Source organism: Psychroflexus lacisalsi (assembly GCF_020164495.1).
In the GTDB taxonomy this organism is placed as follows: Bacteria; Bacteroidota; Bacteroidia; order Flavobacteriales; family Flavobacteriaceae; genus Psychroflexus; species Psychroflexus lacisalsi.
Genome location: NZ_JAIQYZ010000002.1, coordinates 403,700 through 499,414 on the forward strand (window position 1 = coordinate 403,700; position 95,715 = coordinate 499,414).

The following is a 95,715-nucleotide window of genomic DNA, read 5'->3' on the forward strand; positions in this document are numbered from 1 at the left end:
TACACTTATCGAGAGCCAAAGTCAACGCCATACCGTAGACATAAAAACTATAATATCTACTTGTTTACCTCATTCCAATAACTCACTGAGAATAGGTATCACTGGGGTGCCAGGAGTAGGAAAAAGCACATTTATAGAGCAGCTAGGTTTATTGCTGGTCAACAAAGGTCATAAAGTGGCTGTCTTGGCTGTAGATCCGTCTAGTTCGGTCACGAGAGGGAGTATTCTTGGAGATAAAACCCGGATGGAAAAATTGGTTCAGCATCCCATGGCTTATATAAGACCTACAGCCTCGGGTGAATCTTTAGGCGGAGTAGCTAGAAAAACCCGTGAAAGCATTTTGCTTTGCGAAGCCGCTGGGTATGACATACTTCTTATAGAGACAGTAGGAGTTGGACAGAGTGAAACTGCAGTGCATAGCATGACAGATTTCTTCTTATTATTAAAACTCGCTGGTGCTGGTGATGAATTACAAGGCATCAAACGCGGCATCATAGAAATGGCAGATGCCATTGTCATCAATAAAGCAGATGGAGATAATATAAAAGCAGCCAAAAAGGCTAAAGTTGAATTCAATAGAGCTTTACATATGTACCCTTCAAAGTCCAATGGTTGGGAACCTAAAGTAAAACTAGCCAGTGCCTTGCAAAATGAAGGAATTGACAAGGTTTGGAGAATGCTTGCTGACTATTTTGAAAAGGCTAAAAAAAATGGATATTTTGAAGAAAAACGAGCTCATCAAAATAAATTCTGGCTCACCCAAACCATAGAGGATACTCTCAAAAAAGAGTTCTATCAGAACGAAATCATCAAGAATGAATTTCCAGAAGTTCTAAAGAAAATTCATAATCAGGACTTAAGCCCTTTTGAAGCAGCTGAGTATCTTTTGAAAAAAGCAAAAATTCAGGAATAAGCTATTGAACTGTATCAAATCTTGATTTTAAATAGCTATGTAATTTTAAAAATAAATACCCTGTTAGAATACCAAGCGAAGCACCAGTTATAATATCTCCCGGATAGTGTACACCCACATAAATTCGGCTGTAGGTAACCATAAAAGCCCAGAAAAATAACCAATAAAAAGCATATTTATAATAGGGCCTTAGAAGATTTGAAACTAAAGTTGCCACAGCAAAAGAACTGATAGCATGCCCAGAAAAATATCCGAATTTGCCGCAGCGTTTCGCTAAAAATCGACCATATTCAATAAAAGGTTCGTTACATGGCCTCAGCCTTTCAAAAGTGTCCTTAAAGAAATTTGCCAATTGGTCTGTGAAAGTTATCATCAATCCCACTACAAGGACAGTGATTAGCAAGCCTTTTAATTTTATTTTTCGATAAATCAGGATCAAAAGAATCCCATATAGTGGATATGAAGTTTCCTTTTCTGTCAATAATACCCAAAACCAATCCCATTCTTTAACCCCAAGGTTATTGAGAAAAAGGAATAATTCTCTGTCTAAAGTCTGAAGTTGTTCTATCATAAACTATTCTATTGGTAACGATCCACTTCTCTATCGTAAAACTCTGAAGCTTCTTTGATTAAATTATTGGTCTCCTCTACCATTTCTTCCTCGTTTTCAACATCAAATTCCTCAAGCCATTCAATTTCATCTGTCTTAAGATCTATGATAAATCTTGGAAACTCTGTATGAATTATGAATATAGACTCAGGAAAATCGGTATTGTCACCCAATATAAATCTTGGTAATTTCATGATTGTAATAATTTAGTTTCGCCAAAAGTATGAATTTGTTTCTTGGAGAGCATATTAAATCTGATATACAACATAATAGCAGAAGCAGTAAGACCAGAAAGCAATCCAAGCCAAATACCAATGCTTCCCAACACCTCCTCTTTTCCAGTAAAATAAGATACTGGAAGGCCAATAAGCCAATAGGCGATAAAACAAAGCAAGGTTGGAATTTTTACATCTTGCAACCCTCGTAATGCTCCTAGAATTGCAACTTGCAGACCGTCGCTTAATTGAAAAAGTGCTGCTACAATAAGTAACTGGGAGGCAAGTAAAATGACTTCAGTGTCATCTATATATAGTGTAGGCAGAAATCCTTTCAAAAGGATAAAACCAATAGCAAAAACACCTTCGATAAGAAAAACCTGTAGGAAAATAGAAAACGCTACATCTCTTAGGGTTTTAAATTGGCGTTTACCTTTTTGATTGGCTACTCTTATCGTTGCAGTTACGCCAAGCCCTACAGCAATCATGAAGGTCATAGAGGCCAGGTTAAGAGCTATCTGATTTGCAGCCTGAGGTTTGGTCCCTAAAGTTCCAGCCAGAAGTACAGTTGCCGTAAAAATTCCTCCTTCAAAAAGCATTTGCAAGGCCGTAGGAAAACCAAGATTGATTAATCTTTTAAAAATGGCCCTATCCAGAGATTTTTTCATTAAAACAAAATAAGGCTTCAGTTTAGGTCTCCTGCTTAAGATAAGATATAGTAAAATCAGCATAAAAACTCTTGAAATCAATGTACCGATCGCAGCTCCTTCCAACTCCAGGCGTGGGAAAAACCATACTCCATAAATCAGTAAGTAATTGAATATTACATTCACAATATTAGCCAAAATCGTGGCATACATGGCATATTTGGTCATCGAAAGCCCGTCTGCAAATTGCTTAAATCCTTGAAAAATCATAAGTGGAATGAGTGAGAACGCCACAATATCTAAATAAGGTAAAGCGAGCTCAACAACATCTTTTGGCTGATCCAGATGATGTAATATAGGCTTTGCTAGCAATAACAATAAAAACAAAACAATACCATTGACTGTACACATGACCAGGCCATGTTGAAAAAAAACACGCCCTTTGGTTGTATCCCCTTCTCCATCTGCTTCGGCAATAAGTGGAGTAATAGCGAAGCTGAATCCAATACCTAGAAAAAGTGCGAAAAATATAAGTGTATTCCCTAATGAAACAGCAGCTAGGGGCGCAGCTCCAAGTTTTCCAATCATTAAGTTGTCAACAAACCCAACAAGGACATGTCCGAGTTGACCTAGCATTATCGGAAATGCCAGACTGAAATTTTTTGAAAACTCCCTGGTGTAAATAGATAAATTCAAAAGTCTTTTTATTTTTCGAAAGGCAAAAGTACACTTTGAGAATAGAATATATAATCTAGTCTCATTATTTAATCAGTTAAAGTCTTTGAATATAGATTATGCCCCAAAAAGCTGAATTTACTTTATATTTGAAAATTAATTCTGAAAATAAAGAAACTTGAAAAAAGATTTTGACAAGGAAGAAGTCATCAAACATGTAGCTACTTTACTGCAAGAGATTCCCACATCAATGGAAATCGTAAAAGACGACTCCAAAAAAGAACAACGTTTTCTTTATTTAGCAAAACATATGGTCGAAAAGGCCATTAAGAAAGACGCACTTCTCGTCTCTGACGATGGAAGAGGGATTGCTATTTTCTTCAGAATGGACGGAGAAAGTGATGGCTTCTGGACTGAACTGATCAGTGATCTCAAGCTAGCCATAAATGTTACTGGTATCACTAAAGGACTGAAAGCTTTAAAATCTCAGAAATTTGTTCGTCAACAGCGTCCCAATGATGGTGAGTTTTTATATTGTTGGTTTTGGGGAATTCTACCCGATGCTAGGGGAAATACAAGTGACAAAACGCCCTATAAAATGAAAGACGAAATGTTTCGCATTTCCAAGGCTTTACAATTACCAATTTATGCGGAAACCCGTATTAGAAAAGTAAACGTTGCTTACAGAAGGTATGGTTTTGAATTACTTAAGGAATGGAAACATCCTAGTGGTGACAAAATGTATTTTTTAAAATATACCCCACCACAACTGGATTCTAACTAGTTTTAAGCTGCACGAATTTTTTCACGTCTTCTTCGGTAATCTGCTGATCCCCAAGAATAATTAAGCGTTCCACGACATTACGCAACTCCCTTATATTCCCTGTCCAGTTCAGCTTTTCTAAAAGTATAACTGCTTTCGCTTCAAAAACTTTTGGCTTTGTGCCTTGTTCTTTAGCTATTTTTTCTGTGAAGTGGTGAATGAGTTCAGGAATATCTGCCCGTCTATCTTTAAGCGCAGGCACATGAATAATGATCACGGCTAGTCTATGGTATAGGTCTTCTCTGAATCTCTTCTCATTTATTTCCTCCTTTAAGTTCTTGTTGGTTGCTGCAATTACTCTCACATCAACTTTTATATCCTTATCACTGCCTACACGTTGAACTCTGTTTTCTTGCAAGGCTCTCAAGACTTTTGCTTGGGCTGACAAACTCATATCGCCAATCTCATCGAGGAAAATCGTACCTCCATTAGCAGCTTCAAATTTTCCAGCCCTGTCTTTATTGGCAGAAGTAAATGCGCCTTTCACATGTCCAAACAATTCACTCTCAATTAATTCTGAAGGAATTGCAGCACAGTTCACCTCTATAAAAGGCCCTTTATTTCTGTTGCTTTTTTCATGCAGCCAGTGAGCAACAAGCTCTTTACCCGTACCGTTTTCGCCAGTGATTAAAACCCTAGCTTCAGTTGGAGCAACTTTATCGATCATTGATTTAATTTGATCAAGCTCCTCTGACTTACCTACCATTTCAAATTGCTTGGAAACTTTCTTTTTCAATTGCTTGTTTTCTTGAGCAAGCAGAGTATGATCGAGGGCAATTCTCACTGTATTAAGCAATCGGTTTAAATCTGGAGGCTTCGAAATGTAGTCAAAAGCACCCATCCTCATAGTTTCAACAGCGGTTTCTAGATCTCCGTGTCCCGATATCATTATTACAGGAAGTTCAGGTTGAAGTTTTTGACAAGCAGATAAAACTTCCATTCCATCCATCTTTGGCATTTTAATATCGCATAAAACCAAGTCGTAAGATTTTTTTTTGACCAGTTCTATACCTATTAGACCGTCCTCAGCCTCATCAATATTATAATTTTTCTCTTCCTCTAAAAGAATTTTTTTCAATACTCTTCTTATCGCATCCTCGTCTTCAATAATGAGTAATCTTGGCATAATGATTTTAATTTACAGAATTAAATATAAGTTTTATCTGAAGTTTAGAGTGACAACCTTAATATTTTTTAGAATATTTTAAAAGCTAAGTGGTTTTAAAAACAAAACCCACCCTGCGCAATGAAGGGTGGGAAAAAAATTGCTATGAAAAAGAAAAAACACCGCTAAATTTAGCGGTGTTCAAATATATATAATATTCTGTTAACAGCTTAAGAAAACATATCTTTTACTTTTTCAAAGAAAGATTTATCAGATTTGCTTGGATTAGGTTCAAAATTGGAATCTCCAAGATTTGTTTCAAAGAATTCTTTTTGTTCCTTGGATAAATCCTGTGGAGTCCACAAGTTGATATGTACAAGCAGGTCTCCTATTCCATAGCCATTCAGGTTTGGTAAACCCTTATTTCTTAATCTTAGAATTTTTCCACTTTGAGCGCCAGGCTCTACTTTTATTCTCACTTTACCCCCTACGGTTTGTATTTCTTTACTAGCTCCTAAAGCCGCTTCAGGGAAACTGATGAATAAATCATAGTGTAAGTTTTCACCGTCGCGCTGAAGATTTTCATGATTTTTTACTTCAATAAGTACAATCAAGTCTCCGGGAACTCCGTCTCCGACTGGTTCGTTACCTTTATTTCCAACTTTTAGTTGCATTCCGTCTTCAACCCCAGCTGGAATCTTGATGGAAACTGTTTCCTCTGTCATTTTAAGGCCGTGTGCATCGGTACCTTGCCCTTTTTTGTCTATAATTTGTCCGGAACCACCACATGCTGGACATGATGAAGCGGTCTGCATCCTTCCCAGAATGGTATTGGTGACCCTAGTAACCTGACCTGAACCTTTACAGGTTGTACAGGTTTTAAAAGTTGTATCTGATGGTTTTTTCTTTCTTGAAACTTTTACCTTTTTCTCTACACCTTTGGCAACCTCTTCTAAAGTGAGACTAACGCGGATTCTTAAATTTCCACCTTTAGCTCTCTGACGTCCACCGCCAAATCCGCCACCAAATCCAGAGAAACCTTGGCTTCTTCCGCCAAAACCACCTCCAAATATGTCACCGAACTGACTGAAGATATCGTCCATATCCATACCTCCGCCACCAAAGCCTTGAGAACCGTCAAAAGCACTATGACCAAACTGATCGTATTTCTGTCGTTTCTCTTCATTTCCTAGGACCTCATAAGCTTCTGCAGCTTTCTTAAATTTATTTTCAGCTTCAGCATCATCAGGATTCTTGTCGGGATGATACTTTACTGCCATCTTTCTATAGCCCTTTTTTATTTCGGCTTGAGAAGCACCCTTTGCTAAGCCTAATATGTCGTAATAATCTTCTTTCATAATTTATTATTTTCCAGTCACTACTTTAGGATAACGTATGATTTTATCACCAAGAGTGTATCCTTTTTCTACAACATCCACAATTTTTCCTTTCATATCGTCACTTGGAGCAGCAATCTGTGTAATCGCTTCGTGCAGTTCTGAATCGAAGACATCTCCAGCTTTCACAGACATAACTTCCAATCCTTTATTATGAAGAGTTTCTCTCAATTTGTTGCTTATGAGCTCAAGTCCTTCGACCAAAGATTGGTCACTAGATTTTTTAACTTCGAGCATCGCCCTGTCAAAATCATCCAATACAGGAAGCATAGACTGCATTACGTCTTGACTTGCTGTTTTAAATAATTCTATGCGTTCTTTAGAAGTTCTGCGTTTGTAATTTTCAAACTCTGCAAATAGTCTTAAATATTTGTCATCTTTTGCATCAAGCTCCTGTTGTAATTGTTCTTCTTTAGATAATTCTTCCTCAGGAATAGAGTTATCAACCTCCTCAGCTTCATTGTTTTCAACTGTCGAAGCATCTTCTCTTTGAAGTTCTTGAGCATCGTTTTGCTTTTCTTTACTTTCCATTTCTACTGGATCTTTATCGTCTGATTTTATATTTTCTTTACTCATTACTTACTAATTTATTCAAATTAGGCAAATGTACTGCCAATAACAGTTTAGTGCCACAATGACAGATACAAATAATGGAATGTTTTTGGTTATGTTGTCTGGAACTTAAATAAACATAAGATGAAAAAAAGAGTAATTAATTCAATGTTAGTTTTATCATTGATCACCACTGCCTTAAGCTGTAAGAGTGACAAAAAAACTGAAACATCTGATGCTAAAGATGCTAAGGAAACTACCGAAATGGCAGACACTTACAATGTAAACGTAGAACAATCTAAAATTAATTGGGTTGGATCTAAACCAGCTGGAGAACATAACGGTATAGTTCCATTGTCTGAAGGAAGTTTAATGGTATTTGATGAGCAGGTCATTGGTGGTGAAGTCACAATAGATATGATAAGTATCGAAGTTCAGGACTTGGAAGGCCAAGATAAAACAGATCTTGAAAACCACTTAATGGGATATTCAAATGGAAAAGAAGATCACTTCTTTAATGCTACTAAATACCCTGAAGCTAAATTTAAAATTACTGGCTTTGAAACCGTAAAAGATCAGGCCATGTTATCTGGTAATCTAACTTTAAAAGAAACTACAAAAAACATAACTTTCCCGGTAAATGTTTCGATGAATGGTGCTGATGAGTCTTTATTGTTAACATCAGAAAAAATCATTTTAGATAGAACTGAATGGGGAATAAAATTTATGTCAAAATCATTTGTTGAAAATCTTGGAGATAATTTCGTGAGTGATCAAATGAAAATATCTTTTGATTTGAAAGCGTTTAAAGCTGAGTAACATTTAATTCAAATCTTACCAAAATGAAAAATCCCTCAAAACTGAATTTGAGGGATTTTCTTTTTTTATAACCTAAAAGAGATTTAAGCTTCTCCTGTAGGTCCAAAGTTCATAGGAACATTAGGTTTATCTTGTTCTTTAATTTTACCTTGACTTTTTTCAAAACGATTAATATTATCGCTCAAAGCTCTCAACAAACGCTTTGCATGTTGAGGAGTAAGTATAATTCTAGATCTCACTTTATTCTTAGGAGAACCAGGCATTATATTCACAAAGTCCAAAACAAACTCAGTTTGTGAATGATTAATGATAGCCAGATTACTGTAAATTCCTTGGGCCACATCATCATCAATTTGAATGTTTAGCTTTTTTTGCTTTTTATCGTCTTGATCACTCATGCTTAATTAAAGTTTACATTCACTTCTTGTTTCTTCTCCATCATTGTGGCCAACTCTTCCTTGGAACCTACAATAATATCGTCAAATTCTCTAAGTCCAGTACCTGCAGGAATTCTATGTCCTACAATTACATTTTCTTTCAAGCCTTCCAAGTAATCCACTTTACCGCTTACCGCAGCTTCATTTAGTACTTTGGTAGTTTCCTGGAAAGAAGCAGCAGAAATAAATGACTTAGTCTGTAAGGATGCTCTTGTAATTCCTTGAAGAATTGGTGAAGCAGTAGCGGATTCGGCATCTCGTGCTGTCACTAGCTGTTTATCTTCACGTTTCAAGATTGAATTCTCGTCTCTTAAATCACGTAAAGTGACAATTTGACCAGGTTTCAAAGTTGTACTATCTCCAGCATCTTCAACAATTTTCTTTCCAAAAATATTATCATTTTCTTCAATGAAATCCTCTTTGTGCACTAATTGATTTTCTAAGAAAATAGTATCACCAGAATCCTGGATTCTTACTTTTCTCATCATTTGTCTCACAACAACTTCAAAGTGCTTATCGTTAATTTGTACACCTTGCAATCTATATACTTCCTGAACTTCGTTCACTAAGTATTGCTGAACTGCACTAGGACCTTTGATATTTAAAATATCTTCAGGAGTAACAGAACCGTCAGACAGTGGCATACCAGCTTTGACATAATCGTTTTCCTGTACCAAAATCTGGTTGGAAAGTTTGACCAAGTACTTCTTGACCTCACCTAGTTTAGATTCGATGATGATCTCACGGTTACCTCTTTTGATCTTTCCGAAAGAAACAACACCATCAATTTCACTCACTACAGCAGGATTTGAAGGATTTCTCGCTTCAAACAATTCTGTAAGACGAGGAAGACCACCAGTAATATCACCAGCTTTGGATGATTTTCTAGGAATTTTAACCAAAATCTTTCCGATTTTAATTTCCTCATTATCATCTACCATCAAGTGAGCTCCAACTGGTAAGTTGTAAGATCTCAAGATTTCATCATCACTCTTGATATGGAGTGTTGGTATCTTTCGCTTATTCTTGGATTCTATAATTACTTTTTCCTGGAAGCCAGTTTGCTCATCACTTTCAACCTCGTAAGTCTGTCCTTGAGTAATGTTCTCAAATTCAATTTTACCAGAGAATTCAGAAATAATCACACCATTATATGGATCCCATTTACAAATGACATCGCCCTTTTTAACTTTGTCACCAGGGTTGATTAATAATTCAGAACCATATGGAATAACATTCGTACTCAGTGCAATTCCAGACTTCTTATCTATAACTTTAACTTCTGAAGTTCTTGAAATAACAATGTCAACTTTGTTTCCATCACTATTTTTACCTTCAACAGTTTTAAGATCTTCAATCTCTGCAACACCGTCAAATTTAGCTTCGAGTTTGTTTTCTTCTGAAATGTTTCCTGCAATACCTCCAACGTGGAAAGTTCTTAAGGTCAACTGCGTACCTGGCTCACCAATAGACTGAGCAGCAACTACACCAACAGCTTCACCTCTTTGTACAGTTTTATTGGTAGATAAATTTCTTCCATAACATTTCACACAAATACCTTGTTTTGCTTCACAAGTTAATGGAGAACGCACTTCCACCGAATTTAATGCAGAAGCTTCTATTTTATCTGCAGCATCTTCAAGTATTTCTTCACCTGCTGTAGCCAAAAGTTCTTGCGAAATAGGGTCTACAATATCATTTAAAGCAGTTCTACCTACTATTCGCTCACCTAGACTTTCTACAACTTCATCATTTTTCTTCAATGCTGAAACTTCAATACCTCTTAGAGTACCACAATCTTCTTCTCTTACGATCACATCCTGAGATACGTCCACCAATCTACGAGTTAGGTAACCCGCATCGGCAGTTTTTAATGCTGTATCGGCAAGACCTTTACGAGCACCGTGAGTAGAGATAAAGTATTCTAAAATTGAAAGACCTTCTTTAAAATTAGATAAAATAGGGTTTTCGATAATTTCACCACCTGCAGAAGTCGATTTTTTAGGCTTAGCCATCAATCCACGCATACCGGTCAACTGGCGAATTTGTTCTTTAGAACCCCTTGCACCAGAATCAAGCATCATGTACACCGAGTTGAAACCTTGCTTGTCTTCACGAATTCGCTTCATGGCGAGTTCAGTTAAGTTAGCATTGGTTGCAGTCCAGATATCAATAACCTGATTATAACGTTCGTTGTTGGTAATAAGACCCATATTATAGTTACCTATAACTCCTTCAACCTGCTCATTTGCATCATCAATCATAGATTGCTTTTCCGCAGGGATAATAATATCACCAAGAGAGAATGATAACCCACCTCTAAAGGCGAAGTTGTAACCCAAACTCTTAATTTCATCGAGGAACTCAGCCGTTTCAGGGACGGACGTTTTCTTAAGTACTCTTGCGATTACATCACGAAGAGCTTTCTTTGTCATAACATCGTTTATGAAGCCAACATTATCTGGAATAGATTCGTTGAATAGCACACGTCCAACAGTTGTTTCAATATTTTTCTTAACAACCTCACCATTTTCATCAATATCATTAGTTCTGATCGTGATCAAAGCATTTAAGTCAACTTGCTTTTCATTGTAAGCTATGTTAACTTCTTCTGGTGAATAAAACTTCAGACCTTCTCCCTTCACTTTGTGCTCTGGAGTAGATGATCTTGGTTTTGTCATGTAATACAGTCCAAGAACCATATCCTGTGAAGGTACTGTAATTGGAGATCCATTAGCTGGATTCAAAATACTGTGCGATGCCAGCATTAAGAGTTGTGCTTCCAAAATTGCTTCTGGTCCCAATGGAAGGTGAACCGCCATCTGGTCACCGTCAAAATCGGCGTTGAACGCAGTACATACCAATGGGTGTAACTGTATCGCTTTTCCTTCGATTAATTTCGGTTGGAAAGCTTGTATACCAAGTCTGTGAAGGGTTGGAGCACGGTTAAGCAACACAGGATGTCCTTTTAACACGTTTTCCAAGATATCCCAAACTACAGGCTCTTTTTTGTCTATTATTTTCTTAGCAGATTTTACAGTTTTTACAATTCCTCTTTCGATCAGCTTTCTGATCACAAAAGGCTTGTAAAGTTCTGCTGCCATGTCTTTTGGCAATCCACATTCAAACATTTTCATTTCTGGTCCAACGACGATGACAGAACGGGCAGAATAATCCACACGCTTACCAAGGAGGTTTTGTCTGAAACGTCCTTGTTTTCCTTTTAAAGAATCAGAAAGTGATTTTAATGGTCTGTTAGAATCTGTTTTAACTGCAGAAGATTTTCTGGTGTTGTCAAATAGAGAATCTACAGACTCTTGAAGCATACGCTTCTCATTTCGAAGGATGACTTCAGGAGCTTTTATTTCCATCAATCGTTTTAAACGATTGTTTCTGATAATTACTCGTCTATAAAGATCATTCAAATCTGAAGTTGCAAAACGACCACCATCAAGAGGCACAAGAGGTCTTAATTCTGGAGGAGTTACCGGGATCACTTTCATGATCATCCACTCAGGATTATTTTCTCTATTGTTTTTAGAATCTCTAAGCGCTTCAACAACTTGAAGACGTTTTAAAGCTTCTGTTTTTCTTTGCTTAGACGTTTCATTGTTTGCTTTGTGTCTTAAATCATAAGAAAGCTCGTCTAAATCCAGACGTTTTAGAATTTCTAAAAGACATTCAGCTCCCATCTTCGCTAGGAACTTATTTGGGTCATCATCGTCCAAGTATTGGTTTTCCTGTGGAAGTTCTTCTAAAATATTTAAATATTCTTCCTCGGTTAAGAAATCCATCTTTTTCAGTGGCTCACCTTCTTCATTCTTCGCATTACCTGGCTGGATCACGACATATCTTTCGTAATAGATAATCATGTCCAGTTTTTTGGAAGGAATCCCAAGAAGGTATCCGATTTTGTTTGGTAAAGATCTGAAGTACCAGATATGCGCCACAGGAACTACTAAGTTGATGTGTCCAACGCGGTCTCTTCTTACTTTTTTCTCAGTAACTTCTACTCCACAACGGTCACAAACGATTCCTTTGTAACGTATTCTCTTATATTTTCCACAAGCACATTCATAATCTTTGACCGGGCCAAAAATCCTTTCACAAAACAATCCATCTCTTTCTGGCTTGTGTGTTCTGTAATTAATAGTTTCAGGTTTTAAAACTTCGCCTCTGGATTCAGCTAGAATCTTTTCTGGAGAAGATAAACCTATAGAGATTTTATTAAATCTCTTTTGTGTATTCTTATCATTATTTCTTGTCATAATACAAGTGCTAAAGAATTATTGTAATAAATGTGATAACATCTCCTGCCCGAAGGCAGGATTGCTATTACTCTTCTAATCTGATATCTAATCCAAGACCTTTCAATTCATGCATCAACACGTTGAAGGATTCTGGCAATCCTGGTTCCGGCATTGGCTCACCTTTTACGATTGCTTCGTAAGTTTTGGCTCTACCGATGACATCATCAGATTTTACAGTTAAGATCTCTCTCAATGTAGCAGACGCACCATAAGCTTCAAGTGCCCAAACTTCCATCTCACCAAAACGTTGACCACCAAATTGTGCTTTACCACCAAGTGGTTGTTGAGTGATCAATGAGTAAGGTCCGATAGATCTAGCGTGCATCTTATCTTCAATCATATGTCCTAGTTTCAACATATAAATGACACCTACTGTAGCAGGTTGGTCAAAACGTTCACCAGTACCACCATCATAAAGGTATGTATGTCCAAATCTTGGGATTCCTGCCTCATCGGTGAGTTCATTAATTTGATCTAAAGTCGCACCATCAAAAATTGGTGTTGCGAACTTTCTACCTAATTTCTGACCTGCCCAACCAAGAACAGTTTCATAAATCTGACCAATATTCATACGAGATGGTACACCAAGTGGATTCAATACGATATCGACTGGAGTTCCATCATCTAGGAATGGCATGTCTTCTTCTCTTACAATCTTAGCAACAATACCTTTGTTACCGTGACGACCTGCCATCTTATCTCCTACTTTCAACTTACGTTTCTTAGCAACATAAATTTTAGCAAGTTTTAAAATACCAGATGGTAATTCATCACCAACTGTAATTGTAAATTTCTCTCTTCTTAGGTTACCCTGAAGATCGTTTTGTTTGATCTTATAATTGTGTAAAAGATCTGCAACTAAAGCATTTGTTTCTTTATCTGTAGTCCAGGTCCCTTTGGTTAAGTGACTAAAGTCTTCTACAGAATTCAACATCTTAAGAGTGTACTTCTTACCTTTTGGTAACGTATCTTCACCCAGATCATTTTGAACACCTTGTGCGGTCTTACCACCTACGATACCAAATAATTTTTCAATTAATCGGTTTCTAAGTTCTTCAAATTTGACTTGGTACTTCGCTTCAAGAGCATCAATCTCTTGCTTGTCCTGAGCTCTCTTTCGCTTATCTTTTACTGCTCTGGTAAACAATTTCTTGTCTATTACAACACCGTTAAGCGATGGAGAGGCTTTTAAAGAAGCATCTTTTACATCACCAGCTTTGTCACCAAAGATAGCTCTCAATAATTTTTCTTCTGGTGTAGGATCACTTTCACCTTTTGGAGTAATCTTACCAATAAGAATATCTCCAGGTTTAATCTCTGCACCGATTCTGATCATACCATGCTCATCCAAGTCTTTCGTCGCTTCTTCTGAAACGTTTGGAATATCACTGGTTAATTCTTCGTTACCAAGTTTTGTATCTCTTACTTCTAAAGAATACTCATCGATATGAACTGAAGTCAAAAGGTCATCCTTAACCACACGTTCTGATATCACGATCGCATCCTCAAAGTTGTAACCTTTCCATGGCATAAATGCCACTTTCATGTTTCTACCCAAGGCTAATTCTCCATTATCGGTTGCATAACCTTCACAAAGAACTTGACCTTTAGTCACTCTATCTCCAACTCTAACAATAGGTTTTAAGTTGATAGTAGACCCCTGATTTGTTTTTCTGAATTTGATCAAGTCATAAGTCTTATCATCATCGTCAAAACTTACTAATTGCTCATTTTCAGTTCTATCGTAAGAAATGATAATTTTTCTTGCATCGACATAATCAACAGTTCCTTCACCTTCTGCGTTAATTAAAACTCTTGAATCCTGAGCAACACGTCTTTCCAATCCAGTTCCAACAATAGGAGCATCAACTCTCAATAGAGGTAGAGCCTGACGCATCATATTAGATCCCATCAAGGCCCGGTTAGCATCATCATGTTCTAAGAAAGGAATCAATGAAGCTGAGATTGACGAAATCTGGTTTGGAGCAACATCAATATAATCCACTTCTTTAGGATCTACAACTGGGAAGTCACCTTCCATACGAGCAATTACTCGTTCTGAAGTCATAGTTCCATCTTCAGCAACAGGGATATTAGCCTGTGCAATCAATTTATTTTCTTCTTCTTCAGCAGAAAGGTAAAGTGGCTCTGATTTGAAATCAATCTTACCGTTCTCTACTTTACGGTATGGTGTTTCAATGAATCCCATGCTGTTCACTTTTCCGTAAACAGACATAGAAGAAATCAAACCAATGTTTGGTCCTTCTGGAGTCTCAATAGGGCAAAGTCTTCCGTAGTGAGTATAGTGAACATCACGAACTTCAAAACCAGCTCTTTCTCTGGATAAACCACCAGGTCCTAATGCTGAAAGTCTTCTTTTGTTGGTTAACTCTGCTAATGGATTAGTTTGATCCATGAACTGAGACAACTGGTTTGTACCAAAGAAAGAATTAATCACTGAAGACAAAGTCTTCGCATTAATCAAATCAATTGGAGTAAAGACCTCGTTATCTCTAACGTTCATTCTCTCCCTAATGGTTCTTGCCATTCTAGCAAGACCAACACCAAATTGCTGAGAAAGTTGCTCACCTACTGTTCTTACACGACGGTTAGAAAGGTGGTCAATATCATCAACTTCTGCTTTTGAGTTAACTAACTCAATAAGGTACTTAATGATTGTTATGATATCAAGCTTAGTAAGAACCTTGCTGTCCATACTAATATCAAGATTCAATTTTTTATTCATTCTGTAACGACCAACTTCTCCTAAATTGTAACGTTGATCTGAAAAGAATAATTTATCAATAATGCCACGAGCAGTCTCTTCGTCAGGCGGCTCAGCATTACGTAATTGTCTGTAAATATGCTCTACTGCCTCTTTTTCAGAATTAGTAGGATCTTTTTGCAAAGTGTTATATATGATAGCATAGTCACCAGTCAAATTTTCTTCTTTATGAAGAAGAATAGTTTTTGAGCCAGTTTCTAAAATCTCTTCAATATGGTCTTTCTCTAAAGTGGTATCACGGTCAAGTACGATTTCATTTCTTTCGATAGAAACCACTTCACCTGTATCTTCATCAACAAAATCTTCATACCAAGTATTCAATACTCTGGCAGCTAATTTTCTACCAAGGTATTTTTTCAAACCAGTTTTAGAAACTTTCACCTCTTCAGCAAGGTCAAAAATCTCCAAGATATCTTTGTCTCTTTCAAAGCCAATAGCTCTGAAAAGTGTTGTAACAGGTAATTTCTTTTTTCGATCTATGTATGCGTACATCACAGAGTTGATATCCGTAGCAAATTCAATCCAAGATCCTTTAAAAGGAATTACTCTAGCAGAGTAAAGTTTGGTTCCATTGGCGTGAAAAGACTGACCAAAGAACACACCTGGGGATCTGTGTAACTGGGAAACTACGACTCGCTCTGCTCCGTTGATCACAAAAGTTCCACTTGGAGTCATGTAAGGAATAGTACCTAAGTAGACATCCTGCACGATCGTCTCAAAATCTTCATGTTCGGGATCGGTACAGTAAAGTTTTAATCTGGCCTTAAGAGGCACACTGTAAGTAAGCCCTCTCTCGATACACTCTTGAATGGAGTACCTGGGAGGATCTACAAAATAATCTAAAAATTCAAGTACAAATTGATTTCTCGTATCTGTAATTGGGAAATTTTCTTGGAAGGTATTATATAATCCTTCGTTGGATCTTTCTTCTGGCTTAGTTTCAAGCTGGAAAAAGTCTTGGAAAGACTTGACCTGAATATCCAAAAAATCTGGATAATCTGGCTTGTTTTGTACGGAAGAAAAACTAATTCGTTCATTATGCATTGCTAACATCTAAGAAAGATTTTAATGCTTTGAATTCAATGAAAATTCATCAGCAATATTAACTTGTAAAAAAGTAAAATAAACACGTCGCGTATAGATACGCAAAATGGTTTAGACCTACAAGACTATATCTTGTGGTCTAAACCTAGTAATATAAGTGGAGGTGAGCTTATTTAAGCTCAACTTCAGCACCTGCTTCTTCTAATTGCGCTTTAAGAGCTTCTGCCTCATCTTTAGTGACACCTTCCTTAACTGGAGCTGGTGCACCATCAACTAATGCTTTAGCGTCTTTAAGACCTAAACCTGTCAATTCTTTAACAAGCTTAACAACTGCTAGTTTAGAACCACCTGGAGCTTTTAGAATTACATCGAATTCTGACTGCTCTTCAGCTTCTTCAGCAGCAGCACCGCCACCACCAGCAACAGCAACAGCTGCAGCTGCAGGCTCTATACCGTATTCTTCTTTTAAAATATCAGCCAACTCATTTACTTCTTTAACAGTAAGGTTAACTAATTGTTCTGCGAAATCTTTTAATTCTGCCATTTTCTATCGTTTTAGTGTAATTTATTATTTAGTAATTAGTGCGTGTTTATTCTTCTCTTTGAGAAAGTGTTTTAAGTATTCCAGAAAGTTTACCTCCACCAGACTTAAGCGCTGAAACAACGTTTTTGGCTGGAGATTGTAACAATCCAATGATGTCTCCGATAACTTCTTCTTTAGATTTAATATCAACTAAAGCATCTAAGTATTCGTCTCCAACATAGACAGATTCTGCAACATAAGCCCCTTTCAAAATAGGCTTTTCATTTTTCTTTCTAAAGTTTTTAATAACCTTAGCTGGAGCGTTTCCAGTTTCGGAAAGCATTATGGAAGTATTCCCTTTCAAAATACTTGTTAAGTCTCCAAATTCTTTATCTGTACTTTCCATAGCTTTAGCTAGGAGAGTATTTTTAACTACCATCAACTTAACGTCTGCTTTATAGCAGGCACGTCTTAAGTCCGATGTTAAAGATGCGTTCAATCCTGAAATATCTGCTAAATATACATTTGATGAATCCGCTAACTTAGTAGTTAAATCTTTTATTACTATAGATTTCTCTTCTCTTGTCATAACTTAAAATTATTGCTCGGTAAATCGTTTAGTATCGATTTCAATACTTGGACTCATTGTGGAAGCGATGTGAATACTTTTGATGTATGTACCTTTCACTACCTGAGGCTTAAGCTTGACGAGCGTCGTTAGTAATTCTCTTGCATTTCCAGCAATTTTTTCTGCATCGAAGGATACTTTACCTACAGCAGCGTGAACGATACCAGTTTTATCAACTTTAAAGTCAATTTTACCAGCTTTAACGTCAGAAACTGCTTTAGCGATATCCATAGTTACTGTACCAGTTTTAGGATTAGGCATAAGTCCTCGTGGACCTAAAACTCTACCTAACGGGCCTAATTTACCCATCACACTTGGCATAGTTACAATGACGTCTACATCTGTCCATCCACCTTTAATTTTTTCAAGGTACTCATCAAGACCAACGTAATCTGCACCAGCTTCTTCAGCTTCTTTAGCCTTATCCGGTGTTACAAGAGCTAAGACTTTTACGTCTTTTCCTGTTCCGTGAGGTAAAGTTACTACTCCACGAACCATTTGGTTAGCTTTTCTAGGATCAACGTTGAGTCTTACAGCTAGATCAACTGACTCGTCGAAATTAGCGTAAGCTACATCTTTCAATAAAGCGGAGGCATCAGCTACTGAATAAGTTTTCGACTTATCCACTTTACCAACTGCTTCTTTTTGCTTTTTAGTTATTTTTGCCATGTTAATTTCGTTTTGTTAAAATGGTGCATTACCTTTTACAGTTATACCCATCGATCTTGCTGTACCGGCTACCATTTTCATTGCAGATTCGGTTGTAAATGCATTTAAATCCTGCATTTTATCTTCAGCGATTGCTTTTATTTGATCCCAAGTTACAGAACCTACTTTTTTAGAATTAGGTTCACCAGAGCCTTTCTTTAGTTTTGATGCTTCCATCAATTGTACTGCTGCAGGTGGAGTCTTGATAATAAAATCAAACGACTTATCTTTATAAACTGTTATCTCAACAGGTAAGATTTTACCACTCTTATCTTGGGTTCTACCATTGAATTGCTTACAAAATTCCATGATATTTACCCCAGCAGCACCCAAAGCAGGTCCAACCGGTGGGGATGGGTTCGCTGCACCACCTCTAACCTGGAGTTTTACTACTTTACTTACTTCTTTTGCCATTTTTCAAAATTTAGTTGAATTGTTTTCAGTGGGAAGCATTATATTTAAAAACAATTCTATATTATATGTAACATTTAAACTTTTTCTACTTGCATATAGCTAAGCTCAACTGGTGTTTTACGACCAAAAATCTTAACCATAACTTGCAACTTTCTTTTATCTTCATTAATTTTTTCAATAGTTCCTGTGAAACTATTGAAAGGGCCATCCACAACTTTGACTGATTCCCCTATATTAAATGGTATAGCAACATTTTCTGTCTGAACAGAAAGTTCATCGACTTTACCTAGCATTCTATTTACTTCTGATTTACGCATAGGAACTGGTTCACCTCTTTTGGTTTCACCAAGAAAACCTATAACTCCATTCACACCTTTTATAATATGACCAACTTCGCCTTCAAGGTTAGCATTAACCATGATATAACCTGGAAAATAGACTTTTTCCTTTGTTATCTTTTTACCATTACGGATTTGAACAACGTTTTCTTTAGGTACCAAGATATCATCAACATAATCACTAAGACCTTGATGAGCAATTTCTTTTTCTATATAATCCTTTATTTTGCTTTCAGAACCACTTATAGCTCTTACAACGTACCATTTTTTTAAACCAGTCTCTGACATGTATTATGATTTAACCCAATTAAAATATTGCTTTACAGCAGCACTAAACACTTCATCAACTCCCCAGATAGCAAGCGAAAAAAGTATAGAAAATACAGCAACAATTACCATGAGTTTTTGTCCCTCAGCCCAGGTTGGCCAAGTCACATGATTTCTTAATTCGTTGTAAGACTCGCTTACATAATTTTTGATATCTGACATCTTTTTAAGATTTGCACGGATTGAGATTCTCCCTTCGACTCTGTTTCCACTTCGCTCAGGATGAACTTCTCACCACAGGCTTAATATTTCAATTTGCACGGATTGAGAGGCTTCCTTCGCGCTTCGCTCAGGATAAACTTCTCGCCACAGGCTTTCTATTTCAATTCGCACGGGTTGAGAGGCTCGAACTCCCGACACCTGGTTTTGGAGACCAGTGCTCTACCAACTGAGCTAAACCCGTAAATATTTCATTTTTTAAAGCGTGCAAAGAAACGAATTTAATCACACATAAAAAAGGAAATTTAAAAAGTTAAGGTATTCACTTAAAGCGAACACCTTAACTACTATAATGAAACTTTATCCTAAATTATTCTAAGATTTCAGTAACCTGTCCAGCACCAACTGTACGACCTCCTTCACGTATTGCGAATCTCAAACCAATATTTAATGCAATTGGTTGAATCAATTCTACAGTAATTGTTAAGTTGTCACCTGGCATAACCATTTCAACTCCATCAGGAAGGTTGATTGTACCCGTAACATCTGTGGTTCTTACATAGAACTGAGGTCTATAATTGTTATGGAATGGAGTGTGACGTCCACCTTCTTCTTTTTTCAAGATATAAACTTCAGCTTTGAATTTCCCGTGTGGCTTAATAGAACCAGGCTTAGCGATAACCATACCTCTAGAGATTTGGCTTTTCTCAATACCTCTTAACAAGATACCAACGTTATCACCAGCTTCTCCTCTATCAAGAATTTTACGGAACATTTCGACACCTGTAACAGTTGATTTCATGTTCACAGCTCCCATACCATTGATTTCAACAGCATCACCTGTATTTGCAACACCAGTTTCGATACGACCTGTAGCAACAGTTCCACGACCAGTAATTGAGAATACATCTTCAACAGGCATTAAGAAAGGCTTTTCAACATCTCTTTCTGGAAGCTCAATGTACTCATCAACTGCTTCCATCAAATCAAGAACAGTTTTTGCCCACTTCTCATCTCCTTCCAATGCACCAAGTGCAGATCCAGAAATAACAGGAGCATTATCTCCATCATATTCGTAGAAAGAAAGCAAATCTCTTACTTCCATTTCAACTAATTCTAAAAGCTCCTCATCATCAACAAGGTCAACTTTATTTAAGAAAGTGACAATTCTAGGAATACCAACCTGACGTCCTAATAGAATATGCTCACGAGTTTGTGGCATTGGACCATCAGTTGCAGCAACAACAAGAATAGCACCATCCATTTGGGCAGCACCAGTTACCATGTTCTTTACATAATCGGCGTGACCTGGACAGTCAACATGCGCATAGTGACGATTTGCAGTTTGATATTCAACGTGAGAAGAGTTAATAGTAATACCACGCTCTTTTTCCTCAGGTGCATTATCAATTTGATCAAAAGCACTAGCTTCAGAATATCCAGCATCTGCCATTACTTTTGTAATCGCAGCTGTAAGTGTAGTTTTTCCGTGATCGACGTGTCCAATAGTACCTATGTTTAGGTGTGGTTTGGATCGATCAAAATTTTCCTTTGCCATAGTAGTAAATTATTTAATCTTAGTTATATATTAGTGTTAATGTTTATAACAACATAAAAAGCCAACAAAACCAGGTTTTGAGACTTTAAAATTGAGCCAACGACGAGAATTGAACTCGTGACCTTTTCCTTACCAAGGAAACGCTCTACCCCTGAGCTACGTCGGCAAGCAGATATTGCATTATTTAAAAATAGAGCGGAAGACCGGGTTCGAACCGGCGACATTCAGCTTGGAAGGCTGACGCTCTACCAACTGAGCTACTTCCGCTTATTTAATCAATATGTCAATGCAAAGTCTGGTGTTAACCGACTTGGTTGTGGGGAGAGCAGGATTCGAACCTGCGAAGGTGAAACCAACAGATTTACAGTCTGTCCTCGTTGGCCGCTTGAGTATCTCCCCAAAAATCTGATAATAGAGCCGATAGAGGGACTCGAACCCACGACCTGCTGATTACAAATCAGCTGCTCTAGCCAGCTGAGCTACATCGGCTTATCAGTATGTCAAACGCTACTTTTCGTAACGGGTTGCAAATATAAAACGAATATTGGTATCTGAAAATTATTTGCCTCTTTTTTTTAAAAAAAATTGCATTTTCATTTCATTCTAGCCTATTCTTCCTCTTTACCTCTGGATCTGGGGTGAGCCGCTGCATGTGCTTTGCTCAATTCCTTCAAATTTGAATGCGTATACACTTCTGTAGATGCTAAACTACTGTGTCCCAACAGTTCTTTAATCGCAGTGATTTCCGCACCCTTTTCCAAAAGATGAGACGCAAAAGCATGTCTAAGCAAATGCGGGCTGAGCTTTTGCTTTGTAGATACCTTTTTAAAATAAGAGGTTACAATTCTGTAAACAAAATTGGGATAAATGGGTTTCCCCTTATTGGTGATAAATAAATCATCGCTATTGATAGCCATCAACCCTCTTACCTGAAGATAATAATCGATAAGAGCCATAGTTGTTTTCATCAATGGAACTATTCTTTCTTTTTTTCTTTTACCAAGTACTTTCAACTGACTTTGGCTAAAATTTACACTGGAAATTTTCAAGTCGATCAATTCCTGTCTTCGCATTCCAGTGGAATACAAAAGATCAATCATAAGATGATCCCTAAGTCCTTCAAAAGTTGAATCATCAAAATAAGTTGAAATGTCCTCAAGTTCTTTGAGTGAAAAGGCTTCCTGCTCGCGTTTGGGAAGCTTTAAAGATTTGTGCTTTAGCATTGGATTCACTTCAATCGCTTTAATTTTCATTAAAAAATTAAAAAAAGTTTTTAGCGATGATAGCTTCCTGTTGATTGTTTTATGAGTCAGATCTTTATCGACAAAACTCACGATCCAGCGTCTTATCATGGGATAATTGGTCTCAGCTAAATCTTCAGTCTCATAATTTTCAAAAACAAAAGATTGAAATTGCTTCAAATCTGAGGCATAAGAAGTCAATGTATGCTGAGCATAATTTTTCTCAAACTGAAGATAGTCTATAAAGGCCTGAATGTGTTCCATAAAAAAACCATGTACTTTAAGAAGCACATGGTTACAAATTTATCAATTAAAAGCAATTAGGTTGCTGGCTTATAGTCTTTATTGTCAATCACCATTTTGGCGATAATTTCTTTCAAGATCTCAGAAGTTCCACCTCCAATAGGTCCTAGTCGACTATCACGGAACATTCTCGCCAATGGATAATCTTCTACATAGCCATAACCCCCTAGCATTTGTAAGCAATCGTAGATCACCTCATCTGCAATTTTGGTGGAAAGCAATTTGGACATGGTAGCCTCTTTAACGACATATTCGCCTTCATCCAGACGTTTAGCAGTTGTATAATTAAACGCTTTAGCCATTTCCACTTCACTACTTCTCTCCGCGATTTTATGTCTTAAGGCTTGAAATTTGTCTATAGTCTGACCAAAAGCTTCACGCTCGGACATATACTGTATAGCATAATCTAAAGCATATTCTGCTCTGGCATGTGCATTCACCCCCATGATCAAACGCTCTAAGGCAAAGTGCTGCATGATGTAAGGAAAACCTTGGTTACGCTCTCCCATCAAATGAGACTTTGGTATCTCGACATTATCGAAAGCCAACTCTGCTGTGTCAGAAGCTCTCCAGCCTAGCTTGTTAAGTTTAGTTGCAGAAATTCCTGGAGTATCTCTATCTACTAAGAAAATACTCATGCCTTTTCCACCTTTTTCCGGAGCGGTTTTGGCAGCAACAATCAAATAATCTGAATATACACCATTGGTGATAAAAGTCTTAGACCCGTTGATCACAAAAGAATCGTCTTTTTCTACTGCTGTTGTTTTCATGCCAGCAACATCAGACCCTCCAAATGGTTCTGTGATACACAAACAACCTATCATATCTCCATTGATAGAGGCTGTGAGGTATTTTTCTTTGATTTCTTCGCTACCTTCTTTATTCACGTGGGTCATTGCTAAGTAAGCATGAGCCCAGATAGCTGCAGCAAATCCACCTGAATTTATTTTTTGTAATTCTTCTAAAAGTATAATTGTGTAGAATAGATCTAAATCTAAACCTCCGTATTTTTCTGGGTAAGCCAGGCCAAAATAACCCATTTCGCCAAACTTCTTCCATATAAAACGCTCTATCGTTCCTTCTTCTTCCCACTTATCCAGATGAGGAACTACTTCCTTCTGAAGAAATTCCTGTAAACTTTTTCTGAACATCTCATGTTCTTCACTAAAATACATATGATTCATATCTTGATATCTAATTTTTGAATATTATTCTTTAATTTCCAAATATAATTGAATTCTATCTAATTTGTAGTTAGGAAAATCTTCAATTTTTGACAATTCTTCAAAATCATCAACACCTTCTCTTAATTTGATAAAATTGACGATGACTCTAGCCTGCTCATAATCAAAATAGGGCAACTCAGATAATTCCAAAACACTTATGTGATTAATATCTTTTTTTTGAACTTTAACCGGGCTTTTAAGCGCAATTCTCTCTTTGAGGTTTTCAATGACCTCGTATTTTAGTCCGTAGACATCCTTCAACTGAAGGATATCCACAAATCCTCCCAACTTATCTCTGTAAGTGATGATTCGCCTTGACAAGGCCTCACCAATTCCCGATACTTCCATCAAATCAGATGCTGTGACTGTATTGAGGTCTTTCTTTTCAGCGTAAGTCAACGAATTGATAGTTTTGGAATTAGACTTCCTTTGTCCTGACTCAACGACCCACTCGGGAAATTTAAAATATGGGCCATACTCTTTCATCCATGCATCAGTGACCTGAGTGACCTTTTGAAAGTCAGCTTTAGAGTTGATCCACTGACCTTCAGCCCTGTAATCTAATAATCTGTCAATTTGATCGATCGTCATCTCTAAAGTATAGCCTTTATAATCTGTTATAAAATTAGGATTAAAAGGATAAATGACTTTCTGAGACTCAAGGCTTTGTTTAATTTTTAACGAATCTACAAGGCATTGAATAGAATCTTCTACTTTCGTTAACTCATTAATTCCTTGAGACTTGAGAGATGGATTAAAAGCCCAATAGTTAATACCTACTCCTACGATCAAAATAAGGCAAAACAAAAAAATTCCGTTTCGATCACCCTTGGAGTAGCCGAAACGGAATTTATTAGTCGTATTCATCAGTATCTATTATTTCTTCAACACTTCTTTTTTGAAGATTTCGCCAGACTTTAATTTTGACATGTATTCTTTAAGGTCATTTCTTACCTCTCCAGACATGATGTAAAGACCTATGATGTTAGGGAATGACATTGCTAGAATCATCATATCTGAAAAATCTAGCACAGCACCTAAACTTACAGAAGCTCCAAGAACTACAAAAAATAGGAAAATAACTTTATAAATAATTTCAGAACGATTACTTCTTCCAAAAATATAAGTCCAGGCTCTCATTCCATAGTAAGACCAGGAAATCATTGTTGAAAATGCAAATAAGAATACCGCTGCAGAAAGAACATAAGGAAACCAGGAGATCACACTACCGAAAGCTTCTGTAGTTAGCTGAACTCCAGAAACACCTTCAACTTCATGCATTCCTGTAAAAATAAGAACCAAAGCCGTAAGTGTACAAACGACTACAGTATCTATAAAAGGTTCTAGTAAAGCTACAAAACCTTCAGAAGGCGGGTGATTCGTTTTGGCTGCCGAGTGAGCGATAGCTGCAGAACCAACACCTGCTTCATTAGAAAAAGCAGCACGCTGGAAACCTACAACAAGAACTCCTATAAAACCACCTTTGAGGGCGGTTGGAGTAAAGGCACCACTTAATATGGCATCAAAAGCTGGTCCTATATTATCGATGTTTATTCCTATAACAACCAGAGCTCCTAAAATATAAACACCTGCCATTACTGGCACTATTTTACCCGTTACTTTAGCGATACTATTGATTCCTCCTATAATAACAACTCCAACTAAAATCGCAAGAAAAACACCAAAAAAGAATCCACTTTCACTATCTAAAAAAGGAATCTGATTGGATAAAATTTCAAAAGATTGGTTGGCCTGGAACATATTACCTCCACCAAATGAGGCACCGATGGCAAGAACGGCAAATAAACCTGCCAGAACTTTTCCAAGCTTACCTAGGTTTCTTTTTTCAAGTCCATACCTCAGATAATTCATAGGGCCTCCAAAAATTCGACCTTGCTTGTTGATAAATCTATATTTTACTCCTAGGGTACATTCCACAAACTTGGAAGACATCCCTAATAGACCCGCCAAAATCATCCAAAATGTTGCTCCTGCACCACCTAAAGAAACAGCGATGGCAACACCAGCAATGTTACCTAAACCTACAGTAGCAGACACAGCCGTTGCAAGAGCCTGAAAGTGAGTAATACTTCCTGGAGCATTAGGCTCATCGTATTGACCTTTAGCAAGCTGAATGGCGTGTTTAAAACCACGAATATTGATAAAGCCCATTCTGAACGTAAAGAATGCCGCTCCGAGAATTAACCAAATCACAATAAAAGGAATTCCTTTTTCAAGTGGCGTGCCATTAGGATTGGTTAGCGCAATAGGGTCATCGTAAATAATTGAACCGAATTTATGAGCGTTTTGAGCAATAACATCTTCCTGGTTTTCCGGATTATAAATATATTCACCCTGAGGGGTTATAAATTCAATCTTACCATTTGCTTCTGCCTGTACGGTCTGTGTCTGTCCATCTATGTCAATAATGGCCACATCCTGACCTTTATCAACGTGCTCGTTTTCTGTAACCAACCATTCTTTGAGTAAGAATTTACGCGAAGTGTTTGGTTCCCAGGATGGAGAGAATAAGAGCTTTTGGTCAGTATAAACTACAGGATCATAAATGCCTATAGCAGCAAACGGATCCCAGAACAATACACTTCCCATGGCATCAACCACAGGCTGGAAAGTTCCATTAAAATTTTCTACAATAGAAACCGCTTCTATTTGGTATGACTTTTCTACAGAAGCGCCACTAGCGTCGGATACTTTTACAGTGTAAGATATCCCTTCTGTAAGATCACTGGCTTTACTAGAACTGAGAGGTACATCATCTTTTGACCACTGATACTTATATGGAGGTGTACCTCCGGTTACAGTCAGTTCAATCTGTCCATTGTTGATTTTATCTGATGGATTAATTTTAATTCCTTCAACTTGCAGATCCTGTGCAGAGGTAAACGAAATAGTAAACAAGAGAAAAGCAATCAGCGTGATATTTCTTAACATAAGGCTATTTGTGATTTGATATTTCAAAATGAGACGTTAACTTAAATTCAATTAAGTTTAAAAATATCCCGCAAGATGCAAAAAATATGGTTTCCATTCAAACGCTAAGTCTTAAAATCTTTAAGACTTTAGCATCTGTTTCAGGAAATAGGTCAATTGGGTTTAATAGCACGCATCATATGGCGTTTTCCAGGCGGCCCTTCAATAACATCCACCTCAAAACCAATAGACTGCAGAGCTCTTCTCGCAGTTCCTTTTACGCAGTAGGTAACAAACACACCACCCGGCTTCAGTGCCTCATAGAAACCTTCAAATATGCTTCTTTCCCAGAGCTCCGGCTGAACTCTCGGCCCGAACGCATCATAAAACACCACATCTGCAGTATTTTTTAGCTTGATTTCAGAGAAATATGCTTGTTGCTTTTTGACTTTAAAGGTGTTTGTAATTTGCTCAAATTCTTCCCAATGAGCTTGGTGAAATTTTTCATAAATGTCTTCTGAAGTTATGTCTTCTAAAACCTTATGATATTGCAAAGCCTGTATTTCTTCATCGGAAATCGGATAGGCTTCTAAGCCTAGGTAGTCTATTTTAATGTTTTTTGCAACTGACCAAAGCGCTGTCAACAAAGCATTTAAGCCAGTACCAAAACCGGCTTCTATAACGTAAATAGATTCAGTTGATGGATATAAAGACAAAAAATAATCTAATCCTGCGTTGATGTAAACATGCATGGACTCTTGAATCGCTCCGTGAATAGAATGATAATGCTCGTCCCAATCTTCTATACGTATGGTCTTGGACCCATCACTGGTGGTGACTATATTTCGTTTCATAGAGAAGAATTAAAGATCAAATACGGAGGTGCGCTTGGTATACACCAAATCCTTAAGCTTCAGCCAGAAAGCAAGGGTCAGGTAAAGGCCAAACCCAAAACCAAATGTGGCAAAGGAAACGTAAATAAAAAATATCCGAACAGACTTTGCTTTCATTCCCAAGGTATCTGCCAATCGCGAGCTCACGTAAAATCCGTGTTTTTCGAAAAAGGTTCTAAGGTTGTATATGAAATTTTTCATGAGTGTATTAATTCTAACCCAACTTGACATTTTAAACAACGATTCACATCACAATACTGTGTCTTTAACTGGATCAACGCCTGACTTTCCAAAGCTGACTTGACTACCTTAGATTTTAATTCTTCGAAGCCTTTAGTGATGCCATTGGCTTCTGGTTTCAGACTGGTAATCAAAGGATAAATACTCTCTTCAAAATCCAACTGACCTTTATAGGATTGATAAGCGAATTTCAGTGGCAGAAGCGTATTAATGATGATCAAATCCTTAAAGGAAGTACTCAGTTTTTTGACTTTAGACTTACTTTCTTTTCCAAAGGTATAATGAGTTTTCCAATAGTCGGAAGTTTGAGCTTCTAAATTTTTGTAAATGTCTTTTGGAGTTTTACACTGAATCAGCTCAGAAAATAAATTAGGACGTTGAGCATACAACTTACAAAACTGAGATAACCTGATGCTCGGAAAATTGTCTGGACGAAGCCTAAAGTACTTCACCTGACTTGTTTCCGGCGCATTCAACTGAAATTTTTGCTTCAGAAAATCGAATTCCTGCTGAAGCTGTTTAGGGTAAGCTTCCTCACTTTCAGGCGGTAACATCCCGCATAAACCGAAGCATAAGGCTTCCAGCTGAAGCGGATTCTGGAAGCATTTCTGAAAAACTTTAAAATCTGCTGAGGAGCTCATCTGCAGAAAAGCCTCTCCGTTGACGTTAAGTCCGAAAGCTTTGGCCATCAATTTAAAGCCAACCTCATCCCAGTTGTTATTGGAAACTTTCAATAAATTCAGAATTAATTGATTTTTTTCTTCCAAACGTTCTACATACAAGCGTTCGAGCCAGCTATTCAGCTTAAATTCGTCGACGTCATGGAAATGCTTCTCACAGTTGATCCACTTCTGCGAGGTCTTGTCAAACAAATCCTTATACGCCTGAATCTGATGTTTGGTAACGATATGCTTCAATTCTAAACAGGGAATTTCAGAGTTGTCTTTTCTGAAAATGCTCACGTCATCTTCCCAAACCACATGCAAAATCACATTATCGTAGGCCGGATCGATTTCATGATGATGCGCATACCAATCTGAGGATTTTAGGTGAATCTCAAGATTACCCACCCAATGCTGACCTGCAATGATCACTTCAGCTTTAAAGAAATCAGGACCCGATTCAGTTTCATTGTGTAGGCCCGTATTCAACACCTGAAGTGCTTCCCCAGTAGTAGTTTTCAGCTGATTCAAATTCAGCTTTTTGTATTTCCACAAACTATGAAGAAAGGCTTCCTGCATTTTATAAGTTATTAAGTTGGTCGACTACTCGGTCTTTAAAACTGTCGACCCAAACCCGATACTGCTCACCACTTGGATGTAAAAAATCCTCTGCAAGCATATCTTGATTTTTGTGCAAGGGTTTACTGAGTTTTTGCAAAGGATAAAAAGCCACAGCATAGCGTTGGCTCATTTTCTGGATGTACCTGTTGTATCGTTTTAATCGGGAGGATACTCTTCTCAGCTTTTCATCCTGAGCAAATTTTGACAAGCTATAATCTGGAATCCCAACGATAAATACTCCCTTTTCATCGTGAGCACTCAGCGAAATCGCAGTCTGCAAGAGCACTTCAAATTCTTTTTTAAATTGTTTAAAAGGCTTTTTCTGATATTGATTGTTGACACCAATCAAAAGGGAAACCAAATCAAAAGAATTGGGCTTATAATTTTCAGTAGCTATAGAGTCCAGAAGCTCATCAGTGCGCCAGCCGGTGACAGCAATGATTTCTGTATCTTCTACTTTAAATGATTTTGTGTTCAAATGCGAGGTCAGTTGGAAAGGCCAGGAGTTCTCCTCAGGCACCTGTTCTCCAATGGTATAAGAATCTCCTAAGGCAAGATATTTAATAGGCTCCTGACTGAAAGACTTCGACATGACTGATAAACTAATGAGTACTATAATTTTTTTCATGACTGGACTTACCTTCAAAAATAAAAAAGTTTTTGATACCAAATAGGCTATAATAAATCTGCAATAGCTGGTTTTAGCTGAGCGTGCTCAAACTGAAATCCGGTTGACAAAATTTTCTTTGAGCTGACCAATTGACTTCCTAGAACAATCGTTGACATTTCACCCAGCATAAGTTTGAGAACAAATGAAGGTACGTTAGGGAGAATTAGCGGCTTCCCTAAACACTGAGCAATACATTCTGTCAGTTCCTTATTATTTACTGGATTTGGAGACACGGCATTAAAAACACCTTCCAAACGGTTCTTCATCACATGATGAAAGAGTCTGGCTAAATCTGAAATGTGTATCCAGGACTGCCACTGCTTCCCGCTTCCTAAGGGTGCCCCAATATACTTTTCTATAGGGGCCTTGATTTTTTCGAGGGCTCCACCTTCGTCTGACAATACCACGCCTATTCTGATTTTGGTCACCTCAAGCCCTAGCTCTCCAACTTCATCTGCGGCGGCCTCCCACTTTTCGACTACATCAGCCAGAAAGTTATCTCCCTTTTTAAAATCGTCTTCCTCATGAAATTTGGTCAACGAATCTTCATATATTCCAATGGCGCTCGCTGAAATCAAATGCTCCACTTCATGATCATGCGTTGACAAGGCTGACTTTAAAGTCATTAAGCTATCGACTCTGCTGTTCAGTATCGCTTCCTTGTAAGAAGGTGTCCATCGCTTGGCTACACTGGCCCCTGCAAGATTAATGATGGTGTTCACTCCTTTTAAGCTAGCGGGATCCAATTCAGAAGTTGAAGGATTCCAGTAGAAACCCTGGTAATTGGTTTTCGTTTCAATTTTGGAGCGGCTGGTGGTTAAATAATTCACGTCAATTCCATTGTCATGAAAAAGCTCAACCAACTCCTGACCTACTAAGCCTGTTGCCCCTGTAATTAAAACACGCATACCTAAATTTTCGACTAAAAATAACAAGATTGATCTAGGGCAAGTCCATGTTTAGTATGGTTTTAACTAGATGAAAGTGTGTGGTGAGCCTGCCTGCGTTTCCTTGGCAAAGGCAGGTCGTGAGTAAAATTAAAAATTTTCAACTAACAACCGTCAACCGTTTACTATAACAAAAAAGCCCAATGAATTAAATCATCAGGCTCTAGTTTATTTTATTTCTTGCAACCAATCACTAGTCACCAATCACATTTTACTGACACCTGAACGTAGCTTCAATACACCTCGAAGAAAGATCGAGGCAGTCAGCCACCAATCACTAGTCACAATTCACTGAAAACGGTTAACCGTTAACCGTTAACCGTTTACTAATTAAAACGCTTTCATCGTCCATCCGTGTGGATCTTCGACTTTATTGTATTGGATATCTTGTAATGCTTTTTTGAAGAAGGTACCGTAAGGCTCGTCGACTGTTGGCAAATCGTAATACGTTCCATCGTATTCAAAACCATCAACGCTTACTACTGTAGCTGCAGTTCCTGCACCGAAAATTTCTTTAAGCTCTCCGTTTTTGGCTGCATTTACAATTTCCTTAACCGATACTTTTTCAACGACAACCTCTACCCCATTATCTTTGGCTAGTTGAATGATACTCTTACGCGTGACACCGTCCAAAATTCTGTCATTGGTTGGTGAGGTGAGTAGCTTATCCCCAACTCTAAAGAAGATGTTCATAGTTCCAGCTTCCTCCAGGTATTCGTGAGAACTGGCATCCGTCCAAATGATTTGGTCAAGCCCTTTAGCTTTAGCTAATTTGGTTGGGTAAAACTGAGCGCCGTAATTACCAGCTGCCTTAGCAAAACCAACGCCACCATCGGCTGCCCTGCTGTATTCCTGTGCAAAAATCACTTTGATGGGCTTGTTGTAGTAGGCCTGTGCTGGACAGGTGATGATCATGAATCTATAGCGATCTGACTCTGAAGCAGACACCCCATTTTCTGTAGCGATGACAAAAGGACGTAAGTAAAGTGAATTACCTTCACCTTTCTTCACCCAATCTTTATCGAGTTCCAGTAAGGTCTTTAAAGATTCAAAAAAGTAATCCTTTGGAAACTCAGGAATAGCCATACGTTTAGAGGACTTATTGATACGCTCAAAATTTTGTTCGGGTCTAAACAACCAAACCTGTTCGTTTTCATCTTTAAAGGCTTTCATCCCTTCAAAAACCGCCTGACCGTAATGAAACACTTTAGCGGAAGGCTCAAATTCCATCGGTCCGTAAGGAACAATTTTGGGCGTTTGCCATTTGCCATCGATGTAATCACAATACATCATATGATCTGCATTGACTTTTCCAAATTTAAGATTACTAAAATCTACTTGATCAATTTTAGACTGTTTAGTTTTAGTAATGTCGAGTTGTATATCGGTGTTATTCATTATAATTGGTATTTTTGCAAATGTACTAAATTTTAATAAGGTTAATTCAGGAAGATTCCTAACTTTGTTGTTATTCTTATTATAAATTTTTAATTATTATCATGAAAAAGCTGCTTTTATTACCAATATTATTGATGTTTTTGGCTTGTGGTTCAAAAGAAACTAAGCAAGAAAAAGAGACGGTGACAGATGATACATCAGAGGAAAAAGAATTGAGCATGACCACTGACTCTCAGTTTGGTGAAGCCTTTTCTTCTGCTGAAGTCAAAGCGGATAGCGAAATGCTGGCCATGTACCAGGATTTATCTCTCGGAGACACGATTCAAGTTCAATTTCAATCTGAAGTGGAAAGTGTTTGCGCGAAAAAAGGCTGTTGGATGAAATTAGACCTCCCCGAAGACATGAATGTGCATGTGACTTTTAAAGATTACGGTTTCTTTGTTCCAAAAGACAGTAAAGGCCATGAGATGGTTGTAGAAGGAAGAGCATTTATTGAAGAAACGGATGTGGAAACGCTAAAGCATTATGCCGAAGACGCTGGTAAAAGCAAAGAAGATATTGCAGCAATCACCTCCCCTAAATTGAATTATAGATTTATAGCTGAAGGCGCTAAAACGGTTAAATAGTTGATTTTTATTCCGTGCAAGGCGATAGCCGCGATACGGAATCTGTTTAGGTGGTGTACAAAGGTTGAATACTTGGTGTCGCTTCGAGTTCTTGCAATTGTCATCTCGAGGGAAACGCAGTGACGAGAGATCTCTGTCCACCATTTCACAGTCACCAGTTCACAGCCACCGGTTCACCCTTGTCATTCCGTGCAAGCGATAGCGCGATGCGGAATCTTTTTAAGTGTGTCTCATTATTTAAACTTTAGATATAATTAGTGTTTTCATTCATTTTTTCCATTGATGAAAAAACGAACCAAAAAAATCTAGGCTTATTTTTATGTCTTTGAAAACTACAAAAGCGGTTCCCCCACGCAAAGCAAACCGTTTCACTAGTGCTTTGCTCCTTTATCCTTTCTTCACCACTTTTTTGTTTTCTAACCTCCATAAAAAGTAGGCCGTTTTCTAACTATCAAGTGACCATTTTCATAAAAATTTGACTTGTCAATTTTGAAATTTTAAATATGAAATCTGTTCCTCCATTATACTACTACACCACTATACTAACCAACCACACACCACTCAAGACTCACCACTCACTACTACACCATTATACTACTACACCACTATACTAACCCACCACTCACCATTCACTATTACACCATTATACTACTACACCACTATACTAATACACCATTATACTAACCACTAATAAGCTCCCTTAGGTTTAATCGAGTTCTCGATACAATGGCTTTGGTCTATCGCCACAAATCCATCACTCGAACTGACGTTTAAATGTGGCTTCGATACAATTTTTCAAAAGAAAAATCACTCAGCCACCGGTTCACCAGTTTACCAGTCCACAGTTATCAGTTGCCAGTCAACCAGTCTACCACAGACTGACAACAGACAACAGACAACGGAGAACACACAACTCACCTCTCACAACTCACTACTACACAACTACACCACTATACTAATCCACTACTCACCACTCACCACTCACCTCTCACAACTCACGACTCACTACTTCAAACCACTGATGCTTCACCACTTCCCAATCGAAGTGCTCGACTTTTTTACGGCCTTGAAGGGAGAGCTGCTGAGCTAAACTTGGATCATCCAACAGACGGATAATCGCTTGAGTGAATTCGTCTACATGTCCAGGGGATACCAACAAAGCTTCTTTTTCATGATCTAGGAGATAAGGCAGTCCACCCACATTGGTGGAGACCACAGGTAAGCCTAAGGCCATGGCTTCGATCACGCTTACGGGAGTGTTGTCGACATTGGTAGTATTAATAAACACATCAAAGTCTTGGGCGTACTGAAGCCAGTCTTCCTTTTTCATTCCTCCAGTAAAAGTCACTGGTAATTTATGTTCTTTGGCAAAGGCTTTACACTCCTCTATGGAATCATCTTTAAAAGGGCCTACCATACTGAGCTTCACCTTTGGATAAGTGAACCGCAACTCTTTTAAAACCTGAAGCGCTAAGAGAGGATTATATAAGTGGGCAAAAGACCGAACCCATAAGAGGTGGGGTTGGAGCTCTTGGCGTTTTTTAAAGGTATACAGATCGAGCTTGATAGTATTGGGGATATAGGTAAGGTTGGTGTAGCCTGCATTTTTAAATTCGTGTAACAAATAAGCAGAGGGCGCTACATTGACTTTCGCGTTCCCAAATAGCTTTTGGCAAAGCTGAGGATCACTTTTAAGCCGTTTGGGGAGATCACCGCCATGTAAAATAGGGATATAATCTAACTTTAAAAAAAAAGCCAATCGACTACTGATATAAGCAAACCAAAAAGCGGAAGTGCTATACGTGTCTATGAGTAAAACATCAGTTTTTGAAGCTTGAATTATCACTTGACCAAGCATCACCAGCAACCTCAAGACCGGATTCGTTTGACTTGATGCTGAAACAACTTTATAGCCATCACTCTCAAACTGGCTAGACAGATACTCTATGGTTGAGGTGTTTTTCCCTTTACGGGAGAGCTTGTTGCCGAGATAAAGCAGTCGTTTTGGGTTTGGTTTTGGGTCGTTTTTGTTTCGCATAATGAACAGATAAGAGGGCAAAGCCATACATAAATCCAGGAAGTGCTACTCGCATCGCAGAATGGTTGATGGTTAAAAACCAAAAGGCAACAAAGGGCAACATCAATAAATTTCTATTTTTCGATAATAAAAAGCCAAGCGGAATCAACAAAAGAATAAGAAGGGCGAAGATCCCTAAAACACCATGCTCCGCCATCATCCTAGAGACTTCATTATGACTTGCGGCAAGTTCTCCATCTAGCTCAAATCTAAAAAACTTTCCCATCCCAACCCCTGCACCTAAAAAGGGATCTTCAAAAAAAGCCATTAGCTCTTCACTAATGATTTCTGCTCGGCCAGTGGTGATGTCTTTATCTTCTCCTCTTGCATTTTGACCAGCATAGCGGTTATAAATTAATCCTCCTGTCACCGCCATCGCAGTTCCCCAAAGCAGGAACCCTCCTACCCCAAGCCCTATTAGCTTTACTGTGGCTTTTGCTTTTTTGGCTAAAGGCGCCCAATTGATATAAAGCACCGTAAAAACAGCCATCATCACGATGGCGGTTATAAAACCACCGCGGGAAAAAGTGAGTAAACACCGATAAGTCAACAGACCTAAAAGACCTATATTAATAAAGTTTAACAAATTATTTTTATAGGGGATCAGAAACCGGATGAAGGCTAGAAACATTCCTAAGCCTAGAATCGTGGCCACTTGGTTTCCACTATATCCTCCTGAAGCTGCTTGGTTGGACTCGGTGGTAAACACGATATTCTCTAAAGCAGGCGCATATAAAATAATATACACCACCATGCTTAACACAGGAAGCATCATGACATCAACCACCTTTAACAAGGTTTTAAATTTGATTTCCCGCTGGTAACAAAAAAGGGCTGTCGCGAATAAGGACAAGGGGCCGGAAAGATTAAATAAGACCGTTTTTCGAAAGCTCTCATCAAAATAATCAAAATTGAGGTATCCAACCACGACACCAGGTAATAGCAAGAACAAAAAAGCTAGCACAGGCCAAGCTTTCAATTTAAAGCCCTCGAAAAACATCCCTAAAAGCATGAAGAAGATGACTAAATATTTGCCCAATTCCCAAAACGGCATCGCTTTAGACATTCTTAAAAAAACTTCAGCGGCTGCGATATAGGCTGCAGCACCTAAAGCATGATAGGTTTTATCGGTCCGTTTTATGATTTGAAAAACAAAATACACCACGATTGATAGTAAATAAACCTGAGCTAAAACTCGGAATTTACTTACCAAAATACCTATCCCCACGTGAAGGAGTAAGCGCTGAAGATATAAAGTGGTGTCTTTATCTAAGCCGAACATGAATGATTTTTTCGTTTATCGCTTGGGTGTAATACTCGTAAGTAAAACGCTGAGCAAAGGTATAATTTTTAAGTCTAAGGCTTTTGAGTTCCAAAGCTGTTAATTGGTATAAGCGCTGTAAACTATCCACTAACGCATCAGGAGTCAACTGATCTAATAAATAGCCATTCTCCCCATCGGTAATATAGTCTTCCAAACAAGACACTTTAGAGACGATAGGCACGCATCCATAAGCCATGGCTTCGCCCACCACTTTCGGAAATCCCTCAGATTTAGAAGGCAGTAAAAGCGCGTGAGATTCACTTAAAAGCTGATGTACTTTTGGTTTGGGTAAAAACCCATGAAATTGAATCGGTGTCTCTATCTCTGAAGCCATCTGTTCGTAGGCTTTACGATCGGGGCCATCTCCTATAAAATGTAAAATTTTAATAGGAATAGAGGTTTTCATTAGGCTTAAAGTTTCTAAAATAAGAGGTACTCCTTTATGGGCGTTTAAAGCCCCGACGAAACACAGCGTCCACCCTTCCTCTTTCGAATCTGGTTTTATAGTTAGCGCTGGCTTGGCTTCAACATAATTCTCTTTGGTAAAACAAGGGTTATCGAAAGGTAGGAATTGCGGCCTGTCTTCCCAGTTTCCGTTATAAGTCACTTGAGTCTCAGGCTCTAGGTGCTTTAGAAGCCATCGCTTTTGGAGTTGATTTCCTAAGGGCATCTGTGGATCTACCCAATTACCCGCATATTTCACCCAATACGGTTTTGCATTCACCCATTTCAAATACGGCAAAACATACAACCCCATTCCTGTTGGAGCTCGAAATTGAATGATATCTGCTCGTTTAAGGGCCTTATGGATTTGCCTTAAGTTAGATAAAGCTGACCAAGCAATACTAAGTTTCTTTACCCCTTTTCCTCCGGAAGGCATTAAAGGTATAAATTCAATTTGAGTTGTATTTGCATAGGCTAGGCTACTTGGGGGAGGATTGCCTTTATGCAAAGGAGCAATATGAATAATGCGATCGGCAATGTCCAGCAAATGATTGATCTCCATCACTGTAGAACCCCATGCCAAAAGAGTTCCTTCGGCATCCAAGTAATGTTCCGTATGAGAGATAATGCAGAGGGTCATTTTTTTATTTATCAGGCGAGACTTTGTCACTATTCGTGTATTCGTTTATTCGAGTATTCGTGTATTCGTGTATTCGTGTATTCGTGTATTCGTGTATTCGGCGAGACTTCGTCTCTAATGGTGTATTCGTTATTTCGTGTACTTGTCATATCGAGTGGTTTTTACTTTGCTTTTTTGAAGCTAAATAAAAATTGTATCGAGATACCGATTATTCTATTATACGATTATACGACTATTCGTCCTTTCGTGTATTCGGCGAGACTTCGTCTCTAATGGTATATTCGAGTATTCGTGTATTCGCCACTTTGTTTTTACTATTTTCCGATTATTCTATTATACGACTATTCGTCCTTTCGTGTATTCGTGTATTCGGCGAGACTTCGTCTCTAATGGTGTATTCGTTATTTCGTGTACCTGTCATATCGAGTGGTTTTTATTTTGCTTTTTCATAGCTAAATAAAAATTGTATCGAGATATAGTCAGTACTTTTTCCGACTATACAATTATACTACTATACGACTACACTTTTATACGACTAATAATTGTTTCGTGATTTAAATCTAATATTTGGTTTTGACATATTTTTTATAGCCTGAAAGTAATTTTCTAGTTTTCTCAAGCATTTCAAATACTTCTTCAATTGACTTGTCATCTAAATAATTCAGATTTTTTGCGATTATAATTTGGGTATCTAGTTCAGCGGCGGAACCAATAGAATAACCTACAAATTGATGTAGCTCTTTCCAACTATTTCTACCACTCCCTTCAGCAATATTAGAGGGAATTGAAACAGCAGATCTTCTAATCTGGCTCGTCAGTCCAAAGTTCTCAGATTTGGGAAAGGCTTCTGTAAGCTTATACACAAGAGTGACTAACTCCATAGATACCTTCCAAACATCTAATTCTTTATGGTTCATGTTTTATTCGTGTATTCGTGTATTCGTGTATTCGTGTATTCGTGTATTCGTGTATTCGTGTATTCGGCGAGACTTCGTCTCTAATGGTGTATTCGTTATTTCGTGTATTCGTGTATTCGTGTATTCGGCGAGACTTCGTCTCTAATGGTGTATTCGTGTATTCGTGTATTCGTGTATTCGGCGAGACTTCGTCTCTAATGGTATATTCGTTATTTCGTGTACTTGTCATATCGAGTGGTTTTTATTTTGCTTTTTTATAGCTAAATAAAAATTGTATCGAGATATATTCAGTACTTTTTCCTACTATACTACTATTCGTCCTTTCGTGTATTCGTGTATTCGGCGAGACTTCGTCTCTAATGGTGTATTCGTTATTTCGTGTACCTGTCATATCGAGTGGTTTTTACTTTGCTTATTCGAAGCTAATTAAAAATTGTATCGAGATACCGATTATACTACTATACGACTATACTACTATTCGTCCTTTCGTGTATTCGTGTATTCGTCCTTTCGTGTATTGGTATATTCGAGTATTAGTGTATTCGCCATTTTGTTTTTACTATTTTCCGATTATACGACTATACTACTATTCTATTATACGACTATTCGTTGTTTCGTGTATTGGTAAATTCGAGTATTAGTGTATTCGCCATTTTGTTTTTACTATTTTCCGATTATACAATTATACGACTATACTACTATTCGATTAGACGACTATACTATTATACGACTATTCGTTTTATCCATTCAAAATTAAAATTTATTTACAGATGTTCTTCAATCTTTTCTATATAAAGTTGACCTATTTTATCCCAAGTAAAATTTGTACTCCAAACTTTAGCTTGCTTTGCATAGGTTTCCCGCTGAGATGTAATTTTATCTACGGCCTCTAAAATGGCCTGAGGATCATGAGGATCGACCAGCTGACCTGAATAATCAGCCTTAATCGCATCTTCAATACCACAATTGACACTTCCCACCGCTGGGAGTCCTAGAGCATTGGCTTCTAAAATAGCAATCCCGAAACCTTCTACATCTCCTGTCGAGGTCTGTTCACTTAGCATCATAAAAACATCCGAAGCAAGTAATAGCTTTATTTTTTCCTCTTCTGCCAGCCTCCCATGATGGCGAATATACTCGTTGATCTTAAGCTTGCTAGCTAAGTTTTCTAAGCGTTCTTGATCTGTGGGGAGACCTACGATATGATAGATAAGATTTGGGTAAGTTTTTATAAGTAAAGGCAAAGCTTTAATCACATTATGTTGCCCTTTGCGCTGAGTAAGGTTTCCAACGGTGATTAAGTGCAGGAAGTCACTCTTTGTCTTCTCTTTATACTCAGGTTTTTTATGCACCTCATTAAGCTGAGACAAGTCAAAGCCATTTGGGATCACAGATTTTTGTTTTAGATTCAAATGAGACACGAGATTTAAGGTGAAGTTGGACACCCCAATCACATGATCGAACCGTTGCAAAGACCAATTGGTAAATCCTCTGGCTAAAGAGTTGGATAATTGAATTTCACTCCCATGAATAATCGCCACATAAGGTTTTGAATAAAATAAAGATAAGAGTCCTCCAGTCCAAAGTGAAAATTTACCAGAAACCAGAATCAAATCAGCCTGTTTAGCAGACTGAAACGCAGAAACCAGTCTTAAAAGATAAGTCCATAAAATAAAGGGATAGCGTTGAACGCGATGACTTGAAAATTTTTGAAGTTGATCAAATTCCTTTTCCTCTACTCCATCTTGAGACCGTTGATCGGCCAGCACTTTTACTTTATAGTGCAATGACAATTGCTGTGCCAAATGGTAAGCATGGTTGCCAATCCCACCAGGTTGTGGGGGAAATTCGGAGGTAATAAGTAGGATGGTTTTCAATGCGTTGTTCGTTTACTTGATGTCGTGTATTCGTTTATTCGGCGAGACTTTGTCTCTAATGGTGTATTCGTCCTTTCGTGTATTCGTGTATTCGGCGAGACTTTGTCTCTAATGGTGTATTCGTTATTTCGTGTATTCGCCACTTTGTTTTTATTATTTTTCGACTATACGACTATACTACTATCCGTCCTTTCGTGTATTCGTGTATTAGTGTATTCGCCATTTTGTTTTTACTATTTTCCGATTTTATAATTATACTACTATACGACAATTCGTTCTTTCGTGTATTGGTGTATTCGAGTATTAGTGTATTCGCCATTTTGTTTTTACTATTTTCCGATTATACGACTATTCATTGTTTCGTATATTTGGAGATTTGTTTATTCGGTTACTCAGTTATTTTTTTCCTACTATACGATTATACTACTATACGTCTAAACGACTATCCGTTCTTTCGTGTATTGGTATATTCGAGTATTAGTGTATTCGCCATTTTGTTTTTACTATTTTCCGATTATACGACTATTCATTGTTTCGTATATTTGGAGATTTGTTTATTCGGTTACTCAGTTATTTTTTTCCAACTATTCTACTATACGATTATACGACTATTCGTTCTTTCGTGTATTGATATATTCGCCATTCCTACTATACGATAATTCCATTATACGACTATACAACTACAAACCTCCGGCTATAAGACTCCCAACTACATCAACTTTTCAATTTTAGCACCTTCTTGAAGCTTTTTACTGGCTAATGACCAAGATTTATAGACCTGTAAAAAGACAAGCGGTGAAATTAAAATACTGATTAACATTCCTAGAAGCATCATATAAGAATTACGTTTATATCGATAAGGCATTATTGAACTTGGAACCGTCTTTAGCAAAGCCCACCGAGTCGCGGTATTGCCATGGTACTTTCGGAAGAAATAGACTACACTAGGTATAGGTCGCGGATCTAACCATTTTCGAGGTCGAAATGCATCCCAACTCCCCATTTCGCGTAATCCTCCTACGCTAGCTTTTACATCTATGCATGAAGCTAAAGGATTTGAAATACTTTTAATCCCTTTCAAATAAACACGCAATCCAAATTCACCATCGCCCATTCGCTGCTTTTCAAATTGACGATCAAACAAACCAACGTCTTGGAATACAGATTTGTATAAAGCTGCATTACCAGTTGCGAATTGTGATGCTAACTTAAAATAATTGCTATCCATAGGTATATTCATACCCTGTGGATAAAAAACTCCTGCTGAAACCTTAGCGTCAAAAAAATCTAAGCATTTTAAATGCTGAACAATCCAGTCATCATTTATCCTCACATCGTCTTCAGACAACAAAATTACTGACCCTTTAGCATTTTTAATTGCTGTATTTCTAGCCAACCAAAGGGCTTTTTCTTCCTGATGTATCAGCTTTAAGTCGAGTTTAAAGTCCTTATAAAAATCCTTTTGAAAAGGCTCTGACTGATCTACGACAATCACTTCAAAGTGTTTATAATCCTGTTGTTCCAAATCGAGGAGCACATCTTTTAAATAAGGATAGCGGTTTAAGGTTGGAATGACAATACTTACCAAAGGCTTGGAGGCGAGCAGGCTAGACTCATAATTGGAATAACTTGGGTAAGGAATATACTCTTGTGATAAAAATTGACGTTGAGTTTGTCGAGTTTTAAAGAAAGCACTAAGCTCCTTAATTGGATTTTTAAGGGATAGCAGACGTATTAAAAGCGTGTAAAGCACCCAAGCCTGATGAAAGTTTTTACGGATAAAGCGATATTCATCACTAAGGGGTAATTTTTCAAAATTGATGTAGGTATCTGCCTCCCCGATATAGCCCTTTTGAATCGCTTGCCAAGACAAATCATAGTTTTTTGCTAGTTGAGAGCGGTAAGAGTCATCTTTAGAAAGATGAACTAAGGCCGATTCTGGAAGTTCTTCAACTTTTGGAAACACGCTGTGTCGGTCTTTTATAAAAAGACGGAAATAATGGGTTGGCTGAAGATAGGTGAGGAATTTAAAAGGCATAAAACTAATTAATTTTTGCAGGTACACCAATTAATGATAAATTATCATTGTAAAAGCTTTTTACAACACAAGCCATCGCCGCGATTTTGATGTTATTACCTAATTGAAGTGGTCCAATAATACAGGCATTTGCTCCAATATTACAATTATTTCCAATTATTATTCCTTTAGAACCATTCTTAACTCCTATAATATTTCCACCTGTTAAGGTTAGCATCTCCCCTATTTTAGCTTTTCCTGAAATTACAATACCGGCAGATGGATGATGTATGTTTATTCCTCCTTGAATTTCGGCTTTGTGATGTATGTCACAATTGGAGATAATTTGAAGTAAATAAAAAAAGGGTGAGAATAGTATCCTTATAAATTTGTAATAACTTTTAAACATGCCATAAAAAAATCTATCTAGCCGATAAGAGAAAACTCCCCAAAATGCACGGTTAAACAACAAAACAATAAGCCTATATTTATTTCTACCCAATAGAGAATTTATGTCCTTAAATAAATATCGAAATTGTTTCAATCTCTTCTATATTTTAAAAATTTATAATCTATTAAAAGTTTAAGACTAAACTTTTTACTAGTCCCCTTCAGATCAAATTATTGGTCTTGATAGGTCGCATTGAACTTACTCAAACAAGCTTGATTAAGGTGTTTATTTAACCCAAAAGAAATCCATGTAAATTCTGGATGGTATGAAAACATCTTATTAAATAAGGTGGTTCCTGAGCGCCCTGAAACATGAATTATGGTATTCATTTTAGAATAGCATTTACAAAGGATTGAGTAGCCAAAACTCTCCCCCTCTTATTGACATGAATAGCATCATAAAACAAAGCTGTATCTTGAGCTAGTAATGTAGAATGATTGATCATGGTATAGGCTTTTGGTGTGATCTGCTGCTGATTCAACAGTGGTGATTGGTATAGAATGAGTTCTATACTATTTTCTTTACAAAGTAATTGAATTTTTTCTAGATAAGGGTTCTTAAACTGATATTCTGATCGTTTTATCGTTTTGGTCTCGAGTGAACTGCCTAAATTAGGATAAACATAATTTCCCTTCGCATCAAAGCGATTGCGATAGTTTGGCTTTGCCAGAGCAATCAATGAGGGGTAAAAAAGCTCGGTGTTATAATAGCTAAAACCATATAAGGGAACAAAAGTACTCCCGTAAACTGGAGACAAGTCATCAGTGGGTAAGCCCTTAAAATGATCTTTCACCTCTTTTTTAAATATAAAAGGCAAAAATCGATAAGCGTTATTGCCTAGTTTAGGATGAGCATTGGCAACATCCCAAGGCGTAATCGCGAGAATACATCGTTTTAACTGGCCTCCTGACTCTAGAAAATGTTTTAGCATAAGGTAGTGAGAAGGCAAAGCAGTATCATCCATGCTCAGATTCAAACCCTGCCAGTTGGTCAAACTATCGATTTGCTTGGTATCTAAAGTGGTTAGACCTGTGCTCGATCCTAACACGATATAATCCAAATCTAAGTTATCTTGGTTGATCGCAAAACTAGGTTTATAGAACGTAGATTGTCTCAAACTCCAAAAACTTCCTAAGGCAATTAGGTTAAGCAGGATAAAAACCAAGCTTCCGTAAAGAGCGATATGTTTTAAGAAGATTTTCATCAAAATTGAAAGTAAATAAAATCAGCTTGATTTTTGAACGCTCCCATCAATACGATGCAAGCGATAATAAAAGCAGCAGAAAACCTATTGAGATTAACTTCGACCAACTGTTTTCTAAAGGCTTTAAATTCAAAATAAAGCATGATTAAAACGCTAAAAAGTATCACAGCACTTAATAGAATAAATTTTGAGGACTTGATAAAATACATCAAACTCACAGATTTAAATTCTGCTATGTTATACATATACTGTAAGGCTTCAGTTAGGCTATTGGCTCTAAAAAAATCCAAGCCAAACAGACGATGGTAAAAGTAAATCCAATTTTAAGAATCTGCTGAAACTGGAGGGCATCGTTTTCCAGATATTTCCGGTTCAACTTAAAGATCAATAAAGGCAAAAAGAAAAGCGCGTGCAAGGCTCCCCAAATGATAAAGGTCCAATTGGCGCCATGCCAAAATCCACTAACTAGAAAGATAATCAACACATTTCTCACTTGAAGGGAACGTTTCACGCGGCTTCCCCCCAATGGAATATAAAGGTAATCTCTAAACCAGGTTGATAATGAAATATGCCAACGTCTCCAAAACTCAGCAATATCTCTGGAAAAATAAGGAAAGGCAAAATTGGTCATTAATTGAAATCCAAATAGTCGAGCGGTCCCGATGGCGATATCGGAATAGCCCGAAAAATCTCCATAGATCTGAAAGGCAAACAGCACCGCACCAAATCCCAATTCTGCACTCGAAAAGTTATCGGGATTATCAAAGATTTGGTTGACCAAAAAGGCGCAATTATCGGCAATCACTACTTTTTTGAATAGCCCCCAGATAATTAAATACACCCCAGATTTCGCCACTTTATAGCTAAAGCTTCTAGCTTGACTAAATTGGGGAAGGAGTCTGGTAGCTCGCTCTATGGGTCCTGCCACCAGCTGAGGAAAAAATGCGACATAGGCGGCGAAGTTCAACAAGCTATGAGTAGGTTGAAGTTCTTTTCTGTAAACATCTATAGTATAACTAAGGGTTTGGAAGGTATAAAAAGAAATCCCAACCGGTAAAATAATGGAAAGTGTACTTACTTCTAAATCTACGCCTAAGCCTCCCCAAGCCTCTACCCAAGAGTCAATAAAGAAATTGAAGTATTTAAAAACACCCAAAAAGCCTAGATTCACCAATAGACTCGTCCAAAGCAAAGACTTAGATCGTTTTTTAGAATTAGATTTTCCTAGTGCTTTACCCAAATAAAAATCGAGTAAAGTACTAAAGAGGATAAGGCTTAAAAAACGCCAATCCCACCAGGCGTAAAACACATAGCTGGCCACTAAAATTAAAGCATTTTGTGCCTTTAGCTTTGTTCTCAGCACAAACCAATATAGGGCAAAGACTATTGGTAAAAAGACAAAAAAAGTAAAGGAGTTAAAAAGCATATTAAGTCGTATAAAATTCAGAAAAAGACTTGGCTTGTTGTTCTAAGCTAAAGTCATCATGAACCCGTTGAATAGCCTTTTGACTTATTTGTTCTTTTTCGTGATTAGATCTCTGCATCACCTCTATAATCTTTTGAGCTAACAAGTGGGGTTGACCTTTAGGAGATAAGAACCCCGTTGTATTGTTTTGTATGTTTTCAGATAAAGCACCAGCATCGTAGGCTAAGCATAGCTTTCCTAAAGCCTGAGCTTCTAAAACTGCATTACAAAAGCCTTCACTTAAACTGGTCTGAACGTAAATCTCTGTTTTAGAAAGTTCTTCTAAGGTCTCGGCATGACTAAGTTTTCCTAATAAAAGGACTTGCTCTTGCAAATCTGCTTTATAAATATGATAGGCATACCTCTCGGTGTGTTTCTGATCTCCCTCACCGATGACCTTCCACTCAAAATCAATTTGCTTTGACTTTAGATGTTGAGCTGTTTCAATTAAGTCATCTATTCCTTTGATCCAATGCAACCTTGCAATCGTTAAAAGTTTAAACTTTGTACCCAAAGTATCACTAGATAATTGAATCTTTTTTATAAAATCAAAATCTATCGCAGGATAAATCACTTCACTATCGACCGACTTAGAAAGCCCCAAATCAAAAGCTTTTTCTAATAAATAATTAGAAATGCTATGTACCTTATCGACATGCATCCATAATCTTTGATAGCAATCTCTATTCTTTAAGAGGAAAACCTCTATATCATAGCCTCGAAAGCTTACCGCAAGTTTTGCTCCAATAGCTTTAGGGACAGTCTCACGGTCTATAGCCATAGTGGCAAAACCAAAGTGGATCCAATTGGCATTTAACTTTAAAAGACTCGCATTGATATAGATTTTTTCTATCAAACGCTTAAAGGACGTTCCCTCTTTTCGCTCTAGGTTGATGTATCGATTCACTTTAGTCCAATAAGCCAATAAGCCTACAAACACTAACAACATACTTAACAATTGCCTAATGGGATTTTTATACACCCTAGGATGTTGAATATGTGCGCATAAGTCAAAGGATTTATTGGTAGCTGCTGTGACCAAAACTACCTGATGCCCATTAGCCTTTAAACCTTTAATTTTCGAACGAAAAAAAGTTTCTGAATACCCAGGGGGTTGAGAAAGGACTAAAGTAATTTTCATGTAAAATAAAAAAATGAAGTTAAGAATTTAGACAATAATACTCTCTTCCTTGACCGAAAATTGAAAGTTTTCAAGGGTCTCAATATTTCAAGACTGTTGCATACAAATTCATCATATCTTTAATCATTTTCTCTTCATTATGCTGCTGTTCCACTTTTTGACGTGCTTTAATAGTGATATTTTTTATTTGCTCCGCATCTAAATTCATGAATTTGATTATTTGCATATTTAAAGCTTCTGAATCTCGAATGGGTACAATCCAACCTTCTTTGTTATGAGTAATCAACTCCTCCATACCACCACAATTGGTGGAGATAACAGGCGTACCTAAAGCCATTGACTCAACAGCAACATTGGCAATACCCTCTTCAACACTCGGCAAAAGCATAACATCGGCATGATATACTTTCTCGAACACCTCCTCTTGTGGTATTTTATAAGTTAGGCTGATATGATTTTCTAAGCCCAAATCATGTATCAAGAATAAAACTTCTTCATCCCCTTGACCACCAATAATCGTATAATGAAAATCAATACCCTTTTGCTTTAAATAGGAACAAGCTTTTATTGCTGTTGGATAATCTTTAACCCAATGAGATCTGCCTACAGAAATCATTTGTAATTTTTCTGATTTATGTTTTAAAGTTTGATTCATTTTTAAACTAGAAATTGATGTTCCTGAATAAATCACATGATTTGGTATATCTATTATTGAAATAATTTTTTGATATCTTACAGATATAGCTTTAGAAACAGAATGTAGTCCATCTAAACGGTGATAATAATTGCTTAGGATCTTAGCAAAGCTTTTACTTACAAAAGGTGTTATATTATTTTGTGAACCCCGCTGGCTCAGAATAATTTTAAAATTCAAGTTGTTAAAATAAGGTTCCAACCAGAGCAACAAGGTTGGCCATTGTACATGCACAACATCGGGCTGCAAGTTTTTAAGGACTAAGTCTAAATTCTGTTTTTGCAAGGCTTTGCGATTGCCTTGGACTAAAAATAGCATAGCCTGAAAAAAGCTTTTGGGTAGACCCCATCGAACTGCCAGCCCTAAACTTGTTTTTATAAACTTGAGTTTTGATTGATTACTGCCCAAACTTTGGTACTTAACCATAGGGATAGGATTAGAATTTATTTCATTGAAACCAATCACACTCACCTTTTGACCTTGAATAATTAAACCCATAATAAGGCGATTGATAAAGGCGGTGGTTTTAAAAGAACCGTCAAAGATGATGATATGCATGATTAAGATTTTATTTTATCCAAAAAACAATTAAATTTATTAATCATTATTTGCTCAGAATGTTCTTGCTGTATGTAAGCCAAAGCATTCTGACTCCATTCTTCATACATACCTTTATTATTCTCAACATGTGTAAGAGCTGCAACCAATTCTTTTTGAATAGAAGTTGATTGTATTAAAAATCCATTTTTATTATTCGTAATAGCCTCTTGATTACCTCCAATAGCGGTAGCTATTACAGGTTTGCCATAACTTAAAGCTTCCAATAAAAACATGCTATTTCCTTCCCTATATTTGGATAGTACAGCAGCAAAGTCAATGGCCGTATAAAATAGGTGAAGATCTGCATGCGTTACCCAGCCCATCCAATGAACCGCATTTTTTAAATATTTTGCTTCAAAATTTTTAAGCTTCTCAAAGTAGTTATGGTTGGGTGTTTTTTCATATTTGATATCCCCAGCAATTAAGATTTGATAATCCAGACCCCTATTTCTTTTTTCTTTAATTGCTTCAAAAAGTTCAAATAAAGACTTTTCCTCGCTAAACCTTCCTGCAAACCCGATAACTATTGTATCACCGGCTATATTAAATTTGGAGCGTATTTCTTTTCGTGTATTAACTAGTACCCGATTAGTTTTAGTTTGTTCTAGGGTTGAATTATATATGGTTTGCGTAGGAAAAGATATTGTTTTAAACTGCTTTAACTCTTTTATAGGTTCCTTTGTATTAGCTAAGAACCCTGAACTATGCTTAATTAAATAGTGCATATTCTCTTTCCCTATACGGCCATTAAGATCTGTACTCCTAAAAAAGTAAACATGCTTGCTATTGGGCAAAGCCTTAACTAACATTTTAAACAACTCAAAATGCATAAAAGTGATAACAAGATCAGGTTTTTCTTCCTTGGCTAAGTTGACTAAACCGGTATAATAAAGTATGCGGTCAACTTGAGTAAACCCATATCTTTTTTTCAAAATACGGTAAGGCATCTTGTTTAAGAAGTGCTCTAAGATACTTGTTTTTAAATTCACTTTGGGATGTAAAAAAATACCGGTATTAAAATCTAGCTGTGCTAAATCAAGATGATCTTTACTGATAACCCGTATTTGGTATTTATCTCTATCTATATGATTGGCTAAGGTATAGATAATCCTAGCCACACCTGGACTGTGTTTTAAAGGAGGCACCGTATGACGAGAACCAGATGCTATTAGAATTTTATTTGACAAATTGTATTGATTTTAGAGCATCCATAAAACATTCAGACATTTTTTGCACAGTGAAGCACTCTAGGTATTTATCTCTAGAGTATTTAGAATATCTGCTGTATAATTCAGGATTTAGATATAATTTTTCTATGTGAGATGCTAGTTCTTCTTGGTAATTTTCTTTTTGAATGATTAAAAATCCATTCTTGCCATTTGTTATTAATTCTGGATTCCCTCCGGAATTTGTAGCTATTAATGGTAAACCGCATGACATCCCTTCAATTAAAGATAAGGATAAGCCTTCTGAAGAAAATGAAGGATCAGTAGGTAAAACAAGTATATGGGATTTATTGTATAATTCTTTCATTGCTTTTTCTTTCAAGAAGCCAGTAAAGTTAACGGGGAAGTCGTTTTGTGCTATATAATCTAAACATTCTTTTAAATATTCATCCCCCTGTTTTAATCCTCGGATAGTACCTGTGGCACCAGCTATATTCAAACTAAGCTGGTAACCTTTATTTAAAAGGATTCCGTAAGCTTTAATTAAATATAAAACTCCTTTTTCTTTGCATATTCTTCCAGAATATAAAATTTCAAAATTGGTAAAACTATGTTTTTTGGAAAGTTGCATACTATTTACTCCATTAGGTATCGAAAAATATTGGTTAATTTTTAGTTTTTTATTAAATTTTTTATTTGCTTCTAATTTGGCAGCTTCATTTACTCCAAAAATTGCTTTTGTATTTTTAATTAGATTCTCCCATTGTTGCTCTTTTAACTTGGTATGTAAAGACGTCCCGTGATGGTAAAAAACAATTTCAACATCTGGGCAAAATAGCTTTAGCATATTTACTAATCCTGGGCTTACGTGCACAATTAATTTTTTGTGTTTATGTTTTTTAACAAATAAACAAACCATAATAAAGAAATGGAGTTGTTGATCACTCGCAGTTATAAACAATTGTTTACGCGAGGCATAAGAATATCTCAGCTTAAGCGAAAACAGAAGTAGATGACTTAATCTTGAGTATTTAACGTGATGGAATATTTTTCGATCGTAATTTTGCTTTTTAAACTTTGGGTTTGTGTTGGAAAGCACTTCAAATCGGCTGTCGTTTAATGCTTTTACGGTCTCTTCAATTACTTTAGCTGGAGCAGCTCCTTCTGGAGATGGAACAGAGTTTAGTGAACCATAGATGATTAGAATTTTATTGTGCATTTTTCAAATGTTGTTTCAATGCCGAAGCTATTTTACGGAGATATATAGAATTAATTGTTTGATTACTAATTAAGAATTCTTTACACAAAAAACCCAAAGATTTTAGAATATTTCCTTCCCTCATCACCTTCAAAGCATTTTTTTTCTTCCAGCTCTTGTGCCACAAATGGACAGCATAGGAATCGCTGGTGATATAATTAAGATATTCATTAAAAGGTTCTGATTTTGTTGGGTTAGGATAGGCATAAAAAAAGTCTTTATCAAAAACTCTCAAATTTTTATAATTTGCTTTTTTTATGGGCCCAGAGTAGCAGTACATCTCTCTATAGATTTGGGTGAATATTTTTGGAATCACAATCTGTTTATAATCTAACCTATCCGTTTTTAATTCTTTATAAAAATTTAAACAATTATGAATATAGGGATGGTACGGTATTGCACCAATAATGCCACAACTAACATAATTTTCCGATTCTAAGCCTATAAAAGCTTTATAGTGTAAGAATTGGTCCAAAGGTTTTAACAAAAGCATATCCGTATCAAGATAGATACCTCCTTCATTATACAATGCGTTAAGCCTCACATAATCAGCTACGAAGGCATACATTTTGTCTGTATAAGCTTTTTTAAGAAAAGGATGACTTAAATCTACATTGGTTTCATCCCACCGCTGTATTTCATATTCTGGCAACCATTTTTTCCAAGATTCAATACAATCCTGAACGATGCTAGGCTGCTCTTTAGGACCAAACCAACAGTAATGAATTTTTTTAGGAATCATGATAAATTTCTATAACCTGTATAGTTTTTTAAGGTTTCTTAAAGTTAATTCCCTAACAACCAAAATATTTAATTTTAATACTATAATATAGTATTGTCTAGTGTTAAGAATAGATCTATCTCTTAAATAATTCAAGTATTTGAAAAATAAGCTAAATTTTAAACCATAAAGTAAAGATTTCACTTCAGAAAGGTATTGATTTAAAATTTCTTTTTTTTCATATTCATTGAATACTTCATATTCATTGAATAATATTGTCTTCTTCACATTGATACTAGAAATTAAAGTTTTTTGATCAAAATTTCTGTAAAGTGAAGAGATTCTATCTGAGTGAAGACGAAAACTGCAAAGACTCAACTTTAAAAAACTAGATTTTGGTTTAAGCTTGAGTACTTTATAAATAAAGTCAAGATCTTGTGATTTTCGAAGGGTTTCATCAAATTTAATATCTTTTATAAAATTCTTCCCAAATAAAATCACCGGTAGATTAATTTTTATTTTTTTTAAAATAAAATCTTGTAATATTCTGTCCTCATCAATTTTATTTTGGAATCGATTAACAATTTTCTTTTGATTAAAAGTAGAAAATTCACACATTGTTATATCAGACTTTGATGTTGTAATATTATTTATTTGCATTTTTAACAAATCTGGATGCATTAAATCGTCTGAATCAAACCACTTTATATACTCTCCTTTACTCTTTTTAAACCCATAATTACGAGCACCATTACCTCCCGATAGATATTCCTTTGTGCGGTGGTAATACTTAAACCGTGTATCCTTTTTGGTATACTCTTTCATTACTGCATCGGTATTATCACTTGAGCCGTCATCCACTACAATGCATTCCCAATTTTGGTAATTCTGTGCTAAAACTGAGTCTAAAGTCTCGCCTATCATATGGGCACGGTTGTAGGTGGGGATAATGATTGAGACTATCATTTAAATTTAGCTTTAAAATAATGACTTTTGTTGAACACATAAAACGAAAAACCTAACAGAAAAAAAAATACTATTCCTTGATATCCGTAAATCTTAGTTGATTTTTTCTGTAATTTGAAATAATTTTTAAAAAAAATATCCTTATCTCTTAGAGAAAGAGTTAGAACACGATAGAAAAACATTTTTTTTCTCCGTAAAGATAACTTATCATAAATTTCATCAAAACTTAAGAAATGTGACATAAAGATTGAAAACTTCCTATTACTATTCTTTCTATATTTTTTTTGAATTGAATTTTCATGCTCCCTTCTTAGAGTTAACACTTTATCAATCACATAATAATTTCTTGAATTCATTAGAAATTTTAAAATAAAATTATACTCTTGCCCAGATTTTATTAACTCATTATATTTGATTCTAACAATTTTATTTTTGGACACAAAAATATCTGGAGTTAAAAGATTTATTTTTTGTAACAAGAAATTTTCAAAATTTATTTCAAAATTTTGAAAATTATAATACTTTTCTAAGTCTTTAGTACTGTTAAAATATTTGGTCTTACTCACCACAAAATCAACCTCATTTTCTAAAATTGCTTTCACCTTTAATTCCAGCTTCTCTGCCACCATCAAATCATCAGAGTCAAACCAATTCACATATTCCCCACGACTCATTTTAAACCCATAATTTCTAGCGCCGTTTCCGCCGGGTAAATGTTCCTTTGGACGATGATAGTACTTAAAACGTGAATCCTTTTTGGTATACTCCTCAATTAACTCATCGGTATTATCGCTAGAGCCATCATCTACTACAATGCATTCCCAATTTTGGTAAGTCTGGGCCACTACCGAGTCCAGAGTTTCACCAATCAGATGGGCGCGGTTGTAAGTGGGGATAATGATGGAGACTAAAGGCTGGTCAAACATATTTAATGAATTCGTATTGCAATGTTACGAATTTTCGGGATGAGTTATTAGTTTATCCGAGTTTTCGTGGTTGGTTTTTCGGTAATTAGTTGATAGTGGTTAGTTTGTCGTTAACAGTTTTAAATTTGTATATACCATACACTAAAACAAGTCTAAATGGTGGAACTGAAATAAACCTGCCTACCCAATTCATCCAAGCACGTTCAGATTGACAAGCCTTTTAAAAGGAGATCTGAGTATCATAGAACAGGCTGTTAACATTCAATAACCTAAGATTATATTTGAACTTAATAAGAAAATTGACTCCAACTAATTATAAAATAAATAAGAGTGTTATCCAAAAAATCAAACCTTATACTGCTTATACTGAAAGATAATTAGGTTGTTGTACTTTATTTTTTTCCACACTTTGCTCAATTTCAGGGATGATGCAATCGATGAGTCTCAAACATTTTTTAAGACCTTTTATCGATTTTTGATTCTGTCTTATTCGAGCTTTCAGTAATTGGCGTTTTATTTTTTTTCTATGATTGAGGATTCTGCTTTTATCGTAGTCATTTAGATTACCATATTTTTTTTTAAAACTACGGTCTTGTATTTTAAAATAAGCATCAGAATAAAGCTCTATTTGAGGTTTTGGCCTTTCCTCTCTGTCGTGAACCATAAATGTGTTAGGAAGGACCCCAATTTTAAAGCCATGGTACGAAACACGTTGGCAATAATTATCATCTTCTCCATAATGAAAGAATATTGGATCAAAACCACCAACGATCATCAAACAGGTTTTGCTCAACAACCATCCCGCTGCATTCACAAAAGGAACCTCATACACGTCTTGTAATTGTCGACCTAAAACATGATCTGAATAAAATGCTGGATTGGCTTCAAAACGGACGTAGTTTGAAAAGTTGCGATCCAATCGCGTCTCTTCTGCATTAGTATGTATAGCACTTAATATTCCAAACTCTGGATTTTGCTTTTGAAAACCTACCAATTGCTCTAAAGCATCACCTACTAAATAAGCATCTTGATTGAGCAAAAAAACGTGATCTGCCCCTTGGTTTAATGCATAACTTATGCCTTTATTATTAGCTTGGCCAAAGCCTAAATTCTGATTTTCTTTAAATAATTTAACTGCAGGATAGTTTTTATGTACATGCGCAACGGTTCCATCACTAGAACAATTATCTACAACCACAACTTCATATCTTGAAAAGTCTATGCTTTCTAAACATTTATAGAGCCAAGGCATAGCGTTGTAACTGACGATAATGACGTAAGTTATAGACATTTTTTAAGCAAATTTAAACCAGTTCTTTTGTCCTCAAACTTATAATCTAAAAGTTTCATATCCTTTTTAAAATAAGTCTCTACGAGTCGCTTTCTAGTGTTTGTATAAAAAATAGAATAATGATTTTTCCTGGACGAGTTCTTTTTAGCATGAATATCAAACTCTTTTGAAATCCCTAACTGGTCATTTAATTTGTTTATTTCAATTCTTATATGTTCAAACTTCCCTATAAAATCCATTTTATAATTTCCTGAAAAATCAAAAAAATCAGTTTGTTGTAATAGATGATCTCCTCTATATTCTTTTACTGAATTATCACTCAATACAGGTTTAAAAACATTTTTTTTAGTAATGTAGTCTTTAAAACTACCTTTTATATCCCTATCTTTCATGAGCCAAAAATAATCTGAAACAGCTCTATCGTATGGATTTCTAATAAAAGTAAACTTAAAATAATTATCCCAAATTTCTGGCTTTACCAGATCAAGTTCTAAGAGCTGCTGACTTGTTGCATGCTGTAAATGGATTTTTCTTTTAGGACACCATCCATAAAGCAGTTCATAATTTGGTAGTTTCCAATTTAACCTTGGAGTATCAAAATAAAAATCTCTTATGCTTGATCCAGCACATTTTGGAATATGAATAAAAATACATTTATGTTTGTGAGAAATCATATTATTTTATTGTCCAAGATTGATCAGATAAAAAGACACCAAGATTTTCTTTCGAGGGTATTTTACCTGTTTTGAATACGTCGCCTGATTCTACTACAACTTCACTAAAGGCATCCTTTTGATACAATACTTTCTTGGATTTTAAATCTAAAATTTGAATTCCAAGTTCATATAATCCGGGAGAGATGTTTAGTTTAGAAATAGAACAAACAAAACTTTGATCAAATTTTTCTAAAATTTTATTAGAATTTAGATGAAATGTATTTAGTGTGGTAATTAATTTTTCGTCTTTATCAAAAACCTGGTACCTAACATTAATTTTAGTTGATTTTGGATTTTTAACTCTTAGATTTAATTCAAAGGAGCATTTTTCACCCAACAACAAGTTTGAATTATTACCAATAAAATCAAGGACTTCAAAGTTTGATATTTCGCCCTCATCAAATTTAATTGGAAAAGTCTTAGCAGTATCATTATCTTTTTTACTCAAATAATAACTAACACAATCATCGGTTCCCCCTTCAAAAGCAATTTTCCCATTTTCCAAGACAATCCCTCGGGTACATAAACTTTTAACCGCCGCCATATTATGGCTGACAAATAATACCGTTCGCCCATCGTTTCCAGAAATATCTTTCATTTTACCAATAGCTTTCTTTTGGAATTCGGCATCGCCTACGGCGAGGACTTCGTCCACTACTAAAATATCGGGCTCAAGGTGAGCCGCTACCGCAAAAGCCAATCTCACCCGCATTCCTGAGGAATACCGCTTCACGGGGGTGTCCACGTACATAGCACAACCCGAAAACTCGATGATCTCTTCTTCCTTTTCTCTGATTTCCGCTTTGGTCATCCCTAAAATAGCCCCATTCAAGTAGATATTTTCACGACCAGTCAATTCGGGGTGAAACCCAGTGCCCACCTCCAGTAGAGACGCGATTCTTCCTTTGGTCTTGATAATTCCCGTAGTGGGGGAAGTCACTCGCGATAAGATTTTGAGCAAGGTAGATTTTCCCGCACCATTCTTACCAATAATACCTAACACATCGCCATCGTAGACATCAAAATTAATATCGCGTAAAGCCCACACATAATCGGTCTCTGCTTTTTTGCTGCGGTCGTTTTCAGCCCCTATTTTTAGGTACGGATCTTCCTTGCCCCTTAAACTCGCCCACCACCGGTTGAGGTCGTGACTCAGCGTCCCCGTTCCTACCACACCTAGGCGGTATTGTTTGGAGATGTTTTTGGCGGTTAGAATTATGTTTTTCATTTCAGTTGCCTGTTATCAGTTGTCGGTTGTCGGTTGTCGGTTATCGGTTGTCAGTTATTTGTTGGTTTTCCAATTAGATTCAACGTAGTTGGTAAATTTATAAATTTTTGCACCTAATTCATCATATTTCACGATCATTGATTCCACCTCTAGATCAGGGTAAAGTTGACTTATCATTTCCAATTGTGATTTACACTCCAACAAAGAAGCGTAAGCGTAGATCAAGAATTTTATAAAATCATTCTTATAAGCCTTACGCCCATAACCTTCTATAATATTGTCTTTAATGCTTTTTGATGAACGTCTTACCTGGCTCCCTTGTTCATATAACTCATACTTAGGTAGCTTCAAAGTCAGTTTATGAACTTCAACAGCATACTCGAATGCTAAATTATATATGTCTAAATCTTTATGAGATTTCATTATTCGGTTATCGGTTATCAGTTGTTGGTTATCAGTTGTCGGTTGTTGGTTATCGGTTATCAGTTTGGTGGCTGAGTGTTCCGACTTTTTGTGTCGGAATGTATCGAAGCCACTGTTATCGGTTGTCAGTCTTCGGTTATCTGTTTTCAGTTGTCGGTTATCTGTTATCGGTTATCTGTTATCGGTTTTCGGTTCTCAGTTGTCAGTTTGGTGGCTGTAGAGTACTAAATAGAGTTGACCTTTTAGAGTTGTTTATTTGATTCAAAGTTATTAATTATTTCCTTATTAAGTTTTTGTTCATATTCCACTGGTGTATAGTGTTTTATAGCACTATGAGGTTTTTCATGATTATACATGTATACTGCTCTATCTAAACTCATGTTTAAGCTTTGCTCTGTTACTGGATTATATCCTCTTAGATAACTATTCTTTATTGTACCGTTAATTCTCTCCGCATGAGGGTTCTCATAGACATTCACACACATACTATTTCTTAAACATCCTCTTGTCAAGCTTAAAAAGCTTTTGCTGTAATACTGTCCTCCACCATCAGAGTGTATGATAGGTTTTTCTTTTTGATCACTTGTAATCCTTTTAAGAGCCATCTTTAGAGCTGGTATGGTTGTATCTATTGTTTTGAGTGTCCTGCTAGCGCTATAACCAATTATCCTTCTGGAATATTGATCCATTATGAAGGTTAGGTAATAGAACTTACTATTCATTTCATAGTAGGTTATATCACTCACCCAGACCTGGTTTACTCCTGTCAACTCCCGATCCTTAATCAGGTTAGGGAAACGTATGACCCCACTACTATCAGTGGTTCTTCTGAAGGATTTTTGCATAGGTATTTTAAATCCATATTTACCATAAAATTCAAAGAACTTATCCCTGCCCATTGTCTCAGGTCTTACTTTCCGATAAAGTGCCTTACATCCCATATTCGGATGATCTTCTCTTACCTGCCGCAAAATCACTTTTAGATGTTCTTTCTCTTCCTCTCTTTCTATTTCTCTGTTAAGCCGTTGATGTACATTTTGCTTGGTGGTTCCCAACCAACGATAAATCTGATTCATTTTCCATTGGTGTTCTTTCCTGTTGAGCCAGAACCAGGCAAGGGTTTGGAACTGAGTTTTTTTTTGATGTCGATATCATACATCTCTTCTGCAATATCTATCATCTTATTTTTAAACTCAATCTCGATCTGCTTTTGACCAATCAAATGCTCGAGATCACGAATTTTCGCCTTTAAATCCTGTATTTTTCGGGTATCACTCATAAGTTCTACAACTTGTTTAACGCCTCGCTTGCGGTTGAGAGAATACTTATCCAACCATTTATAAATTGCCGTTTTTGACACTTCATACTCTTTGCTGACCTCCATAACTGTAGAAAGGTTCTTCTCAATTTCCTGAACCTTCTTTCGCTTAAAGCTTTCACTAAAATAACGATTTATTCGTTGAGAACTTTCTTTAGAATAATCTTCTGGTTTTACCATAATACTGAGTTGTTTAAAACTCCGTAAAACGGTCAACTTATTTCAGTACCCGACAGGCTGAGTGTTTCGACATTTCTGTCGGAATGTATCGAAGCCACTGTTATCTGTTGTCTGTTTTCAGTCATCTGTTTTCAGTTGTCGGTTATCTGTTATCGGTTTTCGGTTCTCAGTTGTCAGTTTTCAGTTGTCAGTTTGGTGGCTGAGTGTTTCGACATTTCTGTCGGAATGTATCGAAGCCACTGTCATGTGTAATCTGTTATCCGTTGTCGGTTTTCGGTTAACTGTCAACTGCTAACCGTTAACCGCGCCTCTGGCGCTACACCGTATCTATAAAACTCTTCTCCGTCCTGTTAAAAATAGCTAAGCCCATAAAAAACACCACTAAGGAAAAACCCAAAGCATAGAAAAAGCCCCACCACGTAAAAAGTCCTGTGTCTAAGGTCATATACCGGAAGCCTTCTATAATCTGGGCGATAGGGTTGTACTTAAACACCCAAAAGTATTCTGGTTTCTTTTCCAAGATCTCGGACATAGGAAAAGGAACAGCCGAGATATACATCAGCAATTGTACACCGAAGGTGATCAACACCGTGAAATCTCTGTATTTGGTGGTCAAAGAGGATAAGATCATGCCCAAACCCAAACCCGTCATTCCCATAATAAAGACATAAGCAGGGAACAGCACCAAATTGGCATTGGGGCTGATGTCTTTTCCAGAAGCCACGAAGTATATGTAAAACCCCGCAAATATAGTAAGTTGTATTCCAAACTTAAGTAAATTGGAGATAGTCACCGACATCGGCATAATGACCCTAGGAAAATACACCTTGCCGAAGATACCCGCGTTTTTTGTAAAAGTGCCCGAGGTACCCATAAGACATTCTCTGAAGTACGTCCAAGCGGTAATCCCCGCTAGGTTGAACAGAAAACTTGGTACAGTACCCGTTTGAATATTAGCCACATTATTGAACACCAATGTAAAAATAACCGAGGTAAATAGCGGCTGAATTAAAAACCAAAGCGGGCCGAGTATAGTTTGCTTATACACGGTTACTATATCCCGTTTCACAAATAAAACCAGCAAATCTCGGTACCTCCAAATTTCCTTAAAATTAAAATCTAGGAGTTTCTTCTCTGCTTTAATCTCGTATAACCAATCAGAATCTTGAGAGGAGGTCTTTGTGTTATCCATAGAATGTGGTTAGCTGTAATGTCTGTTTTCAAATCTTAAAAACCGAAAGTTATAAGTTAATTGATCTTAAATCGAAAGAGATAAAACTTTCTTTCATTAAGCTGCAAATCTACATGTTTTTAGAGAAAGTCGGTTGTCTGTTTTTGGTTTTCGGTTTTCAGTTCTCAGTATCCAGTTTTCGGTTGTCGGTTGTCGGTTTTCAGTTGTCGGTTGTCAGTTGTCGTATAGTGGTGTAGTTGTATAGTGGTGCATTGATCTTTAGTTAGATTATGAATTACTTCTTTATTCGATATTCGGTTTTCGGTATTTTTTTGTGAACTGGTGGCTGAATGATCCCGACATTTTGGTTGGGATTGTATCGAAGCCACAATGAATCCTGAGCCTGCCTGCGTTTCCTCGGCAAAGGCAGATCGGGTTTCGGTTTTCAGTTGTCGGTTCTCAGTTGTCGGTTTTCAGTTTTCAGTTCTCAGTATCCAGTTTTCGGTTATCGGTTTTCGGTTTTTAGTGACTTGTGAATAGAAACTGGTGGCTGAGTGTCCGCCTAGGAGGATGTATCGAAGCTACCCTGATTGAAGTTGTCGGTTTTCAGTTTTCTGTTGTCAGTGAATAGTGAATTGTGATTAGTGAATGGTGTAATAGTATAGTGGAGAAATGGTCGCTAAGCCCTCAAGAATGAATGAGTCGGGCAGGCTTATTGACCAACTAAAACATTAGATTTAGGTACACTTTTTAGAAACGGGCCTATCTAAAAAAACATTGAAAAACAAGGAAGCAGGGTTAGCTAGAAGATGAAAATCTGTTTAAAGAAGGCGATAGCCTGATGAGTTATTTTTCATCTGTGGTGGGGGATTCCATAGTATTTTCTTATGATTTTTTTAGTAAGCCTAGCGTTTTTTGGTTCTTTTTTGGGCAATGCAAAAAAGAATAAGAGCTTTAATCTTATCTAGATCTTAAAATTCAAACTTCTAACATTAAACTACTTCTCGATACTTTTTCCTCTCCTTCGCAGTCAAGAAAAAAACTCGAAGTGACAATAGTTTTCGGTTACCAGTTTTCAGTGAATGGTGATTAGTGACTTGTGAATAGAAACCGGTGGGTAATGTCAGGTCGAGTGGATTTTGCTTTTGAAAAAAGTAAAATTTGTATCGAGACCTTGTCCATACTCAGAACTTCAAACTACCTCTCGATACAATTTCGTTCCGTTTCACTTCTCGAAATCACTCGAGGTGACAATGGATGGCTTTTCTTGTAGTTGCATAAAAAGGTAATAATATATTGGTGGCTGAGTGCCTCGATTTTTTATCGAGGTGTATCGAAGCTACCACGATTTGTCGGTTTTTAGTGAATGGTGATTAGTGACTTGTGAATAGAAACCGGTGGGTAATGTCAGGTCGAGTGGATTTTACTTTCGAAGAAAGTAAAATTTGTATCGAGACCTTGTTTTTACTCAGAACTTCAAATTACCTCTCGATACAATTTCGTTCCGTTTCACTTCTCGAAATCACTCGAGGTGACAATGGATGGCTTTTCTTGTAGTCGCATAAAAAGGTAATGATATATTGGTGGCTGAGTGCCTCGATTTTTTATCGAGGTATATCGAAGCTACCAAGGATTATCAGTTGATGGTTTACTGTTTTCTGTTGTCAGTTGTCTGTTGTCAGTTGATAATTGAGTAAAAAACAAGTAACAGTAAACCGAAGACTGTAAACGGTGAAAAACAATTATGAATTACCACTTTTTGCTTTATTCTGTTCTTTTTATTTTTGGAGGATTTTGGCGAGTATCAAAAACATCGTTGATCTCAATTCTACTCTCAGCTTTATTCATCCAATAGATTATTTTATAGCTTTTGTAAACTAGATATCTAAATTTCTGTTTTCGATTTTTGAGTAATTCCTCAATTTGTCCAATTTCGGGGTTTTGCTCAAGATCTAGTGCTTTATTATAAATTTCATCCGTCAGATTCTTAGCCATTCGGTAGCTTACTTTTTTATGGTAATATTCGAATATTTTTTTAAGTTCACCTTCAGCGAATTCAGTCCAATAAACCTCTAACCCCATTTTTCCATTTTGGCTTTTAAATCACTTGCTTTGATCAATCTTCCATTTTTGGAATCCTCCATGGACCTGTCAATTCGTTTATTAAACTCTTCAATAGTCATAGGTTTAAGCTCCTCTTTTCCAGAATTTTTAATTTCTTTCCGTAAAACTTTCTCGAGACGATTTATAATGTCTTCATTTTGAACTTTTAGAAACTCTTGAACAAACTCTATTTTTCTATTTTGAATATCCATTTCAAACGATTTTATCAAATATACGAATTAATCGAATCTATATTTTCTTTGTTTTGCAATTTTTCATCAGCGTGTTGCCAGCTTTCAGTGATCAGTGACTGGTGACTGGTAGCAGAGCCCGCCTGAATGACTTAGTCGGGCAGGTGGTCCCAACTTTTCGTTGGGATTTTATCGAAGCTACCACGAGTTGTTGGTTTTTAGTTAATGGTGAATGAAATAATAGTATAATGGTATAGTGGTAATAAGCCAGTAGTGTCATGCTGAACTCGTTTTAGCATCTTCTCCGGTCTGAATCTAGACCCTGAAATATTCCGAGGCTTCGGGGCAGGGTTACAAAGCTGTCAGGTCGAGTGGATTTTACTTTTGCAAAAAGAAAAATTTGTATCGAGACCTTGTTCAAGCTAATTGCATCAAACTACCTCTCGATACAATTTCGTTCCGTTTCACTTCACAAAATCACTCGAGGTGACAATAGTTGACTTTTCGTGTAGTCTTATAATGAGGTAATTGGTAACTCGTGGCTAATATTAGGTCGAGTGCTGGTTTTGTGTCTTTAGACCAAAATCAGAGTATCGAGACCCTGTTCAAGCTAATTGCATCAAACTACTTCTCGATACTTTTTTCTCTTCTTCGCAGTCAAGAAAAAAACTCGAGGTGACATTAACTGTAAATTTGGTGGCTGAGTGTCCGCCTAGGCGGATGTAACGAAGCTACCTTAATTATCGATTCACGAAAAACAGTGAACTGTAAACTCATCACTAGTCACTAATCACTAATCACTAAAAACCTACTTCAGCGATTTAATAAACGGCTCAATACCATGCATACCTTCATTGGTTAATCTACGGATGAATTCAGACCCAATAATACACCCGCTGGTAAACCGACTAGCCTGCTCAAAGCTATGCGCATCCTTGATGCCAAAACCTACCATGAGCTTGTTGGTGAGCTGCATGTCTGAAATACGTTTGAAATACGACATGGCTTCCTCGCCAAACCCTTTTTCGCCTCCTGTTGTGCTGGACGAACTCACCATATACACAAAGCTGTCGCCCAGAGCATCGATGGTTTGAATACGCTCCACTGAAGTTTCCGGTGTAATCAGCGGGACAAACTTAAGTCCGTGGGTTTCAAAAAGAGCCTTATAATCGCGTTCGTAAATCGAAATCGGTAAATCGGGCATAATGATGCCGTCGATACCGATCGCTTCGCATTCCTTGCAAAAGTCTTCCACTCCAAATTGCAGCATGGCGTTGAAATAGCCCATCACAATCAGCGGGATATCCACCTCCTTACGGATGTCTTTTAGTTGCTGAAATAACTTCTGAGTGCTCATTCCATTTTTTAGGGCCTGCTCTGAGCTTTTTTGAATCACCGGTCCGTCCGCCAAAGGATCGCTGTAGGGCAAACCAATTTCAATCACGTCGGTCCCAGCTTCCGCCAGGCGTTTAATAACTTCAGAAGTATCTTCTAGCTGCGGGTAACCCGCTGTAAAATAGATAGAGATCAGTTTTTTATGTTGCGCTAAGGCTTTATTTATTCTGTTCATAGGTTGTTTAAGTTTGTTATCGCTAAGCGTTCTATTAATAGTATCAAGCCTGCATGGGTTTCTTGCAAGGCAGGATCAGATTAACTTTTATATGTTCTAATTTTTATAGGTGTTTGAATATTTGTTCGTTGTTTCATGTTCAAGCCTTTCGACCTTGGTCAAGATAAACTCAGTCGAGAACTTTAATCATCTCGACTCCGCTCGATGTTAAAACAAGGACAGAACCATCTGATGTACTAAAAACTTAATACCCAAAATACTTTCGGTATGTTTCCAAATCCTTATCCCCACGCCCGGAGCAATTGAACACCAGCACATCGTCTTCCTTAAAGTCCAGATACTTGAAAATCGCAAAGGCATGCGCCGTTTCAATCGCCGGAATGATCCCTTCCATACGGCTCAGCTCCAGACCTGCTTCCATCGCCTCCACATCGGTAATCGACACAAATTTACCTCGACCGGTTTTGAACAAATGCGCATGAAGCGGTCCAATACCCGGATAATCCAATCCTGCCGAAATCGAATACGGCTCGGTAATTTGCCCATCGGTATTTTGCATCAGCAGCGTTTTACTGCCGTGAATAATGCCTTCCCGACCCAAAATAGTAGTCGCAGCAGATTCGGTAGTTTCTACCCCTTTTCCTGAGGCTTCCACCCCAATAATCCCTACCTCTTCGTGGTCCATAAAGTCTGCAAACAATCCGGCAGCATTACTCCCTCCTCCTACACAGGCGATGACGTAATCCGGTAACTCCCGACCTTCTTTCTCCAGCATCTGAGCTTTAACTTCCTTGGAAATCACGCTCTGCAGTTCCGTCACCATATCCGGATACGGATGCGGACCAACCACCGAACCGATGATATAATGCGTGTCTTTAGGATGGTTGATCCAGTCGCGAATCGCCTCATTGGTCGCGTCTTTTAGGGTTTTACTTCCTGAAGTGGCCGGTACCACTTTGGCACCCAGCATCTTCATTCGGGCGACATTGGGGGCTTGACGCTCAATGTCTTTGGCGCCCATATACACAATACATTCCAGCCCCATCAAGGCACACACTGTAGCCGTTGCCACACCATGCTGTCCAGCACCAGTTTCGGCAATAATCCGGTGTTTACCCAAGGCTTTGGCCAAAAGAATCTGACCAACGGTGTTGTTGATTTTGTGTGCCCCGGTATGACACAAATCTTCTCGCTTGAGATAAATTTTGGTCTTGTACTTTTCACTTAAATTTTCAGCCAGATACAAAGGTGTTGGTCGTCCCACATAATCCTTCAACAGACTTTTGAATTGCTTCTGAAAGTCTTCCGTATGAATGATCTGCTTATAGTTTTGCCTTAATTCTTCCACATTGGGATACAGCAACTCCGGAATATATGCCCCGCCAAAATCACCATAAAATCCCTGCTCATCTACTTTATACTTGCTCATAAGTTCTAAGGTTTTGTAAAAATTCGTTCACTAAAGTTATATTTTTAAGCCCAGGCTCGTCTTCAAATCCGCTGTTGACGTCCACGCCTGCAATCCATCCTTTTTTAAATAATTGACTCACTTGTTCCGCATCTTCCGGACCAATGCCACCACTCAACATTACAGGCTTTGATAAATTCTGTTGCTGAAGCAGTTGCCAGTCAAATTTTTCGCCATTGCCACCTCTGTACTGGCCTTTGGTATCCAGCAAATAGCCGTTGACATAGTAACTAAAATCTTCAATACCTTCAAAATCTGAAGGAGATTTTATAGAAAATACTTTCCACAACTTCACCTCAGCGAAGCCTTCTGCAGCCAAAGCCTGATTAAGCTCTTTACAAAATTCCGGACTTTCATAACCGTGCAACTGAATCACATTCAATTGAAACTCTTTGACTTTCTTCAAAATCTTCTCGATAGTTTCGTTGACAAATACCCCAACTTTCTGAATGCGCTCAGGAAGCTCAATTGCTGTTTTTGCAAAACGTGGTGACTTTTCATAGAAAATAAACCCCATATAATCGATGTCTAATTGTGCCAAGGCTTGGATATTTTCTGGATGTTTCATTCCACAGACTTTCACTTTCATATACCTCTTATTTTAATTCAGATCCATTTTGTTTCATAAAAAACTCACCCACCAATACGCCATTGAATCCTTGCTGAATCAATTTCTGAATGGTTTCCCGGTCCTGAATGCCGCTTTCAGAAATCTTCAGCACATCTGCTGGCAAATGTGGTAACATGTCTAAACCTTGTTGGAGATCCACTTCGAAAGTCCTTAAATTACGGTTGTTGACGCCAATCAAATCAATGTATTTCGTATCTAACTTCTTGATTTCTTCAGCTTCGTGAATTTCAAATAATATTTCTAATCCTAGATCGTGAGCCAAAACCGCCAATTCTTCCAGCTTTTCAGCAGAAAGCGCGTTGGCAATCAACAAAATCGCATCCGCTCCGTAAGCTTTAGCCTCTAATACTTGGTACGCATCCACCATAAAGTCTTTACGTAAAATCGGCAGATTACAAACTGATTTTGCCAGTTGTAAATCTTCCAAACTCCCCCCAAAGTAACGCTGATTGGTCAACACCGACATCCCTGCAGCGCCCATTTTCTCATAACTTTGTGCAATATTCATCACATCCGCCTTCAGGTTAATCGCTTCCTTACTAGGCGATCGGCGCTTGAATTCGGCGATTATTCCTTCTTCGGAAGTTGCCACGGCTTGCTTTAAGCTTCGCGTTGGACTTGAAAACTCAGGGAAAGAGGTTAAGACCTCGACGGGCATCCGTTTCTTCTTAAGGTTGACGACCAGTTGCTGATAACCGATAATTTCTTCTAGAATCTGTTTCATGACTGACTTATCGTTTTAAGTTGGTTCAAAACTTCAAGTGCTTTTCCTCCTTTCAAAAGATCTTTAGCTTCTGCAAAAGCATCGGCTACGGTGATGTTTCTGGCTGTTGAAATTGCCGCTGCTGCATTGGCACAGACCACGTTGTTTTGAGCTGCGGTTCCTTTTCCATTTAAAATCTGATAAAAAATATAGGCAGCACCTTCCACCGTGTCCCCTCCATAAATTTCCTCTTTAGAAACTGGTAAAACGCCAAAATCTTCAGCAGACAAATAAATCTCCTGTGTATTGGTGACGCACTTGGTTTTAGCCGTCAGAGAGATTTCATCATACTGATTCAAATCGTGCAAAATGCAGTAAGTTTTATCGGTTTTCTGATACAAATAATGGTATTTCCTCAGCAATTCCAAGTCATACACGCCGACCAGTTGCAAATCTGGCTTAGCAGGATTCACCATTGGACCCAGCATATTGAAAAACGTTTTTAAAGCAAGGGATTTCCGAATTGGCGCCACATTTTTCATCGCCGGATGAAACAAAGGCGCGTGAAGAATAGCGATATTGGCTTTTTCCATGCTTTTGTCTAAAAAACCCTGCTCATTGGAAAATTTAATCCCCATGGCTTCCAGAACGTTAGAACTTCCACTGACTGAAGACACGCCGTAGTTTCCGTGCTTAGCGACTTTAATGCCTGAAGCAGCAACCACAAACGAAGCTGCCGTAGACACATTGAAGGTGTTTTGCCCATCGCCGCCTGTTCCACACAAATCCATGACCGTTTCGCCTTGAAAATCGACAGGAATACAGAGTTCCAAAAGTGCATCCCGAAAGCCTTCCAACTCTTCCACGCTGATGCTGCGCATCATAAATACCGTAAGAAAGGAGGCGATTTGAATCTCGCTGAACTCGCCGTTAGAGATTTGCAACAGCACGCCTTTGGCGTCTTCTTTAGAGAGCTGTTCCTGCTGTATGAGTCGGTTGAGTATATGTTTCATAAGTCTTTTGTTTGAGCAAATTAGCTTTCAATCCAGTTTTTAATCATTTGTTTGCCTTCCGGCGTTAACACCGATTCCGGATGAAATTGAACCGCTCTTACATCGTATTCTTTATGTCTTAAAGACATGATTTGCCCCTGCTCATCGACTGAGGTAGCCAAAAGACAATCTGGTAAGTGTTGATTCACCACCCACGAATGGTACCGACCGACCATCATAGTTTTTGGAAGTCCTTTGTATAAGACCTCATCGTCGACCAAAGTTTTAATTTCTGTCGCAACCCCGTGGTGAACTTTGTCCAAATTCAGCAACTCTCCACCAAAGACTTCCATGATGGCTTGCTGACCTAAACACACACCCAGCATTGGCTTTTCGTGAGCAAAAGCTTTGATGATCGCTTTTAACTGGCCAGCTTCTTCAGGGATTCCAGGACCTGGAGACAGTAAGATTTTATCGTAATGTTTTACATCTTCTACGTTCACCTCATCGTTACGTTTCACAGTAACTTCGGCGTCAAATTCTTCGAGGTAATGCACCAGATTGTAGACAAAGGAATCGTAATTATCTATGACTAATATTTTTTTCATGGCTTTTTTTATTGATCCAAAGCTTTACGTAAAGCTCCGAGTTTATTGATGACTTCTTGTAATTCGTTTTCTTCAGTGCTATCGCTTACCACACCAGCACCGGCTTGGTAATGCAATTTTAAATCCTTACTCACAAAACTTCTGATGATAATCGCCTGATTCATATTGCCTTTAAAATCGATCACGCCAATGGCACCACCGTAAGCCTCCCGACTTATGTTTTCATACTTTTCAATGAGCGACATGGCATTGTGTTTTGGTGCACCACTCAAAGTCCCTGCAGGAAAGGTATCGCCTAGCAGTTTCAAACTGTTTTCTTGTTTCACTTCAGCGGTCACTTTACTGACCAAATGAATCACATGCGAGAAATATTGCACCTCTTTATAGGTTTCGACCTTTACCTTTTTACCATTTCGGCTCAGGTCATTTCTGGCTAAATCCACCAGCATCACGTGTTCAGAATTCTCCTTTTCATCTTCAGACAACTTCAAGGCCATAGCGGCATCCTCCTGATCGTTTCCTGTCCGTTTAAACGTTCCTGCAATGGGGTGAATTTCCGCTTTGCCGTCCTGAACCACTAAATGCGCTTCAGGAGAACTCCCAAAGATTTTATAGTTTCCAAAGTCGAAATAAAACAAATAAGGACTGGGGTTGATGCTTCTCAATTTTCTGTACACATTGAATTCATCTCCCTTGAAACCTTGAGAAAAACGTCTGGACATCACCATCTGGAAGACATCGCCACGCTGGCAATGCGCTTTCGCCTTGGTGACGTATTCCATAAATTCTTCATCAGTAATAGGAGACGTTTCTCCACCATCCAATTCAAAATCATATTCAGTATAATTCTGATTTTTCATCAAAGATTTTAATTCTGAAATGCGATTGGTACCGTCGAAACTATGATCAAAAATATAAGCTTCGTCATTAAAATGATTAATGACAATTACATTCTGAAACACATTGTAAAGCATGTCTGGCAAACCCAATTGAGATCGACTTTTATCGATGGTTAATTTTTCAAAATAGCGAACGGCGTCGTAAGTCGAGAATCCAAAAAGTCCTTGAGTTAGAAATTTAAAACCTAAATCTTCGACTTCATACTCTGCTAAATACTTCTGAAGTTCGCTGGTCACATTCACCTCAGCATCGATATCGATTTGCTTATAGGTGCCGTCGGGATATTTGAGTTCGATTTGTTCGTTTTCCACTTTGAAGTGAGCAATGGGGTTGCAACAGATGTAGCTAAAGCTATTGTCGTTGGTATGGTAGTCACTGCTTTCCAACAGCAACGAATGTGGATATTTATCCCTGATTTTGAGATAGGCACTCACCGGCGTAAAGGTGTCCGCAAGCAGCTTTTGATAAGTGGTTTTTAAAGAATAACTCATGGTCTTGGTTCAGGTTTTAAAAATTAAAAAAGGCCTGTCGTGATAGACAAGCCTTTATGAAATATATGCATAGCAGGATCTAGATCACGACGTTTGACGTAATAAAGACCACCACCAAGAATTGTTTTGATTATTTAACATGTCACAAACATAGGAATAATAATCATTTATTTATAAATCTACAGATGTTAAAATTTTGTTTTGGAAAATGATGTTAGGACGCTGCTCGTATTAAGATTACAGAGCTACGCCCCTATCTAGAATTTTTACAAACAAGTTTTAAAAAAAGCTTTGATATACACATAAAATATGTAACCATAGAAAAAATGGAGGAGCGTTAGCACTGACATCTTCGTAATACATCCGCGACTGCTTGAAAAAAGGGGCGTTAGCCCTGACATCTTTATAACGTCTGAAATAACAAAAAGAGATAATCAGACCAAGCATACAGAAAAGTTAGGCGATCACATCTCAAAAATAATATCATCTCTCAGGACTAAAATGCCAGGGGGCTGCGTCTAGTCAAAAGTGATGATGAAGAATCGCTCATTTTTAATTAAGTCTTGTGGGAGATATTCTTTTGTTTTAAGTCTGAGTCATTTCATTTTTCAAGTTCGAGCACTTCGGCTATCGCTCAGGATATATTCAATCGAAAACCACTTTTGTTTCAAGTTCGAGCACTTCGGCTATCGCTCAGGATATATTCAATCGAAAATCACTTTTGTTTTGAGTTCGAAGCCTTCGACTATCGCTCAGAATAAACCCAATCGAGAACCACTTTAGTTTCAAGTTCGAGCGGAGTCGAGAACCATTTAAATAACTGAAGTCGAGAATTTTACTTTATTCCAAGTTTGAGCCCTTCGGCTATCGCTCAGCATCAACTTTATTGGGAAACAAAATAGCTTAAAATAGCTCGATACTAAAACAATTATAAAATTCTTTGATTACTTAGTTTAAGTTCGATTTCTTTTCCTGTTTCAAGTACGTGTCTTTTTGCTATCAATCTGGATAAATTCCGTCAGAAATCACTTATGTTTTGAGTTCGAAGCCTTCGGCCATCGCTCAGGATATATTCAATCGAAAACCACTTTTGTTTCAAGTTCGAGCGGAGTCGAGAACCATTTACTCCATTTGTTTAAATTTAGAATGTGAATCATTTCTACATTCAGCTAAATCTTTTGATTTTTCACTCAAACTCAAAGGCTTGTTTTACATCATTAAAAGCTTCATAAAAAACCAACTCCAAAGGTTTTCGGCTATAGGTGTAAGCATCTTTGTGTTCTTCACCAAAACAATGCTCTTGCCATCTTCTAGATATATTATTAGTCATTCCTGTGTAATAAGTATGATCAGCGCATTTGATAATATAGACAAAGAAGGTTTTCATAATTTTTGATATAGAATTTTTTTGTTCTCGACTCTACTTCGTCTTTGCTCAACACAGGCAGCTCAAACCTAAACAGATTGACAGTGTTTAAATTTAAATAAATCGAGTACTTCAACCTCGCTCAAGATCAACTCCGTCGAAAACCTTCCAGCCACCAATCACTCCCTGCCTTTGAAGGAACGCAGGCAGGCTCACTGTCGGGTACTGTCGGGTACTGAGAACCGTCAACCGTAAACTGAGAACTAAAGACTGACATTCTTCAAAACGGCCTAAAATATTATCTTTGATCCTCAACAAAAAAACTACCACATGAAAGCTTATATATTTCCGGGTCAGGGTGCCCAGTTTACAGGAATGGGTCAAGACCTTTACAACAGCTCTGAAGAAGCCAGAAACCTATTCCATAAAGCCAACGACATTCTAGGATTTGATATTTCCAAAATCATGTTTGAAGGTTCTGCTGAGGATCTCAAAGAGACTAAAGTCACTCAACCTGCTATCTTTTTACACTCCGTGATTTTAAGTAAAGTGTTGGGAGAGTCTTTTCAACCAGATATGGTGGCAGGTCATTCACTTGGTGAGTTTTCGGCCTTGGTGGCTAATGGGACTTTAGAATTTGAAGATGCACTGAAATTGGTACATAAAAGAGCTTTGGCCATGCAAAAGGCTTGTGAAATCAACCCCTCAACGATGGCTGCGGTCTTAGGGCTTGCCGATGAAGTTGTGGAAGAAGTTTGTAAATCTATAGATGGTATTGTTGTTCCTGCCAATTACAATTGTCCTGGACAACTGGTGATTTCCGGAACGCGTGAAGCGGTAGAAAAAGCCTGTGAAGCCATGAAGGAAAAAGGGGCAAAACGGGCATTACTACTTCCCGTTGGCGGGGCTTTTCACTCTCCATTGATGGAACCAGCAAAAGAAGAACTGGCAAAAGCTATTGAATCTACAAAATTCAGTACTCCAAAATGTCCAGTCTATCAAAACGTTACCACAACCGCAGTTTCTGATCCTCAGGAGATCAAAAACAATTTGATAAAACAATTAACCGCTCCAGTAAAATGGACGCAAACCATGATACAGATGCTGGCTGATGGGGCTACAGATTTTACAGAAGTAGGTCCTGGAAAAGTTCTTCAGGGCTTATTGAGAAAAGTAGATAGACACGTAAAAGCAGAAAGCATTTCTGGATTATAGCTCAAGTCGTGAGTCGTGAGTCGTGAGTCGTGAGTCGTGAGTCGTGAACTTGTCAAAATTTGCATTCAAACTAAAATTATTTGTCGTCAATAAATTTTTAATCCAAACAAAAAATGATCTCAGAGCTCCTCGGTAGATACTTAGGGGATACTAGGGAGATACTAGGGGTGTAGTAGGGAGTAAAAACTTTTTTAACTTGGTTATAAAATGCAGTAAAGGATTGACTTAAAAAAGTAGCTATATCAAAACCAATATCATTGTCATTCTGTCCCGACGATTTGGGATATTTCAGAATCTACATTAATTGATTATTAGTTTATAATTAGACCTTGAAAACAAGTTCAAGGTGACAATTTTGATATTTTGAGACAGATTCTTTGTTTGGTGTCACTACAAGAAATAACTGTAACCCGACTTCAGGTGAACGAAAACTATTATAAATAAGAGTAGACTAAATCAACTTCCCCAAACGATCCCAACTTGAAATCTAACTTATAAGCTTAAAGCTTATTTTCTATACATTCTTAGACTTACGTAAGCAAAATCAGAAATAGAGAGCAAACAAGGTTCGACAGACAGGAGACACAAATTTTAATTAAAAAATGATTTGATGAAATAAAAAAGCCGTTAAGAACTCTTGGTTTCTAACGGCTTCTGTACTGTTTTAAAGAATTTAATCTTTATAAATTTCTATTGGCCATTTATCATTGGAATAATTGATGTCCATCAAAATTTTGTTAGGGTCGATATCTATAGACTTAATGTCTTTTTCAGTTTCAAATTTATGGGTCCAGGTGTTACCTCTCTGCCAGATTTCTACAGGCAGGCTTTTCATAGCGGTTGAACCATCTTCAAAAGTGATTTGCATGTGAACCGGCATTGGAATTCCCCCTTTGTTGGAAACCGTTAAGTAATAAGCTCCATCTCGCTTTCTTAACGAATCGACAGCTAAATCGATATTTTCTGTGCCATAGAACCATGGCTCAAAAAACCAGGATAGGTTTTCGCCTGCTGCGCTTTCCATATGGTTGAAAAAATCTTTGGGCTGAGGATGTTTGAACGCCCAGGTTTCGATATACGATCTAAAGGCGTAATCGAATCGCTCTTCACCCAAAATATATTCTCTCAACATGACTAAGCCTAGTGCTGGCTTATAATACGCAATCATTCCAAGGTTTCTTAAATTTGCTACATCTGGATAGGTTGCAATGCTTTCGCGGGTATCTCCTATGAACCAACCTGTTAAATTCCTAGGCTTGTTCAAACGTGCTGGATATTCACCATCGTTGAAAGCTTGTGTACTATAAAAATTGATAAAGGTATTGAAGCCTTCGTCCATCCAGGCGTAACGTCTTTCATTGCTTCCTACAATCATTGGAAACCAGTTGTGGCCAAACTCATGATCGGTAACGCCCCAAAGACTTCCGCCTTTGCTTTTCCAGCTACAGAAATTGAGTCCTGGGTATTCCATTCCACCGATATCTGCGGCGACATTAACTGCCGATGTGTAAGGGTATTCAAACCACTTTTCTGAATAATGCTCTATAGACGCCTTACTGTATTCTGTTGATCTTGACCAGGCATCTTGCCCGTCGCTTTCGATAGGATATACAGAATGGGCTAAGCCTGTTTTTCCACTTGGAAGATTGAATTGTGCTCCATCCCAGATAAAAGCTTTGGAAGCTGCAAAAGCAAAATCTCTGGAATTTTCAATTTCGTAGTGCCAGGTTTGAGTGCCGCTTTCGTTGGCAAACATGTTGCTATTACCAATTTCTTCTGAAGAAATTAAAGTCACTGTTTCCTGACTTTCTAAAGCTTTTTTGTAACGGTCATAAACCTCAGATGACAAGACGTCTTTAGGGTTCTGAAGCTCTCCAGAACCGACCACTACAAAATTGTGAGGAACGGTGATTTCTACATCAAAATTTCCATAATCGTAGTAAAATTCTCCAGCTCCCAAATAAGGCTCAACATTCCAGCCTTCAATATCATCGAACACCGCAACTTGCGGAAACCATTGCGCCAGGGCGTAAATTTCGCCGTTTTGGGTGCTTAAACGCCCCATTCTGTCCATTCCATTCACAGGAATTTCAAACTCAAAGTTCATAGACACCTCGGCTTTTCCGCCTTCAGCTTTTAAAGGCTGATCGAAAAAGACTTGCATGCGCGTATCTGTAATCAAATGTTTGGTTGAAGTAGAACGCTTTACTTTGGCTTGTAGATTAGAAATCTTAACACCGTCTAATGGATCACCATTATAACGGTTGCCCTCTACAGGAGTGGTGAGAGTTCCTCTTGAATTTTGAGTAAATCTATTTTGCTCCAAATACATCCAGATATAGTCTAGATCCTCAGGACTATTGTTGACATACTCCATAGTGATCTGCCCCGTTATCTTATGACTTTCGGGATCAAGACTCACCTTGATGCTGTAGTCTGCCTCATTTTGAAAATATTCCGGACCAGGTTTCCCAGTTGCAGAGCGGTAAGAATTTCCAGACCTGTCCATAAATTCGTCAAATTGTGACTGATTGCTTTCCAGTTGCGCTGAAGCTGATGGGAGAGTAAGAATACTCAGTCCCAGAGCCAGAACTAGATAATTTATTTTGTTCATAAGTTTAAAATTTAAATTTTTGCTCTAAAATATGAAAATCAAGGATAAAATTCAGAAAAAAGAAAGTAATCATTCGATTTCCAGATAATTTCTCTTCACAAAATCCAAGGCTGTTTTAAGAATATGCCCCATAGTTTTACAGCGTTTGAAGCGGATGTCTCGGGTATAAGCGACGAGTTGGTTTCTCAGCGTCTTCACATTTTGATCTGAAGACACTCTGTCCTTCATCATAGAACGTATGAGCATTCTAAATCTTTTTTCTGAAGTGATTAAACGCTTAGCCACTTGAGAACGCTCTTCTTTCCTATATTGTTCTACCGAAGTGTCCTGAAGTAAATCTGAAACCATTTTGACCATAGGTCGGTTTTCTTTAAAAAAATGTGGCTGATATACTTTTAGATTGCCTTCATAGTTTTGCTGATCAAAATCTATCGCTCTGATTTTGTAATCTACATGGTCAAAATCATGAGTAGGGATTACGACGTAGTTATAAGAACGCATATCCCCTAAAAGCCTTAGGGTGCAGCGTTCGTCAAACTTGACAAATTGCTTGGCAATTTCGTTCCTGGCTCTATCAGTGCACTCGGGTAAATGCTCTTTGATGAAGACATCTCCTGGAATCCCGGCAATATGCTCTTCTATTAAGGTGTCTTTGTTGACCAAAAAATTGATTCGGTTTGGGGAAAGAATATGCTCAAAATCCAGCCCGTATATTCTGGAGGCATCTGCTTTTTTGATGTAGAAATAGGTGAAGTTATCGTTCAGTACATTTCTAACTTTAATCCGAAAGGGTTTAGAATTACCAAAAGTGCAATAGTCTATAGCATCGACATTGAGGAAATCCAGATGTTCACTACGCCCATCGGAGTGAAGGATAAGATAAACACGCTTTAAACTGTTATCGATTTCTTCCCGCTCAAAATCTGAATAGTAACATCTTACCCATAAAGTATCCTCGTCATGCCTATCATAGACCACGATAGAGCCTGAAAATCTCAATAAATCATCGTAAGAAACTGGAATCTTAGTGTTCCTGTTATAAGTCTGAAGGTATTTATTGAGCTGTTCGCTTATCGTAAACGATGGCTTTTTCCTAGACATGAGTTTCTTTTCCATGCACCCTTTTTTTTCAAAGGTAGCAAATTTGCTTGCTTAATATGTAACATCAACTCTTGCTTTCCGTCTTATAAAAAACTGAACCACTTTGAAAACTATTTTAAAACTGAAAGGCCTCACCAAAAAATTTGGAAGTTTAACCGCTGTCAATGCACTTAGCTTCAATATCCAAAAAGGTAATGTTTATGGTATTCTGGGACCCAATGGAAGTGGGAAGTCAACCACTTTGGGAATGGTTCTGAATGTCGTCAATCCCACCTCTGGTAGTTTTGAGTGGTTTGATGGCAATATGACTACGCATAATGCTTTAAAAAAAGTGGGGGCTATCATCGAAAGTCCCAATTTCTACCCCAGCATGAGTGCTGAGGACAATCTAAAGTTAGTTTGTAAGATCAAAGAAGTTGACTCTTCCAAAATAGATCATGTCCTTGACATCGTAAATCTTAAGGACCGAAAAAAAGACCATTTCAAAAGTTATTCATTGGGAATGAAACAGCGCCTGGCTATTGCTTCAGCTTTGCTCAATGATCCTGAGATCCTGATTCTTGATGAACCTACCAATGGGTTGGATCCTCAAGGCATCCATCAAATTCGAGAAATTATCAAAAGAATAGCCGCAGATGGCATGACCATTTTGCTAGCTTCTCACCTACTCGATGAGGTAGAAAAAGTTTGTTCTCATGTCATTGTCATCAGAAACGGAGTGAAATTGTATGCAGGTCCCGTGGACGAACTGAATGCTACTCATGGTTTTTTTGAATTGAAAAGTGAAGATAAGGAAGCCTTAAAGCAACTTCTGGATACTCATGAGGCTATTGAAAGTTATGATGAAGAAGAAAATGACCTGATAAAAGCCATCTTATCTCAGCCTTATGAAGCTAAAGCTCTAAACAAGGAATGTTTTGAAAACCAAATTTTACTGACTCATCTGGTAAAGCGAAAAGAAACGCTGGAAGAACAATTTTTAAAACTTACGAAAAACCAATAAGCTCTACTTATGAAAAGACTTTTTCTTATAGAATTTCACAAGCTTAAAAATAATCGGGCGGCAAAAGTACTCAGCCTCATTTATTTCATCCTGTTTAGTGCCATTGCCTTGTTTGCCTCCATTCGGTTTAATTTTGGATCGATTGACTTCCGATTGGCAGACCAGGGCATTTTCAATTTTCCGTACATCTGGCACTTCAACGCTTACATCGTTGCCTTTCTAAAGCTATTTTTAGCCGTAGTCATTGTATCCATGGTTTCCAGTGAATATACCAATCGGACTCTAAAGCAAAATTTAATCGATGGACTGAGCAAAAAGGAATTCATCTTGTCTAAATTTTATGGAGTATTGGGTTTTGCTTTGGCTTCAACACTATTACTTTTTATAGTGAGTTTGATTTTAGGACTCATTTTTTCTGATTATAATGAAGTTGGAATCATCTTCTCTGACCTTGAATATATTTTCGCCTACTTTTTGAAGCTGATTGGATTCTTTTCCATGTGTTTATTTTTTGGAATCTTATTAAGACGTTCTGCTTTTGCTTTAGGCTTTTTGTTTCTACTCTGGATTTTTGAAGGTATTGTTCAATTATTTGTGAAATTTCAGGCAGAATCCCTGGAGTTTATCGTTAACTTTTTACCGCTTCAGTCTATGGGCAATTTAATTATTGAGCCCTTTTCAAGGTTGGGAATCATAAAGTCAGCGGCTACTCAGTTAAACTCTGAATTTGAAAAATCTTATGATGTAGAATGGTCGGCGATCTTGATCGTCATGGCCTGGAGTTTTATCTTTATTTTTTCTTCCTGGAAACTTTTACAGAAGCGGGATCTTTAGATTATATTTGAGGAAAATGGATTCTTGAGAACCTTTATTTTCTTGTTAATATCTGTAATAAGCCTTTCTATTTTCGGACAGGGAGAAGCTAACAACTGGTATTTTGGAAACAATGCTGGTGTTACATTCAACACCAACCCGCCTTCAGCACTTACCGATGGAGAACTCAACACTTCAGAAGGCTGTTCTTCTATTTCAGACTCCAACGGAAATCTTTTGATGTACACCGATGGAAGAACCATCTGGGACAGAAATCATAACATTATGCCGAATGCTGATTATTTTAGTGGCTCAGGACTGAATGGTGATCCTTCAAGCACCTCTAGTGGGTTAATTGTCCCTCACCCGACTGAACCTGATTTGTATTATGTCTTTACCGTTGACGAGCCCCACCATAACAATGCTTTTGCCTATCCAATACAAGGTCCTGCAGACAGATTTAGCAATAGAATTGATACTTACGATGATGGTGGTATCATTCCTAGAGACGATGATGGATTCAACAATGGATTAAATTATTCATTGGTAGATATGAGCTTAAGAAGTGGTTTAGGCGATGTCGTACCTTCTAGTAAGAATATTCAGTTAGTCACCTACGCAGATTCTGATGAAGACAAAAAATATAAAGCTTCAGAAAAAATTACTGCAGTTAGAGGCCGTGATTGTAACTCGGTTTGGGTGATTACTCATTTTAAGGATACGTATTACTCCTTTTTGATTGATGATAATGGAATAGATGTTAACCCGGAAGTTTCTCAAGTTATCCCAAATATTCCAACCACATCCTACCGAAGAGGAGCTCTGGGCTATATGAAAGCTTCGCCTATTGGAGATAAAATTTTGACAGCTCATTACTCTAAAACATTCAACAGAGAAGATTATACGGATGGTAAAGACGGTTCTGTATATCTGTATGATTTTGACAATGCCACAGGAGTAGTTTCTAATCCTATTGAGTTGATTGGTAATGTCAACGCTTATAGTGTTGAATTTTCTCAAGATGGCACCAAAGCTTATGCTGTTGCCACCGATTTGTTTCCAAAAATTTTTCAGTGGGACTTAAATTCAACTGATATACCTGGTTCAAAAGAGACAATAACAACTTCAACTCAATTATTCAATGCTTTGCAACTTGGTCCGAATGGTAAAATATACCATTCATTAGACGGCGGTAGTTTACTAGGTGTTATCAATAATCCAAACCGAGCTGCAGAGAATGTCAATTATACGCAAGACATAAATCAAGGCGCTATTTCTCTTGCTGGGAGGGCCTCTGCTGCAGGATTACCGCCTTTCATACAATCGCTTTTCAGCAAAAGAATTCCAATTGTTGAAACTAATGGAGAAGAAGTCATAGAGCAAGTTGCTTTATGCGATATGTATACTTATGAATTAAGTTATGATGATATTCCTGGCGCCACCTATACCTGGTCTAAAGATGGCATTATTTTAAATAGTGAAACTGGTTCTGCTGTAAATATTTCAGTTGATCCAACTTCAGAATTCCCAATTAGAGAAAATTACCGCTTAGAAGTCGATTTAAATAATGGAGAATGTCCGTTGATCGGAGTGGCCCAAATCACTTTCAATCAAAGTCCAATCTATAGTGATGGCGAACTCTTAACTTGTAGAATACCGGGAGAAGATGCCCTTTATGATTTAACTGAAATTCGTTCAGTGTTAAGCGATCAAGTCAGTTTAAACCCAGACCAAATAGAAGTTGAAATTTATAAGAATTCTGCTGATGTAACTAGTGGAAATAATCCAATTCCTCTAACTTCAAATTTCACAAACATTGAAGACTTGTCTTCTCTTTACGTTAAAATCACAAGCTTTGGAGTATGTGAGGATATTAGGGAATTTGAACTTATTGCTGAAGATTTAGCCGACATCGATGAAAGTGATGAAATCCTCACCTATTGCCTGGAAGACTTCCCAGATGAAATTACACTTGATCCCTTAAGTAGCAGCCAGGATCCTTCACGCTTTGAATTTGAATGGTCTACCGGCGAAACAACTCCTACGATTTCAGTTAACTCTGGAGGTAATTATAATGTAGATGTCAACATCATAGGCACAAGTTGTACATCCCGAAAATCTTTCATCATAACTGAGTCCAACCTTGCTGACTTTGATCATCAAGTTGAAAGGCTGGGAGATGTCAGTAACTTAAAACTCCTTGTTAATCCTTCAAGCTTTGGAGATTATCAGTTTGCAATAAACAACGCATCCAGCTTCCAAGATTCCAACTTATTTGAAAATCTTAATCCTGGGGTTTATACTGTCTATGTAAGAGATAAATTGGGCTGTGGCATTTCAGAAAAAACAGTGGGTGTTCTTGGAATCATGAAGTTTTTCACGCCCAATGGTGATGGCATCAATGACCTTTGGGAAATAAGCGGATTACTGGATAATACTACGGAGGATATTTTACTTCAGGTTTATGACAGGTACGGTAAGCTTTTAAGGTCGTTTACAAATGCTGATCAAGGTTGGGATGGAACTTACAATGGTAGAGATTTACCTTCTGATGATTATTGGTATAGAATTCGCTTAACAGATGGAACAGTTGAAACCGGAAGTTTCACCTTAAAACGATAAGCAAACCATAAACACCTAACCTTATGAAACTCGTATTTAGTATCACAATCTTATTATTTATAGTCTTAAATGTACAATCTCAGCAAAAAAACTTTATCGATCAGCCTTATATCGAAGTCAAAGGAAGTGCTGACACGCTTGTCTCTCCCGACAGAATTTATTTAAATATTACCATTTCTGAAGAGGATACCAAAGGAAAATCCAGTGTTGAAGAATTGGAGCAGAAAATGATTTTAGAATTTAAAAAACTCAACATTGACATCGAAAAACAACTGTTTGTCTCCGATGCCAGCAGTAATTTCAAATCCTATTTTTTGTCCGGTCAAAAAGTTCTAAAAACTAAACAATACAATCTACTCGTATACAAAGCTTCAACGCTTGGAGATGCTGTCAAAAGCCTGCAAGACATAGGAATTGCAAATGTGAATCTAGGAAAAACTGATCACTCCAAAATGGAAGAACTTAAAACGCAAATGAAAGCTAAGGCTGTAGCAAATGCTAAACAAAATGCGAAAGCGATGACAAATGCAATTGATCAAACACTTGGCAAAGCTATTTTTATTTCCGAAACCAATTCATTTGCCTATGCTTTACAAAGCAAAGCGTCTGGAATGCAAATAAGAGAGACATCTTCGATGGATGAGGAATCATCTCCAAACTTATCGTTCGATCAATTTAAAATCAATAGCGAAGTGTTGCTCAGATTTATCCTTAATTAAGCTTCCGGCATTTATATGCATAATGCTATCGTTCAAAAGAACTATAAGATTGCTAATAATTTGTGATTTTATCTTCTATTGATAAGTAATCGCCTTGGAAACAATTCAACATGATAATCGATTTCTCTTCTGAATTCTATACGTGTGAAATTAATGCCAAAGGAAACACTTTGACTTTGGATTGACTTGTAAGCAAGGTATCTTCGCATTTAAATTCATCTGAATTAGAGTGCCCGTATCTAAAATAAATACATGAAATTCAATTTAAAGTCAGACTTTAAACCTACAGGAGACCAGCCACAAGCGATTGAAAAACTGGTGCAGGGTGTCAACAACAATGACCGCTACCAAACTCTATTGGGCGTGACGGGATCTGGTAAAACCTTTACCATGGCCAATGTGGTGGAAAGTGTTCAAAAACCAACCTTGGTTTTGGCGCATAACAAAACCCTGGCCGCACAATTGTATTCAGAATTTAAAGCCTTTTTTCCTGAAAATGCTATTGAATATTTTGTCTCATATTACGATTATTACCAACCTGAAGCTTTTATTCCGTCAAGCGGAACCTACATTGAAAAAGATTTATCCATCAATGATGAGATCGAAAAACTGAGATTGAGCACAACATCTTCTTTACTTTCAGGTCGGCGTGATGTTTTAGTTGTGGCTTCAGTAAGTTGCCTTTACGGTATAGGAAACCCAGTTGAATTTCAAAAAAATGTGATTGAGGTAGAAGTTGATCAACACATTCCAAGAACTAAATTGCTTCAGCGCTTGGTTCAAAGTTTATATTCAAGAACCGAGGTTCAGTTTAACCGCGGCAATTTCAGAATAAAAGGTGATACCTTGGATATATTTCCAGGTTATGCCGATCATGCTTATCGCATCCATTTTTTTGGAGATGACATTGAAGAAATTGAAGCATTCAATGTAGAGACCAATGAAATCATGGCCAAATATGATAAGTTAAATATTTATCCGGCCAATATTTTTGTGACCTCGCCTGATGTTTTGAATAGTGCAATTGATCAAATCGCAATTGATTTAGGCAAGCAAATCGAGTATTTCAAAGACATCGGCAAACCGCTTGAAGCTAAACGAATTGAGGAGCGTACCAATTTCGATTTGGAGATGATTAAAGAATTGGGGTATTGTTCAGGGATTGAGAATTATTCCAGATATCTTGATGGCCGACAGCCAGGTACTAGGCCTTTCTGTTTGCTTGATTATTTTCCAGATGATTATTTAATGATTGTGGATGAAAGCCACGTGACTATTCCGCAAGTAGGCGCTATGTATGGCGGTGACCGCTCTCGTAAAGAAAATCTGGTAGATTATGGTTTTAGACTGCCCGCAGCCATGGACAACCGTCCTTTACGTCTGGAAGAATATGAGGCTTTACAAAACCAAGTCGTTTATGTAAGCGCTACTCCGGCAGATTATGAATTACAAAAGTCAGATGGTGTCTATGTAGAGCAAGTGATTAGGCCAACCGGTCTTTTGGATCCTGTAATTGAAGTTCGTCCGAGTCAAAATCAAATAGATGACTTGATTGAAGAAATCAACATTCGGGTAGAAAAGGATCAGCGTATTTTGGTGACTACCCTAACAAAGCGTATGGCAGAAGAGCTGACTAAATACTTAACGCGAGTCAAAATTAGAACACGTTACATTCACAGTGATATTGACACTTTGGAACGTGTGGAAATCATGTCTGATTTACGAAAAGGAGTATTTGACGTTCTGGTTGGAGTGAATTTATTGAGAGAAGGTCTGGATTTACCTGAAGTTTCTCTAGTAGCGATTTTGGATGCCGATAAAGAAGGCTTTCTGCGAAGCAATAGAACCTTAACGCAAACCATAGGTCGTGCGGCACGTCACCTGGAAGGCAGGGCGATTTTGTATGCTGATAAGATTACAGATAGCATGCAGAAAACCATCGATCAAACCGAATACAGAAGATCCAAACAAATTGAACACAATACTAAACATAATATTACGCCACAAGCTCTTAAAAAAGCTCACAATTCTGCTTTAAGCGGCAAAAAAGAAAAACCATACGAAGTTGTTGAAACTCCAACACTGCAGGCTGCTGAAGAAGCAGCTGAGAATTATAATGAAGCAGATCTAAAGAAAAGAATGACCTTGGTAAGGAAATCCATGGAGAAAGCTGCCAAAGACCTTGACTTTATGGAAGCAGCACGTTTCAGAGACGAGTTGAAAATGCTTCAGGATAAATTAGAAAAGGAAAAAGCATCTTAATTATAATTTGAACTGGATTTTAATTCACGTTTCGAGTCCAAATAAAGCGCTCACAATCAAAAATCTTGGTTATTAATAGTTAAGAATTTGTAGTCTTCGCAAAACACTTAATGGTCTTTGCGTTGAAACTTTTAAGTGTTAGAGATTAGTAATTAAATTATTCTAATTCTTTCTATTTTAAGAATTGTGTCTTAGACATAAAATCCCAAACACATACACCTGCTGTAACTGAAATGTTTAAAGAATGCTTCGTTCCAAGTTGTGGAATTTCCAGGACAGCATCGGAAACATCTACGACTTCTTGTTGAACTCCTTTTACTTCATTACCAAAAACAAATGCATAAGTTGTATCCTTTTCAGGTTTAAATTCGTTTAAAGAAACAGAGTTTTCCGCTTGCTCAATCGACATGATTTGCACATTATTTTCTTTCAGTTTACGTATCACTTCTAGAGTACTTTCAGCATAAGACCAATCTACAGTTTGGGTAGCACCAAGAGCTGTTTTTTGAATGTCCTTATGAGGTGGAGTTGCAGTAATTCCGCAGAGATAAATTTTCTTAATTAAAAACGCATCTGCCGTTCTAAATACAGAACCGATATTATTGAGGCTTCGGATGTTATCCAAAATTAGGATCAGAGGAGTTTTTTTTGAAGTTTTAAACTCAGCATCCGTCTTTCGAATCAGTTCGCTATTTTTTAATTTTCTAGGCATAACATTTTTTAAAACAAAAAACCCTTTGATTTCTCAAAGGGTTTGGTACTCGGAGCGGGACTTGTTTTGCCCTATTTATTTAGATAACATTAAATCTAAAAAACACCCGAAACCCTTTAATAACGTCGCAAAGCCTTTATAATTAGGACTTTTGATTATTGAATTAAATTTAAACAAATCTAAACTAATCTACATTCTACGTACAGATTGCGTACAGATTTGTATATTTGCTTAATAAGTGCTAATTTAAAAACATTTGTAAGATGGCTAGAGTTTATTTTTTATATCGTTCACAGAAAGACAAAGCAGCTTTAAAAGTTAGGATTCAATTAGAAAACAACAAGCAGCAATTTGAAGCAAACACCCAAATCCACACTACAAAGATTTTTTGGAATGATACCAGAAAAAAACAACGTGGATTAAGTGGAGTTGAAAAGAATGAAATTGCCGCTATTAATAAAAAACTAGACCCGCTAGAAAACTACATTTTAGAAAAGTTTGAAATTGATAACCCAAAACCAGAGCAAAAAGAATGGCTCAAATTAACCCTAATTGATTATTACAATCCAACTGATGAAACCGATATTAAAAGAAGTGATTTGCTAACTGATAATATTCAGCATATAATCGACACGGCCAATATTAGAAAAAACGCTCAAAATAATTTAGGGCTATCCAAAAGCCGTATCAATTCTTATAAAAACCTCCTTAAAATAATTGAACGATACCAGGAAAAAAAACAGTCTTTAAGGATAAAAGATTTTAATCAAACTTTTGCTAACAACTTTTTAAAATGGCTAATTGATGATAATGGTTATGCAGATAGTTACGCGTTAAAAAAGATTGATGACTTAAAAGCCGTTTGCCGTGATGCTGAAATCGATAATATTGAAGTTAACAAACAACTAAGCAAAATCAAAGGGGGCAAAATATCTAATGAAAATATAATCTACCTAAATGAGTCTGAACTTGAAAAGATTGAAAACCTTACTTTAGAAAGTGATAAGCTAGAAAACGCCCGTAAATGGTTGTTATTAGGCTGCAATTTGGGGCAAAGAGGCTCAGACCTTTTAAGTCTTTCAGCCAGTAACATAAAAACCCGAAACGGTTTGCACGTGATCGAACTGGAGCAGCAAAAGACAAAGGCTAAAATTAGTATTCCAATTTTAGACAAAACCGCTGAAATCATTAAAAACGGTTTACCTAAAAAAATAAGTATTCAAAATTTCAATTTCTACATTAAGGAATTATGTAAAATAGCTGAATTAAACGAGCCAACCAAGGGACGTAAAGCAGCCGTTAGAAAAGAAGTTAAAAGAGTAAAGGGAGAAAAAAAGCAAGGCCACATAAGGCGCAAACTAGGCACTTATCCAAAACACGAATTAACAAGCTCGCATATTTGCCGCCGCTCTTTTGCATCAAATTTATACGGTAAAATGCCAACGTCATTAATAATGCGTATCACAGGACACAAAACCGAAAAGATGCTGCTTCAATATATCGGGAAAAGTGATTTAGATTATGCTCAACAAATTGCAGATTTTTACGAATTGCAGAAGCTTAAAGCCAAAAGAGAAACCACCCTAAAAGTCGTTAACCAATAATCCAGATTTATTATGAATAACATAACACCAGAGCAAAAAGCAAAAGCAGAACAATTTATAAAAAATAATATTGGGCTTAAATCTTATAAAAGCAATGCTTATGGAGAGCTGCAAATGTTATATGATTTTGTAAAGGATAACGATTTGAGCAAAATGAATGATGAAGAAAGAAGTGATTTTTTTATCGAAATAAGTGATTTGAAAAATAGGCTAATTGACTGGATAAAAGATACACCTCAAAAACAATATCAATTTGAAAATATCATTTTTAGAATAAAATCACTTTATGCAGCTTTTTATAATATCGAGGTTTTTACAGATATTGAAAAAAATAAAATAGAGCTTAACGATGCGTTTGATTTTGAATTAGAACCAAAAGAATTAAAAATTAATTTACTGATTGAAAATGCTGAAAGTAGAATTTTAAAGGCAATTAATGAAGTGGAAAGCAAAGCAGAAAAAACCTCAAATAAAAGCAGCAAAAAGAAACCGATACCAAAGTTTGAAGAGGTTATAAACAAAAAACTGAACTGGAATAAAAAACAAATTGAAACTCTAGAAAACGAGTTAAAAATGAATTTTGCAGATATAATAAGTAAAAGTTACAACAAAGAAGGGAGAGGTAGCAAAGAACCCTTATACTTTGCCATTTTACATTTGGGAAAAAAAGAAATTATCGATTTTGAAGCAATAGAAGCTAAGAAATTCTTGAGGTTTTTTGTGAATTTATTTTTAGGCGAAAATTATAATTGGGAAAATTTTGAGGATAGAGATTATATAGGGTTTACTCAAAAGCTTAGAGAATTTAAGAATAATAAAAATGATATAAATACCAAAAAATATAAAGAGCAAATTAAACCCGTATTTGAAAAGATTGAAGAAAAGCATATATTCATTAAAATAGCAGATATAAGCATAAATTAATAAAAAATAGCAAATATTAGATAATTGCCTTTATTTATAGTTTACTGTAAACTGAGTAAACTATAAAAGCCTTACAACCAACTAAATAGCACTAAATCGATAGTAAATTTACATTATATATTAATCAAAATATAATGTTATGAATTTATTACAAATAGAATATTCGGACGAATTAAAAAACGACATTGAAAGCCTTAAAAGCGATTTGGCTGAAATTAAACTAAACCTTCAACCTAAAGAGCCAACCAAGTATTTAGGACGCAAAGAGGTTGCCGAAATGCTCGACGTAAACATTTCAACAGTTCACAACTGGACTGCAAGGGGCATTTTAACCGCCTTACAAATTGGGGGTCGCATATACTACAGAAAAAAAAATGTAGAAGCGGCTCTAATTGAACTAAAAAAATAAGACAATGAACGACGCAATAGCTCACTGTCTTAAAAATGTTCTGTTCGACCTAGATGGCGAATATAATACTTTTATAGATTTAGAAATTAGAGACGGCAAGAAAGTTGACCCCAGTCTATTAAAAAAATTCTTACAGGCTAATGGTTTTAGAAATCTAAAGATTTACAATGTTAGTAAAGTGATTAAACTCACTCAAAATATTGTAGAAGTTTTTACGCCCCAGGAAGTCTTTAATTACTGTTTGAAATTTATTGAAAGTCATTACAGCGATTTTGAAGCTGTTTTTATTGAACAAGGGGAAAAGTATTTAATATCCAAAAAAGCTTTACTAGGAAGCCTGAAACCAATCGAATTTAAAAAATTTAAGGATGATATTCTTACTAGTAGACATTTCTTTAATAATTGCTTTGTTGAGGTTACGTCTAATGAGATTAAAACAAATTTTTATAAAGATTTACATAAGCATAAGAAATATATTTTTAAAGATGCGATAATTGACAGGCCTTTTGAAGTTAGACCAAAAGAGTTGTCAGATTTTGAAAAATTCTTAAAGCTAAGCACAAATTCAGATTTACATTTTGAAAGTGTTTGCACCTCGATAGGGTATTTGCTTCACAGCTTCAAAAACCCGGCTAATGCTAAAGCGATCATATTAAGCGATGTGCTAAGCCAAGCCACCAACGAACCAAACGGAAGGAGCGGCAAGGGGTTAATCATAAAGGCTATTGCAGAGTTTATTAACGTAATTGAGTACAACGGAAAAAACCTCGACTTGAAGCGTGATAAGTTTGTATATCAAAGCATTGACTATAATACAGATTTATTTGTTATTCAGGACGTTTCAAAATCTTTTGACTTTGAAGATTTGTTTTCGCAAATTACTGATAAGATGGACGTGCAGCGAAAACATATTAATAAGATGATTATTGACTTTGCTAGCAGCCCTAAAATTGCTTTGACGACGAACTACACTATACCCCAAAATACAGATAGCTACGCAGACCGAAAGCAATTAATATTACTCAATAATTACTTTAATGCAAACCACAAACCAGAAAACGAATTTAAGGAGCTGTTTTTTGTTCAATGGGATGAAAAGCAATTTTTAGCCTTTGATAATTTCGTGATGCGCTGCATTCAGTCTTTTTTAAAAAATGGTTTAATCAATTACGATGATCCAGAACTACAAAAGCAAAATTTGATTAATAATACCTCTAAAGTTTTCATTGATTTAATCGAAAGCCAATATTTCACTAATGAGTATTACTTATTAAAGGAACTAGCCGCACAATTAGAAATAAATTCAAATGAAAATTCTGTAAAATCAAAAATTGCTATGCAATGGCTAAACACCTATGCAAAATATAACAATTTCAATATTGAGACGAGAACATCTGCAGGCGTTGTAAAGTTTTGTTTCTTAAATAAAAGTTAAAATAATTGTAGGGCAAATTTTCAAAATTGTAGGGGAGATGTTCAATTTGTAGGGGAGATTCTTAAAAAAAGATAAATATCAAAAAATGAATATTTTACAAATAATTCAAAAAACAACAAAAAAGCCTATTTGCCCTACAATTTGTAGGGGTAGGCTAAAACTCCCCTACAACGCTAACGCCCCGTAAATACTGATGGTTGAAGCCTTTTGTAGGGCAAGTAGGGGTAATTTAATAATAAACGCATAGAGAAAGTATATATATATAGAAACAAAACATTTTGCCTTTTGCCCTACTTACCCACCAGATAACAGTAAGTAAAAAAATAAATTAACAAAAAAAAGCAGCACTTTAAAATATAACAAAGTGCCGCTAAATCCAAAAAAAACGAATATTATGAATAACCTTTTCTTAACCACAAATCAACAATCTTTTGAACGCTATCAAAACCAGATGATAGAATTTGGAGAGGTATATACTAATGCAAGCAAGGAGCTTGTTAACCTTGATGTAAAAGGCTACAAAGCTGAAAATTTAATAAACGGCGGCTTTCTTGCTTTATTTCACGACCACCACAAAAACGAACACGCTCAACAACCACAATGGGCAAATTTAGGTATTAGGTACGAAAAGTATTTAGACCTCAAAGAATTTGATACTACCAAACTGGAAGCTCTAGAAGCAGAACACGAGCGAATAATAGAGCTAAAATTTGAGCTATATGAAACCAACGATAATTTTTTCAGCTTCGCAGAAAATAGAACTAGAGATACTTCATATCAAAAGGCCTTAACCTTTGCGCCAGAAAAATTGACCTATAAAGTTTTTGACTTTTTAAGCTTTAAGGGCAATACGGCAAAAATTAATATACCTAAGAAACCGTTTGAGATTCATGCCTTGAATAAATCCCAGATCGACCTTTTGCAGGATGTCAGAAATTACGTGGATTCATGTAGAAAATTAGGGCTAAAATATAGCGACGTCCTAAAAAATGTAGAAAAGTACGTAAAATGGGAAAATGGCCGATCCACTGGATTATCTTTTGACCTTAAGCAAATTGAATTTTCCTATAACCAAATTTTAAATCAAAGATTATTATGAAGGCAAAAGTAGTAAGTGCAAAAAATGAAAGCGAGCTCGAAAATCAGCTAAATGAATTATTGTTTAGATCCTGGCAATTAACTGATACTTTGGCATTCGATAAATATGGAAAAATCTATACTATCGTAAAAAAGAATAGTTGATTTTTTAATTTGTTATACTTTTGATTAAGGCCCCGTTAAATAGAGTAGTATCTCTATTCAAACGGGGTTTTTAATTTGTTATTTATAAGTATTCTTATTATTTATAACTATTCTATATAACAAGGCTCAAATCCATGCGTAATAAGTGAAAATTGGAGTGTTTAAAGTATTGCATTTTTTAACAGAAAACCTTCAAAGTACCTAAACGATTTAAGCACCCCTAAGGCATTATTTCTTATTAAAGCATAAATTATAAGTCAGTGAGTTTAAAAGCGAACCACACCCACGCATCAAACCCAAGTAGCCAATCATTCATTAAGTTAAGTCTTAACCAACCCAACAAATAAATAGAGCGTGAAGCCCTTGCCGCTATTCATTAACTATGTATTGATTAATCGACTAAGGAAAAAAGCAAAGCTTTAAAAAAATCAATGATTATGCTAAATAATATTAATGAAACAAATCTCCAATCCCACCAACCGTAAAAACATAAGTTGCAATAAAAACCAGAAAGTTTTGAAGTTATATGTTTTGTTAGCAACAAACCAATATAGTAGAAATATTATTTGCTAAAAAAGTGCAAAATCTATTGAGTTAAATAACATTTATTTCTATTCCTTTTAATGTTCGTAATTTCGTTTCATTGTTTAACGCACAAGGAGTTTATATAGGATTTGTTGCGTGTTTTAAGAGATTAATTTACTAAATAAATAGAGAAAATCAATTAAGAAAGCTCGTAGAATCAGTTTCATGAATCCATGAGCATAGAATACTAATGTTTCAAATTGAAGTAGAAAAGAGTTTTTTTTACCTCAGTTCTTTGTTAGCATTTTTATTTTCTACTTCACATTATTTGCATCCCATAGAATTTTTATCAAAACTCCTACTACAAATATGATAATAAACCAATAAGGAAGACCAAGCCAATACATTCCCAAGGTCATTAATGCTAGAAATATTCCTAAAAATATTTTACCTCCATTAGAACTGACCATTTGTTTTGTTTGTTTATTTTTTACTTTAACAGATTCAAAATCTTTTCCGAGCTTAAATTTATTTCCGCAAGATAAACAGGATAATTCTACTTTATTACTTCCAATTGTTCCAGCAAGAATTCCAATTCCTCCAGTTAGTATTGCTCCACCAACCGCTTGTGTTCCGCTAAAACCTTTTTTTCCGCCAATAATATTGATTGATTTACACTTCGGGCATTGTATTTTATTATTGTCTGATTTTTTAATATTACCAGTTGTTGAAGTCGGAGGAACTGGACTTTTTTCACGCCAAGATGAATGACAACTTTGGCATTGTTGAGCATATTTTGTTCGTAACTCTTTGTAGCAGATTGGACAAAATCCTAATTTTAAATCACAACTAATACAAATGTTTTTTTTTGTATTTATATTGTTTTTAAAGATATTCCTCTTTGTCTTATTGCATTTTCTACAAGTTTCCTTTTTTGGAGTATATGATTTAATTGGACTATTATCTTTAACAGTTTTACTGTTATCAGTTAGATTTGATTTTGTTCCACATTTTGAACAGAATAAATCTTTTCCCAATATTTCATTACCGCATTTTGAACAATACATATTTATTTTAGTTTGATATTCTTTGTTTTTTCTAATAACCGCTAACGTATGGATAACAAAACAAATTGAGTTATCCCCATTTTATTAATAGCTAGATTCAAATCATAAATGCAACTTATACATTAAATAACAATTGATTTATTATAAATTTAAGATTTTATTCTTACAAAGAGATTAAAGACCTGATTATGTTAATTTTTTGACAGTTTTTCGATATTCAGTTTTAAGGGTTTTGATATCTATCCACCCAGCAAAAAGCCTCTACAGTTTTGTAGAGGCTTTGATAACTATAATATTTTCAATACAAAGTGTTTAGTTCACAATTAATCGCTTTACAAATTGTTGGTTATCTACTGTTGTAAACTGAACAAAATAATTACCGGCATCTACACCTGAAACGTCAAGGCCATTGTTTATTTGACTTGCTGCGAGGGTTTTTATATCTCGACCCAGTATATCAATCAACTTAATTTTAGAAAGTATCACCTGCCCATCATTTTCGATAAACACTTTTGAATTTGAGGGGTTAGGATATATTAGAATATTAAATCCAATAGCTTCTGGGTTTGTTGTGGATAAGTTACACTCTGCACCCCAATTTGGAAAAAAGTCGTTTTGTAAAGCAGAGTTAAGAGCGAAATCTTGGGGTTCATTTGGGATCTGCTCTACACACCACATTGAAATATCTTGGTTAAATACCAGAGCGTCATCAAACATTTTACCCATATTAGTTACCTTGCTTACAACCCAGGAATCTAGAGGTTGGTTAAATGATGACGCATCATTAAACATAAACTCCATATTAGAAACATTACTTACATCCCAATTGACAAGGGGTTGGTTAAATGAAGTTGCATCTTTAAACATAGCAATCATATTAGTTACTTGACTTACATCCCAGTTATCAAGAGGTTGGCTAAAAGATGATGCAGAAGAAAACATAAATCTCATATTAGTGACTTGACTTACATCCCAATTATTAAGGGGTTGGTCAAATGACTCTGCACCATAAAACATGAACCCTATAGTTGTAACATTACTTACATCCCAATTATTAAGGGGTTGGTTAAAGGAAGTTGCATCATTAAACATAAACTCCATATTAGAAACATTACTTACATTCCAATTGACAAGGGGTTGGTTAAAAGATGATGCCTCAGAAAACATAAAGTTCATATCAGTTACATTACTTACATCCCAATTATCAAGGGTTTGGTTAAAAGATGACGCATCATTAAACACACCAGCCATACCATTTACTTGGCTTACATCCCAAGAATTAAGGGGTTGGTCAAAAGATGATGCACGATAAAACATACTACGCATATTGGTAACACTACTTACATCCCAATTATCCAGAGGTTGGTTAAAAGATGAAGCGTCTTTAAACATATTCCTCATGTTTGTAACTTGGCTTACATCCCAAGAATTTAAGTCTTGGTCAAAAGATGTTGCTAATGAAAACATTTGAAACATGTTTGTAACTTGACTTACATCCCAACTATTTAAATCTTGGTTAAAAAGAGATTGAAGGACAAACATACTAGACATATCGTCAATACCACTTGTACAGGTTAAGGCAATATAGGGATCTTGTTCATCATTATCAATTAATGCATTAAGTTGTGCACGACTCCTTTTTGTAAAGGTTTTGGTTTCACCGTTAATGGTTAAGGTTCCTGTGTCTCCAAAATCAGCTCCTGGACATAGACAAGTTACCCCATTGGGGGCTAGATAAAAATCTGGGTTGTTTTGGGCGTAAAGTGTAAGTGTAAAAAGAAATGTGGTTATAAGTAATAGTTTTTTCATAATAAAGGGTTTTACTTTGTATTTGGATTCAAGTCATAAATGCATCTTTAGCATTAAATAATAATTGAACCATTACAAATATAGGATTTTCATAATTAAACCTTTTTCTAGGTCTTAGATTTAATTTTTTTTATCTGGCAATCAGTGATTTTTGTAAAGTCTGTTTTGAAAAAGTATCTATTCATTTTAATAATGAGCTTCACAATAGCGAGATGGGAAAAACAGGAAGTAAAACAAAACCTTTTTTAATGCTCAAAAAAGCGAAACAATTATTTATTAAATATTATTTGGGTTCATTATAAATAAACAGATTTTAAATTTAAAAATGAATTTACGTACAATATACGTACAAGTAGAGATGTGCTAAAAAGATAAAGCCCTGAAAATCAAATGATTAACAAGGCTTTAAGTACTCGGAGCGGGACTTGAACCCGCACGACCGCAATGGTCATTGGATTTTAAGTCCAACGTGTCTACCAATTCCACCATCCGAGCAGAAAGAGCGAAAGACGGGATTTGAACCCGCGACCCTCACCTTGGCAAGGTGATGCTCTACCCCTGAGCTACTTTCGCGTAGATTATTGCGAGTGCAAATTTAATATATTAATTGATTTGTCAAAACCTTTTCGATAAAATATGAATAAAATTACTTCTTAGGCTTTGGAGACAATAAGCGTTTGATTTCATTGAGCTTCATTAGAGCTTCTACTGGAGTCAGTGTATCGATATCAAGCCTTAAAATTTCGTCTTTAATTTGCTCAAGCAGAGGATCATCCATATTGTAAAAACTCAATTGAGGCTCAGGCTGTACTGCTTTCCTGATGGATGCAGAATCATCATCTGTATCACGTAACGACTCCAATTTTTTCAAGACAGTATTAGCCTTTTGAATAACATATTGAGGCATCCCGGCCATTTTAGCCACATGAATTCCGAAACTATGCTCACTTCCACCTGGAACCAGCTTTCTTAGAAACAATACTTTATCTTTTAACTCTTTCACGGACACGTTAAAATTCTTGATTCGCTCAAATTGTTTGGACATTTCATTAAGCTCGTGGTAATGCGTCGCAAATAAGGTTTTGGCCTTACTTGGATGTTCATGTAGAAATTCTGCAATCGCCCAAGCGATCGAAATCCCATCGTAGGTACTGGTGCCACGACCTATTTCGTCTAAAAGAACCAGACTTCTCCTGGAAAGATTATTTAAAATACTCGCAGATTCATTCATTTCTACCATAAAAGTAGATTCTCCCATAGAAATATTATCACTTGCCCCTACTCTGGTAAATATTTTATCTACCAAACCTATCTCTGCTGAAGTTGCCGGAACAAAGCTTCCCATTTGAGCCAATAGAACAATAAGTGCAGTTTGTCTTAATAGCGCGGACTTACCACTCATGTTTGGCCCCGTAATCATAATGATTTGATTGGTTTCCTGATCGAGAAACAGATCATTACTGATGTATTCCTCTTCAGCTTTTAGTTGCATTTCAATTACCGGGTGTCTCCCTTCTGTTATAGAAAGATTGTAATCTTCATTAATATTTGGTTTTGCATAGTTATGCTCTAAAGCTAATTGAGCAAAACCCGATAAACAATCTAACTGGGCAATCTGAAACGCATTTTGCTGAATTACTTTTATATAGTCTTGGGTCCAAATGACTAACTCCTGAAAAAGTTTCTGTTCTAAAGTTGATATTTTTTCTTCTGCAGATAGTATCTTTTCTTCATAGACTTTTAATTCTTCAGTGATATAACGTTCTGCATTTACCAAAGTTTGCTTTCTGGTCCAATTTGAAGGCACCTTATCTTTATGTGTATGTCTGACTTCAAAGTAATAACCGTAAACATTATTACTTCCTATTTTTAAACTAGGAATTCCGGTATTTTTAGATTCGGAGTCCAGCATTTCATTTAGATAATCATGCCCGGAAAAAGCGATCTTTCGGTATTCATCAAGTTCATCGGAATAACCAGATTTAATGGCATTTCCTTTTAAAATATTGACCGGAGGCTCTTCAGAAATTGAAGAATTAATTTTGTTTCTTAAAACTTCACAGGGATTCAGATGATCCGCAATAGTTACTAAGGATTCATAATTTGAATTGGACAGTGTTTCTTTACATCTGTCTATAATATCAAGAGATTTCCTTAATTGTAGAATTTCACGTGGATTAATCTTTTGAGTTGCGACTTTGGAGACTAGGCGCTCTAAATCATTAATCTCTTTGAGATAAGATCTTATTTCATTCTGAAGATTAGGGTTAGACTTTAAGTAACTAACTGTATCGAGACGCTGAATGATTTTGAATTGGTTTTTTAATGGGAAAGCTAACCATCGTTTCAAAAGCCTACTACCCATTGCTGAAACTGTCTTATCTATAATATCGATAAGGGACACACCTTCTGAAGAGGTAGATTGATAGAGTTCAAGATTCCTTATCGTAAACTTATCCATCCAGACATAATCTTCCTTAGGAATTCGAGATAAATTATTGATATGCTGAAGTTGTGAATGATTGGTTTCTGACAAATAATGAAGAATTGCTCCTGAAGCAATTAATCCTTCAATATAGTCCTGGATTCCAAAACCTTTGACCGAAGATGTTTTAAAATGCGAATTGATCAAATTATTTGAAAAATCAAATTTAAACACCCAATCTTCCAAATAAAAATAGGGCAATTGGCTTCCTAATTGCTCAGCTAATACTGTCTTTTGCATTTTTGAAATTAAGACTTCACTTGGGGAAAAATTCTGAATCAATTTATCCACATCTTCTAGACTACCTTCGGATACCAGAAACTCGCCGGTTGATACATCCAAAAAAGAAATCCCAAAGTTATTTTTTGAACCTAAAAAAATAGAACATAGAAAATTATTGTCATTACGCGATAACACATCATCATTAAAAGAAACACCAGGTGTGATTAATTCTGTGACTCCTCGCTTGACAATAGTTTTCGTTTGCTTGGGATCTTCCAATTGATCACAGATAGCTACTCTTAAACCAGCTTTGACAAGTTTCGGAAGATAAGTATTAAGTGAGTGATGAGGAAAACCAGCAAGTTCAGACCGTTCTCCACCATTATTCCGATTGGTGAGGATAATATTAAGGATACGGGAAGCAGCTACGGCATCTTCACCAAAAGTTTCATAAAAATCACCAACTCTAAACAATAACATAGCATCAGGATATTTGTCCTTAATGGTATTGTATTGTTTCATCAATGGGGTCGTCTTTGGAGACTTAGATTTAGCCACAAGTTTTTAAAGCTAAAATAATAAATTGGTGAAGGAAAACCAGCCTAGTTGAATAAACTCATTAAAATTAAAATGCATTTAGACCCGATAATTATTACTTGTTATAATATATAAAGCAAATCAGCAGCATGCTAGCCTTACATAAAGTAAAGCATTGACCTTTACATGTATAATGATTTGGTTTCAATTGCTTGATGAGGGTGAATAATGCCTTATTGTTTTAGGTAAAAAAATTATATAAACTAAAAAACCCTTCATTACGTAAAGTAATGAAGGGTTTAATGTAAAGGAAGGCGGCGACCTACTCTTCCACGGTATGTAGTACCATCGGCGCTAACGGGCTTAACTGCTCTGTTCGGAATGGGAAGAGGTGAGCCCCGTTGCTATAACC

General features: G+C 36.7%; 84 protein-coding genes, 7 tRNA genes and 1 rRNA gene (1 of these 92 running past the window's edge). 16 read left to right on the forward strand and 76 right to left on the reverse strand.

Translation table 11 applies throughout. The features are described 5' to 3' along the window. A protein-coding gene (meaB, locus tag LB449_RS09155) for a methylmalonyl Co-A mutase-associated GTPase MeaB (protein ID WP_224454801.1) crosses the window boundary here: on the forward strand, positions 1-913 show its 3' portion. 176 nt of this gene lie to the left of the window's left edge; only the last 913 of its 1,089 coding nucleotides appear in the window; the start codon falls outside the window, past its left edge; it ends in the stop codon at positions 911-913. A gap of 1 nt (position 914) precedes the next feature. Here meaB and LB449_RS09160 read toward each other — a convergent pair whose 3' ends face one another. Genes LB449_RS09160 through LB449_RS09170 form a run of 3 tightly spaced genes read right to left on the reverse strand, consistent with a single transcriptional unit; the run spans position 915 to position 3,081 of the window. Next, on the reverse strand, positions 915-1,484 hold the full coding sequence (locus LB449_RS09160) for a phosphatase PAP2 family protein (RefSeq protein ID WP_224454802.1): 570 nt from the start codon (positions 1,482-1,484) through the stop codon (positions 915-917). A gap of 8 nt (positions 1,485-1,492) precedes the next feature. Beyond that, entirely contained in the window at positions 1,493-1,717 is a 225-nt protein-coding gene (locus LB449_RS09165) for a hypothetical protein (protein ID WP_224454803.1), read from the reverse strand. Beyond that, positions 1,714-3,081: an MATE family efflux transporter gene (locus LB449_RS09170; RefSeq protein ID WP_224454804.1), complete on the reverse strand. Its 1,368-nt coding sequence runs from the start codon at positions 3,079-3,081 to the stop codon at positions 1,714-1,716. Before LB449_RS09170 ends, LB449_RS09165 begins: the two co-directional genes overlap by 4 nt. 157 nt (positions 3,082-3,238) lie before the next feature. On the opposite strand from LB449_RS09170, the gene LB449_RS09175 reads away from it, so the two are divergent. After that, positions 3,239-3,844: a hypothetical protein gene (locus LB449_RS09175; RefSeq protein WP_224454805.1), complete on the forward strand. Its 606-nt coding sequence runs from the start codon at positions 3,239-3,241 to the stop codon at positions 3,842-3,844. On the opposite strand, the gene LB449_RS09180 is transcribed toward LB449_RS09175, so the two are convergent. The 3 genes from LB449_RS09180 to LB449_RS09190 all read right to left on the reverse strand — a co-directional run bounded on the left by LB449_RS09180 (position 3,837) and on the right by LB449_RS09190 (position 6,961). Continuing rightward, on the reverse strand, positions 3,837-5,009 hold the full coding sequence (locus tag LB449_RS09180) for a sigma-54-dependent transcriptional regulator (RefSeq protein ID WP_224454806.1): 1,173 nt from the start codon (positions 5,007-5,009) through the stop codon (positions 3,837-3,839). The two genes, LB449_RS09175 and LB449_RS09180, sit on opposite strands and share 8 nt — an antisense overlap. Before the next feature lie 209 nt (positions 5,010-5,218). Beyond that, positions 5,219-6,346 carry a molecular chaperone DnaJ gene (gene dnaJ / locus LB449_RS09185; protein WP_224454807.1) on the reverse strand — a complete coding sequence of 376 codons (1,128 nt, stop codon included), beginning with the start codon at positions 6,344-6,346 and terminating at the stop codon, positions 5,219-5,221. 6 nt (positions 6,347-6,352) lie between these two features. Then, entirely contained in the window at positions 6,353-6,961 is a 609-nt protein-coding gene (locus tag LB449_RS09190) for a nucleotide exchange factor GrpE (RefSeq protein WP_224454808.1), read from the reverse strand. A gap of 120 nt (positions 6,962-7,081) precedes the next feature. Between LB449_RS09190 and LB449_RS09195 the strand changes: the two genes are divergently transcribed. Continuing rightward, a complete protein-coding gene (locus tag LB449_RS09195) occupies positions 7,082-7,756 on the forward strand; it encodes a YceI family protein (protein ID WP_224454809.1) in 675 nt (224 codons plus the stop codon). A gap of 83 nt (positions 7,757-7,839) precedes the next feature. On the opposite strand, the gene LB449_RS09200 is transcribed toward LB449_RS09195, so the two are convergent. The 25 genes from LB449_RS09200 to LB449_RS09320 all read right to left on the reverse strand — a co-directional run bounded on the left by LB449_RS09200 (position 7,840) and on the right by LB449_RS09320 (position 32,119). Further along, positions 7,840-8,154 carry a DUF3467 domain-containing protein gene (locus tag LB449_RS09200; protein ID WP_224454810.1) on the reverse strand — a complete coding sequence of 105 codons (315 nt, stop codon included), beginning with the start codon at positions 8,152-8,154 and terminating at the stop codon, positions 7,840-7,842. A gap of 2 nt (positions 8,155-8,156) precedes the next feature. Further along, the gene (rpoC, locus tag LB449_RS09205; protein WP_224454811.1) at positions 8,157-12,461 is read right to left on the reverse strand and encodes a DNA-directed RNA polymerase subunit beta'; all 4,305 of its coding nucleotides are present in this window, start codon (positions 12,459-12,461) and stop codon (positions 8,157-8,159) included. A 67-nt stretch (positions 12,462-12,528) separates the two neighbouring features. Next, positions 12,529-16,341, reverse strand: coding sequence for a DNA-directed RNA polymerase subunit beta (gene rpoB / locus LB449_RS09210; RefSeq protein ID WP_224454812.1), 3,813 nt, complete (start codon positions 16,339-16,341; stop codon positions 12,529-12,531). Positions 16,342-16,501: 160 nt separating this feature from the next. After that, positions 16,502-16,876, reverse strand: a complete 375-nt coding sequence (gene rplL, locus LB449_RS09215; RefSeq protein ID WP_224454813.1) for a 50S ribosomal protein L7/L12 — start codon at positions 16,874-16,876, stop codon at positions 16,502-16,504. A 46-nt stretch (positions 16,877-16,922) separates the two neighbouring features. Further along, positions 16,923-17,444: a 50S ribosomal protein L10 gene (rplJ, locus tag LB449_RS09220; RefSeq protein ID WP_224454814.1), complete on the reverse strand. Its 522-nt coding sequence runs from the start codon at positions 17,442-17,444 to the stop codon at positions 16,923-16,925. A 9-nt stretch (positions 17,445-17,453) separates the two neighbouring features. Further along, positions 17,454-18,152 (reverse strand): 50S ribosomal protein L1, encoded by a 699-nt coding sequence (gene rplA, locus LB449_RS09225; protein WP_224454815.1) that lies wholly within the window; start codon positions 18,150-18,152, stop codon positions 17,454-17,456. Between the two features lie 15 nt (positions 18,153-18,167). Then, complete coding sequence (rplK, locus tag LB449_RS09230; protein WP_224454816.1) at positions 18,168-18,605, reverse strand: 50S ribosomal protein L11; 438 nt, start codon at positions 18,603-18,605, stop codon at positions 18,168-18,170. Between the two features lie 74 nt (positions 18,606-18,679). Continuing rightward, positions 18,680-19,231, reverse strand: a complete 552-nt coding sequence (gene nusG, locus LB449_RS09235) for a transcription termination/antitermination protein NusG (RefSeq protein ID WP_224454817.1) — start codon at positions 19,229-19,231, stop codon at positions 18,680-18,682. Between the two features lie 3 nt (positions 19,232-19,234). Next, positions 19,235-19,432 (reverse strand): preprotein translocase subunit SecE, encoded by a 198-nt coding sequence (gene secE, locus LB449_RS09240; protein ID WP_224454818.1) that lies wholly within the window; start codon positions 19,430-19,432, stop codon positions 19,235-19,237. A gap of 168 nt (positions 19,433-19,600) precedes the next feature. Next, a tRNA-Trp gene (locus LB449_RS09245) sits at positions 19,601-19,673 on the reverse strand. Between the two features lie 126 nt (positions 19,674-19,799). After that, the gene (tuf, locus tag LB449_RS09250) at positions 19,800-20,987 is read right to left on the reverse strand and encodes an elongation factor Tu (RefSeq protein WP_224454819.1); all 1,188 of its coding nucleotides are present in this window, start codon (positions 20,985-20,987) and stop codon (positions 19,800-19,802) included. A 94-nt stretch (positions 20,988-21,081) separates the two neighbouring features. Next, positions 21,082-21,153: transfer RNA gene (locus LB449_RS09255), tRNA-Thr, on the reverse strand. 28 nt (positions 21,154-21,181) lie between these two features. Beyond that, positions 21,182-21,254, reverse strand: a tRNA-Gly gene (locus LB449_RS09260). Positions 21,255-21,304: 50 nt separating this feature from the next. After that, positions 21,305-21,386, reverse strand: a tRNA-Tyr gene (locus LB449_RS09265). Between the two features lie 16 nt (positions 21,387-21,402). Further along, positions 21,403-21,476, reverse strand: a tRNA-Thr gene (locus tag LB449_RS09270). A gap of 119 nt (positions 21,477-21,595) precedes the next feature. Then, complete coding sequence (locus LB449_RS09275; RefSeq protein ID WP_317196211.1) at positions 21,596-22,519, reverse strand: tyrosine-type recombinase/integrase; 924 nt, start codon at positions 22,517-22,519, stop codon at positions 21,596-21,598. 29 nt (positions 22,520-22,548) lie between these two features. Further along, positions 22,549-23,715, reverse strand: coding sequence for an acyl-CoA dehydrogenase family protein (locus LB449_RS09280; protein WP_224454820.1), 1,167 nt, complete (start codon positions 23,713-23,715; stop codon positions 22,549-22,551). A gap of 24 nt (positions 23,716-23,739) precedes the next feature. Then, positions 23,740-24,624, reverse strand: coding sequence for a helix-hairpin-helix domain-containing protein (locus tag LB449_RS09285; protein WP_224454821.1), 885 nt, complete (start codon positions 24,622-24,624; stop codon positions 23,740-23,742). Between the two features lie 9 nt (positions 24,625-24,633). Further along, a complete protein-coding gene (locus LB449_RS09290; protein WP_224454822.1) occupies positions 24,634-26,709 on the reverse strand; it encodes an amino acid carrier protein in 2,076 nt (691 codons plus the stop codon). 152 nt (positions 26,710-26,861) lie between these two features. After that, a complete protein-coding gene (mnmD, locus tag LB449_RS09295; RefSeq protein WP_224454823.1) occupies positions 26,862-27,542 on the reverse strand; it encodes a tRNA (5-methylaminomethyl-2-thiouridine)(34)-methyltransferase MnmD in 681 nt (226 codons plus the stop codon). A 9-nt stretch (positions 27,543-27,551) separates the two neighbouring features. Beyond that, the gene (locus tag LB449_RS09300; RefSeq protein WP_224454824.1) at positions 27,552-27,782 is read right to left on the reverse strand and encodes a PspC domain-containing protein; all 231 of its coding nucleotides are present in this window, start codon (positions 27,780-27,782) and stop codon (positions 27,552-27,554) included. Continuing rightward, complete coding sequence (locus tag LB449_RS09305) at positions 27,779-29,062, reverse strand: DUF2851 family protein (RefSeq protein WP_224454825.1); 1,284 nt, start codon at positions 29,060-29,062, stop codon at positions 27,779-27,781. Before LB449_RS09305 ends, LB449_RS09300 begins: the two co-directional genes overlap by 4 nt. Position 29,063: 1 nt before the next feature. After that, positions 29,064-29,732 carry an SGNH/GDSL hydrolase family protein gene (locus tag LB449_RS09310; RefSeq protein ID WP_224454826.1) on the reverse strand — a complete coding sequence of 223 codons (669 nt, stop codon included), beginning with the start codon at positions 29,730-29,732 and terminating at the stop codon, positions 29,064-29,066. 47 nt (positions 29,733-29,779) lie between these two features. Then, positions 29,780-30,682, reverse strand: a complete 903-nt coding sequence (locus LB449_RS09315) for a TIGR01777 family oxidoreductase (RefSeq protein ID WP_224454827.1) — start codon at positions 30,680-30,682, stop codon at positions 29,780-29,782. Between the two features lie 369 nt (positions 30,683-31,051). Next, positions 31,052-32,119 (reverse strand): branched-chain amino acid aminotransferase, encoded by a 1,068-nt coding sequence (locus tag LB449_RS09320; protein ID WP_224454828.1) that lies wholly within the window; start codon positions 32,117-32,119, stop codon positions 31,052-31,054. A gap of 101 nt (positions 32,120-32,220) precedes the next feature. Here LB449_RS09320 and LB449_RS09325 point away from each other — a divergent pair, with 101 nt between their 5' ends. Next, positions 32,221-32,745, forward strand: coding sequence for a DUF4920 domain-containing protein (locus LB449_RS09325; RefSeq protein WP_224454829.1), 525 nt, complete (start codon positions 32,221-32,223; stop codon positions 32,743-32,745). A gap of 988 nt (positions 32,746-33,733) precedes the next feature. Here the strand turns inward: LB449_RS09325 and LB449_RS09330 are convergent. The 35 genes from LB449_RS09330 to LB449_RS09500 all read right to left on the reverse strand — a co-directional run bounded on the left by LB449_RS09330 (position 33,734) and on the right by LB449_RS09500 (position 70,004). Continuing rightward, positions 33,734-34,783 (reverse strand): glycosyltransferase family 4 protein, encoded by a 1,050-nt coding sequence (locus LB449_RS09330; RefSeq protein ID WP_224454830.1) that lies wholly within the window; start codon positions 34,781-34,783, stop codon positions 33,734-33,736. Then, positions 34,713-36,104 (reverse strand): O-antigen ligase family protein, encoded by a 1,392-nt coding sequence (locus LB449_RS09335; RefSeq protein WP_224454831.1) that lies wholly within the window; start codon positions 36,102-36,104, stop codon positions 34,713-34,715. Before LB449_RS09335 ends, LB449_RS09330 begins: the two co-directional genes overlap by 71 nt. Further along, positions 36,088-37,230, reverse strand: a complete 1,143-nt coding sequence (locus LB449_RS09340; protein ID WP_224454832.1) for a glycosyltransferase family 4 protein — start codon at positions 37,228-37,230, stop codon at positions 36,088-36,090. The genes LB449_RS09335 and LB449_RS09340 overlap by 17 nt, the downstream gene beginning before the upstream one ends. Positions 37,231-37,790: 560 nt before the next feature. After that, entirely contained in the window at positions 37,791-38,147 is a 357-nt protein-coding gene (locus tag LB449_RS09345) for a four helix bundle protein (RefSeq protein ID WP_224454833.1), read from the reverse strand. Further along, positions 38,137-38,376, reverse strand: coding sequence for a hypothetical protein (locus LB449_RS09350; RefSeq protein WP_224454834.1), 240 nt, complete (start codon positions 38,374-38,376; stop codon positions 38,137-38,139). Before LB449_RS09350 ends, LB449_RS09345 begins: the two co-directional genes overlap by 11 nt. A 535-nt stretch (positions 38,377-38,911) precedes the next feature. After that, on the reverse strand, positions 38,912-40,024 hold the full coding sequence (locus LB449_RS09355) for a glycosyltransferase family 4 protein (protein WP_224454835.1): 1,113 nt from the start codon (positions 40,022-40,024) through the stop codon (positions 38,912-38,914). Positions 40,025-40,733: 709 nt separating this feature from the next. After that, positions 40,734-42,062: a glycosyltransferase family 2 protein gene (locus tag LB449_RS09360; RefSeq protein WP_224454836.1), complete on the reverse strand. Its 1,329-nt coding sequence runs from the start codon at positions 42,060-42,062 to the stop codon at positions 40,734-40,736. 4 nt (positions 42,063-42,066) lie between these two features. After that, complete coding sequence (locus LB449_RS09365) at positions 42,067-42,543, reverse strand: serine acetyltransferase (RefSeq protein ID WP_224454837.1); 477 nt, start codon at positions 42,541-42,543, stop codon at positions 42,067-42,069. A gap of 274 nt (positions 42,544-42,817) precedes the next feature. After that, positions 42,818-43,696: a hypothetical protein gene (locus tag LB449_RS09370; protein WP_224454838.1), complete on the reverse strand. Its 879-nt coding sequence runs from the start codon at positions 43,694-43,696 to the stop codon at positions 42,818-42,820. Further along, the gene (locus LB449_RS14045) at positions 43,696-43,941 is read right to left on the reverse strand and encodes a hypothetical protein (protein WP_224454894.1); all 246 of its coding nucleotides are present in this window, start codon (positions 43,939-43,941) and stop codon (positions 43,696-43,698) included. The genes LB449_RS09370 and LB449_RS14045 overlap by 1 nt, the downstream gene beginning before the upstream one ends. A gap of 17 nt (positions 43,942-43,958) precedes the next feature. Next, positions 43,959-45,059 (reverse strand): MBOAT family O-acyltransferase, encoded by a 1,101-nt coding sequence (locus LB449_RS09380; protein ID WP_317196212.1) that lies wholly within the window; start codon positions 45,057-45,059, stop codon positions 43,959-43,961. Between the two features lie 64 nt (positions 45,060-45,123). Next, a complete protein-coding gene (locus LB449_RS09385; RefSeq protein ID WP_224454839.1) occupies positions 45,124-46,302 on the reverse strand; it encodes a glycosyltransferase family 4 protein in 1,179 nt (392 codons plus the stop codon). Positions 46,303-46,381: 79 nt separating this feature from the next. Next, positions 46,382-47,554, reverse strand: a complete 1,173-nt coding sequence (locus tag LB449_RS09390; RefSeq protein WP_224454840.1) for a glycosyltransferase family 4 protein — start codon at positions 47,552-47,554, stop codon at positions 46,382-46,384. A gap of 2 nt (positions 47,555-47,556) precedes the next feature. After that, positions 47,557-48,783, reverse strand: a complete 1,227-nt coding sequence (locus LB449_RS09395) for a glycosyltransferase family 4 protein (RefSeq protein WP_224454841.1) — start codon at positions 48,781-48,783, stop codon at positions 47,557-47,559. Further along, positions 48,773-49,981 (reverse strand): glycosyltransferase family 4 protein, encoded by a 1,209-nt coding sequence (locus LB449_RS09400; protein WP_224454842.1) that lies wholly within the window; start codon positions 49,979-49,981, stop codon positions 48,773-48,775. The genes LB449_RS09395 and LB449_RS09400 overlap by 11 nt, the downstream gene beginning before the upstream one ends. Continuing rightward, entirely contained in the window at positions 49,971-50,762 is a 792-nt protein-coding gene (locus LB449_RS09405; protein ID WP_224454843.1) for a glycosyltransferase, read from the reverse strand. The genes LB449_RS09400 and LB449_RS09405 overlap by 11 nt, the downstream gene beginning before the upstream one ends. Before the next feature lie 9 nt (positions 50,763-50,771). Further along, positions 50,772-51,707: a glycosyltransferase family 2 protein gene (locus LB449_RS09410; RefSeq protein WP_224454844.1), complete on the reverse strand. Its 936-nt coding sequence runs from the start codon at positions 51,705-51,707 to the stop codon at positions 50,772-50,774. After that, positions 51,704-52,633 carry a glycosyltransferase family 2 protein gene (locus LB449_RS09415; RefSeq protein WP_224454845.1) on the reverse strand — a complete coding sequence of 310 codons (930 nt, stop codon included), beginning with the start codon at positions 52,631-52,633 and terminating at the stop codon, positions 51,704-51,706. Before LB449_RS09415 ends, LB449_RS09410 begins: the two co-directional genes overlap by 4 nt. Positions 52,634-52,994: 361 nt before the next feature. Then, a complete protein-coding gene (locus LB449_RS09420) occupies positions 52,995-53,924 on the reverse strand; it encodes a glycosyltransferase family 2 protein (protein ID WP_224454846.1) in 930 nt (309 codons plus the stop codon). Then, positions 53,915-54,598, reverse strand: a complete 684-nt coding sequence (locus LB449_RS09425) for a sulfotransferase family 2 domain-containing protein (RefSeq protein WP_224454847.1) — start codon at positions 54,596-54,598, stop codon at positions 53,915-53,917. Before LB449_RS09425 ends, LB449_RS09420 begins: the two co-directional genes overlap by 10 nt. 1 nt (position 54,599) lies before the next feature. Further along, on the reverse strand, positions 54,600-55,868 hold the full coding sequence (locus LB449_RS09430) for an ABC transporter ATP-binding protein (protein ID WP_224454848.1): 1,269 nt from the start codon (positions 55,866-55,868) through the stop codon (positions 54,600-54,602). A 54-nt stretch (positions 55,869-55,922) separates the two neighbouring features. Next, on the reverse strand, positions 55,923-56,291 hold the full coding sequence (locus tag LB449_RS09435; RefSeq protein ID WP_224454849.1) for a four helix bundle protein: 369 nt from the start codon (positions 56,289-56,291) through the stop codon (positions 55,923-55,925). 242 nt (positions 56,292-56,533) lie between these two features. Beyond that, positions 56,534-57,367, reverse strand: coding sequence for a DDE-type integrase/transposase/recombinase (locus tag LB449_RS09440; protein ID WP_224454850.1), 834 nt, complete (start codon positions 57,365-57,367; stop codon positions 56,534-56,536). After that, entirely contained in the window at positions 57,364-57,789 is a 426-nt protein-coding gene (locus LB449_RS09445) for a transposase (RefSeq protein WP_224454851.1), read from the reverse strand. Before LB449_RS09445 ends, LB449_RS09440 begins: the two co-directional genes overlap by 4 nt. Positions 57,790-58,105: 316 nt before the next feature. Continuing rightward, positions 58,106-58,981: an ABC transporter permease gene (locus tag LB449_RS09450; protein WP_224454852.1), complete on the reverse strand. Its 876-nt coding sequence runs from the start codon at positions 58,979-58,981 to the stop codon at positions 58,106-58,108. Positions 58,982-60,724: 1,743 nt separating this feature from the next. Beyond that, positions 60,725-61,042, reverse strand: coding sequence for a type II toxin-antitoxin system RelE/ParE family toxin (locus LB449_RS09455; RefSeq protein WP_224454853.1), 318 nt, complete (start codon positions 61,040-61,042; stop codon positions 60,725-60,727). Beyond that, a complete protein-coding gene (locus LB449_RS09460; RefSeq protein WP_224454854.1) occupies positions 61,033-61,275 on the reverse strand; it encodes a hypothetical protein in 243 nt (80 codons plus the stop codon). Before LB449_RS09460 ends, LB449_RS09455 begins: the two co-directional genes overlap by 10 nt. Before the next feature lie 787 nt (positions 61,276-62,062). Beyond that, complete coding sequence (gene trpA / locus LB449_RS09465) at positions 62,063-62,824, reverse strand: tryptophan synthase subunit alpha (RefSeq protein WP_224454855.1); 762 nt, start codon at positions 62,822-62,824, stop codon at positions 62,063-62,065. A gap of 244 nt (positions 62,825-63,068) precedes the next feature. Then, positions 63,069-64,253 carry a tryptophan synthase subunit beta gene (gene trpB / locus LB449_RS09470; protein WP_224454856.1) on the reverse strand — a complete coding sequence of 395 codons (1,185 nt, stop codon included), beginning with the start codon at positions 64,251-64,253 and terminating at the stop codon, positions 63,069-63,071. Continuing rightward, positions 64,240-64,881, reverse strand: a complete 642-nt coding sequence (locus tag LB449_RS09475; protein WP_224454857.1) for a phosphoribosylanthranilate isomerase — start codon at positions 64,879-64,881, stop codon at positions 64,240-64,242. Before LB449_RS09475 ends, trpB begins: the two co-directional genes overlap by 14 nt. Before the next feature lie 7 nt (positions 64,882-64,888). Continuing rightward, positions 64,889-65,647, reverse strand: coding sequence for an indole-3-glycerol phosphate synthase TrpC (trpC, locus tag LB449_RS09480; RefSeq protein ID WP_224454858.1), 759 nt, complete (start codon positions 65,645-65,647; stop codon positions 64,889-64,891). Next, positions 65,644-66,639, reverse strand: a complete 996-nt coding sequence (trpD, locus tag LB449_RS09485) for an anthranilate phosphoribosyltransferase (protein ID WP_224454859.1) — start codon at positions 66,637-66,639, stop codon at positions 65,644-65,646. Before trpD ends, trpC begins: the two co-directional genes overlap by 4 nt. Before the next feature lie 20 nt (positions 66,640-66,659). Next, entirely contained in the window at positions 66,660-67,226 is a 567-nt protein-coding gene (locus LB449_RS09490; RefSeq protein ID WP_224454860.1) for an anthranilate synthase component II, read from the reverse strand. 8 nt (positions 67,227-67,234) lie between these two features. Further along, positions 67,235-68,617: an anthranilate synthase component I family protein gene (locus LB449_RS09495; protein WP_224454861.1), complete on the reverse strand. Its 1,383-nt coding sequence runs from the start codon at positions 68,615-68,617 to the stop codon at positions 67,235-67,237. Positions 68,618-69,803: 1,186 nt separating this feature from the next. Next, a complete protein-coding gene (locus LB449_RS09500; RefSeq protein WP_224454862.1) occupies positions 69,804-70,004 on the reverse strand; it encodes a GIY-YIG nuclease family protein in 201 nt (66 codons plus the stop codon). 309 nt (positions 70,005-70,313) lie between these two features. Between LB449_RS09500 and fabD the strand changes: the two genes are divergently transcribed. Then, positions 70,314-71,198 (forward strand): ACP S-malonyltransferase, encoded by an 885-nt coding sequence (fabD, locus tag LB449_RS09505; protein WP_224454863.1) that lies wholly within the window; start codon positions 70,314-70,316, stop codon positions 71,196-71,198. 673 nt (positions 71,199-71,871) lie between these two features. Here the strand turns inward: fabD and LB449_RS09510 are convergent. Continuing rightward, positions 71,872-73,812, reverse strand: a complete 1,941-nt coding sequence (locus LB449_RS09510) for a M1 family metallopeptidase (RefSeq protein WP_224454864.1) — start codon at positions 73,810-73,812, stop codon at positions 71,872-71,874. Positions 73,813-73,881: 69 nt separating this feature from the next. After that, positions 73,882-74,928 carry a hypothetical protein gene (locus LB449_RS09515; RefSeq protein ID WP_224454865.1) on the reverse strand — a complete coding sequence of 349 codons (1,047 nt, stop codon included), beginning with the start codon at positions 74,926-74,928 and terminating at the stop codon, positions 73,882-73,884. An 88-nt stretch (positions 74,929-75,016) separates the two neighbouring features. On the opposite strand from LB449_RS09515, the gene LB449_RS09520 reads away from it, so the two are divergent. The 4 genes from LB449_RS09520 to LB449_RS09535 are packed head-to-tail and all read left to right on the forward strand — an operon-like array spanning position 75,017 to position 80,070. Then, positions 75,017-75,916 (forward strand): ABC transporter ATP-binding protein, encoded by a 900-nt coding sequence (locus tag LB449_RS09520; protein WP_224454866.1) that lies wholly within the window; start codon positions 75,017-75,019, stop codon positions 75,914-75,916. A gap of 9 nt (positions 75,917-75,925) precedes the next feature. After that, positions 75,926-76,750, forward strand: coding sequence for an ABC transporter permease (locus LB449_RS09525; RefSeq protein ID WP_224454867.1), 825 nt, complete (start codon positions 75,926-75,928; stop codon positions 76,748-76,750). A gap of 24 nt (positions 76,751-76,774) precedes the next feature. Beyond that, positions 76,775-79,351: a T9SS type B sorting domain-containing protein gene (locus LB449_RS09530; RefSeq protein ID WP_224454868.1), complete on the forward strand. Its 2,577-nt coding sequence runs from the start codon at positions 76,775-76,777 to the stop codon at positions 79,349-79,351. Positions 79,352-79,374: 23 nt separating this feature from the next. Next, entirely contained in the window at positions 79,375-80,070 is a 696-nt protein-coding gene (locus LB449_RS09535; RefSeq protein WP_224454869.1) for an SIMPL domain-containing protein, read from the forward strand. A 68-nt stretch (positions 80,071-80,138) separates the two neighbouring features. On the opposite strand, the gene LB449_RS09540 is transcribed toward LB449_RS09535, so the two are convergent. Continuing rightward, on the reverse strand, positions 80,139-80,279 hold the full coding sequence (locus LB449_RS09540; RefSeq protein ID WP_224454870.1) for a hypothetical protein: 141 nt from the start codon (positions 80,277-80,279) through the stop codon (positions 80,139-80,141). A 43-nt stretch (positions 80,280-80,322) separates the two neighbouring features. Here LB449_RS09540 and uvrB point away from each other — a divergent pair, with 43 nt between their 5' ends. Further along, positions 80,323-82,332, forward strand: coding sequence for an excinuclease ABC subunit UvrB (gene uvrB, locus LB449_RS09545; protein ID WP_224454871.1), 2,010 nt, complete (start codon positions 80,323-80,325; stop codon positions 82,330-82,332). A gap of 172 nt (positions 82,333-82,504) precedes the next feature. Here the strand turns inward: uvrB and LB449_RS09550 are convergent, their stop codons facing one another. After that, positions 82,505-83,044 carry an RNA methyltransferase gene (locus LB449_RS09550; RefSeq protein WP_224454872.1) on the reverse strand — a complete coding sequence of 180 codons (540 nt, stop codon included), beginning with the start codon at positions 83,042-83,044 and terminating at the stop codon, positions 82,505-82,507. A gap of 263 nt (positions 83,045-83,307) precedes the next feature. On the opposite strand from LB449_RS09550, the gene LB449_RS09555 reads away from it, so the two are divergent. The 6 genes from LB449_RS09555 to LB449_RS09580 all read left to right on the forward strand — a co-directional run bounded on the left by LB449_RS09555 (position 83,308) and on the right by LB449_RS09580 (position 88,658). Continuing rightward, positions 83,308-84,648, forward strand: a complete 1,341-nt coding sequence (locus LB449_RS09555) for a tyrosine-type recombinase/integrase (RefSeq protein WP_224454873.1) — start codon at positions 83,308-83,310, stop codon at positions 84,646-84,648. Positions 84,649-84,660: 12 nt separating this feature from the next. After that, positions 84,661-85,572 (forward strand): hypothetical protein, encoded by a 912-nt coding sequence (locus tag LB449_RS09560; RefSeq protein ID WP_224454874.1) that lies wholly within the window; start codon positions 84,661-84,663, stop codon positions 85,570-85,572. A 139-nt stretch (positions 85,573-85,711) separates the two neighbouring features. Continuing rightward, a complete protein-coding gene (locus LB449_RS09565; RefSeq protein ID WP_224454875.1) occupies positions 85,712-85,981 on the forward strand; it encodes a helix-turn-helix domain-containing protein in 270 nt (89 codons plus the stop codon). A 4-nt stretch (positions 85,982-85,985) separates the two neighbouring features. Continuing rightward, positions 85,986-87,416 (forward strand): hypothetical protein, encoded by a 1,431-nt coding sequence (locus LB449_RS09570; RefSeq protein WP_224454876.1) that lies wholly within the window; start codon positions 85,986-85,988, stop codon positions 87,414-87,416. A gap of 394 nt (positions 87,417-87,810) precedes the next feature. Then, on the forward strand, positions 87,811-88,515 hold the full coding sequence (locus LB449_RS09575) for a hypothetical protein (protein WP_224454877.1): 705 nt from the start codon (positions 87,811-87,813) through the stop codon (positions 88,513-88,515). After that, positions 88,512-88,658 (forward strand): hypothetical protein, encoded by a 147-nt coding sequence (locus LB449_RS09580; protein WP_224454878.1) that lies wholly within the window; start codon positions 88,512-88,514, stop codon positions 88,656-88,658. Before LB449_RS09575 ends, LB449_RS09580 begins: the two co-directional genes overlap by 4 nt. An 839-nt stretch (positions 88,659-89,497) precedes the next feature. Here LB449_RS09580 and LB449_RS09585 read toward each other — a convergent pair. The 6 genes from LB449_RS09585 to rrf form a co-directional block, all read right to left on the reverse strand. Continuing rightward, entirely contained in the window at positions 89,498-90,250 is a 753-nt protein-coding gene (locus tag LB449_RS09585) for a zinc-ribbon domain-containing protein (RefSeq protein WP_224454879.1), read from the reverse strand. A gap of 312 nt (positions 90,251-90,562) precedes the next feature. Continuing rightward, positions 90,563-92,059 carry a BspA family leucine-rich repeat surface protein gene (locus tag LB449_RS09590; RefSeq protein WP_224454880.1) on the reverse strand — a complete coding sequence of 499 codons (1,497 nt, stop codon included), beginning with the start codon at positions 92,057-92,059 and terminating at the stop codon, positions 90,563-90,565. A gap of 410 nt (positions 92,060-92,469) precedes the next feature. Next, a tRNA-Leu gene (locus tag LB449_RS09595) sits at positions 92,470-92,554 on the reverse strand. Positions 92,555-92,560: 6 nt separating this feature from the next. Beyond that, positions 92,561-92,632: transfer RNA gene (locus LB449_RS09600), tRNA-Gly, on the reverse strand. A gap of 73 nt (positions 92,633-92,705) precedes the next feature. Further along, positions 92,706-95,288 carry a DNA mismatch repair protein MutS gene (mutS, locus tag LB449_RS09605; RefSeq protein WP_224454881.1) on the reverse strand — a complete coding sequence of 861 codons (2,583 nt, stop codon included), beginning with the start codon at positions 95,286-95,288 and terminating at the stop codon, positions 92,706-92,708. Positions 95,289-95,612: 324 nt separating this feature from the next. Beyond that, positions 95,613-95,715, reverse strand: a 5S ribosomal RNA gene (gene rrf, locus LB449_RS09610); the annotation flags it as partial.

Coding starts and splice junctions, on each gene's coding strand:
- LB449_RS09425 (WP_224454847.1), bottom strand. CDS start 54,598: ATGATTTCTCACAAACATAAATGTATTTTTATTCATATTCCAAAATGT.
- LB449_RS09195 (WP_224454809.1), top strand. CDS start 7,082: ATGAAAAAAAGAGTAATTAATTCAATGTTAGTTTTATCATTGATCACC.
- LB449_RS09165 (WP_224454803.1), bottom strand. CDS start 1,717: ATGAAATTACCAAGATTTATATTGGGTGACAATACCGATTTTCCTGAG.
- LB449_RS09410 (WP_224454844.1), bottom strand. CDS start 51,707: ATGATAGTCTCAATCATTATCCCCACCTACAACCGTGCCCATATGATA.
- LB449_RS09445 (WP_224454851.1), bottom strand. CDS start 57,789: ATGGTAAAACCAGAAGATTATTCTAAAGAAAGTTCTCAACGAATAAAT.
- LB449_RS09370 (WP_224454838.1), bottom strand. CDS start 43,696: ATGAAAATCTTCTTAAAACATATCGCTCTTTACGGAAGCTTGGTTTTT.
- LB449_RS09525 (WP_224454867.1), top strand. CDS start 75,926: ATGAAAAGACTTTTTCTTATAGAATTTCACAAGCTTAAAAATAATCGG.
- LB449_RS09575 (WP_224454877.1), top strand. CDS start 87,811: ATGAATAACCTTTTCTTAACCACAAATCAACAATCTTTTGAACGCTAT.
- LB449_RS09515 (WP_224454865.1), bottom strand. CDS start 74,928: ATGGAAAAGAAACTCATGTCTAGGAAAAAGCCATCGTTTACGATAAGC.
- LB449_RS09565 (WP_224454875.1), top strand. CDS start 85,712: ATGAATTTATTACAAATAGAATATTCGGACGAATTAAAAAACGACATT.
- LB449_RS09435 (WP_224454849.1), bottom strand. CDS start 56,291: ATGAAATCTCATAAAGATTTAGACATATATAATTTAGCATTCGAGTAT.
- LB449_RS09535 (WP_224454869.1), top strand. CDS start 79,375: ATGAAACTCGTATTTAGTATCACAATCTTATTATTTATAGTCTTAAAT.
- trpB (WP_224454856.1), bottom strand. CDS start 64,253: ATGAGCAAGTATAAAGTAGATGAGCAGGGATTTTATGGTGATTTTGGC.
- LB449_RS09460 (WP_224454854.1), bottom strand. CDS start 61,275: ATGGATATTCAAAATAGAAAAATAGAGTTTGTTCAAGAGTTTCTAAAA.
- mnmD (WP_224454823.1), bottom strand. CDS start 27,542: ATGAAACGAAATATAGTCACCACCAGTGATGGGTCCAAGACCATACGT.
- LB449_RS09200 (WP_224454810.1), bottom strand. CDS start 8,154: ATGAGTGATCAAGACGATAAAAAGCAAAAAAAGCTAAACATTCAAATT.
- nusG (WP_224454817.1), bottom strand. CDS start 19,231: ATGTCAGAGACTGGTTTAAAAAAATGGTACGTTGTAAGAGCTATAAGT.
- rpoB (WP_224454812.1), bottom strand. CDS start 16,341: ATGTTAGCAATGCATAATGAACGAATTAGTTTTTCTTCCGTACAAAAC.
- LB449_RS09315 (WP_224454827.1), bottom strand. CDS start 30,682: ATGCGTGTTTTAATTACAGGGGCAACAGGCTTAGTAGGTCAGGAGTTG.
- LB449_RS09560 (WP_224454874.1), top strand. CDS start 84,661: ATGAATAACATAACACCAGAGCAAAAAGCAAAAGCAGAACAATTTATA.
- trpC (WP_224454858.1), bottom strand. CDS start 65,647: ATGAAACAGATTCTAGAAGAAATTATCGGTTATCAGCAACTGGTCGTC.
- LB449_RS09495 (WP_224454861.1), bottom strand. CDS start 68,617: ATGAGTTATTCTTTAAAAACCACTTATCAAAAGCTGCTTGCGGACACC.
- LB449_RS09590 (WP_224454880.1), bottom strand. CDS start 92,059: ATGAAAAAACTATTACTTATAACCACATTTCTTTTTACACTTACACTT.
- LB449_RS09320 (WP_224454828.1), bottom strand. CDS start 32,119: ATGAATAACACCGATATACAACTCGACATTACTAAAACTAAACAGTCT.
- rpoC (WP_224454811.1), bottom strand. CDS start 12,461: ATGACAAGAAATAATGATAAGAATACACAAAAGAGATTTAATAAAATC.
- LB449_RS09540 (WP_224454870.1), bottom strand. CDS start 80,279: ATGCGAAGATACCTTGCTTACAAGTCAATCCAAAGTCAAAGTGTTTCC.
- LB449_RS09450 (WP_224454852.1), bottom strand. CDS start 58,981: ATGGATAACACAAAGACCTCCTCTCAAGATTCTGATTGGTTATACGAG.
- LB449_RS09420 (WP_224454846.1), bottom strand. CDS start 53,924: ATGTCTATAACTTACGTCATTATCGTCAGTTACAACGCTATGCCTTGG.
- LB449_RS09330 (WP_224454830.1), bottom strand. CDS start 34,783: ATGCGAAACAAAAACGACCCAAAACCAAACCCAAAACGACTGCTTTAT.
- LB449_RS09580 (WP_224454878.1), top strand. CDS start 88,512: ATGAAGGCAAAAGTAGTAAGTGCAAAAAATGAAAGCGAGCTCGAAAAT.
- LB449_RS09500 (WP_224454862.1), bottom strand. CDS start 70,004: ATGAAAACCTTCTTTGTCTATATTATCAAATGCGCTGATCATACTTAT.
- LB449_RS09180 (WP_224454806.1), bottom strand. CDS start 5,009: ATGCCAAGATTACTCATTATTGAAGACGAGGATGCGATAAGAAGAGTA.
- rplA (WP_224454815.1), bottom strand. CDS start 18,152: ATGGCAAAAATAACTAAAAAGCAAAAAGAAGCAGTTGGTAAAGTGGAT.
- trpD (WP_224454859.1), bottom strand. CDS start 66,639: ATGAAACATATACTCAACCGACTCATACAGCAGGAACAGCTCTCTAAA.
- LB449_RS09190 (WP_224454808.1), bottom strand. CDS start 6,961: ATGAGTAAAGAAAATATAAAATCAGACGATAAAGATCCAGTAGAAATG.
- LB449_RS09430 (WP_224454848.1), bottom strand. CDS start 55,868: ATGAAAAACATAATTCTAACCGCCAAAAACATCTCCAAACAATACCGC.
- fabD (WP_224454863.1), top strand. CDS start 70,314: ATGAAAGCTTATATATTTCCGGGTCAGGGTGCCCAGTTTACAGGAATG.
- LB449_RS09400 (WP_224454842.1), bottom strand. CDS start 49,981: ATGCACAATAAAATTCTAATCATCTATGGTTCACTAAACTCTGTTCCA.
- LB449_RS09360 (WP_224454836.1), bottom strand. CDS start 42,062: ATGCCTTTTAAATTCCTCACCTATCTTCAGCCAACCCATTATTTCCGT.
- LB449_RS09385 (WP_224454839.1), bottom strand. CDS start 46,302: ATGAAAATTACTTTAGTCCTTTCTCAACCCCCTGGGTATTCAGAAACT.
- LB449_RS09510 (WP_224454864.1), bottom strand. CDS start 73,812: ATGAACAAAATAAATTATCTAGTTCTGGCTCTGGGACTGAGTATTCTT.
- LB449_RS09570 (WP_224454876.1), top strand. CDS start 85,986: ATGAACGACGCAATAGCTCACTGTCTTAAAAATGTTCTGTTCGACCTA.
- LB449_RS09475 (WP_224454857.1), bottom strand. CDS start 64,881: ATGAAAGTGAAAGTCTGTGGAATGAAACATCCAGAAAATATCCAAGCC.
- LB449_RS09310 (WP_224454826.1), bottom strand. CDS start 29,732: ATGAAAAAAATTATAGTACTCATTAGTTTATCAGTCATGTCGAAGTCT.
- LB449_RS09350 (WP_224454834.1), bottom strand. CDS start 38,376: ATGACAAGTACACGAAATAACGAATATACCATTAGAGACGAAGTCTCG.
- LB449_RS09280 (WP_224454820.1), bottom strand. CDS start 23,715: ATGAATCATATGTATTTTAGTGAAGAACATGAGATGTTCAGAAAAAGT.
- LB449_RS09555 (WP_224454873.1), top strand. CDS start 83,308: ATGGCTAGAGTTTATTTTTTATATCGTTCACAGAAAGACAAAGCAGCT.
- LB449_RS09285 (WP_224454821.1), bottom strand. CDS start 24,624: ATGAATACGACTAATAAATTCCGTTTCGGCTACTCCAAGGGTGATCGA.
- uvrB (WP_224454871.1), top strand. CDS start 80,323: ATGAAATTCAATTTAAAGTCAGACTTTAAACCTACAGGAGACCAGCCA.
- secE (WP_224454818.1), bottom strand. CDS start 19,432: ATGTCAGATATCAAAAATTATGTAAGCGAGTCTTACAACGAATTAAGA.
- rplL (WP_224454813.1), bottom strand. CDS start 16,876: ATGGCAGAATTAAAAGATTTCGCAGAACAATTAGTTAACCTTACTGTT.
- LB449_RS09405 (WP_224454843.1), bottom strand. CDS start 50,762: ATGATTCCTAAAAAAATTCATTACTGTTGGTTTGGTCCTAAAGAGCAG.
- trpA (WP_224454855.1), bottom strand. CDS start 62,824: ATGAACAGAATAAATAAAGCCTTAGCGCAACATAAAAAACTGATCTCT.
- LB449_RS09585 (WP_224454879.1), bottom strand. CDS start 90,250: ATGTATTGTTCAAAATGCGGTAATGAAATATTGGGAAAAGATTTATTC.
- LB449_RS09455 (WP_224454853.1), bottom strand. CDS start 61,042: ATGGGGTTAGAGGTTTATTGGACTGAATTCGCTGAAGGTGAACTTAAA.
- tuf (WP_224454819.1), bottom strand. CDS start 20,987: ATGGCAAAGGAAAATTTTGATCGATCCAAACCACACCTAAACATAGGT.
- LB449_RS09335 (WP_224454831.1), bottom strand. CDS start 36,104: ATGTTCGGCTTAGATAAAGACACCACTTTATATCTTCAGCGCTTACTC.
- LB449_RS09415 (WP_224454845.1), bottom strand. CDS start 52,633: ATGTTTGACCAGCCTTTAGTCTCCATCATTATCCCCACTTACAACCGC.
- LB449_RS09290 (WP_224454822.1), bottom strand. CDS start 26,709: ATGTTAAGAAATATCACGCTGATTGCTTTTCTCTTGTTTACTATTTCG.
- LB449_RS09550 (WP_224454872.1), bottom strand. CDS start 83,044: ATGCCTAGAAAATTAAAAAATAGCGAACTGATTCGAAAGACGGATGCT.
- LB449_RS09305 (WP_224454825.1), bottom strand. CDS start 29,062: ATGCAGGAAGCCTTTCTTCATAGTTTGTGGAAATACAAAAAGCTGAAT.
- mutS (WP_224454881.1), bottom strand. CDS start 95,288: ATGAAACAATACAATACCATTAAGGACAAATATCCTGATGCTATGTTA.
- LB449_RS09345 (WP_224454833.1), bottom strand. CDS start 38,147: ATGAACCATAAAGAATTAGATGTTTGGAAGGTATCTATGGAGTTAGTC.
- LB449_RS09160 (WP_224454802.1), bottom strand. CDS start 1,484: ATGATAGAACAACTTCAGACTTTAGACAGAGAATTATTCCTTTTTCTC.
- LB449_RS09340 (WP_224454832.1), bottom strand. CDS start 37,230: ATGACCCTCTGCATTATCTCTCATACGGAACATTACTTGGATGCCGAA.
- LB449_RS09300 (WP_224454824.1), bottom strand. CDS start 27,782: ATGAAAAATTTCATATACAACCTTAGAACCTTTTTCGAAAAACACGGA.
- rplK (WP_224454816.1), bottom strand. CDS start 18,605: ATGGCAAAAGAAGTAAGTAAAGTAGTAAAACTCCAGGTTAGAGGTGGT.
- LB449_RS09440 (WP_224454850.1), bottom strand. CDS start 57,367: ATGAATCAGATTTATCGTTGGTTGGGAACCACCAAGCAAAATGTACAT.
- LB449_RS09325 (WP_224454829.1), top strand. CDS start 32,221: ATGAAAAAGCTGCTTTTATTACCAATATTATTGATGTTTTTGGCTTGT.
- LB449_RS14045 (WP_224454894.1), bottom strand. CDS start 43,941: ATGTATAACATAGCAGAATTTAAATCTGTGAGTTTGATGTATTTTATC.
- dnaJ (WP_224454807.1), bottom strand. CDS start 6,346: ATGAAAGAAGATTATTACGACATATTAGGCTTAGCAAAGGGTGCTTCT.
- rplJ (WP_224454814.1), bottom strand. CDS start 17,444: ATGACAAGAGAAGAGAAATCTATAGTAATAAAAGATTTAACTACTAAG.
- LB449_RS09390 (WP_224454840.1), bottom strand. CDS start 47,554: ATGCATATCATCATCTTTGACGGTTCTTTTAAAACCACCGCCTTTATC.
- LB449_RS09490 (WP_224454860.1), bottom strand. CDS start 67,226: ATGAAAAAAATATTAGTCATAGATAATTACGATTCCTTTGTCTACAAT.